Below are 113657 nucleotides of genomic sequence, written 5' to 3'. Positions count from 1 at the left end.
GCGCACCCTCGAAGGCGCTCCCCGCACCGACGTGGCCGTGGTCTTCGGCGCGGGTCTGTGGCAGGGCGAGCCCTCGCCGTACCTCGCGCACCGGCTGGACGCGGCGGCCGAGCTGTACCGCGCCGGGCGGGTGGAGGTCGTCCTGGTCACCGGGGACAACAGCCGCGAGGACTACGACGAGCCGGACGCGATGCGCACCTATCTGACCCGGCACGGGGTGCCCGACGCGCGGATCGTCAGTGACTACGCGGGCTTCGACACCTGGGACTCCTGCGTGCGCGCGAAGAAGATCTTCGGCGTCGACGAGGCGGTCCTGATCAGCCAGGGCTTCCACATCCGGCGCGCGGTCGCCCTGTGCGAGGCGGCGGGGGTCGACTCGTACGGCGTCGGCGTGGACGACCGGCACGACGCGACCTGGTACTACGGGGGCACCCGGGAGATCCTCGCCGCCGGCAAGGCGGCGCTGGACGTCGTGTTCCGCCCGGACCCGCACTTCCTCGGGCCGCGGGAGACGGGCGTGGCGGAGGCGCTGGCGAGCGCCCGGTGAACGGTCCCTCACCGGCGCCGGGCGGTGAACAGTCCCTCACCGGCGCCCGACGGCGGCGGGGAGGTCGCCGTGCGCTCGGCGTAACAATCAGCCGCATCGGCGTGTAACACGGACGAAGCACGCTGGTGAGCATGGAGAACACCGCCACGCCCACGCACTGCCCGTACTGCGCCCTGCAGTGCGGGATGAATCTGACGCCCTCCCCCGACGGGACGGTCGAGGTCGGCGAGCGGGCGGACTTCCCGGTGAACCGGGGCGCGCTGTGCGGCAAGGGGCGTACGGCTCCGGCGGTCCTTTCGTCGAGCGTCCGCCTGACCTCGCCTTTGATCCGCTCCGAGGACGGTGAGCTGGCGCCCGCCACCTGGGCGGAGGCGCTGGACCGGATCGCCGGGGAGCTGAGCCGCGTGCGGGCGGAGCACGGCCCGGACGCGGTCGGGGTCTTCGGCGGCGGCGGTCTGACCAACGAGAAGGCGTACACGCTCGGCAAGTTCGCGCGGGTGGTGCTCGGCACCTCCCAGATCGACTACAACGGCCGCTTCTGCATGTCGTCGGCCGCGGCGGCCGGGATGAAGGCGTTCGGGCTCGACCGGGGGCTGCCCTTCCCGCTGGAGGACATCCCGAAGTCGGGCTGTGTGATCCTCGTCGGCTCCAACCTCGCGGAGACCATGCCGCCCTCGCTGCGCTTCTTCAACGAGCTGCGCGAGAACGGCGGCACCCTGATCGTCATCGACCCGCGCCGCACCAGGACCGCCGAGCAGGCCGACCTGCACCTCGCGCCCCGCCCCGGCACCGACCTCGCGCTCGCGCTCGGCATGCTGCACCTGGTCGTCGCCGAGGGGCGCACGGACGAGGAGTACATCCGCGAGCGCACCACCGGCTGGGAGGAGGCCCGCGCGGAGGCGCTGGCCCACTGGCCGGAGTACGTCGAGCGGATCACCGGCGTCTCGGTGCCGGAACTGCGCGAGGCGGTACGGATGTTCTGCGAGCCGGAGTCGGCGATGGTGCTCACCGCGCGCGGCCCCGAGCAGCAGTCCAAGGGCACCGACACCGTGGGCGCCTGGATCAACCTGTGCCTGGCCACCGGCCGTCCGGGCCGCCCCCACTCCGGCTACGGCTGCCTGACCGGGCAGGGCAACGGCCAGGGCGGGCGCGAGCACGGGCAGAAGGCCGACCAGCTCCCCGGCTACCGCAAGCTGGACGACCCCGAGGCGCGGCGGCACGTGGCCGAGGTGTGGGGCGTGGACCCCGGCTCGCTGCCGGGCCCCGGGCGCAGCGCCTACGAGCTGCTGGACGCCCTCGGCACCGACATCAGGTCGCTGCTGCTGATGGGCTCCAACCCGGTGGTGTCGGCGCCGCGCGCCGCGCACATCGAACAGCGGCTGCGGTCCCTGGACTTCCTGGCCGTGTGCGACGTGGTCCTCTCGGAGACGGCGGCACTGGCGGACGTGGTGCTGCCGGTGACGCAGTGGGCGGAGGAGACGGGCACGACGACGAACCTGGAGGGCAGGGTGCTGCTGCGCCGCCGGGCGATCACCCCGCCCTCGGGAGTGCGCAGCGACCTGGAGGTCATGCACGAACTCGCCGACCGGCTGGGCGTGGAGAAGGGCTTCCCGACCGACCCGGAGGAGGTCTTCGAGGAGCTGCGCCGGGCCAGCGCGGGCGGCGCCGCCGACTACTCCGGGATCACCTACCGCCGTCTCGCGGAGGAGAACGGGGTGTTCTGGCCGTGCCCGGCGGAGGGCGCCGACCCGGAGCACCCCGGAACGCCGCGCCTGTTCCACGACCGGTTCGCGACGCCGGACGGGCGGGCCCGGTTCGTACCGGTCGCGCACCGGGCGACGGCCGAGGAGCCGGACGAGGAGTACCCGGTGCTGCTGACCACGGGACGGGTGGTCTCCCAGTACCAGTCGGGCGCCCAGACCCGCCGGGTGGACGAGCTGAACGCCGCCGCGCCGGGCCCGTTCGTGGAACTGCACCCGCGGCTCGCGGCACGGCTCGGGGCGGCCGAGGGCGATCCGGTCGCGGTGGTCTCCCGGCGGGGCCGGGCGGTGGCCCCGGCGCGGATCACCACGGCGATCCGCCCCGACACGGTCTTCATGCCCTTCCACTGGCCGGGCGAGGGCCGCGCCAACACCCTGACCAACCCGGCGCTCGACCCGACCTCGCGGATGCCGGAGTTCAAGTCCTGCGCGGTGCGCGTGGAGGCGGTGCGCGGCTGATCAGCGGCGGGCCCGCCAGTCGCCGCCCTCGATGAGCCTGCCCTCCTTGCGCAGGCGGGCGGCGATACGCGGGGCGGCGACGTAGACCCAGGCGCGCACCCGGCGTGCGCCGCAGAGGACGACATCCCGCTCGACGCGTTCGTAGAGATTGCGCGGGTCGCCCGGCCGGTACTCCTCCAGCCGGTCCAGTACGGCGAGCAGGGCGCCGTACTCGTCCGGGCGGGCGGTGACCAGCTCGCCGTGCACGCTCGGACCCGGTTCCTCCACGACGTAGGGGTAGCCGGGGCCGTCGTAGAGCAGGGCGTCGGGGAGGACCGCCGGTTCCTCGGTGAGGACGCGGCCGTGCAGGAAGGCGGCGTGGTTGGACTGGCCGGGGCGCAGGGTGCCGTAGACGAAGAACGGCAGGGGATCGCTGGTCACGGAACTCACAGAAACGATTCTGTCCTCTCACACATCTCCACGGGACCGCTATGGCCACCGAGCTGTCATGGCCCCTTAAATCGCAGGACAAGATCGCAGGACAGGACCGCGGGCCGAGATCACACCGCCCCCGTCCCCCGTCCCCAGGCGCGCCCCTCCCGAGGAGATCCATGAGCCGGATACGGCCGTACGTCCGAGGTACCCGTCTCGCCACCGCAGGAGTGGCCGCCACCGCCGCCGGGCTGCTGGCCGCGACGCTCACACCGAGCGCGGGAGCGGCCGGTGCGCACCGGCCGACGCGGGCGGAGGCGATCGAGAACGCGGCCGGGGCGCTGGCCGACCGCGCCGCCGAGCTGGACCTGACCTCCGCGCAGGAGACGAAGGTCCGGGACGTGATCGTGGACGCGGACGGCACCCAGCATGTGCGCTACGACCGTACGTACCGCCAACTCCCGGTGCTGGGCGGTGACTTCGTGGTCCACCTGGCGAAGGACGGCACCTACCGCAGCGCGACCCGGGCCGCTGGGGGCTCCGTGGCCCCCGCCGGGGGCATCACCCCCGCCCTCCCCGCCACCCGCGCCACCGACCTCGCCCTGAACGCCCTGCGCGCCGCCAACCTCGGCGAGGCGCTGCGCCAACTCACCGCGAAACCCCGGCTGGTGGTGGACGCCCTGCACGGCGGGCCGAGGCTGGCCTGGCGCACGGAGGCGGTGGCCCGCGACGGGCGGGGCAACCCGGTCGGCCGGACCGTACTGACGGACGCGCGCACCGGGGCGCAGATCGACGCCTGGGACACGCTGGAGACGGTGGGCGGGGACGGGAAGTCGCTGTACAGCGGGACGGTGCCGCTGAACACGACGAAGTCGGGCTCGGTGTACGAGCTGAAGGACCCCGCCCGCGGCGGCACGTACACGGGCGACGCGGCGCACCGGACGGACCTGTGCCTCCTGGTGACGATCTGCATCACCCGCGCCCCGGCGACGGTCTTCACGGACGCCGACAACCACTGGGACACGGGCGCCGCCGTGGACGCGCAGTACGGCACCGACATGACCTGGGACTACTTCAAGGAGGTCCACGGCCGCACCGGCATCGCGGGCGACGGGAAGGGCTCCTTCAACCGGGTGCACTACGGGACGCGGTACAACAACGCCTTCTGGGACGACAGTTGCTTCTGCATGACGTACGGCGACGGTGACGGGACGACCTTCGGCCCGCTGGTCTCACTGGACGTGGCGGGCCACGAGATGACCCACGGCGTGACCTCGAAGACGGCGGCCCTGACGTACTCGGGCGAGTCCGGGGGCCTGAACGAGGCGACCTCGGACATCTTCGGCACGCTGGTGGAGTTCCACGCGGGTAACCCTTCGGACCCCGGGGACTACATGATCGGCGAGAAGATCGTCCGCGACGCCTTCGGCCGCGACGCGCTCCGCTACCTGGACAAGCCCTCCAAGGACGGCAGTTCGGCGGACTGCTGGACCTCCAGGACCGCTTCCCTGGACGTCCACTACTCCTCCGGAGTCGGCAACCACTTCGCCTACCTCCTCGCCGAGGGCAGCGACCCCAACTCCCCCACCTGCGACGGCTCTTCGGTAACCGGCATCGGCCGCACCAAGCTGGGCGCGATCTGGTACCGCGCCCTCACGGTCTACATGACGTCCTCCACGAACTACGCAGGCGCCCGCACGGCAACCCTGAACGCCGCGAAGGACCTCTACGGCGCGGGAAGTCCGGAGTACGCGGCGGTGGGGGCGGCTTGGGAGGCGGTCAACGTGGGCTGAGCGCGCGGGAAATGCGGTGGCACCGGGCGGCAGGGACGTGATTAGGCTCCGGTGCCGCCCTACCCCTTTGGAGGAACATGCCGACCCCGCCGCCGTCCCGGATGCGCCCCGACGAGCTCGACATCGACACCGAACTGGTGGAGCGACTGGTCGCCGAGCAGTTCCCCGAGTGGGCCTCGCTGCCGGTGCGGCCGGTGCGGTCCGCCGGGACGGACAACGCCATGTACCGGCTGGGGGACGCTCTCGTCGTACGGCTGCCCCGGCTCGCCGACGGGGCGGGGCAGATCCAGCGGGAGCACCGGTGGCTGCCCGTGCTGGCGCCCCGGTTGCCGTTGTCCGTGCCGGTGCCGGTGGCGGTGGGCGCGCCGGGGACGGGGTACGGGCTGAGCTGGGGCGTGTACGAGTGGCGGGAGGGTGACAACGCCGTCGATGCTCCCCTCCGGCACAACACCCTGGCCGCAGAGCAGTTGGGGCGGTTTGTCGCCGCGCTGCGTCGCCTCGACGCCCAGGGCGCGCCGCCCTCCTACCGGGGCGGCCCTCCCGGACGCGAGGACGGCTCCATACGGGCCGCGATCCGGGATCTCGGGTCCGACGGGACCATCGACCCGGCACTCGCGACCGACGTATGGGAGCGGACTCTGCGGCTGCCCGACTGGGGCCGCGAGCCGGTCTGGCTGCACGGTGATCTGCTGCCGGGCAATCTGCTCACCGCCGACGGGCAACTGACCGCCGTCATCGACTTCGGGTGTCTCGGTGTCGGGGATCCGGCGGCGGATCTGATGGCCGCGTGGACCGTGTTCACCGCCGACACGCGGGAGGTGTTCCGCGCCGCCGCCGAGGTCGACGACGCGACCTGGGAGCGAGGCCGCGGCTGGGCCCTGCGCTTCGGCCTGTCGGCCGAGCACTACTACGGCGAGGTCTTCGGCAACGGGATGAACCCGGTGCTGGCCGGTGTCGGGCGGCGTGCCGTCGCCGAAGTGCTGGCGGAGTGCGGCTAGGGCCTTTCGTTTGGATCAGCCTGGCTCTGATCGACGGTCCGTCGTGACTGAGCCGAGCGGGGGCGATGGGGGTGCCCCCGCGCGAGGTTGTTCGAGCGTGGGGGAGCGTGCAGCTGCAAGGCGGAGGAGGGAGTCGACGCGGAGCGTCGGCGACCGACGACAACGCGGCAGATGCGCGTGCCAGACCCCGCGACGCCAGGATGATCCAAACGACAGGCCCTAGTCGGCTGCTCCGGGGACCACCAGGTCGTGCACCGGGCGCGGGGCTGTGTCCAGGAGTCCGGGGAGGTCGGTGTGGGTGGACTCCAGGAAGCCCGCTGCTGTGTTGGAGAGCAGGGACAGGGTGTGGGTGATCTGGTAGGGCTCCAGGGGGTGGGTCAGCAGGGTGGCTCGGGTGCTGCTCAGGGGTGCGGGGTGGTACGTGATCGGGGTGCCGTGGTGCTTGGTCAGGAGGTCGGCTATGTCCGCGCCGCCCAGGGCTGTGACTCCCTCCAGTTCGTAGGTGCGGCCCGCGTGGGGGCCGGGGGTGCCGGCCGTCAGGGCGCGGTCCGATTCCGCGGCCACGCGCACCGTGACGTCCGCCAGGTCCTGTCTCGCCACGACCGACATGCGGCCCGTTCCGTAGGCCGCCGAGAAGACGCCGGTTTCGGCGGCCTCGGCGGCGGCCTGGGAGGAGAGGGCGCCCAGGAGTTCGGCGTAGAGGCCGTTGCGGAGGACGGTGGTGGTGAAGGGGGACCGGGTCAGGCGGGACTCCGTCCAGCGGTGCGGGACGGCGAGGGTCGTGCGCTCGCCCGACGCCGCCAGGCTTGTGTAGATCACGTGGCGGATTCCCGCCTCCGCCGCCGCTTCGGCCACCGCTCCGTGGCGGGTCAGGACCACGTCGTCCTCGGCGTATCCGGCGGAGATCATCACCAGGACGTCCACCCCGGCGAACCCCGCCCGCAGACTCTCCGGGTCGTCGAAGTCGATGCGGCGGGCCGTGCCGCCGTCGGCGGTGCGGGTGCCCGGGACCACCTCCAAGTCCTCCAGTTCCGACAGGCCCCGGTACACCAGGCCGCCGAGGGCTCCGGACACTCCGGTCACGAGAATCATTCGGGTGCTCCATGCGTTGGACGGTCATGAACAGCACCGAGCATCCGTCGAGTTCGGCGGTCCCGTAAGGAGGCACTTTCGTGTCAGGCCCTAACACCGCGGTAGGTTCCCAGGTCAACGGCGGTACCCCGCTCGGGCCCTGTGGTGACGACGACTGCGGAATCCGGGATGTGCTGGACCGGCTCGGCGACCGGTGGACCGTGCTGGTCGTCGTCGAGCTCGCCAAGGGCAGCCGCCGTTACGGGGAGTTGGAGCGCGCGATCCCCGGTATCTCGCAGCGCATGCTGTCCCTCACCACCAAACGGCTGTGCCGCGACGGGCTCACCGAGCGCATCGTGCACCCCACGCTCCCGCCCCAGGTCGAGTACCGGCTCACCCCGATGGGCCGGAGCCTGTCAGTCATGATCTCGGCGCTGGCCGACTGGTCCCGGGAGAACAAATCCGCCATCGCCGAGGCGCGGGCGCGCTGGGACGGGAGCGTGGGTACCGCCTGACCTCTCAAGCGGCGTACGGCCTGCGCTCCTTGGCCTCCCGGAGCGCCCTCCCCCACCACTCCAGCTGGTCCAGCATCGTCTTCGCCGCCGCGTCCGGCGCCGTCGGGTCCTTCAGGCGGCCGGAGTCGTCGAAGGCGGCGCCCGCGTTGTGGAAGGAGACCGTGTCGCGGACGGTGACGGCGTGGAGTTCGGCGAAGACCTGCCGCAGGTGTTCCGCGGCGCGCAGACCGCCCGCCATTCCGCCGTAGGAGACCAGGGCGACGGGCTTGGCCCGCCACTCCTCGTAGTGCCAGTCGATCAGGTTCTTCAGCCCGGCCGGGTAGGAGTGGTTGTACTCCGGTGTCAGCACGACGAAGGCGTCGGCGCGGGCCAGTTTCGGGGTGACGTCGGCGAGGGCGGCGGCCGCCTGCGCCGTACGGGCGAAGGAGGTCGGCAGGTCGAGCGCGGCGACGTCCACGACCTCGGGCGTGAGGCCCTCGCGGCGCTCGACGTGCTCCAGCAGCCAGTCGGCGACGACCGGGCCGAACCGGCCGTGGCGGTTGCTGCCGATGACGACGGTGACAGTCAGGGGTTCCGTTGCGGAAGTCATGCCGTCAGGCTCGTACCTCAAGCTTTGTTGAGGTCAAGCGGCGGTCCGGGTCGGGTCCGGGTCACCCGTTCACACCCGCCGTCCGCGCACTTGCCCGGCACCCGTACGAACCCGGCGTGACCTGGAGAAACGTCAAGCGGCGCCGGTACGCCTGACACCCATTCACCCCAATTCTGACGCCCCCTCAGGAAGCGGCGCGGGCCCGCTGCCCCTACCTCTAAAGGACAGTGACCCACCGCTGCACCAGGGAGCAACGATGCGCCTGACCGCCCGTCTGCTGACCGGGACCGCGCTCGCCGTCTCCGCCGCCGGACTGGTCTGCGCCCCGGCGTACAGCGCGGGGTCGGGCGGTCTGGAGGTCTCCCCCTCCTCGGTCGTACCGGGTGACCCGGTCACCGTCACCACGTCGGCCTGCGCGGACGGCGGTACGGCGGCGGGCGATGCCAGCGCGGTGGGCGCCGGTGCGTTCACGCTGGCTCCGGGCGCCCGCAGCGGGAGCGCCGTCGGGCAGTTCCGGGTGCCGCCGAGCGCGCACCCGGGGACGTACGAGATCACCGCGGCCTGCGCCGGGGGCGGCCGGAAGGTGACCGGTGATCTGGTGGTGACGCTCACCGCGCACCCCACGCATCCGCGGGGCGGTGTGAAGACGGGGGTCGGTGGCGCGCTCGGCCCCGACCCCGTGCAGACCGCGGCCGGCGTGGCGGCTCTCGCCGTCGCCGCCGCGGGCGGTACCTGGCTCCTGCATCGCCGGGCGAGAGGCGACGGGATCTGACGGGCACCCTCCGCTGTCCGTCCCGCCGGTACCGCATGTCCCCTCCCCCTCCGGGTCCGACGCCCCTCGCGGCCCGGAGGGGGAACAGGGCCCGTCCGTCCAGGAGGCCGAAGCGTGTTCGCGAAGCGCGGCAACACCGCGATAGCCGCCGTCACCGCGGTCGCCCTCTGCTCCGGCGTCTGGCTGCTGCACAACGGCACCGCACCGCACCCCCCGCCGCAGCCCGGCGCCGCACAGGCGCACCCCGATCCCGCCGCCCGCAGGTCCGCCGCGCCCGCGCTGCCCCCCTCCCCGCCGGACCGCATCCGCATCCCCTCGATCCGGGTCGGCGCCCCCTTGATGGGCCTCGGCCTGACCCCCTCCGGCAGCCTGGACGTGCCGCCCGCCGAGCGGGCCGACCTGGCGGGCTGGTACGAGTCCGGCACCACGCCCGGCGAGCGGGGCACCGCGATCGTCGCGGGCCACGTCGACAACGCCGACGGCCCCGCCGTCTTCTACCGCCTCGGCGCGCTGAGGAAGGGCGCCACGGTGGAGGTGGACCGGCGCGACGGCTCCACGGCCGTCTTCACGGTCGACGCCGTCGAGGTGTACGACACCCACGACTTCCCCGACGAGAAGGTCTACGGCGCCGCCCCCCGCCCCGAACTGCGGGTGATCACCTGCGGCGGCGGCTGGTCACGGAGCACCGGGTACCAGGGCAACGTCGTCGTCTTCGCCCACCTGACGGGCGCCCGCTGACGGTGCGCCACAGGCCCTAGGCCAGCCACTGCTCGTACGCCATGTTCGCCACCAGGGCGAACACCACCGTCAGCAGGACGATGCGGACGAAGCCGCTGCCCTTCTTCAGGGCCGTGTGCGCGCCGAGGGTGCCGCCCGCGAGGTTGAAGACGGCCATCAGGGCGGCGAGCTGCCACAGGACCGTGCCCTGCCAGGCGAAGGTGGCCAGGGCGCCCGCGTTGGTGCAGCAGTTGACGATCTTGGCGGTGGCCGAGGCGGTCACCAGGTCGAGGTGGAGGACCGCGGTGAGGGTGAGGACGAGGAAGGTGCCGGTGCCGGGGCCGATCAGTCCGTCGTAGAAGCCGATACCGAGGCCGGCCAGGCCGATCGCGGCGAGGACGCGCCGGGGACCGGCCGGGCCGGTCGCGGGGGCCGTGCCGAAGGCGGGGCGGAGGATGACGAAGGCCGCGACCGCCAGCAGCACCACCATGATCACCGGCTTGAGGACCTCGGTGCTCATCCCGGCCGCGAGGAACGCGCCGCCCGAGGAGCCCGCCAGCGCGGCCACGCCGATGCGGACGGCGAGGCGGACGTCGACCGGGGTCTTGCGGGCGTACGTCACCGCCGCGCCCGTGGTGCCCACGATCGCCACCGCCTTGTTGGTGCCCAGCGCGTAGGCGGCCGGGGTGTTCGCGGGCAGGCCCAGCAGCAGGGCCGGGAGGAGCAGCAGCCCGCCGCCGCCGACCACGGCGTCGATCCAGCCCGCCGCGAGGGCGGCGACGCAGAGGACGACGATCATGGCCAGGGATATGTCGGGCATGATCGCGACCCTACGGGACGGGATACATGCTCTGTCCATCTACCTGAGGGCTTTCTGAGGTTCCGGGCGGGCCGCGCGCAGTCCTCACAGCCCACCCCGGGCGGCTGCCCGGAACCCTCACACCCGGCCCCCGGCACCGCTGAGGGCAGAGTTCCCCGCGTGAAACAGACGTGATGCTGCCGGGTAACACCCGCACCGCACGCTCAATGGCATGACCTCGAATACGCGTGTGGTGGTGATCGGCGCCGGCCTCGCGGGCGTACGGCTCGCCCGGCGGCTCGGCGAGCTCGGCACGCCCGCGCTGCTGATCGGCGAGGAGGAGCACCGGCCCTACAACCGGGTGCTGCTCGCCGAAGTGCTGGCCGGGCGGTACGCCCCCGAGGTGATCGCGCTGCCGACCCCCGACGGGCTGCTGCGCACCCAGGTCACCGGCATCGACCGCGAGGCGCGCACCGTGGCCTGCGCCGACGGCTCGGAGATCGCATACGACACGCTGGTCCTGGCCACCGGCTCCAACCCGGTGCTGCCGCCGCTGCGCGGGCTGTTCATGGAGACGTACCGTGCTGCGCAGCCAGGCGCCACCGGTCCGGCCCGCTCCGGCCGGGGGTCCGGGGGTCGTCCCCCGGGCGGGCACAGCACCCCGGACCACGAGCTGCCCGAGGGCGTGCACGCCTTCCGCACCATGGACGACTGCCTGGGCCTGTCCAAGGCGGTACGGCCCGGAGTGCGCGCGGTCGTCATCGGCGGCGGGCTGCTCGGGGTCTCCGCCGCCCGCGCCCTCGCCGTACGCGGCGCCCAGGTGGTGCTCGCCCAGCAGTCCGAGCGGCTCATGGAGCGCCAGCTCGACCCGGGCGCCTCCAAGCTGGTGCTGCGGCACCTGAAGGACCTCGGCGTCGAGGTGCACACCGAGTGCCGGGTGCGCGACGTGCGCTGCGTCGGCGGCGCGGTCCGCTCGGTGGAGATGGCCGACGGCTACGCCCTCGACGCCGACCTGGTGGTGCTGGCCTGCGGGGTGCACCCGAGGGTCGGTCTCGCCAAGAACGCCGGGCTCGCCGTGCACAAGGGCGTCCTCGTCGACGACGAGCTGCGCACCTCCGACCCGCACATCCGGGCCGTCGGCGACTGCGCCCAGCACGACGGCACCCTCTACGGCCTCGCGACGCCGGCCCTGGAACAGGCCGACGCGCTCGCCGAACTCCTCGCCGGGGACGGCACCGCCCGCTACACCGGCACCCGGGCGCTGACCCGGCTCACCCTGAACGGCAACTCCGTCTTCGACCTCGCCGCCTTCGGCGAGACGGAGGCGCTCCCGGGCGACGACGTCGTCCAGCTCACCGACGCCACCCGCGGCACCTACCGCAAGGTCGTCGTCCGCGACGACCGCGTGATCGGCGGGGTGCTCGTGGGCGAACTCGGCACCGTCGGCGCGCTCGCCCGCGCCTGGGAGGGAGCAGAGCCGCTCCCGGCGGACGGCACCCCCCTGCTCCACCTGCTCACCAACGATGGAGGCTCCTGATGACCGCCACCCCTGGGGCCACCCCCACGATCGTGCTCGTCGGCCACGGCATGGTCGGCCAGCGCTTCCTGGAGGCACTCGCCGAGCGCGGCCTGACCGCCACGCACCGCGTGGTCGTGCTCTGCGAGGAGCCGCGCCCCGCCTACGACCGCGTCGCGCTCACCTCCTACTTCTCGGGCAAGTCCCCCGAGGACCTGTCGATGACCGACATGGAGTTCATCGAGAAGCACGGCATCGAGCTGTTCGTCGGCGACCCGGCGCTGAGCGTGGACCGCGAGGCGAAGAAGGTCACCGCGCAGTCCGGCCAGGTCTTCGACTACGACATCCTCGTCCTGGCCACCGGCTCCTTCCCGTTCGTGCCGCCCGTGCCGAACAAGGACGCCACCGGCTGCTTCGTCTACCGCACGATCGAGGACCTGCTCGCGATCGAGGAGTACGCGAAGAACTCCACGACCGGCGCCGTGGTCGGCGGCGGGCTGCTCGGCCTGGAGGCGGCCGGCGCGCTCAAGGGCCTCGGACTGACCTCCCACATCGTGGAGTTCGCGCCCCGGCTGATGCCGGTGCAGGTCGACGAGGGCGGCGGCGCGGCGCTGCTGCGCACCATCGAGGACATGGGCCTGAGCGTGCACACCGGTGTGGGCACGCAGGAGATCGTCGTCGACGCCTCGGGCCACGTCACCGGCATGAAGCTGTCCGACGGCTCCGAACTCGCCACCGACCTGGTCGTCTTCAGCGCCGGTGTCCGCCCCCGCGACCAGATCGCCCGCGACTGCGGTCTGACGGTCGGCGAGCGCGGCGGCATCGCCGTGGACGAGCAGTGCCGTACGGTCTCCGACCCGAGCGTGTTCGCGATCGGCGAGTGCGCCCTGGCCGCCGACGGCCGGGTGTACGGCCTGGTGGCGCCGGGTTACGAGCAGGCCGAGACGGCCGCCGCGACCATCGCCGCCGACGAGGCCGCCTTCACCGGCGCCGACATGTCCACCAAGCTGAAGCTGCTCGGCGTGGACGTGGCCTCCTTCGGCGACGCGCACGGCACCACCGAGGACTGCCTGGACGTCGTCTACTCCGACTCCCGCGCGGGCCTGTACAAGAAGCTGGTCATCGGCCGCGACGGCACGCTGCTCGGCGGCATCCTGGTCGGCGACGCGGAGGCCTACGGCACCCTGCGCGCCTTCACCGGCTCGGTCCCGCCGGTCTCCCCGGAGTCCCTGGTGCTACCCGCCGGCGCGGGCGCCCCGGCGCAGCTCGGCCCGTCGGCGCTGCCGGACGACGCGGTGATCTGCTCCTGCCACAACGTCACCAAGGGCACGATCCGCGGCGCGGTCACCGAGCACAAGTGCACCACCGTGCCCGAGGTGAAGAAGTGCACCAAGGCCGGTACCGGCTGCGGCAGTTGCGTCAAGGTGCTCGGCCAGCTCGTCAACGCCGAGCTGGAGGCGTCCGGCGTCGAGGTCGACAAGGGCCTGTGCGGCTGCTTCTCGCAGACCCGCGAGGAGCTGTACGAGATCGTCCTCGCCCTGCGCATCAACACCTACCAGGACCTGCTGGACCGTTACGGCCGCGACGGCGCCAAGGGCGGCGACGGCTGCGAGATCTGCAAGCCCGCGGTGGCCTCCATCATCGCCTCGCTCGCCCCGGCCATCGGCGCCGAGCCGTATGTCCTGGACGACATCCAGGCACCCTTGCAGGACACCAACGACCACTTCCTGGCGAACCTGCAGAAGAACGGCTCGTACTCGGTCGTGCCGCGCATCCCCGGTGGTGAGATCACCCCGGAGAAGCTGATCGTGATCGGTGAGATCGCCCGCGACTTCGGCCTCTACACCAAGATCACCGGTGGTCAGCGGATCGACATGTTCGGCGCGCGGGTCGAGCAACTGCCGCTGATCTGGACCCGGTTGGTGGACGCGGGCTTCGAGTCCGGCCACGCCTACGGCAAGTCGCTGCGCACGGTGAAGTCCTGCGTCGGCCAGACCTGGTGCCGCTACGGCGTGCAGGACTCCGTCCGCATGGCGATCGACCTGGAGCTGCGCTACCGGGGCCTGCGCTCCCCGCACAAGCTGAAGTCGGCGGTCTCCGGCTGCCAGCGCGAGTGCGCGGAGGCCCAGTCCAAGGACTTCGGCGTGATCGCCACCGCCAACGGCTGGAACCTCTACGTCGGCGGCAACGGCGGCGCCACCCCGCGCCACGCGGACCTGCTCGCGCAGGACCTCTCCGACGCCGAACTGATCCGGCTGATCGACCGGTTCCTGATGTTCTACATCCGCACCGCCGACCGCCTGGAGCGCACCTCGACCTGGCTGGAGCGGATCCCCGGCGGCCTCGACCACGTCCGCGACGTGGTGGTGGAGGACTCCCTCGGCATCTGCGAGGAGTTGGAGAGCCTGATGGCGGCGCATGTCGCCCACTACCGCGACGAGTGGGCCGAGACCATCAACGACCCCGAGAAGCTGGCCCGGTTCGTGTCCTTCGTCAACGCGCCCGACACCCCCGACCCGGTCGTCGGCTTCGTCCCCGAGCGCGACCAGATCAAGCCCGACCTGCCGCTGCTGTCCATCGGCGTCCGTCCCCTGGAAGGGAGCAACCAGCGATGACCCTGGCCCCCGAGACAACCGACCTCAAGGTCCAACTCCAAGTCGGCGACGACGAGTGGTTCACCGTGTGCGACCTGAGCCGGCTGCTCCCCGGGCGCGGCGTGGCGGCCCTGCTGCCCGACGGCCGCCAGGTGGCGCTGTTCCGGGACCGCGCCGGAGAGCTGTACGCCATCGACAACCGGGACCCGTTCACCGGGGCCGGGGTGCTCTCCCGCGGCCTGACCGGCAGCCTCCAGGGCCGCCCGTTCGTGGCCTCGCCGCTGCTGAAGCAGCGGTTCGACCTCGCCACGGGACAGTGCCTGGACGACGAAACGGTACGGGTGCGGGCGTACACCGTGCGCGCGGCCTGAGTACGGCACCGGGCCCGGCCGACCTCGTTCGGCCGGGCCCTCGGCATGCCCGCCGACGTCACGGTCCCGGCTACGCCACGGCGCGCGCGGCGCCCCGCACCACCGGCCCCGGCCTGCGGCTCGGCCCTTCCCACCGACGATGCCGCACCACCTCGCGCGCCTTGTCGCCCCCGCGCTACCGCAACCCGGCGCCGACGGCCCGCTGTCCCTGGGACTGCCGGCCGCCCACCTGGGTCGCGGCCGTCCGGACATCGGGGGATGACCATGCGCATCGCACGCACACACCGCCGGGCCACCGCGCTCGGCCTCGCCGCTCTCTGCGCGGCCGTACTGGCCACGACCACGGCCTGCGGCTCCTCGGGGGACGGCTCCACGAAGAGCCGCTCGCCGAAGGCCGCCCGGACCTCCGGCGGCTCCGGACAGGCCCTGGAGAACAAGGCGTACGGCTACAACCCGTCCATCTGGGCCACCCGCCGGGACAGCAGCATCGGCGTCTACGGCATCAGCCTGCACGGCCGGAGTTTCACCATCGGCGGCCAGGTCAAGCTGGTGCTGTTCCGGGACGGTGGAGTGCCCGGCGTGCCCTCCTGGTACCGGACCACGACCGCCCGCTCGAAGCCGAACCGGCACGGCGGCGCCTTCGACGTCACGACCGGGCTGCTGGACTGCACGGCGTACGGCTACGGCGTGGACTCCACGCTGATGGCCCTGGACGTCACCACGAACACCTGGTCGAGCAAGGCCCGCGTCTCCACGGGGTGCAGCCGCTGAAAAACTCGCTGGCCTACCGGGGCGGGCGCTGCTTCCATGGCGGACATGGTGTCCTCCGACCGTCTCCTCGCCTTCGCGGCCATGTCGTTCCTGCTGATCGTGGTCCCCGGCCCCAGCGTGCTCTTCGTCGTGGGCCGGGCCCTCGCGCAGGGCCGCAGGGCGGCGCTGATGACGGTGGCCGGGAACACCGTGGGGGCCTACGCGCTGGTCCTCGGCGTGGCCCTGGGCATCGGCACGATCGTGGAGCGGTCCGTGCTCGTCTTCACCCTGCTGAAGCTCGCGGGTGCCGCCTACCTGGTCTATCTGGGCGTGAAGGCGTGGCGGGAGCGGGGCGCGCTGCGGGCGGCCTTCGCCGACGAGACCGAAGCGGCGCCGCGCGGGGGGCTGCGCACCTTCTGGGAGGGGTTCGTGGTCGGGGTGACCAACCCCAAGACGATCGTGTTCTTCGCCGCGGTGCTGCCCCAGTTCGTCGACCCCGGCGCGGGCCACGCCACCGCGCAGATGCTGCTGCTCGGCCTGGTCTTCAATGTCATCGCGCTCGCCTCGGACAGCGTCTGGGGCCTGGCCGCGGCGACCGCCCGGAACTGGTTCGCCCGCTCCCCGCGCCGTCTGTCGGCGGTGGGCGGAGTCGGCGGGATGACGATGATCGGCCTGGGCGTCACGGTCGCGGCGACCGGCCACGCGGACTGACGCTCACGCCTTCGGTACGTCGTAAACGACCCCCGTCAGCCGCTCCGACGCCTCCCACAGGAGCCGCCCCATACGGTCGTCGACGGTCCACGGGGCCCGGCGCGCGGGTGCCGGGGAGACACCGACGAGGGGCGGGCCGGTGAAGGAGTCGGGCCGGACGCCGGGCGCGGTGGCCGCGTACAGCGTCGGCAGGGCGCCGGATGGCGCCGAGCGGGCGAAGAAGCGGTTGCCGGTGCGCATGAGGGTCTCGGTGAGGCGGCGGCCCGTCATACGGGGACCGGCGGTCTGCAGGTTGGTGTCCGCGTAGCCGGGGTGGGCCGCGGCGGCGACCACGTCGGAACCCTGGGCGGCGAGTCTGCGCGACAGCTCGTGCGTGAAGAGCAGGTTGGCGGTCTTGGAGCGGCCATAGGCGAGCCAGCGGTGGTAGCGGCGCTCGCTGTTGAGGTCGGTCAGGTCGACGTTGGACACGGCGTGCATCCAGCTGGAGACCGTGATCACCCGGGCGCCCGGGGTCCGCAGCAGGGCGGGGAGCAGCAGTCCGGCGAGGGCGAAGTGCCCCAGATGATTGATCCCGAACTGCTGCTCGAACCCGTCCGCGGTCGTCCCGTACGGCAGCGCCATCACCCCGGCGTTGTTGACGAGCAGGTCGAGCCGGTCGTACGGCAGCCCCGCCGCGAACTCCCGCACGGAGGCCAGGTCCGCCAGGTCCAGCCGGGCGAACGTCACGTCCGCGCCCGGCACCTCGGCGGCCATCCGGTCCCCGGCCTCCGTGCCGCGCCGCTCACTGCGGCAGGCGAGGACCACGGTAGCGCCCCTGCGGGCCAGTTCGCGTGCCGTGGCGTATCCGATGCCGCTGTTGGCACCGGTGACCACGGCGACGCGTCCGCTCAGGTCCGGGATGTCCTCGGTGTTCCAGGCGGCCATGGACGGGGGTCCCTTTCGCCGGAGGGGCTTGGAGCCTGCCGTGGGTCAGCGTACGAGCGAGGAGCTGTCCGCGTACCCGTCCGGCATGGGCCGGGTGTCCAGGTAGAACCACTCGGCCCCGGGGCCCGGGAAGGCGGCGGGCTGCGGCTCCACCGGCGGTGCGGCGGGCGCCTTGGGCGGGCTCGCCGGGCCCGGCATGAGCAGCTCCACGCGCAGGCCCAGCTTGCGCTGCTGGGCGGTGAACTCCTCCACCTGGTTGCGGCAGGCGTGGTCCAGGTGAGTCACCCCGGTCAGGTCGAGCCGGATGCGCGGCTTGCCGGCCGCGGCGGCGTTCTCCAGCGCCTCGATCACCTGGGGCAGCCGGAGGAAGGTGGCGTTGCCCGCCATGACGACCTTCGCGGTGTCCTCCTCCAGGTGCTGGCGGATCACGGTCCGCGACATGCGCAGCGCGGCCAGCACGATCCCGGCGACGAGACCGACGATCACCCCTTCCAGCAGGGCGGTCGCCACGATCACCAGGGTGGTCACGGTCATCACCACGAACTCGCCGCGGTCCTGCTTCCACATCTTCGGGAACTCGTCGGGCGCGAACAGCTTCCAGCCGCTGTGCACCAGCACCCCGGCCAGCACCGAGATCGGGATGAGCGCCAGCACCACCGGCAGCAGCAGCGCGAAGGCGAGCAGCCACAGACCGTGCAGGGTGCGTGAGAGCCGGGTCTTGGCGCCCGCCTGGACGTTGGCCGAGCTGCGGGCGACGACCGCGGTGATGGGCAGCGCGCCGAGGAGTCCGGCGACGGCGTTGCCGGTGCCCTGGGCGATCAGCTCGGTGTTGTACTGCGTGCGCGGTCCGCTGTGCATCCGGTCCACGGCGGCGGCGGTGAACAGGCTCTCCGCCGAAGCGATGACCGTGAAGGTGAGGATGGAGGTGAGGATCGCCGCGTCCGCGAGCCCCGCGAACTGCTCGGCTCCGGGGAACTGGATCGCGGCGGCCAGATTGCCGACCTGGAGGGTCTTCACCTCCACGCCGGGCAGCGCCGCGACCGCACAGCCGAGGCCCACGGCGACCAGCGGGGCCGGCGCCTTGCCGAGCGGCGCGGGCACCTTCTTCCACAGGAAGCTGAGCACGATGGTGACCACGCCGAGCCCGACCGCGATCATCATCTGCGGGTCGGCCAGCACGGTGGAGAACAGTCCGGGCAGCCCGGCCATGTTCTCGATGGGGGTGCCGGGCGCCTTCGCGTCGGACATCGGGTAGAGCTGGCTGACCATCAGCGGCAGTCCGATACCGGCCAGCATGCCCTGGACCACGGCGAGGGAGATCGCCTGGAACATCCGGCCGAGCCGGATCAGTCCGAGCACGATCTGGAGGATGCCGGAGAACAGCACGATCACCCCGAGGACGGCCACGCCGTTCTCCGCGACCGTCTCCGCGACCAGCGCGGCGAGTCCTGCGGCGGGGCCGCTGACCTGGAGCGTGCTGCCCCGGATCGCGCCCACCACCAGACCGCCGATGACCCCGGAGACGATGCCCAGCTCGGCCGGGACCCCGGAGGCGACGGCCACGCCGATGCACAGCGGCAGGGCGACCAGGAAGACGACGAGGGAGGCGTTGATCTCGGTGCCGAGGTCGAACCCGGCCGCCTTGCCGCCCTTGCCTCCCTTGTTGCCCATGCCGCCCATGCCGCCCATGCCGCCTTTAGGGCCGCCGAGCTTGAGCCCCACCGCTGCCTTGGGGCGGGCGTGGCCGCGTCCCCGTGCGTGCGCCCCGCTCATGCGGCGTGCACCCGGAAGTGGTCGTCCGCGTCCAGCTCGTGCACCCGGCCGGTGTCGACCTCGTAGTACCAGCCGTGCAGCCGCAGTTCGCCGTCGGCCAGGCGGCGCCGCACCACCGGGTGGCTGCGCAGTGCGGCGAGCTGGTTGACGACATTGCGCTGGGCCACGTCGGACAGCGACGGATCGTCGTCGGCGGCGGAGGAGGTGAGCACCTCGGCCAGTGCCGGGCGGGCCGGGCGCAGCCAGGCGTCCACGCCGGGCAGCGCGGACAGGTCGTCGCCGTCGATGAGCGCCCGCATCGCACCGCAGTGTGAGTGACCGCACACGACCACGTCCTGAACGCCGAGCACCTCCAGCGCGTACTCGACTGTGGCGACCTCCCCGGAGGCCCCGCTGCATCCGTACGGGGGCACGATATTGCCCGCGTTGCGCAGCTCGAATATCTCTCCGGGGCGTGCGCCGGTGATCAGTGCGGGGATTACCCGCGAATCCGAGCAGGTAATGAAGAGCACTTCGGGGCATTGCCCTTCGGCCAGTTTCCGGTATTCGTCGCTCTCGAAATCGACGCGTCGCCCGAACGCACGGGCACGGTCCAGCAATGCCTTCAACTCTGCCTCCTGCAAGGGGAGTTCGGCCAGATGACCTCAGCGTAGAGAGGGCCGCACCAGACGAAGGTTAAGAGAAGGACAGGGCCGGGAAAGAAGCCGGACATTGTTTGTCGGGTACCCGGTCCAAATAAACCGGCAACCGCTTTCTGAGCGTCGCGTCACCCCCGGTCGCTCTATCGTGTCGTAGCGTTGAACCGCTGTAGGTTGGCAACTCCACGACACGTCATTCGTGTTGTCCCGATTCCACGGAGAGACAGGACGTATGGGCATACGAGTGCTGCTCATCGAGGACGACGAGACGATCGCCGAGCCGCTCACCGAGGGGCTGGGACACTTCGGCCTGACGGTCGATCACGTCGCCACCGGCACCGAGGGACTGAGAGGTCCGTACAACGACGTCGTCCTGCTGGACCTCGGGTTGCCGGACATGGACGGCATCGACGTCTGCCGGGGCATCCGGCAGGTCTCCGACGTGCCGATCGTCATCCTCAGCGCGCGCGGCGAGGAGGCGGACCGGGTGCTCGGCCTGGAGCTGGGCGCCGACGACTACCTCGCGAAGCCGTTCAGCGTACGGGAGTTGGTGGCCCGGGTACGGGCGGTGACCCGGCGCTCGCAGCGCACCCCGGCGGCCGTCCCCACCGCTCCTACTGCCGTCCCCGCCGCCGGATACTCCTCCGCCGCGTACGAGCCGGCCCCCGAGCCACCCCCCGTACCGCCGCTGGACGCGCCGCTCGAACCGCCGCACGATCCGGGCCCGTTGGTCGTCGACCGCCGCACCCGCCAGGTGTGGGTGGGCGAGACCCCCGTCGCGCTGACGCCGAAGGAGTTCGAGCTGCTGGCGCTGCTCACCGAGGACCCGGGCGCGGTGTACTCCCGGCAGCAGATCCTCGACCGGGTGTGGGACCCGCACTACACCGGGCCGACCAAGACCCTGGACGTCCATGTCGCCGCGCTGCGCAAGAAGTTGGGCCACCCGGCGTGGATCCAGACCCTGCGCGGGGTGGGGTTCCGGCTGGCGGTGCAGAGTGGTCCGGGATCGCAGCAGGCGGACACCCCATGACGGCTCGGCTGCTTCTCACGTACGTCGGCCTGACCCTGCTGGTGCTGCTCGGGCTGGAGATCCCGCTGGGGCTGCGCTACGCGGCCGACGCCCGGGACCGGATCACCGACGCGGCGCGGGCCGAGGCCGAGTCGGCGGCGGCGTACACCGCGCTCAGCATGGCCGGCGGGCAGGGCGACTCGGCGCTGTCGAAGCGCGCGGCGCACTGCGCGGAGCGCGTCGGCGGGCGGATGGTGATCGTCGACGGCGCGGGCCGGGTGCTGGCCTCCTCCCACCCGCTGTCCGCCGAGGCGGCGGGCGAGCTGCCCCGGCGGCCCGGGATCGCGGCGATACTCAAGGGCGCGGACACCATGGACGTGCGCACGGCGACGGTCGGCGGCACGGAGCAGCTGTCGGTCACCGCGCCGGTCGCCGACGGTATGCGGGGGGCCGTCTGGCTCACGGTGCCGACGCAGACGGTGCGGGACCGGGTGAACCAGGTGTGGCTGCTGCTGTGGGTGGGCGGGCTCGTGGTGCTCGGCGCGGTGGCGGTGATCGGACTCGGGCTCGCCCGCTGGGCGGGGCATCCGATCCGCGAACTGGAGCGCGCGACGCACGCGTTGGCGGAGGGCGGCATGCCCGCACCGGTCCCGGTCACGAAGGGCCCGCGCGAAGTACGCCGACTGGCGGCGGCGTTCAACCGTACGGCCGCCCGGCTGGCCCATCTCCTCGCCGCGCAGCGGGCGTTCGCCGGTGAGGCCTCGCACCAGCTGCGCACCCCGCTGGCCGCGCTGCGGCTGCGTCTGGAGAACCTGGAGCCGAATGTGCGCGCGGCGGGCCGGGGCAGCCTCGCCGCCGCGGTGACCGAGACCGACCGGCTGGCCCGGATGGTCGAGGGCCTGCTGGCGATGGCCCGGCTGGAGGAGGACGCGGCCACTCCGCTCCCGGTCGACGTGGGCGAGGTGTGCGCGGAACGGCACGCGACCTGGCTGCCGTTGTTCCAGCGCGAGGGCGTCGACCTCGTCCTCTTCGCGGGCAGCGTGGGCCCGGTGATGGCGGTACCAGGGGCGGTCGAGCAGATCCTGGACAACCTGCTCTCCAACGCCCTGCGGGCCTCCCCCGTCGACAGCGCGGTGACGATCGAACTCCGGCTCTCCCGCAGCGCCCGCGCCCTGCGCGACAGCCGCCCCCACTGGGTCGACCTGCACGTCACCGACGAGGGCCCCGGCATGAACCCGGAGCAGCGCAAACGCGCCTTCGACCGCTTCTGGCGCGCGCCGGGCGCCCCCAAGGGCGGCACCGGACTCGGCCTCTCCCTGGTCCAACGCCTGGCCATGGCGAGCGGCGGCTCGGCCACCCTGCACGCGGCGACGACGGGCGGCCTGGACGCGGTGGTCCGCCTCCCCTCCGCCCTGCCCCCACACATCCCCCGCCAGCCACGCGGCCGAACGGGGGCCCGCCGCCGGGAGGTTCCGGCACTCCCGGGGTGACCCGCGCTCCCGAGCGGAGAGTTACCACGCGGTCACGTCACGCTTGCATCACAGGTCCGTCCAACCGCCCCATCCCCACGAGCACCCCTCAATACGGTTCAACACCTCACAACCATTGGGGGGTTGCCATATGAGGCATGTCCGCACATCCACGGCGCTGGCCGTGGCCGCTCTCGCCCTGACCCTGTCCTCCGGCGCGGCCGTGGCGCACGACGGCGACCATCCGTTCGCCAACTGCGCGGAGGCGTACGAGAACGGCTATGCCAACATCGCCGAAGGAGACGAGCACTACGGCGGTCACCTGGACCGGGACAAGGACGGCATCGGCTGCGACCAGCCACCCGCGGACTTCGAACCGGCCACCGACGCCGACGCCGCCGAGGACACGGCCGAGGACGACCGCACCGACCTGGCCGCCACCGGCGGCAACAGCGCCACGCCCTATTTCGCGGGCGGCGGCGCCGCGGTCCTGCTCGCGGGCGCCGGCGTCCTCCTGACCGTCCGCCGCCGTCGCGGCGCCACGCAGTAGACAACGCGAAGGGGCGCCGCCCCCGGAAATCGGCGGAGTCGGCGCCCTGCTCACCACCGCCGTACTCGCACTGGGCCCCATGGCGCCGTCGGCTTCCGCCGATGGCCGTGACGGCCTGCTGGGTCTCGACGGCTCAGGCGAAGGGTTGAATATCAACTTCGACATTGCCCAAACCGTTTGGACAGTCCTGGTCAGCACTGCGCTGAAGCCGCTTTGCCTGAATGGCGCAGATTCGCCGAAGGATGCCTTCATCATTTGCCCCGTGACCGATGAAGCCGTGGACGCCTCTTGGGGAATTGGCGGGGTGCCGAACACGCCGTGACGCCGGCACCGCGCTGATGGCGCGCCGAGGGGCGGCACCCCCGCACGGGTGCCGCCCCTTTCTGGCGATCCGGAGCCGCCGTGGATCGGTACTGAGGGTCGGGGACCCACAGCGGCTCCGGAGTCGGTGAGGTCAGCGGTGGTCGCTGCCCTCCGACTGGGTGGCCGCACGGCCCGCCTCCAGGCGGGCGACCGGGATGCGGAACGGGGAGCAGGAGACGTAGTCCAGACCCACCTCGTGGAAGAAGTGGACCGACTCCGGGTCACCGCCGTGCTCGCCGCAGACGCCGAGCTTGAGGTCGGGACGGGTCTCGCGGCCCGCCTTCGCGGCGGACTTCACCAGCGAGCCCACGCCGTCCTTGTCGATGGTCTCGAACGGGCTGACGCCGAAGATGCCCTTCTCCAGGTACGCGGTGAAGAACGAGGCCTCCACGTCGTCCCGGCTGAAGCCCCACACCGTCTGGGTGAGGTCGTTCGTGCCGAAGGAGAAGAACTCCGCCGCCTCCGCGATCTGGCCGGCGGTCAGCGCGGCGCGCGGCAGCTCGATCATGGTGCCGATCGCCAGCTTCAGCTTGGTGCCGGTCGCCGCCTCGACCTCCGCGATGACCGCGTCGGCCTCCTCGCGGACGATCTCCAGCTCCTGGACCGTGCCGACCAGCGGGATCATGATCTCGGCGCGCGGGTCGCCCTTGGCGTTCTTGCGCTCGGCGGCCGCCTCGGCGATCGCGCGGACCTGCATCGTGAACAGACCGGGGATGACCAGGCCCAGACGGACACCGCGCAGACCCAGCATCGGGTTCTGCTCGTGCAGCCGGTGCACGGCCTGGAGCAGCCGCAGCTCGTTCTCGTGCGGGTCCTTGCGGGCCTCGGCGAGCGCCACGCGCACCGACAGCTCGGTGATGTCGGGCAGGAACTCGTGCAGCGGCGGGTCGAGCAGACGGATCGTCACCGGCAGGCCGTCCATCGCGGAGAACAGCTCCACGAAGTCCTGCTTCTGCAGCGGCAGCAGCGCCTTCAGGGACTCCTCGCGCTCGTCCTCGGTGTCGGCCAGGATCAGGCGCTCGACCAGCTCGCGGCGGTCGCCGAGGAACATGTGCTCGGTGCGGCACAGGCCGATGCCCTGGGCGCCGAAGCGGCGGGCGCGCATCGCGTCCTCGGCGTTGTCGGCGTTGGCGCGTACTCGGAGCCGGCGCTTGCGGTCGGCGAAGGCCATGATCCGGTGCACGGCCTCGACCAGCTCGTCGGCGTCGTTGGCGCCGGCGTGCATCCGTCCCTCGAAGTACTCCACGACCGGGGAGGGGACCACCGGGACCTCGCCCAGGTAGACCTTGCCGGAGGAGCCGTCGATGGAGATGACGTCGCCCTCCTCCACCACGTGCCCGCCGGGCACGGTCATCCGGCGCCGCTTGGTGTCGACCTCCAGCTCCTCGGCGCCGCAGACACAGGTCTTGCCCATGCCGCGCGCCACCACGGCCGCGTGGGAGGTCTTGCCGCCGCGGGAGGTCAGGATGCCCTCGGCGGCGATCATGCCGTCCAGGTCGTCGGGGTTGGTCTCCCGGCGCACCAGGATGACCTTCTCGCCCGAACGCGACCACTTGACCGCGGTGTAGGAGTCGAAGACGGCCTTGCCGACCGCCGCGCCCGGCGAGGCGGCGATGCCGCGGCCGATCTGCTCGACCTTCGCCTCCTCGTCGAACTTGGGGAACATCAGCTGCGCGAGCTGCGCGCCGGTGACCCGCTGGAGCGCCTCGGCCTCGTCGATGAGGCCCTGGTCGACGAGCTGGGTGGCGATCCGGAAGGCGGCACCGGCGGTGCGCTTGCCGACCCGGGTCTGGAGCATCCACAGCTGACCGCGCTCGATGGTGAACTCGATGTCGCAGAGGTCCTTGTAGTGGTTCTCCAGCGTCTCCATGATCGTCATGAGCTGGTCGTACGACTTCTTGTCGATCGTCTCCAGCTCCGCGAGCGGGACGGTGTTGCGGATGCCCGCGACCACGTCCTCGCCCTGGGCGTTCTGGAGGTAGTCGCCGTAGACGCCCTGGTGGCCGGAGGCGGGGTCGCGGGTGAAGGCGACGCCGGTGCCGGAGTCGGGGCCGAGGTTGCCGAAGACCATCGAGCAGACGTTGACGGCGGTGCCGAGGTCGTGCGGGATGCGCTCCTGGCGGCGGTAGAGCTTGGCGCGGTCGCCGTTCCAGGAGTCGAAGACCGCCTTGATGGCGAGGTCCATCTGCTCGCGCGGGTCCTGCGGGAAGTCCCGGCCGGCCTCGGTCTTGACGATCTTCTTGAACTTGGTGACCAGCTTCTTGAGGTCGGCGGCCTCCAGCTGGGTGTCGTCCGTGACCTTCTTGGCCGCCTTCGCCGCGTCCAGCGCGTCCTCGAACAGCTCGCCGTCCACGCCGAGGACGGTCTTGCCGAACATCTGGATGAGGCGGCGGTAGGAGTCCCAGGCGAAGCGGTCGTCGCCGGCCTGCTTGGCCAGGCCCTGCACCGACTTGTCGGAGAGACCGATGTTCAGGACCGTGTCCATCATGCCGGGCATGGAGAACTTGGCACCGGAGCGGACCGACACGAGGAGGGGGTTGTCGGCCTGGCCCAGCTTCTTGCCCATGCGCTGCTCCAGCGCGTCGAGGTGCGCACTCACCTCGTCACGCAGTGCCGCGGGCTCCTCGCCGCTCTCCAGGTAGACCTTGCAGGCCTCGGTGGTGATGGTGAAGCCGGGGGGTACCGGAAGGCCCAGGTTCGTCATCTCGGCGAGGTTCGCACCCTTACCGCCAAGAAGATCCTTGAGGTCCTTGTTGCCCTCGGTGAAGTCGTAAACGAACTTTTTGTTTTCCGACACGGGTCCCAGCTCCTAGAGGACTCGGTGGCTGCCCTGACGGCGAGGAACATACCCAGATCGAAGGCGTCTGGGTACGTCCACTTGTGCGTCATGCGCCTGTAACCAGCGCTCTCCCAGGAGATCGAAAGTCAAGGCTTGGCAAGGAACCAGAGCCGAATGTGTTCACTTCTTGAACGCTCCCACCGCCCCCGAGCACCCACGGCGCTCATGTGAGCGCCCTTTGCCACGTCTGATTTCGATCGATGAACGATCAAGGGGTGGCACTCGGTGCCACCCCTTGAGGAAGTGCAGTTGCCCGTTCAGCGCTCATCTGAGCGCAACCCCTATCAAGGGTGGCGAGAATCACGCTTCCGGAGGCGGCGGAATTTCACCATGCGGACGCGTCGTGGGACCGCAACACGGACGTCATACGCGGAACCGGAACGCATGCCGCCGGTCGCCCCCGCGCCGACCGGAACGCATGCCGCCGATCACCCCCGGCGCCGACCGGAACGCCCGCCGCCGGGTCACACCCCCAGCGCCGCGAGCCGCTCCTCGACCCGCTCCGGCGCGTAGAGGTACTCGACGACCAGCGCACCCGCCCCCACCAGCCCCGCCCGCTCCCCGAGCCGGGAGGTGACGACCTCCAGGTGGGCCGTGGAGCGCGGCAGCGCCCGCTGGTAGAGCAGCTCGCGCACCCCGGTCACGAACGCCGTCCCGGCGAGATCGCCCGCGATCATCAGCACCCCGGGGTTGAGCAGCGTCACCACGGTCGCCAGTACGTCGCCGACCTGCCGCCCCGCCTCCCGGGCGAGCCCGAGTGCCTCCGGGTGCCCGGCCGCCAGCAGGTCCCGTACGTCCGAACCGGAGGCCGCCCGCACCCCCGCCTCGGCCAGTCGCCGGGCCACGGCGCCACCGCTGGCGACGGCCGCGAGACAGCCGTAGGAGCCGCACCGGCACAGCGCGTCGGCGCCCACCCGGATGTGCCCGATGTCCCCGGCGCCGCCGTCGATGCCCCGGAAGAGCGAGCCGTCCACCACGACGCCCGCGCCGATACCGGTGGAGACCTTGACCAGGACGAACGCGGAGCAGTCCGGGTAACCGGTGCGCTGTTCGCCGTACGCCATCAGGTTGGCGTCGTTGTCCACCAGGACCGGTACCCGGGGTGCGCCGGTGTGCTCGGTGAAGGCCCGGGCGAGGCGGCCGGTGATGTCGTAACCGTCCCAGCCGGGCATGATCGGCGGCTGGACCACCCGCCCGGTCTCGCTGTCCACCGGCCCCGGCACGGCGAGGCCGATGCCGCAGACCTCGTCCGCCGCGTGTCCCGCCTTCTCCAGCAGCTCGGCGAACCAGCGGCCCAGCTCCCCGAGGACCGTCTCGGGGCCGTCCTCGATGACCAGGATGCCGCTGTGCTCGGCGAGGATCTCGCCGGTCAGCGACAGGACGGCGGCGCGGGCGTGCCGGGTGTCCAGGTCGGCGGCGAGGACGACGGCGTGCTCGTCGTCGAACTCCAGGGTGATCGACGGACGCCCGCCGAGCGGGGAGTCGACCGGTCCGCCCGCGCCCTCGCGCAGCCAGCCCGCCCGGAACAGCCGGTCCAGGCGCTGCCCCACGGTGGCCCGGGAGAGCCCGGTGACCTGTTGCAGGGCGCCGCGCGTGGTGGCCCGGCCGCTGCGGACCAGTTCGAGCAGATCGCCGGCGCTGACCTGACCTCGACCCGTCATGCGCACCCCCTTGTGTTTCTCAAGCTTGCATTACATATTGAGTTTTGCGTGTTAAATAGACGTAACCCTACGGTAGCTACCGCTGAACCGGCAGCACAGTCGTCTCCCGGGGAGTCCCGAGTGGATCGCACCGCCGAGCTGGTCCTCCGCCCTGCGCGGAGGCCGATTGCATACGATCCGGCCGTCGAGGCCGATTCCCTGCACTCCGGGGCCGCCCGGGTGCTGGAGTCGAACTGGACCGGCCGCTCGACGGTCCCCTCGCGCGGCCTGTACCCGCACCAGTGGTCCTGGGACTCGGCGTTCATCGCGATCGGCCTGCGGCACCTGTCGCCGTTACGGGCCCAGACCGAGCTGGAGACCCTGCTGTCCGCCCAGTGGGGCGACGGACGGATCCCGCACATCGTCTTCAACCCCTCCGTACCGCTCGACGCCTACTTCCCCAGCCCCGACTTCTGGCGCTCCTCGACCGCGGGGCGCGCCGCGGGCGCCCCGCGCACCGTACAGACGTCCGGCATCGTGCAGCCACCGGTGCACGCGCTGGCCGCCTGGCTGGTGCACTGCGCGGACCCCGGGCTGTCGCACGGGCGGGGCTTCCTGGCCCCGGGTCTACCCCAGGCTGGCGGCCTGGCACCGCTATCTGCTGCACCGCCGCGACCTGGGCGGCGGCGGGCTCGCCTCGGTGGTGCACCCGTGGGAGCAGGGCATGGACAACAGCCCCTGCTGGGACGCCCCGCTGGCCCGGGTGCTGCCCGCCCCGGCCCGCTCCTTCCGCCGCGCCGACCTCGACCACGGCGCCCCCGAGGACCGGCCCACGGACCTGGACTACGGGCGGTACGTACGGCTGGCCACCGACTACCGGGACGCGGGGTACGCCGACGACCGGGACCGGGCCGGTCGCGGGGGCCCCGGGCGCGGGGCGGGCTCCTTCGCGGTGGAGGACCCGGCGTTCAACGCCCTGCTCATCGCCTCCGAGCACGCCCTGGCCCGTATCGCCCGCGAACTGGGCGCCACCGGCACCGCCCGGCACGCCCGCGCCGAGCGCCTGACGACCGCGCTGCTGGAGCGGCTGTGGGACCCGGAGCGCGGCATGTTCCTGTGCCGGGACGTGCGCGGCGGCGCCCTCGTCCCCGAGCGGTCGGTCTCCGGGCTGATCCCCCTCCTCCTCCCCACACTCCCGAGGGAGATCACCCGGGCCCTGGTGCGCACGGTGCGCGGGCCGCACTTCTCGCTCGGCACGACCACCCGCCTGGTGCCGAGCTACGACCTGCTCGGCGAGGCCTTCGACCCGCACCGCTACTGGCGGGGCCCGGCCTGGTTCAACACCGCCTGGCTGCTGGAGCGCGGGCTGCGCACCCACGGCGAACGGGCGACGGCGGACCAACTTCGGCAATCGGCACTTGAGTCGGCGCACTCCTCGGGCTTCGCCGAGTACGTCGACCCGTACACCGGCGAGGCCTGCGGCACCGCCGACTTCAGCTGGACGGCCGCACTCGCGCTCGACCTGCTGCACGACGAGCCCGCACGGGACTCGCACGGCGTCAACGACTTCAAGGGAGGGGACCGGGGATGACGGACCGGCATCATCTGCTCGTGCACGGGGAGACGTTCGCCGCCGTGGGCGACGGCGGGGACATCAGCGGCGTCCGGGGCGGCGCCGGCTTCCCCGGCGGGTTATTCGTACGGGACGCCCGGCACCTCAGCCGCTGGCAGCTCACGGTGGACGGGGCGGTGCCGGAGACGCTGTCACCGGTGGCCGAGGGGGACACCGCCCGCTGTGTCCTGGTCCCCCGGGGCGGACGCCAGGAGCCGCCCGCGTACACGCTCTTCCGTGAACAGGCGGTCGGGGACGGCTCGTTCGTGGAGTCGCTGCGGGTCACCAGCAACCTCCCGGTCCCGGCCACGGTCCGGCTCGCCATCACGGCGGACGCCGACTTCGCGGACCAGTTCGAACTCCGCTCCGACCACCGCACCTACACCAAGTCCGGCGCCACCCGATCCCGCCAAGTCCTGGAGCACGGCGTGGAGTTCACCTACCAGCGCGGCGAGTGGCGGTCCTGTACGACCGTCTCGGCGGAGCCCGCGCCGGACGCCGTCGAGGAGACCGGCACCGGGGCCCGGCGCCTGGTGTGGACCCTGGAGCTGGAGCCGCACGGCACCGCCGAGCTGGCGCTGCGCGTGATGGCCCGCGCGCACGGCGACAAACGGGCGCTGCGCGTCCCCCGCTCCCCGGCCGCGCTCAACGAGCAACTCCTCGCCCTGGAGGGCGACTTCGTGGAGGGCGTGCCCTTCCCGACGGGCTGGCCGGAGCTGGCGGCGGCCTGCGCCCGGGGCCTGGCCGACCTGGCGTCGCTGCAGATCCCGGCGGAGGGGCTGGACGGCGAGGAGGTCAGGGTCCCGGCGGCCGGGGCGCCGTGGTTCCTCACCCTGCTCGGCCGGGACGCCCTGCTCACCTCCCTGTTCGCCCTCCCCTACCGCCCCGGCCTGGCGGCGGCCACGCTCCCCGCGCTGGCCGCGACCCAGGCCCAGGAGTCCGGCGCGGCCTCGGTGGCGCAGCCCGGGAAGATCGTGCACGAGGTCCGGCACGGCGAACTGGCCCACTTCGGCCAGGTCCCCTTCGGCCGCTACTACGGCTCGGTGGACGCGACGCCCCTGTTCCTGGTCCTGCTGGGCGCGTACGCGGAACACACCGGTGACACCGCGCTCGCCCGCCGCCTGCAACCGCACGCCCGGGCCGCCGTCGGCTGGATGCTGGACCACGGCGGTCTGACCTCGCGCGGCTACCTGGTCTACCGGGCCGACCGCGGCGGCCTGGCCAACCAGAACTGGAAGGACTCCCCCGGCGCCATCTGCTGGGCCGACGGCACCCGCGCAAGCGGCCCGGTGATGGCGGCGGGGGCCCAGGGGTACGCGTACGACGCCCTGCGCCGCACGGCGTGGCTGTCCCGCACGGTGTGGGGCGACGAGACCTACGCGGCCCTGCTGGAGCAGGCGGCGGGCGACCTCAGGGACCGTTTCCAGCGGGACTTCTGGATGCCGGAGCACTCCTTCCCGGCGCTGGCGCTGGACGGCGAGGGGCGCCAGGTGGACGCGCTGGCCTCGGACGCCGGCCATCTGCTCTGGTCCGGCCTGCTGGACAAGGAGTACGGCGAGCTGGTGGGGCGCCGCCTGCTCGAACGGGACTTCTTCTCGGGGTGGGGTGTACGCACCCTGGCCGCGGGCCAACCCGCCTACCACCCTCTCTCGTACCACCGCGGTTCGGTCTGGCCGCACGACAACGCCCTGATCGCCCTGGGCCTGGCCCGCTACGGTTTGCACGACGAGGCCCGCACGGTGGCCCACGCCCTGGTCGACGCGGCGACCACCACCGGCCACCGCCTCCCCGAGGTCCTGGCGGGCTACGGCCGCGACACCCACCCCGAGCCGGTGCCGTATCCGCACGCCTGCGTCCGCGAGTCCCGCTCGGCGACGGCGCCGCTGGCACTGCTGACGGCTGTGGGAGGCGCCTGAGCCCCTCGGACTTCCTGAACGTCCTGGTTGGCCTGCCGTTTGCCGGGTGTTTGCCGAGCGCTGCCCGACCCGGCTGAACAGCGAGGGCGACGGGCCCGTACGAACCTTCGGCGGGCCCAACGCCCTCCACCCACAGGCCCGCACGGAAGGACGACAGGGGTGCCCGTCTCGACGCGCGTCACCGAGGAAGAGTCGACGCCTCCGGAAAAGCCGACGAACACGCCATCGCCCGCTGCCGCCGACGAAGGCGGTACGGATGGTGCGGGTGGGAACCCGAAGGAGGTCGACGCTCCGCGCCTCGACCTCGGCGCCTGGGCCCTCACCGCCCTCTCCGCGACCCTGGTCCTCGCCGCCCTCCTCCTCCCCAACTCCCTCGCCGCCCTGCGCCCCAACCGCTTCACCCGCATCCCCGCGGAGGCGATTGTCGGCGCCGCCCTGGTCCTCGTGCTCCCCCGCCGTCCGAGAGTCGTCGTCGCGGCCACCGCCGGCACCGCCCTGGGCGTGCTCACCCTCCTCAACGTCCTGGACATGGGCTTCCGCGAGTACCTGGGCCGGGGCTTCAACCTCGTCCTCGACTGGTCCCTCCTCGACGACGCCCAGTCGTACCTGAAGGACTCCTTGGGCGAGACCACCACCGTCGCCGCCACCATCGGCGTCGTCCTCCTGGCCGTACTCCTCGTCGTCGTCACCGCCCTGGCCACCGTCCGCCTGGCGAACGTCCTCGCCGCGAACAGGCACCAGGCGACCACCGCGACCCTGATCACCGGCACCGTCTGGGTCACCTGCTCCGCCCTCGGCCTCCAGCTGGCCGGCGTCCCCGTGGCCTCGGACCGGGCCGCGAGCGCCGTGGCCGTGCAGGCGGACCGCGTCCGGGACACCCTCCGCGACGAGGCGGCCTTCGCGAAGGAGGCGAGGGCGGACACCTTCGGCGCCACCCCGCCCGGTCAACTCCTCACCGACCTGCGCGGAAAGGACGTGGTCTTCGCCTTCATCGAGAGCTACGGCCGCAGCGCGATCGAGGACCCGGTCATGTCCCCGGGCGTCACCCGCACCCTGGACACCCGTACCAAGGCCCTCCGTAAGGCGGGCTACTCCGCCCGCAGCGGCTGGCTGACCTCGGCCACCTACGGCGGCAGCAGCTGGCTGGGCCACTCCACGTTCCTGTCCGGCCTGTGGATCGACAACCAGCAGCGCTACCGCACGGTGACCTCCGGCGACCATCTCACCCTGACGAAGGCGTTCAAGAAGACCGGCGCCTGGGACACCGTAGGGATCATGCCGGGCGTCCAGAAGCGCTGGCCGGAAGCGGAGTTCTACGGCCTGGACAAGGTCTACAACGCCTTCCAGCTCGGCTACGAGGGCCCGAAGTTCAGCTGGTCCACCATGCCGGACCAGTACGCGCTGGAGGCCTTCGAGCGTCTGGAGCACGGCAAGAAGCGCGACCGGCCGCTGATGTCGGAGGTCATCCTGACCTCAAGCCACCAGCCCTGGGCCCCGATCCCGAAGCTGGTCGACTGGGAGGACCTGGGCGACGGCTCGCTCTTCGACGCCGTGGAGAAGGCGGGCAGGAACCCGCGCGACGTCATCACGAGCAAGACCGCGTCCCGCGAGGAGTACGGCAAGTCGATCGAGTACTCGGTCACGTCCCTGACCCAGTGGCTGGAGCGCTACGGCACCGACGACACGGTCCTGGTCTTCCTCGGCGACCACCAGCCCATAGCGAGGGTCAGCGGCGAGAAGGCCAGCCGGGACGTCCCGGTCTCCATCGTGGCGAAGGACCCGAAGGTCCTGGACCGTATCGCCGCCTGGAACTGGACCGAGGGCCTGCGCCCCGCCGCCGCCGCCCCCGTCTGGAAGATGAACGCCTTCCGCGACCGCTTCCTGAAGGCCTACGGCTCCACTCCGCACCCCACGAAGGACTAACCCCCGGAGGTGTCCAGCTCCGCGTCCTCGCTCACGCCCGCGCAGTCGAACGGGTCCTTGAGCCACCCGTCGGGGAGCACCACCCGGTTGTTCCCCGACGTACGGCCGCGGGGCCCGTCCGCCCCGGTGGGCCAGGGCTGGTCGAGGTCGAGTTCGTCGAGGCCCGCGCGGAGTTCGGCGAGGGAGGAGGTGATGGCGAGGCGCTTGCGCATCTCGGAGCCGACCGAGAAGCCCTTGAGGTACCAGGCGACGTGCTTGCGGAAGTCGATGACGCCGCGCGACTCGTCCCCGATCCACTCCCCGAGGAGGGTGGCGTGCCGCACCATGACGTCGGCGACCTCGCGCAGCGTGGGACGGCGGTAGTCGTCCCGGCCCTCGAAGGCGGCGACCAGGTCCGCGAAGAGCCACGGCCGGCCCAGGCAGCCGCGGCCGACGACCACGCCGTCGCAGCCGGTCTCGCGGACCATGCGCACCGCGTCCTCGGCGGACCAGATGTCGCCGTTGCCGAGGACCGGTATCTCCGGCACGTGTTCCTTCAGGCGCGCGATGGCGTCCCAGTCGGCGGTGCCGCCGTAGTGCTGGGCGGCGGTGCGGCCGTGCAGGGCGATGGCGGTGACGCCCTCCTCGACGGCGATGCGGCCGGCGTCGAGGTAGGTGAGGTGGTCGTCGTCGATGCCCTTGCGCATCTTCATGGTGACCGGCAGCTCACCGGCCCCGCTGACGGCCTCGCGCAGGATGGCGCGCAGCAGGTTGCGCTTGTACGGGAGCGCCGAGCCGCCGCCCTTGCGGGTGACCTTGGGGACGGGGCAGCCGAAGTTCAGGTCGATGTGGTCGGCGAGGTCCTCCTCGGCGATCATGCGCACGGCCTTGCCGACGGTGGCCGGGTCGACGCCGTAGAGCTGGATGGACCGCGGCTTCTCGCTCTCGTCGAAGTGGACCAGCTGCATGGTCTTCTCGTTGCGCTCGACCAGCGCCCGGGTGGTGATCATCTCGCTGACGAACAGCCCCTTGCCCCCGCTGAACTCCCGGCACAGGGTGCGGAAGGGCGCGTTGGTGATTCCGGCCATGGGGGCCAGGATCACGGGCGGCTGGACGGTGTGCGGGCCGATCCGCAGGGGCGAGGGGGTCGTGGGCATTCCTCCATTGTGCCGTGCAATGAGTTCGTAAAATTCATTAGTTAGCCACACTATCGAATTTGGCGTACGCTGGGCCCATGCCCGAGCTCAGCCACCGCCGGCGTCTGCTGGTGCTCGCGATCTGCTGTATGAGCCTGCTGATCGTGAGCCTGGACAACACCGTCCTGAACGTGGCGCTGCCGTCGATGCGCCAGGACCTGCGCGCCGACACCGCCGGCCTGCAGTGGACGATCGACGCCTACACCCTGGTCCTGGCCTCGCTGCTGATGCTCGCGGGCTCCACGGCCGACCGGCTCGGCCGCAAGCGGGTCTTCATGGCCGGGCTGGTCGTCTTCTCGCTCGGCTCCCTGCTCTGTTCCCTCGCCCCGAACCTGGAACTGCTGATCGCGGCCCGGACGGTGCAGGCGGTGGGCGGGTCCATGCTCAACCCGGTCGCGATGTCGATCATCACCAACACCTTCACCGACCCCCGCGAGCGCGCCCGTGCGATCGGGGTGTGGGGCGCGGTGGTCGGTATCTCCCTGGCCGCGGGTCCGCTGGTCGGCGGGCTGCTGGTGGACTCGGTCGGCTGGCGCTCGATCTTCTGGCTCAACCTCCCGGTGGGCGCGGCAGCCCTCCTGCTGACCTGGCGGTACGTGCCGGAGTCCCGCGCCCCGCGCCCACGCCGCCCCGACCCCGTGGGCCAACTCCTCGTCATCGCCCTCTTCGCCTCCCTGACGTACGCGATCATCGAGGCCCCGCACGCCGCCCCGGCGGCGGTCCTCCCCTTCGCCCTGCTCGCCGCGGCCGCCCTGATCACCCTTCTGCGCTACGAACCCCGCCGCCCCGAGCCCCTGATCGACCTGCGGTTCTTCCGCTCGGCGCCGTTCAGCGGGGCAACGGTGATCGCGGTCAGCGCCTTCGCCTCGCTGGCCGGGTTCCTGTTCCTGTCCACGCTGTATCTCCAGGAGGTCCGGGGCCTCAGCGCTTTGCAGGCGGGCCTGTGGATGCTCCCGCTGGCGGTCCCCGCCTTCCTCTGCGCCCCGGTCTCCGGCCGCCTGATCGGCACCCGAGGCCCCCGCCTGCCCCTGCTGATCGCGGGCACGGCCATGACGGCGAGCGCCCTGCTCTTCGCCCTCCTCGACGCCGAGACCTCGAACACCACCCTGTTCCTCGGCTACGTCCTCTTCGGCATCGGCTTCGGCTTCGTCAACGCCCCGATCACCAACACCGCCGTCTCCGGTATGCCCCGCACCCAGGCCGGAGTGGCGGCGGCGGTGGCCTCCACCAGCCGCCAGCTCGGCCAGACACTGGGCGTGGCGGTGATCGGCGCGGTCCTGGCCGCGGGCATGGGCACGTCCTCCTACACCACCGCCTTCACGGCCGCCGCCACCCCGGCCTGGTGGATCCTCACAGCCTGCGGCACCACAGTCCTCCTCCTCGCCCTCCTGACCACAGGCCCCTGGGCCCGCGCCACCGCGGAACGCACAGCGCAACGCCTGCGCTCCGGGGAGCCCCGAGACGGGGAGCGGCCTGTGTCACCCCGCCCTCACTCGTTCGAGCGGTGAGAAGCCCGGAGGGCCCGATACGCTGACGCCCGGGATCGGAATCACGCCCCTGGGAGCAGCTACGACCACCTCCACCGCTGGGCAACCGCTCATCCCCCAGCCGCCGGCCACGGTGGCGGCACCGCGGCAAGCCGTCAGACAGATCGCTCCTGCCGCGCTCCCCGCCTTCACCCAGGAACTGGACCAGGCGGCCGACCAGTCCCGGCAGGGCTCCGACCTGGCGCCCCCGCAACGGTTCGTGGCCCAGTGGTCCGTCTGCGTCCACATCCAGCGCCACCCCGAGATCGCGGCAGACCTCCGCCGCTGGGAGAACGCGGCCGGGTCGGGCGACGCCACCCAGGCACGCGAGGCCGCGTCCCACATCGGCCGAATCCTGGACGCCGCCCGCGCGGCTGTCGGTCTGCCGATCCACTGACCAACTCCTGGAATTCGCCAGGCCAGAGCGGCGGCGAGCCACCGCCCCAGGCCACGGCTCGGACACCTTCACCGCCAAACCCCCCTGTTGATGTTGGAGTTGCTGCACACTCCTGCTCGGGCTTTTCCCGGACTGTGGAGGGCGGCGTGGTGCAGCTCAACGCGAGCAAGGTGACTCGGTGGGACCAGCACGGGCGGGAGCATGTGGTGCGGGTGCGGCGGGCGGGGGTGCAGCGGATCGTCAGATGTGACACCTGCGGGTGGCGGATCTCGGCGCAGTTCCTGCCGTGGCTGAAGGCGGAGGAGCATCTGGCGGTGGAGCACCAGGCGACCGTCGATCCGGCGGGGGCGTAGCGCCCGGGAGTCTTGTGGGAGCGCTCCCAGGCACGGCACGATGGGCGGCGTGACCGAGCCACACGCTTCCGTACGCCCGTACCGGCCCCAGGATCTCCCCGCCATCGAGGACATCTGCGTCCGCACCGCGCACAACGGCGGTGACAGCCGCCCCCATTACGCGGACCCGGGCGTCTTCCCGGCTACCTTCGCCACCCCGTACGTCGAGTTGGAACCGGAGTCGGCCTTCGTGCTCGACGACGGGCGGGGCCGGGCGGTGGGGTACATCGTCGGCATCGCCGACACCCCCCGCTTCGCCGCCGAGTTCCGTACGAAGTGGCTCCCGAGGGTCGCCGGCCGCTACCCGGCGCCGGAAGCCGCGCCCGCCACCCCCGACGAGGCCATCGCCGACCTCCTGCACCGCCCCGAGCGGATGGTCGTGCCCGAGATGGCCGGCTACCCCGCCCATCTGCACATCGACCTGCTGCCCGAGTGGCAGGGCAAGGGTTACGGGCGGGCCCTGATGGAGACCTTCCTCCGGGCCCTGCACGGGCGCGGCGTCCCGGCCGTGCACCTCGTCATGTCACGGGCCAACACCAACGCCCGCGCCTTCTACGACCGCATGGGCTTCCAGGAGGTCGCGGTACCGGGCGAGGACGAGGTCGCCTTCCTCGTACGGCCGACAGGGACCGGGGCGTCAGGGGCGTAGGCCTCGTACCAGCAGGTCCACCACGGCCTCGAACTCGTCCAGCACCCCCGGCTGTTGCCACTCCCGGTGGTAGCCGGGGTCGTGGAAGCGGGCCGTGGCCTGGAAGACCGCGCGGGCCGTGACGAGGGGGTCGGCGGAGGTGAAGGCGCCCGCCTCCACTCCGGCGCGGACGATCTCCGCGAGCTGCCCGGTGAGATCCTCCAGGTGCTCGTCGACCGCGTCGCTGTTCTCCCCGGCGAGCGTGGTGTACGTGGCGAACAGCTCCGGGTCGTCCCCCGCCTTGTGCCGCTTGGCCTCGAACAGCGCCAGCAGCCAGGCCCGCAGCCGCGCCTCCGGGTCCCGGGAGGTCTCGGCGACGATCCCGGCCAGCGCCTCGGACGTACGGTCCAGCCAGCGCTTGGTCACCGCCTCGCGCAGCGCCGCCTTGGTACGGAAGTGGCGGTAGACGCTGCCATGGCTGACGCCGAGCGCGCGGGCCACGTCGACCACGGTGGCCTTGGCCGGGCCGTGGCGGCGCAGCACCTCCTCGGTCGCTTCGAGGATGCGCTCGGCGGTCAGGACTTCGGTGGGCGGTGCCATGGAGGAGACCGTACCCCCGGCCGTTACTTGCTGCCGAGGTGGGCCATCTGCGCGGCCGGGTAACGGTCGCCCGCGGCGGCGTCGGCCGGTACCGCCTGCTCGATGGCGGCGAGGTCGGACGCGTCCAGGCTGACGTCGAGGGCGCCCAGGGACTCGGTCAGCCGCTCCCGCGTGCGGGCGCCGACCAGCGGCACGATGTCCTCACCGCGCGAGAGCACCCAGGCGATGGCGATCTGCGCGACGCTCACGCCCTTCTGCTCGGCGATCTTCCGCAGGGCGTCGACCAGGTTCAGGTTGTGCTGGAGGTTGTCGCCCTGGAACCGGGGCGAGAAGGCCCGGAAGTCACCCGCCGCGAGCTTCCGGTCCGGGGTGAAGTGGCCGGAGATCAGTCCGCGGGAGAGGACGCCGTAGGCGGTGACGCCGATGCCCAGTTCGCGGGTGACCGGCAGGACCTCCTCCTCGATGCCGCGGGAGATCAGCGAGTACTCGAACTGGAGGTCGCTGATCGGGGCGGTGGCGGCGGCCCGGCGGATGGTGTCGGCGCCGACCTCGCTGAGGCCGATGTGGCGGACGTACCCCTGCTCGACGAGCTCGGCGATGGCGCCGACGGTCTCCTCGATCGGCACGTCCGGGTCGAGCCGGGCGATCCGGTAGACGTCGATGTGGTCGACACCGAGGCGCTGCAGGGAGTACGCGGCGAAGTTCCTGACAGCCTCGGGGCGGCCGTCGTAGCCGGACCAGTTGCCGTCCGGGTCGCGCAGGGCGCCGAACTTCACGCTGGTCAGCGCCTGTTCGCGGCGGGCGGCAGGGGCGCTGCGCAGGGCCTCGCCGATCAGCATCTCGTTGTGGCCCATGGCGTAGAAGTCGCCGGTGTCGAGCAGGGTGACGCCGGCTTCCAGGGCGGCGTGGATCGTCGTGATGGACTCGGCCCGGTCGGCGTCGCCGTACAGCGCGGACATGCCCATGCAGCCGAGGCCGAGCGGGAAGACGCGGGGGCCGGTGGTTCCGAGGGGGCGGGGGGTGTTCGTTCGGGTGGTGTTCGTCGTCATGCCTCCACCATGCCGTAACAGATGACAGATTTCAATATCTGTCATTCCAAGTTTGTCAGCCACACCTTCTCCGCCGATGAGTCCTGGTCCAGACCTATTGACGAGAGGTCTGGACCACGGCACCGTCATGCCTAGGACACCTGTCATGTCTGGGACACCTCACCGCACCCCCCACCGGGAGGCCCGTAATGCTCCGACGTGCCTTGAGCACCCTCACCGCGGCGGTCGCGACCGCCTGTCTCGTCCAACTCCCCGCCGCGTCCCCCGCCACCGCCGCCGAGACCTGCGCGGTGAAGTCCAAGCCCGCCGGGAAGGTCCTCCAGGGCTACTGGGAGAACTGGGACGGCGCCGCCAACGGCGTCCACCCGCCCTTCGGCTGGACCCCGATCACCGACTCCCGGATCGGCGCGCACGGGTACAACGTGATCAACGCGGCCTTCCCCGTCATCCGCTCCGACGGCACCGCGCTGTGGGAGGACGGCATGGACACCGGGGTGAAGGTGGCGACGCCGGCGGAGATGTGCGCGGCGAAGGCGTCCGGCAGGACGATCCTCATGTCCATCGGCGGCGCGACGGCCGGGATCGACCTCAACTCGACGGCCGTCGCGGACCGTTTCGTCGACACCATCGTGCCGATCCTGAAGACCTACAACTTCGACGGCATCGACATAGACATCGAGACCGGCCTGATCGGCAGCGGCAACATCAACCAACTCTCCACGTCCCAGGCCAACCTGATCCGCATCATCGACGGCGTCCTGGCCCGGATGCCGGCCAACTTCGGCCTGACGATGGCCCCGGAGACGGCCTACGTCACCGGCGGCAGCGTGGTCTACGGCTCCATCTGGGGCGCGTACCTGCCGATCATCAAGAAGTACGCCGACAACGGCCGCCTGTGGTGGCTGAACATGCAGTACTACAACGGCAGCATGTACGGCTGCTCCGGCGACTCCTACGCGGCGGGCACCGTCGCGGGCTTCGTCGCCCAGACCGACTGTCTCAACCGGGGCCTGGTCATCCAGGGCACGACGATCCGGGTCCCCTACGACAAGCAGGTCCCCGGCCTCCCCGCCCAACCCGGCGCGGGCGGCGGCCACATGTCCCCGTCCCTGGTCGCCCAGTCCTGGAACCACTACAACGGCGCCCTCAAGGGCCTGATGACCTGGTCGATCAACTGGGACGGCTCCCGCAACTGGACCTTCGGCGACAACGTGAAGGCGCTGCAGGGCCGTTGAGCGGCGCTTACCGCGCCGTGAACGCCAGCTTCGCGCCCAGCGCCACGAACGACCCCGCGAAGGTCCGCCGCAGCCACGCCATCACCCGGGGCCGGGACGTCACCCGGTCCCGGACCGACGCGGCGAGGATGCCGTAGAGGGCGAAGACCAGGAACGTGGCCAGCATGAACACCGCGCTGAGCAGGAGCATGCGGGGCACGGCGCCGGAGTTGGCGGGGTCGACGAACTGGGGCAGGAAGGCGAAGAAGAACATCGTCAGCTTGGGGTTGAGGAGGTTGATCAGCACACCCCGCACGATCGTCCGGCCCGCCGACACCGGCTCCGTGGCGCGGTCCACCGTGATCGCCTCCTTGTCCCGCAGCGTGGCCCAGGCCATGTACAACAGGTAGGCGACACCGGCGTACTTGAGGATCTGGAAGGCCGTCGCGCTGGCGTGCAGCAGCGCGGCGACGCCGGTGATCGTGGCCAGTATGTGCGGCAGGATGCCCAGGGTGCAGGCGAAGGCCGCGACCACACTGGCCCGGCGGCCGTGGGAGAGCCCGGCGGCGAGGGTGTAGACGACACCGGTACCGGGCGTGGCGACGATGATCAGGGTGGTCAGCAGGAAGGCGATGCTCATGCCCGCCAGCCTGCTGCCCCGGCGGTCCCCGATACAGGACCACTTGGAGTGCCGTATCGGGGACCACTGGCCGCATCGGGGCCACTGGATGCATCGGAACCACTGGCCGCATCGGAACCACTGGCCGCATCGGAACCACTGGCTGCATCGGGGGCCACTGAGGGGCCGTCCAGCCGCGGCGGGACTCAGGTGACGCGCTCGTACACCGTCAGCCTCCGGCCCCGGATCTCCTCGTCCGCAACGAGCCTGAAGTGCGTTTTCAGGACCGCGCTCTTCATCCGGTCCCGGTCCGTCGTGACCGGACTCGCCACCGCCGCCGCGTCCGTCACCAGCACGATCCGCCGCTGGCGCAGCATGGCGGCCCGTATGCGTCCCGGGCTCGCCTCGACGCCCCTGAGCGTGCCGGACGCCACCGGGTCCTCGCGCAGCGCGATGTCCCGCAGTCCGGCGAAGGCGCCCGGCGATACGGACTTCGCGTCCCGGCGGTCCGCCGGGAGGAAGAGCACCGCGTCCCCCGGCTCCTTCGTCCGCCGTACCTCCGAGGCGACGGCCACGACATCGTCGACCCGGCTACTGACGGAACGTTTCTCCAGTGACTGCGGCAGCAGTCCCGCCATCGCCACGGCGACCGCCACGGGCAGGACCCAGCGCCCGGCACCGGCATGGCGGCGTCCGACCGCCCGCGCCGCCGCCCCGACGCAGACCCCGATCAGGAGCGCGAGCCCGAGCATGCTGTAGAGGACGTACCGCTCCAGGAACAGCGGCCGGAACAAGGAGGCGGTGGCGAGGCCGAGTTGGGGCACGGCCAGCAGCGGCAGCGCGACGGCCGCCACGGACAGTCGACGGGACCGCGGCCGGTCCAGCAGGGCGCCGAGTCCGCCGATCGCCAGCAGCACCGCGGGGCCGATCATCGATGCCAGGTCAACGGGGGTATCCAGGCGACCTGTCCCGCCTGGCGCTGGCTGAACAGGATCAGCGGCAGCACACAGAGGAACGCGGACCCGGCGGCCGCCGTCCAGCGCCGCCACACCTCACGCCGGGCCCCGCACCAGAGCAGGGTGAGCAGATGGGCCGCGAGGATCATCAGCGAGAGCCAGTTCAGCAGGCCCATCAGCGCGAGAGTGCCGCCGTACCCGAACCAGCGCGGTCCCGCACCGTCCCCTTGCAGCACGGTGACGAGGAGCAGGGTGGAGATCCCGGCCCCGGCGGCCACCAGGGCGTACGGACGGCCCTCCTGGAGGTGGAACTGGACCGCCGGCAGCATCCCGAGCGTCAGCCCGGCCGCCAGGCCCGTCCAGGCACCCGCCAGCCGCTGCCCGATGACCGTCACACAGCCCGCCGCGACGGCCAGGGCGAGGACGGAGGGCAGCCGGAGGGTGGTGGTACCGGCGCCGAAGCACTCGAACAGCACGTGCATCAGCAGGTAGTAACAGCCGTGCACGACATCGACGTTCTCCAGCAGGTGGCAGATCTCGGCCGCGGAACGCCGGGCAACCAGCCAGGTCGCGGCCTCGTCCCGCCACACACTCCCCTGGCGCGACAGCCCCCACGCCCCGAGAGCGATCGTCCACAGCACCGGGAGCACCCATACCGGCTGGGAACGCAAGGAACGTAACGCGGGGTCGGTGCGCGGCAAAGAGGGCTCCCCGGGGCGGCATTCGGGCATGCTGAAGAGGACCGACGGCCCGTGGACGGGCCATGATCCACACGCACTCTAATGCGCCGCCATCACCTCATTACCGGCGGGTAGGGATAGTTCGGAAATCAACCGAAAAACCGCCCATCGACGGGCAGTGCCGGCGGCCCCCCGGAACGAGCGAACGCCGGGGCACGCCGATCATCCGGCGCGCCCGGCGTTCGCCGGGGAATGCGTGTCCTAGCAGCCGATCAGGCGGCTCGCCAGGTAGCCCTCGATCTGGTCCAGGGAGACGCGCTCCTGCTTCATGGAGTCGCGCTCGCGGACGGTCACCGCGTTGTCGTCCAGGGTGTCGAAGTCGACCGTCACGCAGTACGGCGTGCCGATCTCGTCCTGGCGGCGGTAGCGGCGGCCGATGGCGCCCGCGTCGTCGAACTCGATGTTCCAGTTCTGGCGCAGCGCCTGGGCGAGGCCCTTGGCCTTCGGGGACAGCTCCGGGTTGCGGGACAGCGGCAGCACCGCGACCTTCACCGGCGCCAGGCGGTGGTCCAGGCGCAGCACGGTGCGCTTCTCCATCTTGCCCTTGGCGTTGGGCGCCTCGTCCTCGACGTAGGCGTCGAGCAGGAACGCCAGCATCGCGCGGCCGACACCGGCCGCCGGCTCGATGACGTACGGCGTCCAGCGCTCCTGGTTCTCCTGGTCGTAGTAGGAGAGGTCCTGGCCGGAGGCCTTGGAGTGGGCGCCGAGGTCGTAGTCGGTGCGGTTGGCGACACCCTCCAGCTCGCCCCACTCGTTGCCGCCGAACTGGAAGCGGTACTCGATGTCGGCGGTGCGCTTGGAGTAGTGGGAGAGCTTCTCCTTGGGGTGCTCGTACCAGCGCATGTTCTCCTCACGGAGACCAAGGCCCGTGTACCAGTTCCAGCGCTGCTCCATCCAGTACTCGTGCCACTTCTCGTCCTCGCCCGGCTTGACGAAGAACTCCATCTCCATCTGCTCGAACTCACGGGTGCGGAAGATGAAGTTGCCGGGCGTGATCTCGTTGCGGAACGACTTGCCCATCTGGGCGATGCCGAACGGCGGCTTGCGGCGCGAAGTGGTCTGCACCTGGGCGAAGTTGGTGAAGATGCCCTGGGCGGTCTCGGGGCGCAGGTAGGCGACCGAGCCGGAGTCCTGGGTCGGGCCGAGGTGCGTGGACAGCAGACCCGAGAACTGCTTGGGCTCGGTGAACTGACCCTTGTTGCCGCAGTTGGGGCAGTTGACGTCCGCGAGGCCGTTCTCCGGGAGGCGCTTGTGCTTGGCCTCGTACGCCTCTTCAAGGTGGTCGGCGCGGAACCGCTTGTGACAGGAGGTGCACTCCGTCAGCGGGTCCGTGAAGGTCGCGACGTGACCGGAGGCGACCCAGACCTCGGAGGCCAGGATCACGGACGAGTCGATACCGACGACGTCCTCGCGCGACGTGACCATGTAGCGCCACCACTGGCGCTTGAGGTTCTCCTTGAGCTCGACACCCAGCGGTCCGTAGTCCCAGGCGGCGCGCTGGCCGCCGTAGATCTCACTGCAAGGGAATACGAAGCCACGGCGCTTGCTCAGGCTGACGATGGTGTCGATCTTGTCGGCGGCCACGGTGCTCTCTTCATGACGGATGGACATTTTGAAAGGTGCGGCGCGAAGCGCCTCGATGAGGGGTGGTGGTCGGGAGACGGGCGGGCGAATGCCTCAGGTTACCGGCGGGGGCCGCCCCCGTATCAAATCGGTTCGCCACCGGGGGCTTGTCGGCATCACCATCGAGGGCTTGTTGACAACGGTTTCCAGAATCATTGAAAATGACTGTCATGAACGTACGACGACAGCACATATCCGGGCTCGCCGTGGCGGCCGTCACGGCCCTCGGGCTCGGCACTCTCTCCGCTTGCTCCGACAGCGTTGCCGTCGGCAACACGGAGAAGTTCGACGTCGTCGCGTCGTTCTACCCGATGGCCTACCTCGCCGAGGAGATCGGCGGGGAGCATGTGAACGTCACCACCCTCACCCAGCCCGGCCAGGAGCCGCACGACCTGGAGATCAGCGTCAAGCAGACCGCGCAGCTGGAGGAGTCCGACGCGGCCCTCTACCTCAAGGGGCTCCAGCCCTCCGTCGACGAGGCGATCGCCCAGTCCGAGGTCGGCACGAAGATCGACGCGGCCGAGCTGACCTCCCTGGAGAAGCACGGCACCGAGGTCGGCGGCCACGCGGAGGAACACGAGGAGGAGCACGAGGAAGAGCACGGCCACGACCACGACCACGAGGACGGGCAGGACCCGCACATCTGGCTCGACCCCGTGAAGTACGCCGAGGTCGCCGAGGGTGTGGGCAAGGCCTTCGAGAAGGCCGACCCGGACCACGCGGCCGACTACCGCAAGAACACCGAGGCCCTGGTCGGCCGGCTCAACGACCTGGACGCGCGGTTCGAGGACGGACTGCGCGACACCGACACCAAGGTCTTCATCACCACCCACGCCGCCTTCGGCTACCTCGCCGAGCGCTACGGCCTGACCGAGGAGGCCATCAGCGGCCTCGACCCGGAGTCGGAGCCCAGCGCCGCCCGCGTGAAGGAGCTCTCCGAGATGGCGAAGGAGGACGGTGTCACCACCGTCTTCTACGAAACCCTGGTCAGCGACCGGACCGCCAAGACCCTCGCCTCCGACGCCGGTCTCGCGACGGCCGTCCTGGACCCGCTCGAAGGCATCACCGACAAGTCCGCGGGCGACGACTACATCCAGGTCATGGAGTCCAACCTCAAGGCGCTGCGGACCGCCCTGGGAGCGAAATGACCAGCTCGAAGGAGCAGCACATGAGCGAGCCCGTCATCTCCCTGCGCGGAGTCCGCGCCGACCTCGGCTCGCGGCCCGTGCTGCGCGGCATCGACCTCACCGTGTCCCGCGGTGAGGTCGTCGCCCTGCTCGGCGCCAACGGCTCGGGCAAGTCGACCGCCGTGCGCAGCGTCATCGGCCAGGTGCAGACCGGCGCCGGGGAGATCGAACTGTTCGGCACCCCGCGCCGCCGCTTCCGCGACTGGCACCGGGTGGGCTACGTCCCCCAGCGCACCACCGCCGCCGGCGGCGTCCCCGCCACGGTGACCGAGGTGGTCTCCTCCGGCCGCCTCTCCCGCGCCCGCTTCGGCGTGCTGCGCAAGGCCGACCGTGAGGCGGTGCGCCGGGCCCTGGAGCTGGTCGGCATGGCGGACCGCGCCAAGGACAACGTCGACGCGCTCTCCGGCGGCCAGCACCAGCGGGTGCTGATCGCCCGCGCGCTCGCCGCCGAACCGGAACTGCTGATCATGGACGAGCCGATGGCGGGCGTCGACCTGGCCAGCCAGGAGGTGCTGGCCCGGACCCTGCGCGGCCAGGTCGAGGCCGGTACGACGGTCCTGCTCGTCCTGCACGAACTGGGCCCGCTGGAGCCGCTGATCGACCGCGCGGTGGTCCTGCGCGACGGCTGCGTCGTCCACGACGGACCGCCCCCGCGGGCCGTCGGCCAGCACGCGCTGCCCGGCCACGACCACGTCCACCCGCACGCCCCCGCGGGCGCCGAACCGATCCGTACCGGACTGCTGAGCTGATGGAAATCCTCGACTACGCCTTCATGCAGCGGGCCCTGCTCGCCGCCGTCCTGGTCGGCGTCACGGCCCCCGCGGTCGGTATCTACCTGGTCCAGCGCCGTCAGGCCCTGATGGGCGACGGCATCGGCCATGTCGCCATGACCGGCGTCGGCCTCGGCTTCCTGCTCTCCTGGTCCCCGGTGTGGATGGCGACCCTGGTCTCCGTCCTCGGCGCGATCCTCATGGAGCTGATCCGCTGGTACGGCCGCACCCGCGGCGACATCGCCCTCGCCATGCTCTTCTACGGCGGTATGGCGGGCGGCGTCATGCTCATCAACCTCGCGCCGACGGGCTCCAACGCGAACCTGACGACGTACCTCTTCGGCTCCCTGTCCACGGTGAGCAAGTCGGACGTCACCGCGATCTGCCTGTTGGCGGCCTTCGTGGTGCTGGTCACCGTCGGTCTGCGCCGTCAGCTCTTCGCGGTGAGCCAGGACGAGGAGTTCGCGCGGGTGACGGGCCTGCCGGTGCGGGCGCTGAACCTGCTGACCGCCGTGACCGCGGCCGTGACCGTGACGGTCGCGATGCGCGTGGTCGGCCTGCTGCTGGTCTCCGCGCTGATGGTGGTCCCGGTGGCCGCCGCCCAGCAGCTCAGCCGCAGCTTCGCGGCGACGTTCGCCATCGCGGTCGCCATCGGCGTCACCGTGACCATCAGCGGCACGGTGACCTCGTACTACCAGGACGTGCCGCCCGGCGCGACGATCGTGCTGCTGACCATCGGGGCGTTCATTCTGCTCACCGCCCTCGCCACCCCGCTCGCCCGGCGGCGGGCGCGGGCCGTCGCGGCGGCGCAGGGGGACGGGGACCCCGCGGAGTGCGTGATCCCGCCGAGCCGGGGCAGCGGTGGAAAGGTCGGCGTCTGACCTCCGCCCCAGCCCGGGCTGGCACAATGGCCGGGGCAGGCAGACCCTGAGGAGGCACCCCGTGACGACCGCTGGACCGCCCGTGAAGGGCCGCTCCACCCGGCAGCGGGCCGCCGTGGCGGCGGCCCTGGACGAGGTCGACGAGTTCCGCAGCGCGCAGGAACTGCACGACATGCTCAAGCACAAGGGCGACTCGGTCGGGCTGACCACGGTCTACCGCACGCTCCAGTCCCTGGCGGAGGCGGGCGAGGTCGACGTCCTGCGCACGTCCGACGGCGAGTCGGTGTACCGGCGCTGCTCGACGGGCGAACACCACCACCATCTGGTCTGCCGGGTCTGCGGCAAGGCGGTCGAGGTGGAGGGGCCGGCGGTCGAGAAATGGGCCGACGCGATCGCCGCGGAACACGGCTACGTGAACGTGGCCCACACGGTAGAGATCTTCGGCACCTGCGCGGACTGCGCGGCGGCCGCGGACTGAGGACGGTTTTTTCTCCCCCGCCGCCCCTACCCGTCCCGTACCTGGGGGCTCCGCCCCCAGACCCCCGTATCGGGCCCTGAACGGGCCTCGTCCTCAAACGCCGGACGGGCTGAGATCAGCCCCTCCGGCGTTTGAGGAGCGGGGGTCCAGGGGGCAGAGCCCCCTGGGGGACGGGAATGGGCAGGGGCGGCGGGGGCGAACAAGCCCCCCGGCTACTCCTGCCGGCCCTCCATGGCCAGAAGCTCCTCGTTCGGGATCGCGCCCCCGAAGCGGCGGTCCCGGGACGCGAATTCGACGCACGCCCGCCACAGGTCACGCCGGTCGAAGTCCGGCCAGAGAACGTCCTGGAAGACCATCTCCGCGTAAGCGCTCTGCCAGAGAAGATAGTTGGACGTGCGCTGCTCACCACTGGGCCGGAGGAAAAGGTCGACGTCCGGCATGTCCGGGTAGTACATGTACTTCGCGAACGTCTTCTCGTTCACCTTGGCCGGATCCAGCCGCCCCGCCCGCACATCCTCCGCCAACGCCTGCGCCGCGTCCGCGATCTCGGCCCGCCCGCCGTAGTTCATGCAGAAGTACAGCGTCAGCCGGTCATTGTCCTTGGTCTGCTCCTGCGCAACCTGGAGCTCCTTCGCCACGGACTTCCACAGCTTCGGCATCCGCCCGACCCACCGCACCCGGATCCCCAGCTCGTCCAGCTGGTCCCGGGTCTTGCGGATGAAGTCGCGGTTGAAGTTCATCAGGAAGCGCACCTCGTCCGGCGACCGCTTCCAGTTCTCGGTGGAGAAGGCGTACAGCGAGATCGCGCCCACGCCCATCTCGATGCCGCCCTGCAGCACGTCCAGCACCCGCTCGGCGCCGACCTTGTGCCCCTCGGTGCGCGGCAGCCCGCGCTCCTTGGCCCACCGCCCGTTCCCGTCCATGACGATCGCCACATGGCGGGGGATCAGCTCCCCGGGAAGCTTCGGGGGGCGGGCCCCGGACGGGTGCGGCTCCGGCGCCCTGTACTCCCGACGCTGCCGCCCCAGGATCCCGCGTACGACCATGTGCCCCTCGACTCCCTTGCTTCCCTTACTTTTCCACGTACCGAAGCGAACGCAGCCCGCGTTCCAGATGCCAGTGCAGGTAGGCGGAGACCAGTCCGCTGCCCTCCCGGACGTACCGCGGCTCGCAGGCGTCCGCGGTCTCCCAGTCTCCCGTAAGCAGCGCACCGAGCAGTTCCAGGGTCCGCGGCGAGGGTACGACGCTACCGGGCACCCGGCAGTCGGCGCATACCGAGCCCCCGGAGGCGACCGAGAAGAAGCGGTTCGGTCCGGGCATCCCGCACTTCGCGCAGTCGCCGAAGCTGGGCGCGTAGCCGTTGACGGCGAGGGAGCGCAGCAGGAAGGCGTCGAGGACCAGGTGCGGGGCGTGCTCCCCGCGGGCGAGGGTGCGCAGGGCGCCCACCAGCAGCAGGTACTGCTGGACAGCCGGCTCACCCTCGTGGTCGGTGAACCGCTCGGCGGTCTCCAGCATGGCGGTGCCGGCGGTGTAGCGGGCGTAGTCGGTGACGATGCCGCCGCCGTAGGGCGCGATGGTCTCGCTCTGGGTGCACAGCGGCAGCCCGCGCCCGATCAGCTCGCTGCCGCGGGCGAAGAACTGCACGTCCACGTGGGAGAACGGCTCCAGCCGGGCCCCGAACTTCGACTTGGTGCGGCGCACCCCGCGAGCCACCGCCCGCACCCGCCCGTGCCCTCGGGTGAGCAGGGTGATGATCCGGTCGGCCTCGCCCAGCTTCTGGGTGCGCAGCACGATGCCGTCGTCCCGGAACAGGCTCATCGCGCGCCCCCGGGGGGCCGCGGCTGGAGGTGGCTCATGGAGTCATTCTCGCCTACCGAGGGGGCGGTCGGGGGCGCTGATGGCGGTCCAGGGGGCCCGGTTCCAGGGGCTGTCCCGGTTCGCCGGGTCCAGCAGCGACCGCAGGTGGGCGTCGGCGGTGGCCCGCGGTGCCGGGAAGTCGGCGTCGGGGGTGCCGCGCAGGGCGTCCTGCCAGACCTCGCGGCCGAGGAGGTAGTGGTCGGCGTACTCGTGCCAGGAGGCGTACGTCCGCACCACCGACGGCACGATGTTCTTCAGCGCGGTCCAGGCGTCGGCCTCGTCCAGCAGCCCGCAGGCGAAGCCGCGGCGTGAGATGTCGACGTACAGGGCCGCGTCCCAGGCGAGCGGCGAGACCCCGGTGAGCCGGTACGCGCGGGTGCGGTACCCGGCGCGGGACAGCTCGTCGAGCCGCTCGACCAGGGCGGCGCGCGAGGTGATCCCCCACTGCTCGGCGAGCCACTGCCGGGCGGAGTCGTCGTCGATCCTGGTGAACGGGTACAGGGTGGTCCGCGAGGCGCGCTTGTCCCGGCTCACGGGCGCGCTCAGGGACACCATCCACAGCTGGTGCGCGGTCAGCGGCACGGGATAGCGGCGGGCCGCCCTGGCCCCCCGCTTCCTCCAACTCCACAACCCCATGCCGCCGCACCCTAACGCCCGGCGTCAAGGCACCTCACCGCAGGTGCGCGCACCCACCGCCCGCCGCCGCTCGGCGGGCGTGGCATACCGCACCACTTCCGGCGCCGCGTCCCATTCCAGCCCGCCCCCGTACGGTCTGAGCTGCACGTACGGCCCCTCGTGCCCCATGACGATGCCGATCCTCCCGGACCGGGTGTCCACGACGTACGAACCGACGGCTGGCTTCACGGCAGTGCTTCCTTCCCCGCTGCCCACGCATCTTCCGTCCCGTTCGTTCCCCCGACCTCCCCTGTTTCACTCTTCGCATCCTTTTGACGACGCTGCGCGCCTACACTGGGCAAGATCCAGCAGCGTGAGCTGATCGCGTATGCGCTGGACCAGGTTCTGCCATTGGCGAGTGAATCCCGGCGCCGCTTCCAGGGTGTCCCACAGATGCGCGAGGGCTCCGTCCACGTGCGCTCGCGGCATCCACAGATGCAGCAGATGCGTCACGGCCGGACGCAGCGCCGCCAGGGAGCGCGAGTCGTCCGCCCTGTCGAAGGGGTGGTCGTCCAGCATCCGCTGAACATGCGTCAGCAGCCAGTCGTGCAGGGCGAGATCCTCGCAGAGTCCGGCGGCGGCGGAGGCCGGGACGTCCGGCGGCAGCCGCAGCTTCACCGTGCGCAGCCCGTCCTCGGCCAGGGTGAAGTTCGTCAGCGCGGCCGGCCTGTCGCCTCCGGTCCGCAGCGCCACCCACCGCAGTCGCGTCGGTGCCGATGCGAAGGGCGCGCGGCGGTCGAGCAGCTCATGGCGGCACAGCTGGGCCGCCAGCCCCTCGGCGATCGTCCCGGTGTCGAGTTCACCGCGCCGGGCGCCTTGCAGCACACCTGCCGCGGTGGCCTTTCGGGGCAGCATGCCGAACGGTTCGACGATGCCCGGGCGTACGAGGTACTGCCCCCAGGGGCGCCGGGTGTCCGGGCCGACGGCCGGGAGGCCGAAGTAGGAGGTCGTCTGGAGCAGCCGCCCCTCGGTCAGGGCCGCTCGGCCGATCACCGTTCCGACGGCCCGGGTCCGGCTGCCGTCGGAGGCGGGCAGTCGGCAGTCGACTCCGGTCAGCGTCTCGGGTGACAGCACATGCATGATGGGGCGTTCGGAGACCCGGACGTACATGTCCGCGCGCAGCCGCAGCAGTTGGGCGGCCCCGCGGCGGTCCAGCGCCTGCGTGGTGGGCAGTAGGCAGGTGCGCACCTCACCGCAGACGAGAACGGTGGAAGCCGATTCGCCGGTTTGCGCGGCCATATCAGTGCTTCCCGTCCTCGATGGGGTCGCCGGGCTCTTCGTAGAAGACATAGGTGGCGCGTTGTGCCACCTCCGGCGGGACGGGCATCCCCTCGTCGGCGGACCGCTTGGCTACCTGTGCGAGCGCCGCCGTGTCCACGTCCACCTGATCGAGGACGAGCCGTACCGCGTTCTCGACGGGCAGGAAGTGATGCGGCACGAGCGTGCAGGTGCGGTAGGCGCTGAAAGCCGCCTTCGTGGCACTGACCTTGATCAGCGGCGGCAGCCGGTCCCAGTCGGGCGGGAGGGCCGCAACGTCCTGTTCCCGCGGCACCAGCACGGGCTCGCCGAGATGGCGTAACAGCCCCAGCCTGGCCAGTTGCCATACGGCGGCCAGGAACGAACAGGACCACACCCTCTGCCCGTTCTTGTCGTCGGACCACAGTTCGACGTCCATGAAGATCGAATGGTTGCGGGCCGCGGTCTCCACGGGTGGCTCCCAGTCCGTCCTCCCCCGGTCGGTGCGGGGCGGCGAGGCCGGTGAGCGCGAGCCGTTGGTGAGCCAGCCGGTGCGGCTCGCGGGCGGGCGGAAGCCGTAGGAGCCGGGCGGCGGTGACTCGACGAGGCGGTGCGCGACGGACTCGGCGAGCGCCACCCCGTCCGCGACCGCGCAGCCCGACTCACGGGCGAGGTAGTCAATGGTGAGTCCGGCTCTCCCGGCCTCCTCCAGCACGGTCGGAATCACTTCGTCGGGCGTGGAGAACCGGGTGAAGTAGTCGTCGATCAGGAAACACGTGCTGATGCGCGGCCGTTTGACGCGGCGTGCCGCCCGCGCGCGTACGGCGTCCGCCCAGATCCGCACCTCGGCGAAGTGCTCACCGAGCCGCTTCGGGCCCAACTGGAAGTCCTCCATGTAGAGATGGCCCAGTTCCAGGGAGAGGTGGGCCAACGGCACCGCCCGGGTGCGTGGCTCCGCGGTAGACTCCCGGAACACGCGCTCCGGCACGGCTTCCTCCCGTTCCCGCCAAGTCCTGGCGTCGCCCCCAAAGCCCTCTGTACGAGGTCATGTTGCTCTGTAGGATGCACACCCGAGACGGGGGGCAAACGACGATGGCTGCGTGGCGCGTTCGAGAGGCTCGCCATGCCGATCTCACCCTGGTCCGCGCACTCCTCGCCGACACGTGCGAACCGGGGGCCGTTCCGTCCACCGAACTCCTCACCGTGGCTGTGGCACGCGGTTTCGTCCGGTTGGCCGAGGCGGACGACGAGTTGATCGGTTGCATCGCCGCGGAGATGCCCTCGCCGGGGCACGCACGCCTCTCCGTGATCGCGGTACGGACTCAGCACCGGAGACAGGGAGTTGGCGCGGACCTCCTGACGGGCCTGGTGGAGAAGTTCTCCCTGTCGTCCGTCGAGCCGCCCCTGATCTCCGCCGTGGCGAGTACGGAACAGCCGGCGGTGACACAGCTCCTCCTCGGTTGCGGCTTCATAGGGACCCGGGTCATGCAGTCCGGCACCACGGACGGACCGCTCCACATCCACTTCCAGCACAAGGCGCGAGTGGAGTACATAGATCCGGACGCCCGGCATCTCGTGCCCACGCGGGCCACGGAGCAGCTCAAGGACTCGCTGGCCCCCTCGGACCACGCGGTGACAGCGCTGGTCACGCTGGGCGGTGAACCGGCCTTCGAGATCGCCCGGTTCGAGCAGGACGACCCCGCGGCGCTCCAGTCCGGCGAGGCGGCGGCCGGCATAGCGTTCTCCGGTTCCATCCTCGCCGCGATCACGTTCCTGCTGGGCTTCGCGTTCTCCTCGACCCGGTTTCCCGATGATGTGCGTCTGCTCCTCATCGGGGCGACATTCAGCACCGTCCTCTCCTTGATCGTCTACGCGAGCGCCTCCGGCGAGCTCGCTCGTATCCGGTCGAACTCCTTCGGCAAGATCATGAAATGGGGGAACGTGCTCTCCGAATACGGGGGCGTGCTTCCCTTCCTGATCTCACTGCCCGTCACTTACGCCCAGGCCAGCGGCGATCCGTGGACAACCATGGTTCTCGCCGTGGTCCTCAGTGCCGCGCTCGGCTGGTACGAGCGGTCCGAGTTCTCGATCGCCCACCGCTTCAGGCGCACGCCGACCGAGGTCGCCCTGACGGTGCTGACGGCGGCCTCGCCGACCGCGGGTGCGGCCCTCGTGGCGACGGACGTCACCAGCTGGCCGTGGACCATCGCGCTGACCGTCACGCTGGCCGCCCGGACCTGGCTGTATCTCTTCCGTCGGGGCGCGGAGGCCGATATCGCGGAGCGTCGGCAGTGGCAGATCAGGCAGTAGGGGCCCGGTGTCCCGTCGCCCCGCGGACGCGTTCCACGATCTCACGGGCGCACCCCCAGGACAGTGTCACTCCGGCGCCGCCGTGACCGTAGTTGTGCACCAGCAGGGTGTTCCCGCGCCGTTCTTCCGTGAGCCGGACCGGTTTGCGCACCGGACGCAGTCCCACGCGCTGTTCGACGACACGGGCTCCGGCGATCGACGGCTCGATGGCGGCGCAGCGTCGGATGATCTCCCGCGCCGCGGTTTCGTCGGGGACCAGTTCCCAGTTGTCCGGGTCCGAGGTTCCGCCCAGAACCAGCACATCGGGGTGTGGGTAGATGTAGGTGAGTTCCTCGGCACCGGGGGTGTCGTCGCAGAAGAACGACCGGATGCCGGGGTTCTCCACCACGACGAGTTGGCCCCGCACCGCCTTCACGGACGGGTCGTCCGCCAGGAACCTGGCCTCCGCACCTGAGCAGTTGACGACCACCGGCGCTTCGTGCAGCGCCTCGTCCAGCGTGCCGTACCGGTGCCGGCGGATGGAGCCGCCGGCACGCACGAGCCGCCGTTCGAGGTACTGGAGGTATCGGGGCATGTCGACGAGCGGGGCACGGTACCGCCATCCGGTCACGTACCCCGGCCGCAGGTCGTCCGGCGGGCACAGGCGCGCGCCGACGAGGCTGCCCCACGTCGGCATGTCGCACGGGACCCTGGACTCCTGGGTCCCCTCCACCAGCCTGACCCCCGTGTCGGCACGGCCGCTCAACTCGGTCAGCACCGAGAGGGTCTCCCGGCCCCATCGCTCCACCAGATCGCTGGGCTCCGCCAGATACGGGTCCCACATGGCACCCGCGGCCGCCGACGTCGTCCCACCGGAAGGCCGGTCGGTGTCCACACGTACGTCCATCCCGGCCTCCGCCAGGCACACCGCCGTGCTGAGTCCCGAGACTCCCGCACCGATCACCACCACACTGGCCGACACTGCTCGCCTCCGTCGTCCGAGTCCCTCGGTGCCCGGCTCGGGCAACGTTGTCGTCCGCGCCTTCGAGACTAACGGAACTCACGTGCGTACGCCCGTACGGTCCTGTCAGCGTGTGCCGTAGGCGAAGATCATTCCTCCCTGTCCTTCACGCAGGTCGGCAGAGAACTGCAGATCCACTGTCCGGAAGGCGTCGGTGAATCGCTTCAGGCTCGCCCGCACCTCCGGCTCCCCCACGTTGCAGGCCGGGAAGAAATACTCACCCGCGCAATACCCCACGGAATGCGCCATAAATGCGGCAGCGAAGGGCGCGCCCGGGGCCAGCGCCCACAGGAAGCACTCCACGCCTCGGTCGAAATCCGCACGCGAGGAGGTGATCGACTCGGCGACGAAGAACATGGTGCCCATCGACCACCGGCCCTCGTGCCGGGCGAGGTCGAAGATGTCGCCCTCCTGGACCGACACGGCATCCCGGAACCGGGCCCTCGGGTCCACGTCCAGGGCGCTGTACGCCTCGTTCTTGCACAGCACGTGCCAGAACTGGTCCCAGTGGCCGTCGTAGGAGTCGGCCTGGTCCCGCAGATACCGCACGTTGGCGGAGGAGCGGTCCAATAGTGTGATCTCGTCACACCAGGGCAGCATGGCGAGCGCGGGGTAGAGGTTGCCGCCGGCTCCGACGTCGATGCCGGTGACCGGCCGGTCGCCACGCCTCGGGAAATGCTCGCCGAAATGATCCCGGACGATGGAAAGGATCTCCGCGTCCAGCGTGTGTATATAGCGGTAATTGTGATCCACATAGGCGTGCGGGTCGAATGCTGCCCAACTGGCTTCCGAATTCAACGGGGCATCCCCCCAAAGGCCTATGGATTCATGCATCAAGGTACCAACGCCGGGGCATGGTGGGGCCGGACTATCCCTGATTGCCGGGCCGCGACCGAGCTCCCGCGCACCGATACCGCTCCCCCAACACCCCATACGCCTCCTTGGGCTCCCAGTGCCAGTCCGAACGTGGGTCCTCCGGGCGGTCCTTGACGGTCCTCGTGATGCTGTAGCTCGCCAGGTCGAGGTCGTAGCGCGGGTTGTCGGGGCGGTGCGGGGCGTCCGGGGTGACGAACTCGAAGGCCATGGCCGCGTACAGGCCCAGTGCCTCGAAGATGTCGACCAGGCCGGTGAGGTAGTCGGCCTGGGTGCGCTCGCTGCGCACCGGGTTGCCCTTGATCTCCGGCGGGGTGCTGTCGTGGTCGACGATGTCCCAGGCCATGCCGCCCGCCTCGGGTGCGCCGACGTACGCGCAGGTGCCGAACTCGGTGACGGCGAGGGGCTTTCCGAAGCGCAGGTAGCTCCTCAGCTCGCGGATGTGGTCGGCCGGGTCGGGGTGGGCCGAGTAGTAGTCGATGCCGACTATGTCGAAGAGGTTCCAGTCGACCGTGTCGTGCTGCGCTGCCGCGTAGCTCAGGCGGCCGTGGAAGACCGAGCGGCCGACCGCCGCCGCCCGGGCGGTGAAGCGGTCCAGGCGGCGCTGCATCCGCTCCCAGTCGACGGTGCCGTTCAGGAGGTTCTCGATGCGCTCCAGCACGTTCGCGCCGGGCACGATTCCCGGCACGTACAGCCAGAACTCGCAGCCCACGCTGAAGTCGACGCCCGCTCCCTGGCGGCGCAGGCGTTCGGCGTGGCGGCCGGTCTCGGCGAGGTGGTCGAGGATGTCCCGCTCGGGGACGTCCCCGAGGGTGGGCTGGAGCCAGACGCGCAGTCCGCGCTCGGCGGCCTCGGTGGCGGTGGAGGTGAGGCGTTCCACGCCGTCCCCGGTGACCTCGACCGTGTCCGCGTGCAGTTCGTTCCGGATCGCGTTCAGGTCGGCGCGCATCCGGGCCTTGCTGAAGGCGGTGCCCGGGGTCTCCCCCGCGCCGACGGTGTAGACGACACCCCGGTGTCGTAGACCTCGGTGTCGTAGACCCCGGTGCCGGCCCGCCGCCGCGGCCGTCCCGGCCGGGAGCAGCGCCCCCGCCGCGCCCACGGCCGCCGCCCCGGCCAGGAAACGCGCCCTGCTGATCCCCTTGCTGGTGCTGTTGTCCCTCGTCATACGACCACTGTGGCGAGCGGTGCCGCGGGGGTCTGTCGGCCGATGGTCTACGGCACGGCGACCAAGGGATGAGGCGGCGCGCCGGTCAGTACGCAGACCGTTTCCAGCGGGGCGACTCCCGTACGGCACCCGTACGAACGGAGACGGCACGAACCGACGCGCTCAGCTGAACCGCCGCACATACCGCCGCTGCCACGGTGTCTCCACCGCCCGTGGGTCGTAGTGGCGGCGGACGTAGCCGACGGCCTCCCCGGGCGGTACGCCGTCCAGGACCGCGACGCAGGCCAGCGCCGTGCCCGTACGGCCGCGCCCGCCGCCGCAGGCGAGTTCCACCCGCTCGTCGGCGGACCGCCGCCAGGCCTCCCTCAGTACCTCGCGGGCCCGGTCGCGGTCGGCGGGGAGGCGGAAGTCGGGCCAGCGGAGCCAGACCGACTCCCAGTCGCAGTCCGGGGGTTGGCCGCCCAGGAGGTAGACGCCGTACGACGGTCGCGGGCCCTCCGCCGGGAGCGGGCGGCGCAGGGCGCGGCCCCGGATCAGGCGCCCGGAGGGGAGCCGGAGTACGCCGGGGGCTTTCTCGTCCCAGTGTGAGTCGTCCGTCATGGACGTATTGGAACCCGGGCGCGAGTGGCGGGCAACCGAATCCGTGCGGACGGTGGTCTGGAGAGCGAGGGAGGGTGCTTGATGCAGGTCGAACTAGAAGACCGGTTCCAGGAGTTCGTCAGAGCCCGGTGGTCCCATCTCGTGCGGACCGCGTTTCTGCTCACGGGCGACGCGCACCACGCCGAGGACCTGACGCAGACCGCGCTGGCCAAGGCGTACCGGTCCTGGCGGCGGGTGGCGCGCAGCGACAACCCGGAGGCGTACGTCCGGCGGATGCTGGTCAGCTGCAACAGCGACCGGTTCCGCAAGCGGCGGGTGCCCGAGTCGCTGACCGCGGCCCCGCCGGAGCGGGCGGGCCGGGACGAGACGGCCTGGGCCGACGAGCGCAGCGCCCTGCTGCCCGCGCTCGCCCAGCTGCCGCCCCGGCAGCGGGCGGTGGTGGTGCTGCGGTACTGGGAGGACCTGTCCGAGGCGGAGGTGGCCGACGCGCTCGGCTGCTCGCCGGGCACCGTCAAGAGCCAGGCGTCCAAGGGCCTGGCGAAGTTGCGTACGTATCCGGGGCTCGCGCGGGCGATGGGCGCCGGGGAACAGCCATGTGTCGACGGGGGTACCCACAGATGAGCGAGGAAGAGCGGGACTTCGAGGAGCGGGTGCGCGAGCTGCTCGCCGAGGACGCCTACACCATCCGGCCGTCGACCGTGCCGTACCCGGAGATCCGGCGGCGCGGCGCGGTGGAGCGGCGGCGCCGGGTGGTGGCGGCCGGGGCGGTACTGGTGACACTGGCCGCGCTGCCCGTGGGGGCGTACGCGGTGAGCGGCGGCGGTTCGGGAGGGAGCAGTGTCGCCGACGCGCCGTCGGTGAGCGCCACTCCCTCCGCGAGCGCCACGCGCTCCCCGAGGCCGACCCCTCCCGCCGGTCCGGCACGGCCCGCCACCGACGGGCAGCTCCTGGACGGCATCACCTTCGAGCGGGCGGCCGAGGCGGTGGACCAGTGCCTCGCGTACAACGCACAGTTCACGCACGGGCCCGAGGGCATGGACCAGGACCTCGGCCCGGCGGACAGCTACCGGATCATCCTCGCGATGAAGAGCACCGGCGACTCCAACGCGCCCGGTGACGGCATGTTCGTCGTCGCGGTGAAGAAGGACGACCCGGCGGGCATCCGGATGATCTGCAACATCCGCGACGGTGAGGCGCAGGGGCTGAACATCGGCGGCGCGGACACCTACCCGGGCGCGCCCCCGGTCCTGGCGGACCTGAACGGCGGCAAGCTCTACCAGCAGTCCGTGCTGGACCGGGGCAACTGGAAACTGCCGTTCCGCTGGGGTGTGATCGGCACCTTCAAGCCGTCGATCGCCAAGGTCACCGTCGAGTACGGCGGTGTGACCAGCCAGGCGGTGCTGGACCACGGCTGGTTCGTGGCCTCCGGAGTGCTGGAGCGCCAGGTGATCATGGCTCCCCGGATCAGGGGCTACGACGCCGGCGGGGAGCTCGTCTACGACTCCGACGAGGACTCCTCGTACCAGCAGACCCTGCCGTAACAGGGGCCGTGAGGGGGTGCAGTACGGGGGGCGGCACCCCCTCCGGCGTTTCCCCATCCCCTAATGTCGTCCGTTTTGTGGTGAAATGGCGCCGTGACTCTCCGCGTCCCCGCGCCCTGCCGCCGGGCCTTCCTGCGACGCACCGGCGCGCTGGCCACCGCCGCCGCGGTCACCGCACCGCTCACGGCCTGCGGGCCGGAGTCCACCATCGCCGTCGACGGCCAGGCGAGCGGCCCGGACCGCACGCTCACCGCGGTCATCGGCTACGGCAACGACGGCAGCTGGGACCCCACGCAGACCGCGTCGGCGTTCGCGATGGCCGCCAACAACCACGTCTACGAAGGCCTGCTGGACACCGACCCGGTCTCCCGCGCCCCGTACGCGGCCCTCGCCACCGCACCGCCCGCCGACCCCACCGCCACCACCTGGCGCTTCACCCTCCGCGAGGGTGCCACCTTCCACGACGGCGAGCCGGTCACCGCCGACGACGTGCTGTTCGTCTTCGACCGGGTCCTCGACCCCGGGACCGACACACTCGCCAGGGGGTTCTTCGCGCCCTGGCTGGAGCGGGTCCGCAGGACCGGGCCCCGTGAGGTCGAGCTGGTGCTCAAGTACCCCTTCCCGGACGGGCTTTCCCGGCTCACCCTGGCCAAGGTCATGCCGCGGCACGTGTACGCGCGGCCCGGCGGCTGGGAGGAGGCGGTCCGGGGCAGGGCGATCGGCTCCGGCCCGTACCGGCAGACCGCGCACCATCCGAAGTCCCACACGGTCTTCGAGGCGTATCCCGGCTACAACGGCCCGCGCAGGCCTGCCTTCCGAAGGATGAACTGGCTGACCGTCGTGGACGCGGCCCCGAGGGTCGCCCGGATCTCCGGGGCGAGCGCCGGGGCGCAGGTCGCCGACAACATCCCGTACGCCAATATCGGGCAGTTGGAGAGCGACGGGCTGACGGTCGCGGGCGGCGCCGGGATGAACAACCTGTTCCTGATGTTCAACACCGCGCACCCGCCCTTCGACGACGTACGGGTCCGTCAGGCCCTGCACTACGCCATCGACACCGAGCAGATGATCGAGGTCGCCCTCAAGGGCCACGGCACACCCGCGAGTTCCTTCCTCGACCGGGCCAACCCCGCTTACCGCCGCGCGCGCACCGTCTACGACCACGACCCAGACCGGGCCCGGGCCCTGCTCAGGGCGGCCGGGGTCAGGGGGCTGATGGTCGACCTGATGGCGGTGAACGTCAGCTGGATCGTGGACTGCCTGCCCACGATCAAGGCCTCCTGGGACGCGATCGGCGTCCGCACGACGCTCTCCCCGCAGGAGACGACGGCCGTCTTCACCAAGCTGGACCAGAACCAGGACTACCAGGTCGTCGCCGCCGCCTCGAACCCCAACCAGTTCGGCCTCGACGCGGACCTGATCATGCGTTACAACTACGGCCCCGACAACCTCTGGATGCGGTACACCCGTTGGGCCCGGAACCCGGTCGCGCGGCGGCTGTTCCGGGACATGGACCGGGCGGCCCGGGAGCCGGACCCGGACCGCAGGAGGGCGCTGATCCAGGACTACGTGGATGTCGTCGCCGAACAGGCCGTGCTCTACCCGGTCCTCCACAACGAGCTGATGACGGCCTGGGACGCCCGGCTGCTCACCGGGATGCGGGCCCAGCCCTACCCCGGCATCAACCTCCTGCAGGCGAAGTGGGCCTGACGGTATGACGGCTGTCGTACGGATCCTGCTGCGCCGCCTCGCCCTGCTGGTGCCGCTCACCCTCGGCATCGTGCTCTTCGTGTTCCTGGTGATGCGGTTCTCCGCCGTCGACCCGGCGTCCGCGTTCTTCCAGGGCGCCAACCCCACTCCCGCGCAACTGCGGGCGTTCCGCGAGGAGAACGGTCTGCTGGACCCGCTGCCGGTGCGCTACGTGGCCTTCGTCGGCGATCTCCTCCACGGCGACCTCGGCACCAGCGCCCTCACCCGCGGCGAGGTGGCCGACCAGGTGCTGACCGCGCTGCCGCTGACCCTTCAGCTCACCTTCCTCGGGCTCGGGATCGCGGTGGTGCTGGCGCTGCTCGGCGGGGTCGTCGCGGCCGTGTACCGGGACCGGCTGCCGGACCAGGTCGTCCGCGTGGTCTCGCTGGTCGGGGTGGCGGCGCCGGGGTTCTGGCTGGCGCTGCTGCTGATCCAGTACCTGGCGGTGGAGCTGGGCTGGTTCCCGTCCGGGGGTTACATCAATCCGGCGGACTCCGTCACCGGCTGGCTGTGGACGATGACGCTGCCCGCGCTGGCGCTCTCGCTGCCGGTGGCCGCTCAGCTCACCCGGATCGTGCGCACCTCGGTGGTGGAGGAGCTGGACAAGGACTACGTGCGCACCGCGATCGCCGGAGGTCTGCCGCCGCGGGTGGTGGTGGGCCGGAACGTGCTGAGGAACGCACTGGTCAATCCGCTGACCGTGCTCGGTCTTCGGGTCGGCTATCTGCTGGGCGGCGCGGTCGTCATCGAGACGGTCTTCTCGCTGCCCGGCATGGGCAAGCTGATGATCGACGCGGTGAAGAACGGCGACCCGGCGGTCGTCCAGGGCGTGGTGCTGACCACCGCGTTCGGCTTCGTCGTCGTCAACCTCGTGATCGACATCCTGTATCTGCTGGTCAACCCACGACTGAGGGACCCGGCCGCATGATCGTGAACCGTGCCGAACTCACCGCGGCACTCGCCCGCCCCGGCATCCGGCTGCGTGGCCTGCGCCGGCTGCCGCCGCTGTCGAAGGCGGCCCTCGTCCTCCTCGCCCTGGTGGTCCTCGTCGCCGTGTGCGCGCCGCTGCTCGCCCCGCACGATCCGCTGGAGCAGCAACCAGCCGTCGGCGGCACCGGGGCGCCGTCCGCCGAGCACTGGATGGGCCAGGACAGCCTGGGCCGGGACATCCTCGGCCGGCTGATGTACGGGGCGCGCTGGTCGCTGGCGATCGGGCTGGGCGCGACCGCGCTGGCCCTGGTGGCGGGCGCGCTGGTCGGGACGGTGGCGGCGACCTCCCGGCGGGCGGTGGACGAGGCGCTGATGCGCTGTCTGGACGTGGTGATGGCGTTCCCCGGGATCGCCCTGGCCGCCGTCCTGGTCGCCGTGTTCGGCGGCGGGATCACGGTGCTGATCTGCGCGATCGCCTTCCTGTTCACGCCGCCCACGGCACGGGTGGTGCGGGCCAACGTCCTCGACCAGTACGGCGAGGACTACGTCACCGCGGAACGGGTGATCGGCGCCCGCACCCCGCACATCGTGTGGCGGCACGTCGCCGTCAACTGTGCCGCCCCGGTCCTGGTGTTCTGCACGGTGCAGGTCGCCGAGGCGATCGTGTTCGAGGCGTCGCTGTCCTTCATCGGTGCGGGGGTGCGGCCGCCGGACCCGTCGTGGGGCAGTGTCATCGCCGACGGCAAGAACATGGTGCTGACCGGGGGCTGGTGGGCGACGGTGCTGCCGGGGCTGGTGATCCTCGGCACCGTCCTCTCGCTGAACCTCCTGGCCGAGGGCGTGTCCGACGCCTGGGCGGCACCGGCGGCGCGGGAGGTGGAGGCGGCCGAGGGGCCGCAGGCGCCGGAGAGCTGCGAAGGGGGCGGGCCGGTCACCGAGCTGCCCGGGCTGGCGGACGCCGCCCGGCGTCTGCGGTCGAGGGCCCGGCCTCGGCCCGCGCACGGTGAACCGGTCCTGACCGTCGAGAACCTCGCCATCGGCTTCCCGGACCGCCACCGGGGCGTGGACATCGTCGACGGGATCGGCTTCGAGGTGCGGCCGGGCGAGGTGCTGGGGCTGGTCGGCGAGTCGGGCTGCGGCAAGTCGCTGACGGCGCAGACGGTGATGGGGCTGCCGCCGAAGGGGGCCCGGGTGCGCGGCCGGGTCCGTTTCCAGGGCCGGGACCTGCTGACCGAGCCGATGCGGGCGCGGCGCGGGCTGCTCGGGCACGAGATCGCGCTGGTCCCCCAGGACGCCCTGTCCGCACTGAACCCGGCGATGACGGTACGGGCCCAGCTGAAGCAGCTCGTACGGCGCGGCGGGCACCGCACCCCGGCCGAACTGCTCGCCCTGGTCGGCCTCGACCCCGACCGCACCCTGCGCAGCTATCCGCACGAACTCTCCGGCGGCCAGCGCCAGCGCGTACTGATCGCCATGGCCCTGTCCCGGGACCCGCGGCTGATCGTCGCCGACGAACCGACGACGGCCCTGGACGTCACCGTGCAGGCGCAGATCATGACCCTGCTTCTGCGTCTCCGCGAGGAACTGGGCTTCGCTCTGATCCTCGTCTCGCACGACCTCGCCCTGGTCGCGGAGGTCACCGACCGGGTGGTGGTGATGTACGGCGGCCAGGTCGTGGAAACGGGCACCACGGCCGACCTGCTCGAACAACCGGCCCACCACTACACCCGGGGCCTGCTCGGCAGCGTCCTCTCCCTGGAGGCGGCCTCCGCCCGGCTGACCCAGATCAAGGGCGTGGTCCCGTCCCCCGCGGACTTCCCGGCGGGCTGCCGCTTCGCCACCCGCTGCCCCAGCACCACGCCCCACTGCCGCACCGACCGACCGCCCCTGCTCGGCACCCCCGCGCACACGGCGGCCTGCCACGAACCGGCGGTGGCACTGACCGGCACGGAGGCGGCGCGGTGAACACGATCGTCGAGCTGTGCGACACCCACGTCACCCACAAGGCCCGTACCGGCGGCCTCCTGACCCGCGACCGCGTCCACGCCCTCACCGGCGTCGACCTCCGCGTCGCCCCCGGTGAGACGGTCGGCGTCGTCGGTGAGTCCGGGTGCGGCAAGTCGACCCTGGCCAAGGTGCTGGTGGGAGTGGAGCGGCCGGCCTCCGGCACCGTGCTGTTCCGGGGCCGTGACCTGTGGAGCATGACCCCGGGCGAGCGGCGTACCACCGTGGGCCGCAGCACCGGCATGATCTTCCAGGACCCTTCCACCGCTCTGAACCGGCGCCTGTCCGTGCGGCGCGTCCTGCGCGACCCCCTCGACGTCCACGAGCACGGCACGGCACGCGAACGGGAGGACCGGGTACGGGAGTTGATGGGGCTGGTCGGGCTGCCCCCGGCGCTCGCCGACGCCCTGCCCGGACAGCTGTCCGGAGGCCAGCGGCAACGCGTCGCCATTGCCCGCGCACTCGCCCTCGAACCCGCGCTGGTGGTGGCCGACGAGCCGACCAGCGCCCTGGACGTGTCCGTCCGCGCGCAGATCCTGAACCTTCTGCTCGACCTCAAGGAACGCCTGGGCCTCGCCCTCGTCTTCGTCTCGCACGACATCCAGACCGTGCGCCGGATGAGCGACCGGGTCATCACCATGTACCTGGGCCGGATCGTGGAGGAGACACCGGCCGACCGGGTGACGGACCGCTCCTGTCATCCGTACACCCGCGCCCTGTTCTCCGCCGCGCCCGGCCTGTCGCGGACCGTGGAGCCGATTCCGCTGGTCGGGCCGGTCCCGTCGGCGACCCGGCCGCCGAGCGGATGCCCCTTCCGGACCCGATGCTGGAAGGCGACAGAGCTGTGTGCGCGGCAGGTGCCGGAACTCGCCGACGCGTCCACGCCGGGGCACCGGTACCGCTGCCACCATCCTGTCGACGAGGACCGGTCGACCCCCGACCTGGCACAGTCCGCAAGGGAGCCCTCATGAATCCGCTCACCGGTGTCGTCCCTCCCGTGTGCACCCCTCTGACACCGGACCGCGAGATCGACGTCCACTCGCTGCTCAGGCTGGTCGACCATCTGATCGACGGCGGGGTGGCGGGCCTGTTCGTGCTCGGGTCGACCTCCGAGGCCGCCTTCCTGACGGACCGGCAGCGGCGCCTGGTCGTGGAGACGGTGGCCCTGCACGTGGGCGGCCGGCTGCCGGTGCTGGCCGGGGTCATCGACATGACCACGCCCCGGGTGCTGGACCAGGTGTCACGGGCCGCGGCGGCAGGCGCGGACGCCGTGGTGGCCACCGCCCCCTTCTACGCGGCCACCCATCCGGCCGAACTCGCCCGCCACTTCCGGCTGATCGCCGCGGGCAGCCCGGTCCCCGTGATCGCCTACGACATCCCGGCCGCCGTGCACACCAAGCTCCCCTCCGACCTGGTCCTGAAGCTGGCCGCGGAGGGCGTGCTGGCCGGGCTGAAGGACTCCAGCGGCGATCTGGCGGGCTTCCGCGAGGTGGTCACCGGCGTCCGCGACCGCTCCGACATCTCCGGCTTCAGCGTGCTCACCGGCTCGGAGCTGTTCGTGGACGCGGCCCTGGAGCTGGGCGCGGACGGGGCGGTGCCGGGACTGGCCAACGTCGACCCGCACGGCTACGTACGCCTGGACCGCCTCTGCCGCGCCGGTGACCGGCACCGGGCCCGTGCCGAACAGGAGCGGCTGTGCGCCCTGTACGGCATGGTCCGGGCCGGTGACCCGGCCCGGATGGGCGGCAGTTCGTCGGCGCTCGGCGCCTTCAAGGCGGCCCTGCATCTGCGCGGCGTCATCGACTGCCCGGCGACGGCCCACCCGCAGGTGCCGCTCACGCCGGACGAGGTGGCGCGGGTGGGCAAGTTCCTGGCGACGGCGGGGCTGCTCTGAGCAAGCGGCCCCGCCACTCTAAGGAAGCAGCTCCGCCACCGGCAGCCTGCGGAACTCGATCGACTCGTACGGCCCCTTCAGCCCCGTCTCGAACAGCACACCGACCGTGTCCGCGTCGATCTGCACCAGGTCGGAGTAGGCGGCCCGGCGCTCGGAGAGCGTGAGCACCTTGGTGAAGCCCGCCCCGCCGTCGGTGCTGCGCCACACCGCCATGGACTGCCGGGCCGTGGGCACGGACGGGCCGGAGAACAGCAGCGGCGCCCCGTCCCCGGCGAGTTGCAGGACGCTGCCCTGCACCACCGGCACCTCGTCGAGCGCGGGCTGGACGGCGTAGGGCCGGGCCAGCGACGCGGCGCCGTCGTCGGACCGGGCGTCGAGGCGGTTGCCGAGGCTGCTGCCGTGCTGGTCGCGGGAGTTGAAGTAGAGGCGGCCGTCGGGCAGTTCGGCGGCCGTGGTCTCGTTGGCGTTGAGCCGTCCGTCGTAGTCGCCGGCCACGAAACCGATGTGCCAGGTGGTGCCGCCGTCGTCGCTGTAGATCGCGTGGCCGCCGTAGTACTTGGGCTCCTGGCCGGAGTCGGCGGAGCCGGGCGGCGGGGCCACCGAGTGGTTCGCGGGGATCACCAGGCGCCCGGCGTGCGGGCCGTGGCGGAGGGCCACGGCGTGCCCGGGGCCGGTGGCGTACCAGCGCCAGTCGGGCCGCTTGACCTGCTCGGTGATCTCCTCGGGCGGGCCGAAGCTCTCCCCGTCGTCCCGGCTCCGCTGGACGAACACCCGACGGCTCTGCCCGGCCGTCACCTCGCCCCGCATGATCCGCCCCTCGGTCACCGTGCCGCCGTTGTACGAGGTGACCAGCACGACCGTGCCGGTCAGCGGGTCCACCACCGGCGCCGGATTGCCCCGCGTGTCGCCGTCCCCCGAAGCCACCACGGTCTGCATGCCCCAGGTGCAGCCGCCGTCGGTCGAGCGGCGCAGCACGACGTCGATGTTCCCGCTGTCGGCCGCGCCGTCCCGGCGGCCCTCGGCGAAGGCCAGCAGCGTGCCGACGGGCGTGACGACGGTCGCCGGGATGCGGTAGGAGGCGTAGCCGCCCTGGCCGGAGACGTAGGGGACGGAGGTGGTGCACTCGGTGTCCGCGACGGCGGGACCGGCCGGGACCAGCGGGGTGAGCAGGACCGCGCCGACCAGGAGAGTGCGGCTGAGCAGGGTCATCGAGCTCCCTTGACGGAGTGTCAGTGGCTGACTGTCCGTCACAGGGTTCCCGGAGTCACCAGCCCCGACTCGTAGGCGACGATCACCAGCTGCGCCCGGTCCCGTGCCCCCAGCTTGCCCATGATCCGGCTGACGTGGGTCTTCGCGGTGAGCGGGCTGAGCCCCAACGCCTCGGCGATCTCGGTGTTGTTGAGCCCGCGGGCGACCAGGGCGAGCACTTCGCGCTCCCGTTCGGAGAGGCCCTCAGGACCGCCCACCGAGGGCGCCGAGGGGCTGCGCAGAAATCGCGCGATCAGCCGTGCGGTGGGCCCCGGCGACAGCAGCGCCTCCCCGGCGGCGACCGTGCGGATCGCGTCGAGGAGGTCGGCCGGGCGGGTGTCCTTCACCAGGAACCCCGGAGGCCCCGGCGCGCAGTGCCTCCACGATGTGCTCGTCGGTGTCATAGGTGGTGAGCACCAGGACCCGTACCCCTGCCAGGTCCTCGTCGGCGGCGATGAGCCGGGTGGCCTCGATGCCGTCGAGGTCGGGCATGCGGATGTCCATCACCACCAGGTCGGCGCGTTCGGCGCGGGCCAGCTCCACGGCCTCGCGGCCGGTTCCGGCCTGTCCGACGACCTCCATGTCCGGTGCGGACTCGACGAGCATGGCGAAGGCGGCCCGGACCAGGGTCTGGTCGTCGGCGAGCAGGACGCGGACGGTCACGTGGCTCCTCCCAGCGGCAGTACGGCGGTGACGTGGAAGCCGCCCGGTTCACGCGGCCCGGCGTCGAGTGTGCCGCCCACGCTGCGCGCCCGCTCGCGCATTCCGACCAGGCCGAACCCGGGTGCTTTGCCTGGGGTGGGCCCGGCGCCGTCGTCGGTGACCGCGAGATGCAGGGCGCCGTCGCGTTCGTGCAGGTCGATGCGGACTGCCGGTTCGGGTCCCGCGTGCCGTACGGCGTTGGTGAGCGCCTCCTGCACGATGCGGTAGGCGGCGGCGCCGACGGCCGGGGGCGCCTGCCCGACCCGTACCGTCTGCTCCACCTTGGCGCCCGCGAGCCGGGCCGCCTCCACCAGGTCGGGCAGGCCGTCCAGGCCGGGCAGCGGGCCGCGCGCGTCCGGTCCGGGCTCGCGCAGCACCTCCAGCGTGGTGCGCAGTTCACCGCGCGCGGTGCGGCAGGTCTCGGCGATGTCGTCGAGGGCCTTGGCGACCGTCGCCCGGTCCAGCCGCTCGGGGTCGGCGTTCAGGACGTGGGCGGCGACGGAGGTCTGCACGCCGATCAGGGTGATGCTGTGGGCGAGGAGGTCGTGCAGGTCGCGGGCGATGCGCAGGCGTTCCTCGGCGACCCGGCGGCGGGCCTCCTCCTCGCGGGTGCGTTCGGCGCGCTCGGCGCGTTCGAAGACGGCGGCGATGTACTGGCGGTAGAAGCGGACGTCGATGCCGACGAAGATGACGGCGAAGACCCAGCCGTAGATGCGCAGCAGTTCGGCGGCCTCCTTGCCGCCGTTGATGGTGAGCATGGCGGTCAACGACAGGAGGAGTCCGCTGCCGGCCACCAGGATCGTGCGCAGGGCGCGCTGGGTGACGGTGACCGTGTAGAGCGCGATGAACGAGGCGGGGACGGGCGCGGTGTGGTTGTTGTCGAGGCCGTGGTACGGCAGGACGAGCGCCACCACCGCCACGAACACCAGAAGCGGTCGGCGCCGCCGCCACAGCAGCGGCACATGGGCGCCGACGAGGAGGGCCCAGCCGACCGCGTCAGGCCGGCGGCCGGCGTCGGTGGTCGTGGCGAGGAACACGGCGAGGACGAGGGCCGCCACCGCGAGCAGGGCGTCGTTGCGGGTGCCGTGCGGGGCGGTGGTCGGATCGCGGTTGATGGCGGCCATGATCCGCTCCCCTGTCCGGGGGCGGGCCGCGGGGCTGGTGGGCTGCACGGGGTCATCCTCCGCTGGAAGGCGCCCCTCCGGGAGGGAGGGGCGCCGATCGGTCAGTGGGTGGCCGCGGGGACCCGTTCCGGTTCCGCCGGCGGTACGGCGTCGTCCGGATCCTTGGACAGGGCGCCCGGCCACCACACCTTGCGGCCCAGGGCGACACTCGCGCTGGTCACCAGGTAGGTGCGGACCAGGAAGGTGTCCAGGAGCACCCCGACCGCGATGACGAAGCCGAGTTCGACGAGCTGGACCATCGGCATGTTGGTCAGCACCGCGAAGGTGGCGGCCAGCACCAGGCCCGCGGAGGCGATCACCCCACCGGTGGTGCGCAGCGCGGTGAGGGCGGCGATGTCCGGTTCGGCGCCGCGCAGGGACTCCTCGCGCATCCGGTGCATCAGGAAGATGCCGTAGTCGACGCCGAGGGCGACCAGGAAGACGAAGGAGAGCAGTCCCAGCCCGGGGTCGGTGCCCTCGAAGCCGAACAGCGGCCCGAAGACGAGCCCGCCGATGCCGAGGGCGGCGCCCCACACGGCGACCACGGCGGAGACCAGGATCAGCGGGGCGACCACCGAGCGGAGCAGGGCGATCAGGATGAGCAGCACCGACACCAGCACGATCGGCACGACGATCGTCCGGTCGCGGGCGTTGGTGTCCTTCAGATCCAGCTGCTCGGCGCTCGGCCCGCCGACGTAGGACCCGTCGAGCCGGTCCCGCAGGTCCTTGATGGTGTCCGTCTCCCCCGCGCTCTGCGGCGGTGCGACGGCCAGCACGGAGATCTCGGTCCAGCCGTCGCCGGTGCGCCCGGTCTCGGCGCTGTCCACGCCGCGGGTGTCGCGGATCTCGGCGAGGGTGGCCGCGGCGCGGCCGGCCGGGGTGATGACCGTGATGGGCTGGGTGCTGCGCTCGGGGTAGGCGGCGGCGAGGGTCTCCATCGCGGCGATGGCGTCGGGCTTGCTGGTGAAGGAGTCCTCCTGCTTGAGGCTGCCGGGCAGGTTGAAGGAGCCGAGCGCCAGCGCGCCGAGCAGTACACCACCGCCGACCAGCACGGCCACGGGACGGCGTCCGGCGGAGCTGCCCATCGCGGAGAACAGCGACCGGCGGGCCTTCGGGACCGAGCCGTGGCGCGGGATCAGCGGCCAGAACACGCGCCGCCCGAGCAGGACGAGCACGGCCGGCAGCAGCGTCAGCATCGCGGCCAGCGCGCACAGCACACCGACGGTGCCCAGCGGGCCCATGCCCCGGCTGGAGTTGAGGTCGGCGGCGAGCAGGCACAGCAGCCCGGCGGCCACGGTCCCGGAGGAGGCGAGCACAGCCGGACCGCAGCCCTTGAGCGCGGCGACCATGGCCTCGTACGGGCGCTCGGTGCGGCGCAGTTCCTCGCGGTAACGGGAGACCAGCAGCAGCGCGTAGTCGGTTCCGGCGCCGAAGACCAGGATCGTCATGATCCCGGAGCCCTGGCCGGAGATCGACGTGCCGAACCACTCGTGGAGCCCGTAGGCGACGCCCATGGAGAGGTAGTTGGCGACCCCGGCCACGACGAGCGGCACCAGCCACAGGAACGGACTGCGGTAGATGACGATGAGCAGCAGCGCCACCACGGCCACGGTCGTGTACAGCAACGGCCCGTCGAGCGACTCGTACACCTCGGAGGCGTCCGTGGCCAGCGCCCCCTCGCCCCCGACCTCGACGCTCAGCCCGTCCCCGCCCTCGGCGACGTCCCGCACGGCGTTGACGAGCGCGTCGCGGGCGTCCTCGTCGGTACCCGGCTCGTTGCTGGCCACCGGGTACATCAAAGTAGTGCCGTCCTCCGAGGGCACCCCTTCGGGCTCCGCGGCCAGCCGGTGCGCCCCGGCGATCTCGTCGATCTGCCCGGCGGCGGTGGCCCGGTCGGCCTCGGTCAGCCCGCCGTCCCGGTGGTAGACCACGATCATCTGCGTGGTCTCACCCCCGGGCAACCGGTCCTGGATCTTGGCGACCTGGGTGGAGTCGGCACTTGCGGGCAGGTAGTCCACCGCCCGGTCGCGCTGCACATCGGCGAGTTTGGAGGCGAACGGCGAGGCGATCGCCAGCACGACCACCCACAGCCCGAGCACCACCCAGGGCACGGCCCGCCGCCGCCCCCGATCAGAAGTCCCAGCGGCCCCCATGAGCGGGCCTCCCTCCGTTACGTGTCGTCCGGTTCGGGTTCCAGACTTCCGGGGGGAGGGGGCGTAATCGTCGGGCGGCAGGGCGAGTTGGGGGTTACTACCGGGGGTGGCACGGCGGGGGTATTACTCCCCGGGGAGTACGCGCCCGCGTGACTGCGGACGGGACTACGACGGCGTGCGCGCCGCCGCCAGCAGTCGGGTCACGTCGTCGCCGCAGATGGTCAGGGCCGCGCCCACCGTGGCGAGGACCTCGCGTTCGGCCGGGGTGTAGGGGCCGTCGGCGAGGGCGATGCGGGCGCCCTGGAGGAGGATCGACTCGCGGCCGGCGGGGGCCAGGTGCGGGGCGAGGGGGTCCAGGGCCTCGTGGAGCTCTATGGCCAGACCCGCGCCGCAGGGTTCGCCCAGGACCCGGCCGGTGTCGGCGGCGAGGGCCTCCACGAGGGCGTCGAGCTGTTCCTCGGTGCAGTCGTCGAACCCGGCCGCGCGGACCGTCGCGGCGGCGGTCTCCAGGGACGTACGGGCACAGCAGCCGCCCGCGGCGAGGACCGCGAGGGCGACGGTGTGCACGGCGTCGCGCAGCATCGCGGAGAAGCGGGTGGTGGTGGGGTGGTCCAGCACATCGGTGCCGAAGTGGCGGCGGCAGGCCGCGCACTCGACCACGGGTCCGGTCTCGCCGCGCGGCAGCACCGGGACGCCGAGCAGGGTGAAGCGGCGGCGTCCGGTCAGCCGCTGGTAGTTGCGGTCCCCGCCGCAGCCGGGGCAGAAGAACTCACCGTCCCCGACCGGCGTCCAGGCCGTACGGGTGCCCAGGATGCGGGCAGGCCACGTGGCACGGCCGTTTCGTCCCCGTCCTGGCAGCACGTCGCACCTCCGCGAAACCTCGCGGCAACGTCGCCGCGCCCCGTGATGTTAGCCACATCCCACGGCCCGAGTCAGCACCTTGGACGAGACCTTTCCGTGACCTGGGGTGAGATTGGCCGGTATATGTCGGGTACGGGAACCGGCGTGAACGGCGCGGGGGCCGTGCGCCGGGCCGCGACACGGGCGCGACCGGCGCACGGCCCCCGGAGGAACCCCAGGCGTCTCCCGGTTACCGCGCGGCCCGGTTCACCGCGGAGACGACCGCCTTCAGCGAGGCACGCGTGGTGTTGGCGTCGATGCCGATGCCCCACAGGACCTTGCCGTCGATCGCGCACTCGATGTAGGAGGCGGCCTGCGCGGAGGCGCCCTCGCTCATCGTGTGCTCCTGGTAGTCCAGCAGGCGTACGTCGATGCCGATGGACTGCAGGGCGTCGAAGAAGGCCGAGATCGGACCGTTGCCGGTACCGGTCAGCACGGTGTCGGTGCCGTCGACGGTGGCCTCCACCTTCAGCGTGTCCACGCCGTCGGTGTCGGTGGTCGACTGGCCGTTGCGGACCTGGATGCGGCCCCACGGGTTGTCCGGATTGGGCAGGTACTCGTCCTGGAAGACCGACCAGATGTCGGAGCCGGTGACCTCGCCGCCCTCGGCGTCCGTCTTGGCCTGGATGATCTTCGAGAACTCGATCTGCATCCGGCGCGGCAGGTCCAGCTTGTGGTCGTTCTTCAGGACGTAGGCGATACCGCCCTTGCCGGACTGCGAGTTGACCCGGATGACCGCCTCGTAGGAGCGGCCGACGTCCTTCGGGTCGATCGGCAGGTACGGCACCGCCCACTCGATGTCGTCGACGGTGACGCCCTTGGCCTTGGCGTCGGCCTCCATGGCGTCGAAGCCCTTCTTGATGGCGTCCTGGTGGGAGCCGGAGAAGGACGTGTAGACCAGGTCGCCCACGTACGGGTGGCGCGGGTGGACCTCCATCTGGTTGCAGTACTCCCACACGCGACGGATCTCGTCGATGTCGGAGAAGTCGATCTGCGGGTCGACGCCCTGCGAGAACAGGTTCATGCCCAGGGTGACCAGGTCGACGTTGCCGGTGCGCTCGCCCTGGCCGAACAGACAGCCCTCGACGCGGTCGGCGCCGGCCATCAGCGCCAGCTCGGCGGCGGCGACGGCGGTGCCGCGGTCGTTGTGCGGGTGGACCGACAGGCAGACGTACTCGCGGCGGGACAGGTTGCGGCCCATCCACTCGAAGCGGTCGGCGTGCGTGGAGGGCGTGGAGCGCTCGACGGTGGCGGGCAGGTTCAGGATGATCTCGCGGCCCGGTCCGGGCTGGTAGACGTCCATCACCGCCTCGCAGACCTCCAGCGCGAAGTCCAGCTCGGTGTCGGTGAAGATCTCGGGGCTGTACTGGTAGCCGAACTCGGTCTCGTCGCCCAGCAGCTTCTCGGCGTACTCCATCACCAGGCGGGTGCCGTCGACGGCGATCTGCTTGATGTCGTCCTTGGAGCCGCGGAAGACCACCCGGCGGAAGACCGGGGCGGTGGCGTTGTACAGGTGGACGGTGGCCCGCTTGGCGCCCTTCAGGGACTCCACCGTGCGCTCGATCAGGTCCTCGCGGGCCTGGGTCAGTACGGAGATGGTGACGTCGTCGGGGATGGCGCCGGGCTCTTCGATGATCGACCGTACGAAGTCGAAGTCCGTCTGGCCCGAGGCGGGGAAGCCGACCTCGATCTCCTTGTAGCCCATCTTGACCAGTTGGTCGAACATCCGGCGCTTGCGCTCGGGCGACATGGGGTCGATCAGGGCCTGGTTGCCGTCGCGCAGGTCGGTGGAGAGCCAGCGGGGGGCGACGGTGATCCGGTTGTTCGGCCAGGTGCGGTCGGGGATGTCGACCTGCTCGTAGCGGCCGTACTTGTGGATCGGCATGGAACTGGGCTGCTGGCGGTTCGCCATGATTGCGGGGCTCCTCAGGGTGTCCGGACGGACGGCCGACGACGCAACACCAAGCACCGCGGGGAGGGAGTCGACCTGGACTACAGGCCCTCGCCGCGGCAGCTAAGAAGAAGCAGCCCGAAAAGCATGATGCGCAGCATGCTAGCCGAGCCGCCCGCGATGCGACGGTGCGTATCAGTATGCGGGACCGCACGGACGAACGGGACAAAAAGTGCGCTATACCACCCCGCACCCGCGAAGACGGTCCGCTGTCGGCACATTTCACCAATCATGGTTGCGGGTAGTGACAGCGGCATAACGCAGTGCAATGGTGCCGGGCATGACGAACCACGGGGGCCATGAGCCCGTCTTCTGCACTGTCGTACCGCCGCATGTCCTCGACAAGCTGGCCCAGGCCGAGGACCCCGCGCTCGCCCGTCCCGCCCGCCGCACCCTCCAGCGCGACGCCTTCGAGCGCACCCAGCGCCGGCTGACCACCGTGATCGGAGCACCCGCCGTCGCCCTGGCTCCGGACGCCGAGCCGGACAAGCCGCAGCGCACCGTCTACGACGCCCGGCACGGCACCGAGCTGCCCGGCACCAAGGTCCGCGGGGAGGGCGACGAGCCCGGCAAGGACGCCACCGTCAACCGCGCCTACGCGGGCCTCGGCGCCACCTTCGAGCTGTTCCTGAAGGCGTTCGAGCGCAACTCCATCGACGGCAACGGACTGCCGCTGGACGCCACCGTCCACTACGAGGAGGAGTACAACAACGCCTTCTGGAACGGCGAGCAGATGGTGTTCGGCGACGGGGACGGCGAGATCTTCCTCGACTTCACCATCCCCATCGACGTCATCGGCCACGAACTCGCCCACGGCGTCACGCAGTACACCGCCAACCTCACCTACTTCGGCCAGCCCGGCGCGCTCAACGAGTCCATGTCGGACGTCTTCGGCTCGCTCATCAAGCAGTACACGCTCGGCCAGACCGCCGCCGAGGCCGACTGGCTGATCGGCGCCGGGCTGCTCGCGCCGCGGGTCACCGGCAAGGCGCTGCGCTCGATGAAGGAGCCGGGCACGGCGTACGACGACGACGTCCTCGGCAAGGACCCGCAGCCCGCGACGATGGACGACTACGTGCGCACCGGCCGCGACAACGGCGGCGTGCACATCAACTCCGGCATCCCCAACCACGCCTTCTACCTCGCGGCCACCGCCCTCGGCGGCCACGCCTGGGAGCGCGCCGGACGGATCTGGTACGACGTGCTCATCGGCGGGGAGTTGAAGTCGCAGGCCCTGTTCACCGACTTCGCCACGCTCACCGTCTCCGCCGCGAAGTCCCGCTACGGCGACGGCAGTGACGAGTTCCAGGCGGTGCAGAAGGCCTGGGAACAGGTCGGGGTGCGCACCCTGTGAATCCGTACTAGACAGAAGCCATGCGTATTCAGGTGAGGCGCACGGGCGGATTCGCGGGCATCGAGCGGCAGGCCGAGGTGGACACCTCGGGGCGGCCCGACGCGTCCGAGTGGCATGCCCTGGCCCAGAAGGCGCTCGCCGCGGGACGGGGCACGCCGCCGGTCGGGGTGCCCGACGGATTCAGCTACCGGATCACGGTGGACGGGAAGACGGTGTACTGCTCCGACCCGCGACTGACCCCGGAGCAGCGCAAGCTGATCAGCAGGGTGCTCAAGGAGGGCGCGTAACCGGATCGCGTAACCCGGTCGCGTGACCGGGTCGCGCAACCGCGTGTTCACGCCGGGCCGTTGACTTCCCTTACCGCCGGTAAGGATGATCCGGCGCATGGCGACTCAAGAGCATCCGATGCCCCGGTTCCCGGACGGTTTCCTGTGGGGCGTGTCCACCTCCGCCCATCAGATCGAGGGCGCGGCCGAGCTGCGCGAGCGGTCGGTGTGGGACGAGTTCACGGACCGGCCGGGGCGGGTGAAGGACGGCTCGACGGCGGCGGTGGCCTGCGACCACTACCACCGTTACCGCGAGGACGTGGCCCTGCTGGCGGACCTCGGGGTGGGCGCGTACCGGTTCTCGGTCTCGTGGCCGCGGGTCAACTCCCCCGGCGGTCTGGACTTCTACGACCGCCTGGTGGACGAGCTGTGCGCGGCGGGCGTCCGCCCGGTGGTGACCCTCTTCCACTGGGACCTGCCGGCCGGCCTGGACTGGCTTCAGCGGGACACCGCGTCCCGGTTCGCCGACCACGTCTCCGGCGTCGCCGAACGCCTCGGGGACCGGGTGCACAAGTGGATCACCCTCAACGAGCCCGCCGAGCACACCCTGCTGGGCCACGCCCTCGGCGTCCACGCCCCCGGCAAGCGGCTCCTCTTCGACGCGCTGCCGGTCGCCCACCACCAACTGCTCGCGCACGGCCTCGCGGTACGGGCGCTGCGCGCGGCCGGGGTCACGGACATCGGCATCGCCAACTCCCACGGCCCGACCTGGCCGGCCTCGCGCGAGCAGGCGGACGTGGAGGCGGCGGACTTCTACGACGTTCTGCTCAACCGCCTGTTCGCCGACCCGGTCCTGCTCGGCGCGTACCCGGCGGGGCTCGGCGAGTTGATGCCGGGCGACGACGTGGAGGCGGACCTGAAGGTGATCGCCGAGCCACTCGACTGGTACGGCGTCAACTACTACGCCCCGACCAAGGTCGGCGCACCGCAGGGCGCCGAGATCGAATTCGGCGGCGTCTCCATGCCGGCGGACCTCCCCTTCTCCGTACGGGAGATCACGGACGTCCCGCTGACCGACTTCGGCTGGCCGGTGGTGCCGGAGGCGCTGACGGAACTGCTCACCGGCTTCCGTGACCGCTACGGCGACCGGCTCCCCCCGGTGATGATCACGGAGAACGGCTGCTCGTACGAGGGAGTGGACGACCGGCAGCGCATCGCCTTCCTGGACGGCCACATCCGGGCCCTGCACCGCGCGGTGGCGGCCGGGGTGGACGTCCGCGGCTACTTCGTCTGGTCGCTGCTGGACAACTTCGAGTGGGCCGAGGGCTACGCCCGCCGCTTCGGCCTGATCCACGTCGACTACCCCACCCAGAAGCGCACCCCGAAGGCGTCCTACCACTGGTACCGGGAGCTGCTGCGGGCCCAGGAGTGACGGCCCGGGCACGGTCGGTGCCCCCGGGAAAAGTCCTACGAGGTTGTCAGCCCCCCGGCGTACTCTGGAAGCGCCAGGTCGCCCAGGGGGCGGACGGACCGTTTCGAGGAGGACGAGCAAGGCCACAGAGCCGGCCCATGACTCAGACACCCACAGATCGCACACCCGCGCAGGGGCAGGCGAGAGCACAGTTCACCGTCCCCGCCCAGCACCCCATGGTGACCGTGCTGGGGTCCGGCGACTCCCTTCTGCGTGTGATCGAGAAGGCCTTCCCGGCGGTCGACATCCATGTCCGGGGCAATGAGATCAGCGCGGTCGGCAAGGCCGTGGAAGTGGCGCTCGTCCAGCGCCTGTTCGACGAGATGATGCTGGTGCTCCGCACCGGGCAGCCGATGACGGAGGACGCAGTGGAACGCTCGATCGCCATGCTCCGGGCGAGCGAGAACGGCGAGGGGACGCCCGAGACCCCGGCCGAGGTGCTCACCCAGAACATCCTCTCCTCGCGCGGACGCACGATCCGCCCGAAGACCCTCAACCAGAAGCGGTACGTCGACGCGATCGACAAGCACACGATCGTCTTCGGCATCGGCCCCGCGGGTACCGGCAAGACCTACCTGGCCATGGCCAAGGCGGTGCAGGCCCTGCAGTCCAAGCAGGTCAACCGCATCATCCTGACCCGCCCCGCGGTGGAGGCCGGCGAGCGGCTCGGCTTCCTGCCCGGCACGCTCTACGAGAAGATCGACCCGTATCTGCGCCCCCTGTACGACGCGTTGCACGACATGCTGGACCCGGACTCGATTCCGCGGTTGATGGCGGCCGGGACGATCGAGGTCGCACCGCTGGCTTATATGCGCGGTCGCACCCTTAATGATGCTTTTATCATCCTGGACGAGGCGCAGAACACCAGCCCCGAGCAGATGAAGATGTTCCTCACCCGGCTCGGGTTCGACTCGAAGATCGTCATTACCGGTGACGTGACCCAGGTCGACCTGCCGAGCGGCACCAAGTCCGGTCTGCGGCAGGTGCAGGACATCCTGGAGGGGGTCGACGACGTCCACTTCGCCCGGCTGTCGTCGCACGATGTCGTCCGGCACAAGCTGGTCGGCCGTATCGTCGACGCGTACGAGAAGTACGACAGCAAGCACGGCACCGAGAACGGCACGCACAAGGGCCGCTCCTCGGGAGCCCGGGGCTCCAAGGGGAAGTAGACCAGCACGACCATGTCGATCGACGTCAACAACGAATCCGGCACCGAGGTCGACGAACAGGCGATCCTCGACATCGCCCGCTACGCGCTCGCGCGGATGCGCATCCACCCGCTCTCCGAGCTCTCGGTGATCGTCGTGGACGCCGACGCCATGGAGCAGCTGCACATCCAGTGGATGGACCTGCCCGGCCCCACGGATGTCATGTCCTTTCCGATGGACGAGCTGCGCCCGCCGTCCAAGGACGACGACGAGCCGCCGCAGGGCCTGCTCGGTGACATCGTGCTCTGCCCCGAGGTCGCCAAGAAGCAGGGCGAGGAGGCGCCGACGAAGCACTCCATGGACGAGGAGCTCCAGCTGCTCACCGTCCACGGCGTGCTGCACCTGCTCGGCTACGACCACGAGGAGCCCGACGAGAAGGCCGAGATGTTCGGCCTCCAGGCGGCCATCGTGGACGGCTGGCGCGCGGAGAAGGGCCTGACCGGCCCCTCCCCGGCTCCGACCGTCTCATGAGTCCGCAACTCGTCCTCGGCGCGATCGCGCTGGTCGTCGTGGCCTGGCTCGCCGCCTGCGCGGAGGCGGGCCTGGCCCGCGTCTCCACCTTCCGTGCCGAGGAGGCCGTACGGTCGGGCCGGCGCGGCAGCGCCCGTCTGCTGCAGGTCGCCGCCGACCCCACCCGCTATCTGAACGTGGCGCTGCTGGTGCGCGTGGCCTGCGAGATGGCGGCCGCCGCGCTGGTCACCTACGCCTGCCTCAACGAGATCGACGGCACCACGCAGGCCCTGCTCGCCGCGATCGGCGTGATGGTGCTGGTCTCCTACGTCGCCGTCGGGGTCTCCCCGCGCACCATCGGCCGCCAGCACCCGCTGAACACGGCCACCGCGGCGGCGTACGTGCTGCTGCCGCTGGCCAGGATCATGGGCCCGATCCCCTCGCTGCTGATCCTCATCGGCAACGCCCTCACCCCGGGCAAGGGCTTCCGCCGCGGCCCCTTCGCCTCCGAGGCGGAGCTGCGCGCGCTGGTGGACCTCGCCGAGCAGGAGTCGCTGATCGAGGACGAGGAGCGCCGCATGGTGCACTCCGTCTTCGAGCTGGGCGACACCCTGGTGCGCGAGGTGATGGTGCCGCGCACCGACCTGATCGTCATCGAGCGGTACAAGACCATCCGCCAGGCCCTCACCCTGGCGCTGAGGTCCGGTTTCTCGCGCATCCCGGTCACCGGGGAGAGCGAGGACGACATCGTCGGGATCGTGTATCTGAAGGACCTGGCCCGCAAGACGCACATCAGCCGGGACGCCGAGAACGAGCTGGTCTCCAGTGCCATGCGCCCGGCCGCGTTCGTGCCGGACACGAAGAACGCCGGTGATCTGCTGCGCGAGATGCAGCAGGACCGCAACCACGTCGCCGTCGTGATCGACGAGTACGGCGGCACCGCCGGGATCGTCACCATCGAGGACATCCTGGAGGAGATCGTCGGCGAGATCACCGACGAGTACGACCGTGAGCTGCCGCCGGTGGAGGAGCTGGGCGAGGACCGCTTCCGGGTCACCGCCCGCCTGGACATCACCGACCTCGGTGAGCTGTACGGACTCGACGAGTACGACGACGAGGACGTGGAGACCGTCGGCGGACTCCTCGCCAAGGCGCTCGGCCGGGTCCCCATCGCCGGTGCCTCGGCGGTCGTACCGCTGCCCGACGAGCGGGAGCTGCGGCTGACCGCGGAGGCCTCCGCGGGCCGCCGGAACAAGATCGTGACGGTGCTGGTGGAGCCGGTGGGCGCCGCCAAGGAGGAGGAACCGGAGAGCGCGTGACCCCGAAGGAGCTGCGCGACTTCTGTCTGTCGTTCAACGCGGCCGAGGAGGACTTCCCGTTCTCCCCGGAGATCTCGGTGTTCAAGGTGCGCGGCAAGATGTTCGCACTGAGCTGGATCGAGGCCCGCCCGCTGAAGGTCAACCTCAAGTGCGACCCGGAGGACGCCGTCCGGCTGCGCTCCGAGCACCCGGATCTGATCATCCCCGGGTACCACATGAACAAGCGGCACTGGAACACGGTCACCCTCGACGGGGGCCTGCCCGACCGTCTGGTCCGGGAGCTGATCGAGGACTCCTACGACCTCGTCGTGGCCGGACTGCCGCGCGCCGAGCGGCTCCGCCTGGACCGGCCCTGACCGGCACTTCGTATGCTCGGGGCATGACCGAGACCAGTGCGCTTGACCCCGAGGACCGCAAGATCGTCACCCTGGCCCGCTCCGCGCGGGCCCGCAACGGCGTGCCCGAGGGCGCGGCGGTACGGGACGAGACGGGCCGTACGTATGTCGCCGGGACCGTGGACCTGGACTCGCTGAAGCTGAGCGCGCTGCGCACGGCGGTGGCGATGGCGGTGGCGTCCGGGGCGAAGTCGCTGGAGGCGGCGGCTGTGGTGAGCGAGGCGGAGAGCGCGTCGGCGGAGGACCTGGCGGCGGTACGGGACCTGGGCGGGGCGGGGACGCCGGTGCTGCTCGCGGGTCCGGACGGTGCCGTACGAGCCACGGTGCCCGCGGAGTAGTCCGGATGCGCGGGGCGGTCCGGATTCATGGAGTAGTCCGGATCCGCGGAGTAGTCCGGATTTCATCCTTGCCGGGGTTCGTCTCTCGCGCATCAATGGGACCGTAAGTTCCGACGGACCGTCAGATCCGGCCCTCCCGCAGTGTGCCCGCACCCACCTGCCGCGGACGGGCCGTCGGTCCCCCCACACCATCCGAAGGGACCCGGAACCCCCATGAGAGGTACACGCTTATTCACCGGTGCGGCATTCGCGGCCGGCGCGCTCGCCCTGACCGGACTCGCCCTCGCCCCCACGGCCGCGGCGGTCACCCCCACCTCGGCCACGATCAACGCGAACTGCGGCTTCTTCGGCGGCGGCGCGGCCACCCTGACCGCCACCCAGGACGGCACGTCCGCCACCATCACCCTCACCACGTCCGCCATCACCGCCCCGCTCGCCCTCGGCGAGGACTCCATCGCCTCCACGCTGACCCTGGTGAAGGCGGGCGGCGGCACGACCGTGTTCACCGCCACCGAGAACCCGGCGATGGCGGCCGGCGACCCGGTCCAGGTGGGCCCGCTGCCCGGCACGGTGGCCGCCGGGGACACCCTGGAGGCCTACGGCGGCTCGCTGACGATGACGGTCTTCGGCATCACCATCACCTGCACGGCGACGGCGCCGCAGTCACCGGGCCCGTTCGTGTTCTGACGCCGGTGCGCGGGCGAGCGGGGTTCCTCAGAGCGCGTCGGGGCCGCGCTCGCCCGTCCGCACCCGTACGACCGTCTCGACGGGCAGCGCCCACACCTTGCCGTCGCCGATCTTGCCGGTCTGCGCGGCCTTGACGATCGTGTCGATCACGGTGTCGGCGTCCGCGTCCTCGACCACGACCTCGATCCGGATCTTCGGCACCAGGTCGATCTGGTACTCGGCGCCCCGGTACACCTCGGTGTGGCCGCGCTGACGGCCGTAGCCGCTGGCCTCGGAGACGGTCAGACCGTGGATGCCGATCTCCTGGAGCGCCGACTTCACCTCGTCGAGGCGGAACGGCTTGACGATCGCGGTGATGAGCTTCATGCCTCGGCCTTCTGGGCAGCGGGAGGGAGGGCGCCGACAGGGGCGCCGGGGCCCGGGACGCCGAGATCGTATGCGCTCGCGGCCTCCGGGGCCACGGTGCCTTCGGGGATCAGGGAGAATGGGCGGCATGAGCGTTCGCACCCAGTCATCCGACAAGTCGGCCGAGGCCGTCCATCGCGCCGGTTTCGCCTGCTTCGTGGGCCGCCCCAACGCGGGCAAGTCCACCCTTACGAACGCTTTGGTCGGGCAGAAGGTGGCGATCACCGCCAACCAGCCGCAGACCACCCGGCACACGGTGCGCGGCATCGTGCACCGGCCGGACGCGCAGCTGATCCTGGTGGACACCCCGGGACTGCACAAGCCGCGCACGCTGCTCGGCGAGCGGCTGAACGACGTGGTCCGGACGACCTGGGCCGAGGTCGACGTGATCGGTTTCTGTCTGCCGGCGAACGAGAAGATCGGTCCCGGTGACCGGTTCATCGCCAAGGAGCTGGCGGGGATCAAGAAGTCCCCGAAGGTCGCGATCGTGACCAAGACCGACCTGGTCGACTCCAAGGCCCTGGCCGCCCAGCTCATCGCGATCGACCAGCTCGGCAAGGAGCTGGGCATCGAGTGGGCGCAGATCGTCCCGGTGTCGGCGACCGCGAACAAGCAGGTCGACCTGCTGGCGGACCTGCTGGTCCCGATGCTCCCGGAGGGCCCGGCGCTCTACCCCGAGGGCGACCTCACCGACGAGCCCGAGCAGATCATGATCGCCGAGCTGATCCGCGAGGCGGCGCTGGAGGGCGTGCGCGACGAGCTGCCGCACTCCATCGCGGTGGTGGTGGAGGAGATGCTGCCCCGGGAGGACCGTCCCGCGGACAAGCCGCTGCTCGACATCCACGCCAACCTTTTCATCGAGCGCCCCAGCCAGAAGGGCATCATCATCGGCCCCAAGGGCAAGCGCCTGAAGGAGGTCGGCATCAAGTCCCGCCGCCAGATCGAGGCCCTGCTGGGCACGCCGGTCTTCCTGGACCTGCATGTGAAGGTGGCCAAGGACTGGCAGCGCGACCCGAAGCAGCTGCGGCGCCTGGGCTTCTGACCCAGGGGTCTACGCGCTCCGCCCGAAGCCGATCGTCGGTACCGCCCTGCGCAGCGGCCAGGGCCGGGCCAGTTCCGTGGGGACCAGGTCGCTGAGGAAGGCGTACCGGCGCAGGGCCGCCGGGTCCTGGTCGGTGTGGGACTGGATCTCCCGCCACCAGGCGCCGATCTCCGCCCAGCCCGGGGCGGAGAGGGAGCCGCCGAACTCCTGGACGGAGAGGGCGGCGGTCAGGCCCGCGAAGGCGAGGCGGTCGGCGAGCGGCCAGTCGGCGAGGGTGCCGGTGACGAATCCGGCCACGAAGACGTCCCCGGCGCCGGTGGGGTCGAGGGCCTCCACGGCGATGGCGGGCACCGAGGCCGTCTCACCGGTACGTCCGTCCACGGCGTAGGCGCCCTCCGCGCCGAGGGTCACCACGGCGAGCGGGACGTGCTCGGTGAGGGCGTGGGCGGCGGCGCGGGGGCAGTGGGCGCCGGTGTAGCGCATGGCCTCCTCGGCGTTCGGCAGGAACGCCTCGCAGTGTGCGAGGTCGGCGAGCCCGGCCAGGTCCCAGGCGCCGGTCTCGTCCCAGCCGACGTCGGCGAAGATCCGGGTGCCCTTCGCGGCGGCCTGGGCGATCCAGGGGGCCCGTTTGCCGGGTTCCAAAGAGGCGACGGCGGCGCGGGCGCGGGGCGGGCACTCGGGGGCGGGCTCCTCCGGGGGCGGCTCGTGGCCGTGGGAGACCATCGTCCGCTCGCCCTCGTACGCCATGGAGACCGTCACCGGAGAGTGCCAGCCGGGCACGCTGCGCGAGGCGGACAGGTCGATGCCCTCGCCCTGCTCCAGGGCGTCCCAGCAGTACTCCCCGTAGTGGTCGTCGCCGAAGGCCGCGGCGAGCGCGGTGCGCAGGCCGAGGCGGGCCAGCGCGGTGGCCATGTTGGCGACGCCGCCGGGGCTGGACCCCATGCCCCGGGCCCAGGACTCGGTGCCGCGCACCGGGGCGGAGTCGAGCCCGGTGAAGATGATGTCGAGGAAGACGGTGCCGGTGAGGTACACGTCCCAGGGCGGGTCCGTGGGGCGGCGCAGTCCGGCCAGGGGGTCGACCTGTGCCTGGCTCTGCGGCCTCCCGGCGGCGGAGGAAGAGGGTCCCTTTCCGGCGGACGCGGCGGACGCGATCACGGTGCGCTCCCTGACATGGTGCGGATCAGGCCAGTGTGCACCACCGCACCGGCCGGATGCCGCCGCTCACGGGGGAACCACCCACCGCGTCAGACCGCTTCCGTCACCACCGCGGCACCCTCGGCAAGCGCCACCCCGACCCCCGGCATCCCGACATCCCGGCACGCGGTACCCCCGGCATACCCCACCCCGGACTCGCCACCCGCATCACCACCTCGCCACCCTCAGCACGCTCCACCCCAGCCCCCAGCATCTGGCATCCCGGCACGCGGCATACCCCACCCCGGACTCGCCACCCGCATCACCACCGCGGAGCTGGCGGCACGCTCCACCCCGGCTCCGCCGCCCGCATCGCCGCCGCGTCGTCCCGGTCGCGCAGGGTCCCCTCGTCCGCCAGCCACCGCCGGTGCAGGAACCGGAGCCGGTCCCGGTCGAGTTCCACCCCCAGCCCGGGCCGGTCCCCGACCGCGACCCGCCCGCCCTCGAACCGCAGGCGCTCGGTGAGGACGTCCTCCGACTGCCACGGGTAGTGGGAGTCGCAGGCGTGGTGGAGGTTCGGCACGGTGGACGCCACGTGGGTCATCGCGGCGAGGGAGATCCCCAGGTGGGTGTTGGAGTGCATGGAGACGCCCACGCCGAACGTGCGGCAGACCGCCGCGAGGTGCTGGGTGTTGCGCAGTCCGCCCCAGTAGTGGTGGTCGGAGAGGACGACCTGCACGGCGTCGCGTGCGAACGCCTCCTTGATCTCGGCGAACGTCGTCACGCACATGTTGGTCGCCAGCGGCACGTCCGTCCCCGCGGCGACCCGGGCCATGGCCGGGGTGCCGAGCGCGGGGTCCTCCAAGTACTCCAGGACGTCCCCGAGTTCCTTCGCCACCGCCAGTGAGGTCTCCACGGACCAGGCGCCGTTCGGGTCCAGCCGCAGCGGATGCCCGGGGAAGGCCGCCGCGAGCGCCCGTACCGCCGCGATCTCCTCCTGGGGCGGGAACACCCCGCCCTTGAGCTTGAACGAGGTGAACCCGTACCGCTCGGTGAACTTCCGCGCCTGCGCGACGATCCCGTCCGGGTCCAGGGCCGCGCCCCAGTCGTCCTCCTCCGCCGCCACGCCCTCGGGATGGGCGGCCCACTTGTAGAACAGGTACGCGCTGTACTCCACCGAGTCGCGCACCTTGCCGCCCAGCAGCGCGTGCACCGGCAGCCCCAGCGCCTTGCCGAGCGCGTCCAGGCAGGCCACCTCAAACCCGGAGACCACGGACAGCCGCAGCTTGTCGGCGGTCTGGACCCCGCGCAGTCCGCCGACGTCGACCGCCCCGGACACCTGTGAGCCGTCCACGGCCACGTCGTCGGCGATCGTGAACAGACCGTTCAGATCACTCACTTGACGGCCGGTCAGGCGCTCCGCGAAGGGACGGGCCAGCTCCAGGTACCTGGTGTCCCCGTACGTCTCCCCCACTCCCGTCACCCCGTCCGCCGTCTCCACCTCCACGATCAGCCGGGGGGTGTAGGGCTGGTGCACGCCCTGGGTGTTGAGCAGGGGCGGGTCGGCGACCAGGATCGGGGTCAGACGGACGTCCGTGATCGTGAGGTTCACAGCACGGCTCCCACGAGGTCGAGGCCGGTGGCCAGCAGGATCTCCAGGTCGGCCAGGTCACCCGGCGCGGGATCGGTGAGCGGGGCGCGCACCGGGCCCACCCGGCGGCCCCGCAGCCGTGCCGCCGCCTTCACCAGGGACACGGCGTATCCGGGCGCCCGGTCGCGGAGTTCGACGAACGGGACGTAGAACTCCCGCAGCAGCCGCTCGCGGGTCTTGTCGTCCCCGGCGCCCAGGGCCGTGAAGTACGTGGTCGCGATCTCCGGCGCGAAGGCGTGCACGGCGGAGGAGTAGGCGGGGACGCCGACGGCGGCGTAGGCACCGGCCTGGATCTCCGCGGTCGCGGCGCCGTTGAAGAACAGGAAGCCCTCCGGGGCGGCGAGGGTGAGGCGCTGGAGCCGGTCGAGGTCGCTGTGGCCGTCCTTGAGCCCGATGACGTTCGGCAGCGCGGCGATCCGACGCAACGAGTCGGCGGTGAAGGCGACCTGTCCGCGCTGGTAGGCGATGAGCGGCAGCCGGGTCCCGGCGGCGATCCGCTCCAGTTGCCGTACGAGCCCGTCCTGCGGTGCAGCGACCAGGTAGTGCGGCAGGACGAGCAGGGCGTCGGCGCCCGCCTCCTCGGCGATCCGCGCGAACCGCAGGGCCTGCGCCCAGCCGTAGCCGACGCCCGCGACGACGGGCAGCCGTCCGCCGGCCTCCCGGACGGCGAGGGAGACGACCGTCCGGTACTCGTCCTCGTCGAGGGAGAAGAACTCGCCGGTGCCGCAGGCCGGGAAGAGCGCCCCGGGCCCGGCCGCCACGCACGCGGCGACATGCGCGCGCACGCCCTCGGGGTCGAGGGAGCCGTCGTCGTGGAAGCTCGTCAGCGGGAACGACAGCACCCCGCCCGCCATCCCGTCCCGCAGCCGCCGCGCCACGGCCGTACCGGTATCGAGGGCCACCGTCATCCATCTCCCTATGCAGACGAGGTACATGTATGTAGATGGAGGTTAGGTATGCGAACGACGGACCGTCAATGGGGCGGCACGCGCGCAATACGATCGGCGCATGCCAGAGTCAGGAGGCGTCCGCGAAGTGAAGTCGGCCGCGCGCACGGTCGAGCTGCTGGAACTGCTCGCCGCGCGCGGCGACCGCCCGGCCCGGCTCCAGGAGCTGGCGGACGAGCTGGGGGTGCCGCGCAGCTCGATGTACGCCCTGCTGCAGACCCTGATCTCCCGCGGCTGGGTGCGCACCGACGTCACCGGCTCGCTGTACGGCATCGGCATCCACGCCCTGCTTACCGGCACCGGCTACCTGGACTCCGACCCCCGGGTGCGCCTGGTGCGCCCCTACCTCGACGAGGCGTCCGAGGCGCTCGGCGAGACCCTCCACCTCGGGCGTCTGGACGGCCGGGACGTGGCCTACCTCGCGACCCGCGAGTCCCACGAATACCTGCGCACGATCAGCAGGGTGGGCCGCAGACTCCCCGCCCACGTCGGCGCCCTCGGCAAGGCCCTGCTGGCCGAACGTCCGGACGAGGAGCTGCCCGAGGGCCCGTACGAGGCGCTCACCCCGCGCACCCGCACCACCCGGGACGCCCTCGCCGCCGACCTCGCCGGGACCCGCGCTCGCGGCTACTCGATCGACCGTGAGGAGGGCGTCACCGGGATCGTCGGCTTCGGCTTCGCCCTGCGCTACGACACCCCTGCGCAGGACGCCATCAGCTGCTCGGTGCCGGTGGCCCGGCTGACCCCCGGGCACGAGGAGCGGATCGTGGCCGTGATGCGGGAGATCCGCGCGAAGATCGAGTCGGCGGTACCGACCGGCGGGGGCTCCGTGAGCTGGCGGTAGGCGCCGCTTCTGCCCGCCTGCGACCGACCCAAACCGTATGTGCCCCGGATCACACCGCACTCCCTTCTTCGCGCCTGTCCCCGCTTGATACAAATTGCCCGCGCGTTCCTGTCCGTCGACGGTCGTCGCCCATCCCCCTTTTCGAGCCGCTCCTTTCGCACGCCCTGGGAACGCCCGTGTCCGCCCGCACCACCCCGCCCTGGCCCCTCGTCGCCCTTTTCACGGCCGGGTACCTCGCCCCCTACCTCCTCCCGACCACCGTCGGCCGACTCGGCTCGGGCCTCGGTCTGACCGCCACACAGGCGGGCGCCATCGGCAGCGCGCTGCTGCTGAGTTCCGCTACGGCCGGATTCACGCTCGCCTCCCGGGTCGACCGCGTCGGCGCCCGCCCCCTCGCCCGTCTCGGCCTGGCGCTGGCCGTCGTCGGCTACGGCGGGGCAGCGCTGGCCCACTGGATCCCGGCCGTCGTCGCGGGCGCCCTGGTCGGCGGCTTCGGCTCCGGTACGGCCACGGCGGTCGCCGCCACCGGTATCGCGGGCCGCCCCGACCCGCACCGCGTCACCACCTACGGCCTGCTCGGCGTCTCCGCGCTCGCGGGCGCCGTGTATCTGACGGTGCCGCGCCTCGGCCCCGGCCACGGCCTGCCGCTCGCCGCGATCGCGCTCACCGCGCTGGCGGTGTGGCCGCTGACCGGCCGCCTCGGCACCGCGGGCACCGGCACCCGCACCCACCGGGAGGCGGGCCCCCTGCCCCATCGGCGCTCCGGGCTCGCCCTCGCCGCGGCCCTGATGTGCTGGTCGCTCGTACAGAACTCCCTGTGGGGCGTCAGCGGGCGGATCGGGATCGGCCAGGCCCACCTCAGCGAGGTCACGGTCGGCGCGGTGTTCGCGGTCGCGCTCGGCGCGGGTCTGCTCGGTGTGGTCGCCGCGAGCGCGCTCGGGCCGCGGATCGGCCTGGCGGTGCCGATCGGGGCCGGTACGGCGGTGATCGCCCTGTGCGTCGCGGTGAGCGCGTCGGCCCGGGACCTGGTGACCTTCGCGGCCGGGGAGATCGCCTGGAACGCCCTCTACCCGATTGTCCTGTCCTACGTCATCGGCCTCGCCGCCTCCCTGGACGGGCGGGGACGGTGGGCGGTGCTGGTGGGCTCGGCGTCCTCGCTCGGTACGGCGGCGGGACCGCTGACCGGCAGCGCGCTGTCGGCCGCCGCCGGGTTCCCGGTGATGGGAACGGTGCTGGCGGCGGGGCTGCTGGTGGTGGCCGTTCCGATGACCGCGGTGGCCGTGGGAGCGAAACGGCGGTCGCTGCCGGTGGTGGAGATCGCGGTGGACACGCCGGCCTACGAACCCGCCAGGGCCGCCTGAACCCCGCTCCTCACCGGCGCTTGGGCACCGGCACCCGCAGCAGGTCGTGCGCCACGGTCAGTTCGCCCTCGTAGCCGGCCGCCCGCGCCTGTCGCTCGAACTCGTCGGGCTCGGAGTAGCGCTGGCTGAAGTGGGTCAGCACCAGGTGCCGTACGCCCGCCTCCCGGGCCACCCGGGCCGCCTGACCGGCGGTGAGGTGGCCGTGCTCGACGGCGAGGTCGGTGTCCTCGTCGAGGAAGGTCGACTCGATGACCAGCAGGTCGCAGCCGTCGGCCAGGGCGTGCACCCCGTCGCACAGCCGGGTGTCCATGACGAACGCGAACCGCTGCCCCCGGCGCACCTCGCTGACGTCGTCCAGCGTCACACCCCCGAGGGAACCCTCGCGCTGGATACGGCCGACGTCCGGGCCCTTGATGCCGTGCGCGGCGAGCCGGTCCGGCAGCATCCGGCGGCCGTCGGGCTCCACGAGCCGGTAGCCGTAGGACTCCACGGGGTGGGAGAGCCTGCGCGCCTCCAAGGTGTACGACCCGGTCGTCGCGAGGACGCCGTCCCGGTCGACCGGCGCCTGCTGGAGGTCGACGGTCTCCCGGTACGCGGTCGCGTACCGCAGCCGGTCGAAGAACCGCTGGCCGGACTTCGGGTAGTGCGCGGTGACCGGGTGCGGCACCTTGTCGAGGTTGATCCGCTGGACGACCCCCGCCAGGCCCAGCGAGTGGTCGCCGTGGAAGTGCGTGACGCAGATCCGGTTCAGGTCGTGGGCGGCGACCCCGGCGCGCAGCATCTGCCGCTGGGTGCCCTCGCCGGGGTCGAAGAGGAGGCCCTCCCCGTCCCAGCGCAGCAGATAGCCGTTGTGGTTGCGGTGTCTGGTCGGCACCTGGCTGGCGGTGCCGAGGACCACGAGTTCGCGTACGGACATGTGTGTTTATCCGGGGGGCCATTCCAGGCCGCGGCCGCCGAGGACGTGGGCGTGCGCGTGGAAGACGGTCTGACCGGCGCCGGCGCCGGTGTTGAAGACGGTGCGGTGGGCGTCGAGCTTCTGCTCCTTGGCCACGGCCTCCGTCTCGCGCAGGACGTCGGCGGCCAGCTCCGGGGCGCCGGCGGCCAGTTCGCCCGCGTTGGCGTAGTGCGCCTTGGGGATCACCAGGATGTGCACCGGGGCCTGGGGGTTGATGTCCTGGAAGGCGAGGGTGGTCTCGGTCTCCCGGACGATCGTCGCCGGGACCTGGCCCGCCGCGATCTTGCAGAACAGGCAGTCTTCCTGGGGTTCTCCTGGCATACGGATCCTCCGGTGCGGGTGCGGCTGATGATTCGGGGGCATCGTATCGTCGGCGGGTGCGGGTCGGCCTCGGGCTGCCGCGCCGTTCCCGCGCCCCTTACCCGGGTACTCCGGGCGGGGTTTTCGCCGGAGTGTCCTCCAGCGCCTGAAGGGCCCTGTCGATCGCCTCGTCCAACTGGGCGTCCCTGCCCGCCGCGTAGTCCTGGGGGCGCTGGACGACCTCCACGTCCGGGTCAACGCCGTGGTTCTCCACGCCCCAGCCCGTACCCTCCAGCCAGATCGCGTACTTGGGCTGGGTGATGAGCGTGCCGTCGACCAGCCGGTAGCGGCTGTCGATTCCGATCACACCGCCCCAGGTGCGGGTGCCGACGACGGGGCCGATACCGAGGGCGCGGATGGCGGCGTTGACGATGTCGCCGTCGGAGCCGGAGAACTCGTCGGCCACGGCGACGACCGGGCCGCGCGGGGCGTCCAGGGGGTAGGCGTACGGCGGCAGGTCGCGCGGGACGACCCAGCCGACGATCTTCCGGGCCAGCTTCTCCACGACGAGCTGCGAGGTGTGGCCGCCGCGGTTCTCGCGGACGTCGACGATCAGGCCCTCGCGGGCCACCTCGACACGCAGGTCGCGGTGGATCTGGGCCCAGCCCGGCGCCTGCATGTCGGGGATGTGGAGGTAGCCGAGGCGGCCCCCGGAGCGCTCGTGGACGTAGGCCCGCCGGCCGGCCACCCAGTCGTGGTAGCGCAGGGGTTCCTCGTCGGAGACCGGGACGACGACCGGGTAGCGCAGCTCCCCGCCCCCGGCCGGGGACACCGTCAGTTCGACCGGCTTGCCCGCGGTGCCCACCAGGAGCGGTCCTGGCCCGGCCACCGGGTCCACCGGCACCCCGCCGACGGCAACGATCGCGTCGCCCGCCCGTACCGCGACACCGGGGGCCGCGAGCGGGGCGCGGGCCTGGGGGTCGGAGGTCTCCGAGGGCAGGATCCGGTCGATGCGCCAGGTGCCGTCCGCGTGGCGGGAGATGTCGGCGCCGAGCAGTCCCTGGCGGCCGCCGCCGGAGCCGCCGCGCGGGACGACGTAGGCGTGCGAGGTGCCCAGTTCGCCCTGGACCTCGTAGAGGAGGTCGATCAGGTCGTCGTAGGTGGCCACGCGGTCCAGCACGGGCCGGTACCGGTCCAGGACGCCCGTCCAGTCGACGCCGCTCATGTCGGAGCGCCAGAAGTGGTCCCGCATGATGCGGCCGGTCTCCTCGAACATCTGCCGCCACTCCGCGGCCGGGTCGAGGGTCTGGCGGATCCGGCCGAGGTCGACGGTGATGTTGGCGTCGCTGTCGTCGTCGTTCGGGGCGCGCCGGTCGCTGGGCACGACCTTCAGCCGGCCGTCGGTCCACAGCAGCACCCGCTTGCCGTCGCCGCTGACCTCGAAGTGGTCGGCGTCGGCGGCCAGATGCTCCACGCGCCGCTGGACGAGGTCGTAGCGCTCCAGCTCGCTGCTGGGGTCGGGGTCGTCCGGGGTGGCCCGGGAGGCGCCGAGTTCGCCGGTGACCGGGTGGCGCAGCCAGAGCACGCCGTCCTTGGCGGCGCGCAGTCCGCTGTAGCGGGCGGCCTCGACCGGGAACGGCACGATGCGGTCGGCGAGCCCCTCGATGTCGATGCGGGTGGTGGGGGTGCCCTCGCTGTCGGGCGTCTCGTCCTTGTCGGGCGCGTCGAAGGAACGGCCGTGGCGCTGCGGGCCGAACGGTGAGGGCGTGGTCGCGGCGAGCGGGATCAGGTACGGGCGGGAGCCGACGACGAAGGCCAGGTCGAAGACGTGCTCGTCGTAGACGGGGTCGAAGGAGCGGGCGGAGAGGAAGGCGAGGTGCTTGCCGTCCAGGGTGAACGCGGGCGCGTAGTCCTGGAAGCGCATCGGGGTGGCCTCGGTGACCGACAGGTCGGTGGTGTTGGCGATGCGCAGCTGGCTCAGCGGGCGGGGCCCGGGGTGCGACCAGGCCAGCCAGGCGGAGTCGGGTGAGAAGACCAGGCCGGAGACATCGCCGTCCTCGCTGCGGTCGACCTCGCGGACCTCGCCGGTCTCCCGTTCGACGAGCAGGACGCGGCCGTCGTGGGAGGCGACGGCGGCGCGGCTGCCGTCGGGGGCGACCGCGAGGCCAAGGACGCGGCCGAGCTGTCCGGCGGCCAGGCGGCGCGGGGTGGCGCCCGGGGCGAGGCCGGTGGCGGGGGCGAACTCCAGCGCGTCGTCGCCCTCGGCGTCGGTCACCCACACCACCCATTCCTCGCCGTCGACGCGGAAGGTGCGGGGCCTGCGGGCGCGGACGCCGGGTTCTGCGGACAGGGCGCGGGCGGGTCCGGAGCGGTGGGTGACCCAGTGGACGGCGCCGCGCACCAGGACGGCGCTGCCGCGCGCGGTGTGGTCGGGGGCGGCGGAGCCGAACCAGTGGGCGGCGCTGACCGGGCGGGGCCTGCGGTCGGTGCGCTGGCCGCCGAGCCGGATGTCCAGGCGGCGCGGTTCGGCGCCGTCCAGGTCGTCCAGCAGCCAGAGTTCACCGACCGAGGCGTACACGATCCGGGTGCCGTCACCGGCGGCGTGGCGGGCGTAGAAGCCGTCGACGGGGGTGTGGCGGCGCAGGTCGGAGCCGTCGGCGAGGGAGGAGTAGAGGGCGCCGGTGCCCTCGTGGTCGCTGAGGAAGGCGATGCGCTCCCCGGCCCAGACGGGGTACTCGATGTTGCCGTCCAGCTCCTCGTGCAGCCGGACGAACTCCCCCTGCCCCTCCCGGTCGATCCACAGCTTGCCCACCCGGCCGCCGCGGTACCGCTTCCAGTACGCCGCCTCCAGGCTCATCACCGCCGACAGCAGCACGGTGTGCGGGCCGTGGGCGACATCGCCGACGATCCCGTACGGCAGGGTGGTGGCCGGTCCGCCGTCCAGCGGGACGGCGTGCGCCCAGGTGCGGTCGCGGCTGGCCTGGCCCCGGCTGCTGGTGACCAGGACGTGTCCGTCGGGGGTCCAGCCGCGCACGCGGGTGCGGGTGCCCCAGTAGGTGAGCCGGGTGGCGGGGCCGCCGGACACCGGGGCGATGTGCACCTCGGGGGCGCCGTCGCGGGTGGAGGTCCAGGCGACGGTGGTGCCGTCGGGGGAGATCCGCGGCGCGGTGACCGGCATGTTGTCGGCGCTCACCCGCCAGGCCCGGCCGCCCTCCAGGGGGGCGAGCCAGACGTCGTCCTCGGCGGTGAAGGCGACCAACTCGCCGTGCAGATGCGGGAACCGGAGATACGCGGCAGGCTGAGTCACCTGATCACCCTACGCAGACAGGTGACCCAGAGTAAGGGGTTTGCGATCACTTGCCCTCGGGCCAGCACTGCGGGTCCTCCTTGCACCACAGCGTCTTGGTGACGGTCACCGTGACCGTGGGCCGGGGTCCCTGTCCACCGCCGTTGCTGGGCGGCGGCGCGACCGGCGACGGCGTGCCCTCGCAGTTGCCGAGCCCGTCGACCTGGAACAGCGTTTTCCCGCCGACCTTCGCGGTGATGTGCCCGCGCACGCACTTGTTGTCGACGGCCCGGGTGACGACGCCCTCGACGGAGATGTCCCTGCCGTCCTTGGTCTTGCCGGTGCAGTCGACCTCGGCGACGGTCTCCTCGCCCGCGCTCGGCTTCGACCCGTCGCCTCGGTCCCCGTAGGAGGCCGTGCAGGTGAGCCACTGGACGTCGGCCTTGCGGCGGTCCAGTTCCCTGGTCGCCGTCTGGTCGGTGGTCCAGGCGACGGCCGCGGTGCTCATGCCCACGGCATCGCACGCGGCGACCCCGCCGACGGCCAGCACGACCAGTCCCACCGCACCCGCCACACGCGTCCCACGCGGCCGAACCCAAACCCGCCTCAATACCCCCACGGAGGGCAGCCTGCCACTGTCCGGCCCGCGGCGGTAGAGCGCATACGTTGACGTGCTCCCCGCCCTAAAGGACGGGGATTCCAACCTGGGCCGTTTGGCCCTTCTGGGGGCTTCCTGCTTCACGGCGCGGTGCGGGCACGGGTGCCCGTCTTACCTTCGCTCCACAGGCGTTTAGCCTGTCCGCCCGTCCGGCGGCCAGGATGTTGCGTGCTGCGTTGATGTCGCGGTCGTGGACGGTCCCGCACTCCTGGCATGTCCACTCGCGGACCGACAGGGGCTTGGGGCCGTCCTTGATCCCGCAGGCCGAACAGACCTGAGAGGTCGGCTCGAAGCGGCCGATGCGGCTGAAGTACCGACCGTGCCTGGCGGCCTTGTACTCCAGCATGCCGACGAACGCCGACCATCCGGCGTCGTGCACGGACCTTGCGAGGCGGGTACGGGCCAGGCCGGACACCGCGAGGTCTTCCACGTACACCGCTTGGTTCTCGCGGACGATCTTCGTGGATTCCTTGTGGTGCCAGTCCCGGCGCCGGTCCGCCACGCGGGCGTGCTGGCGTGCGACTTTGATGCGGGCCTTGGCCCGGTTCTTCGATCCCTTGGCCTTGCGGCTGAGGTCCTTCTGCAGCCGCTTGAGCTTGCGCTCGGCGCGGCGCAGCAAGCGCGGGGATGCGATCTTCTGGCCGTCGGAGAGGACCGCGAACGCCGAGAGACCGAGGTCGATGCCGGTCTCGGCGGCCGTCTCGGGGAAAAAGTCGGGGTCGGTGTCGACGACGAACGATGCCCAGTACCGGCCGGCCGCGTCCATCGTGACCGTGACCGAGGTCGGTACGGCCGGAAGCCGGCGGGACCAGCGCACCCGGAGGTCGCCGACCTTCGCCACGTACAGGCGTCCGTTGTCGCGCAGGGAGAAGCCGTTGGCGGTGAGCCGGATCGACTGCCGGCTGTCGCGCTTGGACTTGAACCGGGGCGGCGCGATCTTCGGGCCCTTGCGCTTGCCGGTGACCGAGTTGAAGAAGTTCCGGTAGGCGGTGTGCAGGTCCCTCAGAGACTGCACGAGCACGACGGAGGACACCTCGCCCAGCCACGCCCGTTCGTCGGTGCGCTTCGCGGCGGTGACGACTTGTTTTTGAAGGTCGGTGTCCTTGACGTACGACAGCCCCGCCGCATGGGCTTCCTGACGGGCCCGCAGGCCGTCATTGAAGACCACGCGGGCGCACCCGAACGCCCTGGCCAGCGCGTGGCGCTGGGCGGGCTCGGGGTACACGCGGAAGTTGTACCGGAGCTGCACGACCGTGATCCTATCTTTTGGTCTATGGCTGCCAATGGCGAGTACAGGCGCGGCAGACACGTGGTTTCGGCGATGCACGTTCACTTGGTCTTCGTGACCAGATACCGGCGCGGCGTGTTCAACGACGACATGCTGGCCGTGTGCGAGGCGGCCATGCGGAAGGTGTGCGAGGATTTCGAGGCCGAGCTGGTCGAGTTCAACGGCGAGGACGACCACGTGCACCTGCTCGTGCACTACCCGCCGAAGGTCGCCGTGTCGAGCCTCGTGAACAGCCTCAAGGGCGTCTCCGCCCGCATCCTGCGCCGAGACTTCACCGGCCGCGTGAACCGAGCGATCATGCACGGCCGCTTCTGGTCGCCGTCCTACTTCGCCGCGAGCTGCGGAGGCGCACCGCTCACCGTGGTGCGGCAGTACATCGAGCAGCAGCGCCGTCCGCTTTAGCTTCGCTCTGCGGACCGTTCCGGCTTACGCCGCCCTGAAGGACGGGGCTTGCGCCGGCACCATTCGGTCATCAGCGCCCCCTCACGTCACAATCGAGTGCTGCCCAACTCGCCCGCTACCGGAGCCCCATTGACGCCCCCTCGGATCCGTACCCGCCGTCTGCTGCCGTCCCCCCGCACCCCGGACGACACCCCGCCCACGCCCGAGCCGGCCTCCCCCGACCCGGCGGCGGGCCCTCCCGCGCCGCCGTACCGGCGCCGGGTACGGATGCTCGTCGACGTCGTCGACCAGCAGGACGAAGTGGCCTACGTGACCGCGCTGTTCGAGGAGCGGGGATGGACGGTGCGCCCGGCGGAGGCCGCGGAGGCCGCGCCCGCGGTCGCGCACCGGACCTCGCTGATCGTCGAGGTCCGTCTGCACGGCGCCCGGCTGGGCGCCCTGCGCACGGCGACCGTGGAAGTGGAACGGCTCGTCAAGCAGGCCGAGTTGGGCGCCTGGGTGCGGGACGCGGCCCTTGTCGAATACCGGCGCCCGCCCCGGACGACGTACTACGTCCACCGCGCCCACCCGACGCTGGGCCGCTGGTGGATCCGCCTGGGCGCGGCGGACGAGCAGCGCGCGGTGACCGTACCGGCGGGCCCGGACTCCCGGCAGACAGCGGAGGCCGAACTGACGGCGCGCGACCTGGGCGGACGCGCCTACGACCCGGCCGAGCACGCCCTGCGGGTGCCGAGCCACTCGGACGCCGACCCGCCGCGCGACGAGACACCGCACGAGCGACGGACACGGTGGATGTGGCTGGCGGCGGGGGCGGTGGGCTTGATCAACGCGCTCGTCTGCGGGATGTGCGTGGTGTGGGCGGAGGGAGCCTGGAAACTGCTGCCCGTGCTGCTCAGCCCGGCGGGGGCGCTGCCGCTGTCCCGCACGGCGAAGGAGACCCGGGACCGGAGTACGGCGGTCCAGTGGGCGGTCGGGGTCCTGGGCACCACGGCACTGGCGGCGCTCGGAGCGATGGCGGGCCGCCGCTACGAGGCCCTGCCACTGCTGGCGGCAACGGCGTTGGCCGCGCTCGGCCTGTTCATCGGCGCCGGGGTCTCGCTCGCCCTGCGGCGGACCTTCTTCACCCGGCACGCGGCCTGGCTGGTGCCGCTGTCGGTGCCGGTGCTGTGGTCCGTGGTGGGCTGGCTGGGCGGACAGATGCACGCCGCGTACCTGGACCGCTTCGACATCCGCGCGGACGCGGTGCCCACCTCCACCCTCGGCCGGTACTCGGCGGCGGCCCAGCCCATGGGGGTAGCCCTGATCAGCGCCCTGTTCTTCGTCGCCGTCATCGGCTGGCTGCGCCATTTCCACCTGGGCCGGGACCGCGGCAACCGGCTGCTCGCCGTGCTCGCGGCCACGCTCCTGTCCGTCGCCTACGCGCTGACCGCGATCGGCCTCGGCACCAAGGACGCGGGCGGCGCGGCGGGCCGGGCAGCGGAGAACGCCGCCCGCCAGGGCACCCGCCCACCGGACTACTACGGCGTCTACGCCCACTTCGTCTGCGTACGCCCCGTGGACCCCGCCCAACCCCTCGCCGTCGACAACGGCCCCGCCCCCACCGACCACCCGGTGCTCTCCTTCGGCACCTCCGGCGACTGGGTCTGGCTCTGGGACCCCCGCCGCAACGATGGCCCCGTACAGGAGTCCTTCGCGATCCGCCGGGAGGACGTACAGCTCCTCCCGGCCAAGGACCCCAAGAGCAGGCGCTGTTAGCTCCAGCGTCCGGTGCGGCCCAGCAGGAGCGCGGCGGCCGCCGTGCCGGCGGTGGAGGTGCGCAGGACGGTCGGGCCGAGGACGTACGGGCGGGCGCCCGCCTCCGCGAAGAGGGCCAACTCCTCCGGGGAGACGCCGCCTTCGGGGCCGACGACCAGCACGATCTCCCCGTCGGCGGGGAGTTCGGCGGTGGCCAGCGGCTCGGTGCCGCTCTCGTGCAGGACGGCGGCGAAGTCGGCCTTGGCCAGGAGGGCGGCGACCTGCTTGGACGACGCCGCGTCCGTGACCTCGGGGAAGCGGACCCGCCGGGACTGCTTGCCCGCCTCGCGCGCGGTGGCCCGCCACTTGCCGAGCGCCTTCAGGCCGCGCTCGCCCTTCCACTGGGTGATGCAGCGGGACGCCGTCCAGGGCACGATCGCGTCGACGCCGACCTCGGTCATCGTCTCGACGGCCACCTCACCGCGGTCGCCCTTGGGCAGGGCCTGTACGACGGTGATCCGGGGCGTGGGCTCCGGCTCCTCGGAGACCGTGTCCAGCCGGACGACCAGCCGGTCCTTGCCCTCGGCGGCCAGCACCACGCACTCCGCCCAGCGCCCGGCGCCGTCGGTGAGGACGACGTCCTCGCCGGGCCGCAGCCGCTTCACGGAGACCGCGTGCCGCCCCTCGGGCCCCTCCAGGGCGTACTGTCCCCCGCTTCCCGCGTCGATGTGCTCGACCACGAACACCGGAGCCGTCATCGCGGCGCACCGCCTTCCCGTCCCTCGGACAACGCTGTCCTGGCGGCGGCGAGTTCGGCCGCCAGCACCTCCACCAGCTGGCCCGCCGTCAGCTCCCGCGCCATCCGGTGACCCTGTCCCGCCCACAGCGCCATGCCCTGCGCGTCGCCCGCCTTCGCCGCCGCCTTGCGCAGCGGCGCCGTGAGGTGGTGGACCTCGGGGTAGGCGGCGGGGGCGTACGGGCCGTGCTCGCGCATGAACCGGTTGACCAGACCGCGCGCCGGGCGCCCGGAGAAGGCCCGGGTCAGTTCCGTACGGGTGAAGAGGGGGTTGGTCAGGGCCTGCTTGTGCACGGCGCTCGCACCGGACTCGGCGGTGGCCAGGAAGGCGGTGCCGAGCTGGGCGGCGCTGGCGCCCGCGGCGAGCACGGCGGCGATCTGGCTGCCGCGCATGATGCCCCCGGCGGCGACGATCGGAATACCGACGGTCTCCCGGACCTGCGCGACGAGCGAGAGCAGCCCGATCCCGCTCCCGTCGGTCTCCGGATTGTCCCGGTGGGTTCCCTGGTGCCCGCCAGCCTCGACGCCCTGCGCGATCACGGCGTCGGCCCCGGCCCGCTCGACGGCCAGTGCCTCCTCGGCCGTCGTGGCGGTGACCAGCGTGAAGGTCCCGGCCCGGCGAAGGGACTCGAACACCTCGGGTTTCGGCACGCCGAAGTGGAAGGAGACCACCGGCACCGGGTTGTCCAGGAGCACGGCGAGCTTGGCGTCGTAGCCGTCGTCCCGGCCGCTGTCCCGGTCCCCCAGCTCGGTCTCGTACCAGCCCGCCTCACCGGCCAGCTGATGCGCGTACATGTCCACGGCGGCCGAGACAGGGGGCGCGGCGGCAGCCGCTCCAGTGGAGCCGGTGCTTGCACCGGGGTACTCCGGCTGCGGCATGAACAGGTTCACGCCGAAGGGGCATCCGGTGAGTCCCCGCAGCTGCTTGATCTCCTGGTACATGCCGTCGGCGGTCTTGTACCCGGCGGCCAGGAACCCCAGCCCGCCGGCCTCGGACACAGCAGCGGCGAGCGCCGGCACGGACACGCCGCCCGCCATGGGGGCCTGCACGATCGGAAGGGGAAAAAGATCGGTCAGCGCGGAGGACATGACGGCATGTTGTCACGTCCCCCGAACAGTTCCGAATCGGCCCTTCCCAGAGGCATAGGCCACTGGAGAAGGGACCGCTCCGCACCCCTCAGCGGCCGTTGAAGGCGTCCTTCAGCCGCGAGAACAAGCCCTGCTGACCCGGCTGGAACTGCCCCTGCGGCCGCTCCTCGCCCCGCAGCTTCGCCAGCTCCCGCAGCAGCCGCTCCTGCTCGGGATCGAGCTTGGTGGGCGTCTGCACCTCCACGTGGACGATCAGGTCGCCCCGCCCGCCGCCACGCAGGTGCGTGACACCGCGCCCGTGCAGCGGGATCGACTGACCGGACTGCGTACCGGGCCGGATGTCGACCTCCTCCATCCCGTCCAGCGTCTCCAGCGGCACCTTGGTGCCGAGCGAGGCCGCGGTCATCGGAATGGTCACCGTGCAGTGCAGATCGTCCCCGCGCCGCTGGAAGGTCGCGTGCGGCAGCTCGTGGATCTCGACGTACAGGTCACCGGCGGGACCGCCACCGGGCCCGACCTCGCCCTCGCCCGCGAGCTGGATCCGCGTGCCGTTGTCGACACCGGCCGGGATCTTCACGGTGAGGGTCCGGCGGGAGCGCACCCGGCCGTCGCCCGCGCACTCGGGGCACGGGGTGGGCACCACGGTGCCGAAGCCCTGGCACTGCGGACACGGCCGCGAGGTCATGACCTGGCCCAGGAAGGACCGCGTCACCTGCGACACCTCACCGCGGCCGCGGCACATGTCACAGGTCTGCGCGGATGTCCCCGGCGCGGCGCCCTCGCCGTTGCAGGTGTTGCAGACGACGGCCGTGTCGACCTGGATGTCCTTCGTGGTGCCGAAGGCCGCCTCGTCGAGGTCGACCTCCAGCCGGATCATCGCGTCCTGGCCGCGCCGGGTGCGCGAGCGCGGCCCGCGCTGCGACGCCGTACCGAAGAACGCGTCCATGATGTCCGAGAAGTTCCCGAAGCCACCCGCGCCGAAGCCGCCGGCGCCACCGCCGCCGGCCTGCGAGAGGGGGTCGCCGCCGAGGTCGTAGACCTGCTTCTTCTGCGGGTCCGACAGCACCTCGTAAGCGGCGTTGATCTCCTTGAACCGCTCCTGGGTCTTCGGGTCCGGATTGACGTCCGGGTGCAGCTCGCGCGCGAGCCTACGGAACGCCTTCTTGATCTCATCCTGCGACGCGTCGCGGCGCACGCCGAGAACGGCGTAATAGTCCGTGGCCACCTACGACTCCGCCAGGATCTGTCCGACGTACCGTGCCACTGCGCGTACCGCTCCCATCGTTCCCGGGTAATCCATGCGGGTCGGTCCGACCACGCCGAGCTTGGCGACTGCCTCGCCGCCCGAACCGTAGCCGACCGACACCACCGACGTGGAGTTGAGCCCCTCATGGGCGTTCTCATGACCGATACGGACGGTCATACCCGGATCCTTCGCCTCACCAAGGAGTTTGAGGAGCACGACCTGCTCCTCAAGGGCCTCCAGGACGGGCCGGATCGTGAGGGGAAAGTCATGTCCGAAGCGGGTGAGATTGGCGGTGCCGCCGATCATCAGCCGCTCCTCGTTCTCCTCGACCAGTGTCTCCAGCAGGGTGGAGAGTACGGCCGAGACCGTGCCGCGGTCCTCCTTGTCGAAGCCCTCGGGGAGGTCCTCGACGAGCGTCGGCACATCGGTGAAGCGCCGGCCGGCGACCCGGCTGTTCAGCCGTGCCCGCAAGTCGGCAAGGGACGTCTCGCCGAACGGCGCCGGGCAGTCGACCATCCGCTGCTCGACCCGTCCGGTGTCCGTGATCAGTACGAGCATCACACGCGCGGGGGCGAGCGAGAGCAGCTCGACGTGGCGCACGGTGGAACGGGTCAGCGACGGGTACTGCACGACCGCGACCTGCCGGGTGAGCTGGGCGAGCAGCCGCACCGTACGGGCCACGACGTCGTCCAGGTCGACGGCGCCCTCCAGGAAGTTCTGGATGGCCCGCCGCTCGGGGGCGGTCATCGGCTTGACGCCCGCCAGCTTGTCGACGAAGAGCCGGTAGCCCTTGTCCGTGGGGATCCGGCCCGCGCTGGTGTGCGGCTGGGCGATGTACCCCTCCTCCTCCAGCGCCGCCATGTCGTTGCGGACGGTCGCCGGGGAGACGCCGAGGTTGTGCCGCTCGGTCAGGGCCTTCGACCCGACCGGCTCCTCGGTGCCCACGTAGTCCTGGACGATGGCGCGCAGCACTTGGAGTCTGCGTTCACTCAGCATCCGCGCACACCTCCAGAAGTTCGCCCCCGGTCCCCCGGGGCGCCTCGCTTGGCACTCTGTGCTTCCGAGTGCCAACTCCGACCAAGCCAGTGTACGGCGGCGGGGTACGCCCCGGGCAAGGCCGGTCCTGTGACGCTAGCGTCGCCGTATGACGGTGACTTGGGAAGACCTCGGGTGGGAGCAGGTCGCGACGGGGGTGGGCCGCTGCCGGCTGCCGGGCTGGGACTGCACGGTGGGGCTGGTCCTCGGCGAGGGTACGGCGCTGATGGTCGACGCGGGGTCGAGCCCGGCCGAGGGGGCGCGGCTCAGGCTGGCGGCGGAGGAACTGGCCGGTCACCGTGTGACCCATCTCGCGCTGACCCATCCGCACTTCGACCATGTCTTCGGGGCGGCGGCCTTCGCGGGGGCGGAGGTGTACGGCGCGGTGGGCGTCGACGCGGTGTACGGGCCGCACGGCCGGGCGGAGCTGCGGGCGGACGCGGTACGGAACGGGCTGGACGCGCGCGTGGCCGACGAGGCGGTGGAGGTGCTGGTGCCGCCCAGGCACCACGTCTCCGGCGAGTGGACCCTGGACCTCGGCCCCGGCCGCCAGGTGCTGCTGGCGAACGTCGGCCCCGGGCACACCGCCCACGACCTGGTGGTCCTGGTGCCGGGCAGCCCGGAGGTGGTGTTCTGCGGCGACCTCGTGGAGGAGTCGGGCGAGCCGCAGGCCGGGCCGGACGCGGTGCCGTCGCGCTGGCCGGACGCCCTGGACCGGCTGCTGTCCCTCGGCGGCCCGGACGCGCGGTACGTGCCCGGTCACGGAGCGGTGGTGGACGCGGCGTTCGTACGGGGGCAGCGGGACGCGCTGGCGGCGCGTTTCGGCGTGTCGTAGGACCCGGGCGGCCGGTTCTCCTATCGTCATCCGAATGCGCCAGTACTCCGCCGATCTGACCCCGCCGTGGAAGAAGCCGAAGCCCGTTCCCGAGGTCGCGGCGGAGCCGGGCCTGGTGGTGGAGGAGCCCGGCACCGGGTTCTGCGGCGCGGTGATCCGCTGCGAGGCGGGCACGGTGACGCTGGAGGACCGCTTCGGCAAGCACCGGGTGTTCCCGCTGGAGCCGCGCGGGTTCCTGCTGGAGGGCAGGGTGGTGACCCTCGTACGCCCGTCGTCCGCCGCCCCCGTACGCCCCAGCCGCACCGCCTCCGGTTCGGTCGCCGTCCCCGGCGCCCGCGCCCGTGTGGCCCGCGCCGGGCGCATCTATGTCGAGGGCCGCCACGACGCCGAGCTGGTGGAGAAGGTCTGGGGCGACGACCTGCGCATCGAGGGCGTGGTCGTGGAGTACCTGGAGGGCGTCGACGACCTGCCGTCGATCGTCGAGGACTTCGCGCCGGGCCCGGACGCGCGGCTCGGGATCCTGGTGGACCACCTCGTCCCCGGCACGAAGGAGTGGCGGATCGCCCAGTCGGTGACCAGCGAGCACGCCCTGGTCGTCGGCCACCCGTACATCGACATCTGGGAGGCGGTGAAGCCGTCGGCCCTGGGCATCGCGGGTTGGCCGAAAATCCCCCACGGGCAGGACTGGAAGACGGGGGTGTGCCGGGCGCTGGGCTGGCCGTCGGAGAACACCGGCGCGGTGTGGCAGGCGATCCTGAAGCGGGTGACCTCCTACAAGGACCTGGAGCCGGAGCTGCTGGGGCGGGTGGAGGAACTGATCGACTTCGTCACGGTGCAGCCCTGAGGGGCGGCAGAGTCCCGAACCCGCTGGTGTCGAGCTCGATGCCGATAATGGGCAGCGGCACCGGGTCGCCGAACTTGCGGGTCCGCTTCGACTGGTAGTCCGCTGACAAGCCTGTACCGGTCGGCTCTGTCAGCACCAGGCACTGGGCCTCGAAGGGGTCGATGATCAGGTAGACCGCGACACGTCCAGCAGCGTAGATCGAGCGCTTCTCGACATAGTCCCGGTGGACACTGGTCTTGGAGACGACCTCTACCAACATCGTCACAGCCGGTCCGGGGACGAGGCGTCCCGGGCTGTCATCGGCGCCGATCTCCATCACCACGAGATCCGGCTGAGGCTCGCTGTCTTCAGCGGGGAAGGCCACGTCCTGAGTCTGCAGCCGCTCCCATCGATCGGCCGGGATCTGGTCCTGGACGGACTGAACGATGCGGTTGTGGACCTTGTCGGGCCCGGCCATCATCACGATTTCCCCCCGGATGAGCTCAGCCTTGAAGCCCTCCGGAACCTCAAGGTTCTCGAAGGCTGTGTGCACCCGGCGATCATCCACAGCGGTCATCTCCGTGGCCCTCCGCTTCCTGTCGCCGCACTCACGGCGACAGCTTACGAACCAGGTTAGGGACCGAACCGAGGTCCCGCACCGATTCGCTCGCCCGAGTGATCAGTCCACCAGATCCCTCACCACCGCGTCCGCCAGCAGCCGCCCCCGCAACGTCAGCACGGCCCGCCCCTCCGCGTACGGCCCGTCCTCCAGCAGCCCCTCCCCCAGCGCCCTGCGGGAGGCCGCAAGCCCCGTCTCCCGCAGCAGCTCCAGCGGCACCCCCTCCCGCAGCCGCAGCTCCAGCAGGATCCGCTCCACGCGCCGGTCCTCCTCCGACAGCAGCTCGCGCCCCGCCCCCGGCGACCGTCCCGCCGCCAGCGCCGCCGCGTACGCGCCCGGATGCTTCACGTTCCACCAGCGCACCCCGCCCACGTGGCTGTGCGCCCCCGGCCCCGCGCCCCACCAGTCGGCGCCCCGCCAGTACAGCTCGTTGTGCAGGCAGCGGGCGGACTCGGAGGTGGCCCAGTTGGAGACCTCGTACCAGTCGAATCCGGCCTCGGACAGGACCGACTCGGCGATGAGGTAGCGGTCGGCGTGGACGTCGTCGTCGGTCATCGGGACCTCGCCGCGGCGGATGCGGCGGGCGAGCTGGGTGCCCTCCTCGACGATCAGGGCGTAGGCGCTGATGTGGTCGGGCCCGGCGCCGAGCGCGGCCTCCAGGGAGGCCCGCCAGTCGTCGTCGGACTCGCCGGGGGTGCCGTAGATCAGGTCCAGGTTGACGTGTTCGAAGCCCGCCGCGCGGGCCTCCGCCACGCAGGCCTCGGGGCGGCCGGGCGTGTGGGTGCGGTCCAGCACCTTCAGGACGTGCTGCCGGGCGCTCTGCATCCCGAAGGAGACCCGGTTGAAGCCGCCCTCGCGCAGCCGGGCGAGGTAGGCCGGGTCCACCGACTCGGGGTTGGCCTCGGTGGTGATCTCGGCGTCGGCGGCGAGCCCGAACTCGTCCCGGATCGCGGCGAGCATCCGTACCAGGTCGTCGGCGGCGAGCAGGGTCGGTGTGCCGCCGCCGACGAACACCGTGCGCACCTCGCGCGGGTCCTCCCCGAGCACCTTGCGCGCCAGCCGGATCTCCTCGACCAGGGTGTCGGCGTAGTTGTCGCGGGACGCCAGCACTCCGCCCGTGCCGCGCAGCTCGGTCGCGGTGTAGGTGTTGAAGTCGCAGTACCCGCAGCGGGTCGCGCAGTACGGGACGTGCAGGTAGAAGCCGAGGGGCCGGTCGGCGGCGCCGACGAGGGCGGAACCGGGCAGCGAGCCGTCGTCGGGCACGGGCTCACCGTCGGGGAGTGCGGAAGGCATGTCCCCCATTGTCCAGTACGCCGGGTGCTAGTCCGCCTGGAGCACCAGCAGCGCCAGATCGTCCTCGGGGGTCGGGCCTCCGAACTCGTGCACGAGCCGGCGGATGCGTTCCGCTATGGACTGGGCGCTCAGGCCCGCGCAGCCCGCCAGGGCGGTCGCGAGGCCGTCTCCGTCGTCGAACTGGCGGGAGCCGCTGCGGCGCTCGGTGACGCCGTCGGTGACGCAGAGCAGGCTGTCGCCGGGAAGCAGCTCGAAGGTCTCGCTGGTGTACGTGGCGTCCTCGACGACGCCGAGCAGGGTCTGCGGCTGCGCGGCGGTGCGGACGGCGCCGTCGGGGCCGAGTAACAGCGGCAGCGGGTGCCCGGCGGAGGCGAGGGTGCAGCGCACTCCGCCGTCGAAGGGGACCAGCTCGCCGTAGAGCAGGGACAGGAACCGCGTCTGCGGGCCGTCGCCGGGCGCGGCGGGGCCGACGAGCGCGCGGGCGCCGGCGTCGGCGGCCTCGGTGGCGTCGTCGAGGAGGAGCTGGTTGAGCCGGTCGAGGACGTCCGCGACCCGGTACCCCTCGCGGGCCAGCAGCCGCAGCCAGGGCCGGGCCAGGCCGATCACCACCGCGGCCTCCGGCCCCTTGCCCTGTACGTCGCCGACCGCGAAGCACCAGCGGCCGTCCCCGGCCGGGAACAGGTCGTAGAAGTCGCCGCTGGGGCCGCCCTTGTCGCAGGGCTCGTAGACCAGGGCGCTGCTCACCCCCGGTATCTCGGCGACCGCGCCGGGCAGCAGTCCGCGCTGGAGGACGGCGCTGATGGTGGCCTGCCGGGCGTACTGCCGGGCCGCGCCGATGGCGAGCGCGACCCGGCGGCCGAGGTCCTCCACGAGCCCGGTGACCTCGTCCGGGAACCCCGCCGGACCGGCCCGCCCGATGACGAGCGTGCCGAGCGGACGGCCGCCCGCGATCAGCCGGTACGACAGCGCCGTGCCGACGGCCTCCCCGGGGCCCAGCGCCTCACCGGGCCAGGGGTGCCCTTCGGGCCCGGAGCGCAGGTCGCCGGGCGGTCGCGGCGGGTCCTTCTCCAGGGCCCGGCGCAGTTCCTCGATGCGGTTCTCGCTGCCGTGCCAGACCCGGGCGAGCCGGGGTCCGGTGCCCGCGGCGCCGGGCAGCGGCCAGCCGCGGCCGGTGACCTCGTCCTCCAGCCACACCGCGCACCAGTCGGCGAGCCGCGGCACCAGCAGCTGGCCGGTGAGCGCGGCGACCAGGTTCTCGTCGAGCTGTCCGGCGAGCAGGTCGGAGGCCTCGGCGAGGAAGGAGAGGGCGCCGCGGTTGAGCCAGTCCTGGTCGCGTTCGAAGCGGTGCGGTCCGGGGCCGGGCAGCGCGGAGGGGCGGGGGCCGCCGAGCGGTCCGAACTCCTCGGGGTCCTCCTCGGCGGGCAGCCGGGCCCAGACCGTCTTCACCCCGGTGCGGTAGGTGACACCCCAGGACTCGGCGAGGCGGGCGACCAGGTTCAGGCCGCGGCCGTACTCCGGGGTGTCGTGCGCCGGTTCCGCCGCGCCGTCGCGCGGGGCGCGCCCGGGGTGGCGGTCGGAGACCTCGACGACGATCGCGCCGGTCGCCTCCTCCGCCCGGCACACCAGCTCGATGTCGGTCCCGGCGTGCACGACGGCATTGGTGACGAGTTCGCTGACGACCAGGATGGCGTCCTCGACGAGCCGCGGGGTGTGGTGCTCGGTGCCGGGCACGCCGAGTTCGGCCCACTCGGCGAGGGCGCCGCGCACCAGGGCGCGGGCGGAGCCCGGCGCGAGGGAGCTTCCGGGCAGGCTCGCGTGACTCCATGCGCGGGGGAGCACGGAGGCGTCGGAGGGGGCGTGCGCATCAGAGGCAAGGGAAGCGGTCTCCCGTTGCGTCGGAATGGCACTCATGGACAGCTCCCCGAACGGTTCGTGCGAATACGCCTCAGTGGACGCGGACAGAGTGACAGACTGACCACGCCCATAAGCACCGAGTTACCGAATCGGGCCGCCATGAGTGAGAACAGTGGTACACGCGTGCTCGAAAACGGACAGATTCGAGCATCGGATCTGCGTCGGGCGACGGGTGCTGATCGTGGACGACGACATCCGCACCGTCTTCGCGTTGACCGCGAAAGCGATCCCCGGCGGCCGGGGCAGGTCCATCGTGTGCGGCGCCAACGACTACGTACCCAAACCGGTGGACGTGGACCGGCTGCTCACCGCCGTCTGCGCGCTGCTGGACCCGGAGGAAGCCGACGAGGCCACATCATGAACGCCACAGACGCCCACGACAGCCGCGCCGGGATCCTGCTCGTCGACGACATGGAGGACAACCTCATCGCCCTGGAGGCGGTGCTCGCCTCGCTCAACCGGCCGCTGGTGCGCGCCCGTTCCGGCGAGGAGGCGATGAAGGCACTGCTGCGCCGCCGCTTCGCCCTGGTCCTGATGGACATCCGGATGCCCGGCATGGACGGCTTCGAGACAGCGGCGAACATCAAACGCCTGGACCAGACGAAGGACGTCCCGATCATCTTCCTCACCGGAGCGGACGACGACGCGGGCGTCGCGTTCCGCGGCTACGCGACCGGCGCGGCCGACTACGTCACCAAGCCCTTCGACCCGTGGGTGCTCAGGGCGAAGGTGCGGGTGTTCCTGGAACTGCACAGCAAGCAGCTTCAGTTGGAGGCGCTGCGGGCCGAGGTCCGGGAACTCCGGGCGCTGGTGGAGGCGTCGGGGGAACCCGCGCGACCGGCCACGACGACCGGCTAGCCGCGCGGGTCCCTCCCGTACGGCTCCTTACGCCTCGCGGGTCCCCTCGTACATCTCCTCGATGAGATGCGCGTACTCCCGCTCCACGACCGGCCGCTTCAGCTTCAGGCTGGGCGTGATCTCGCCGTGCTCCACGTCGAGGTCGCGCGGCAGCAGCCGGAACTTCTTGATGGTCTGCCAGCGCTGCAGGCCCTCGTTGAGCCGCTTCACATAGCCGTCGATCATCGCGACGGTCTCCGGCGCGGCCACGACCTCCGCGTAGGTCTTCCCGCCGAGCCCGTTCTCCTCGGCCCAGCCCATGATCGCGGGCTCGTCCAGGGCGATGAGCGCGGTGCAGAAGTTCCGGTCGGCGCCGTGCACCAGGATGTTGGAGACGAAGGGGCACACCGCCTTGAAGGAGCCCTCGATCTCCGTCGGCGCGATGTACTTGCCGCCGGAGGTCTTGAACAGGTCCTTCTTGCGGTCGGTGATCCGCAGGTAGCCGTCGGGCGACAGCTCGCCGATGTCACCGGTGTGGAACCAGCCGTCCGGCTCCAGCACCTCGGCCGTCTTCTCGGGCAGCCCGTGGTAGCCCTCCATGATGCCGGGGCCGCGCAGCAGGATCTCGCCGTCGTCGGCGATACGGACCTCACAGCCCGGGACCGGCTTGCCGACGGTGCCGGTGCGGTAGGCCTCGCCCGGGTTCACGAAGGACGCGGCGGAGGACTCGGTCAGGCCGTAGCCCTCCAGGATGTGGATGCCGGCGCCGGCGAAGAAGTAACCGATCTCCGGGGCGAGCGCGACCGAGCCGGAGACACAGGCGCGCAGCTTGCCGCCGAACGCCTCGCGCAGCTTGGAGTAGACGAGGGCGTCGGCGACCTTGTGCTTGGCGCCGAGCCCGAAGGGCACCGAGGCGGTGCCGGTGCGCCGGAAGTTGTCCTGGCTGACCTTGGCGTACTCACGGGCCACACCGGCCGCCCACTGGAAGATCTTGTACTTGGCCGCGCCGCCCGCGCGGGCCTTGGCTGCGACGCCGTTGTAGACCTTCTCGAAGATGCGCGGCACGGCCGCCATGTAGGTCGGCTGGACGACCGGCAGATTCTCGATGATCTTGTCGACGCGGCCGTCGACGGCGGTGACATGGCCGACCTCGATCTGGCCGGAGGTGAGCACCTTGCCGAAGACGTGGGCGAGCGGCAGCCACAGGTACTGCACGTCCTCCGGGCCGACCAGACCGGTCGCGGGGATGGCCTTGGCCATGTAGGCCCAGTTGTCGTGCGGCAGGCGCACGCCCTTGGGACGGCCGGTGGTGCCGGAGGTGTAGATGAGCGTGGCGAGCTGGTCCTTGGTGATGGCCTCGACCCGCTTGCGGACCAGCTCGCCCTCCTTCTCCAGCCGGGCGGCGCCGCGCTTCTGGAGCTCGTCCAGGGTGAGGATCCAGTCGGAGGTCTCCACCCCGGCCGGGTCGATCACCACGACATGGGTGAGGGCGGGCAGCTCCTCGCGCTTCTCGACGGCCTTGGCCACCTGGGCGGCGTCCTCGGCGATCAGCACCCGGCTCTCGGAGTCGGAGAGGATGAACGCCGACTCGTCCGCGTTGGTCTGCGGGTAGATGGTGGTGGTGGCCGCGCCCGCGCACATGATGCCGAGGTCGACGAGGATCCACTCGATCCGGGTCGAGGAGGCCAGCGCCACCCGCTGCTCGGGCTGCACGCCCAGCTCGATCAGGCCGGCGGCGATCGCGTAGACGCGCTCGGCGGCCTGGCCCCAGGTCAGCGACTTCCACTCGTCCGGTCCCTCACCGGCCGGGTTCGGCACCGGATACCGGTACGCCTCCGCGTCCGGCGTGGCGGCCACGCGCTCCAGGAAGAGGGCCGCCACGCTCGGCGGACGGTTCTCGATCAAGGTCTGTGCGTCGCTCACGACATCCTCCGGGGCCCGCGACATTGCGGCTGGCTCAGGCTGCGGCTGGTTCACACACGCGTGTTCGTTCCACTCACACTCGCATGCTTGTTTAACTCACGAGTAACTATCGAGCAGGGATCAGAGTAAGGCTCGACCGCCCGAAGGGTAAGAGCCCGCGCCCTGTCACTTCCTACAGAGACGCGCCCCCGACATGGGCAGAGGCCCGCCGCACTTTCGTACGACGGACCCCTGAGTGCCCTTTTTGCCGAGCTGAGCGGCTGTAACCGGCGGTTACTTCTTGCTCTTGCCCGACCCCGCGCTGTCATCACTGCTCAGCACGGCGATGAAGGCCTCCTGCGGAACTTCCACGGAACCCACCATCTTCATCCGCTTCTTGCCTTCCTTCTGCTTCTCCAGCAGCTTGCGCTTACGGGAGATGTCACCGCCGTAGCACTTGGCGAGGACGTCCTTGCGGATGGCGCGGATGGTCTCGCGGGCGATCACCCGGGAGCCGATGGCCGCCTGCACCGGCACCTCGAACGCCTGCCGCGGGATCAGCTCCTTGAGCTTGGCCACCAGCCGCACGCCGTACGCGTACGCCTGGTCCCGGTGGGTGATCGCGGAGAAGGCGTCGACCTTGTCGCCGTGCAGCAGGATGTCGACCTTGACCAGGCTGGACGTCTGCTCGCCGGTGGGCTCGTAGTCCAGGGAGGCGTAGCCGCGCGTCTTGGACTTCAGCTGGTCGAAGAAGTCGAAGACGATCTCGGCGAGCGGGAGCGTGTAGCGGATCTCCACGCGGTCCTCGGACAGGTAGTCCATACCGAGAAGGGTGCCGCGCCGGGTCTGGCACAGCTCCATGATCGAGCCGATGAACTCGGTGGGCGCGAGGATCGTGGCGCGTACGACCGGCTCGTACACCTCGTTGATCTTGCCCTCGGGGAACTCGCTCGGGTTGGTGACGGTGTGCTCGCTGCCGTCCTCCATCACGACCCGGTAGACCACGTTCGGCGCGGTGGCGATCAGGTCGAGGCCGAACTCGCGCTCCAGCCGCTCCCGGATCACGTCCAGGTGCAGCAGACCGAGGAAGCCGACACGGAAGCCGAAGCCGAGGGCCGCGGAGGTCTCCGGCTCGTAGACCAGGGCGGCGTCGTTGAGCTGGAGCTTGTCCAGCGCCTCGCGCAGCTCCGGGTAGTCCGAGCCGTCCAGCGGATACAGGCCCGAGAAGACCATCGGCTTGGGGTCCTTGTAGCCGCCCAGCGGCTCCGTGGCGCCCTTGGCCTGGCTGGTGACGGTGTCACCGACCTTGGACTGGCGGACGTCCTTCACACCGGTGATCAGATAGCCCACCTCGCCGACGCCGAGACCGTCGGCCGGGAGCATCTCCGGCGAGTTGGTGCCGATCTCCAGCAGCTCGTGGGTGGCGCCGGTCGACATCATCCTGATGCGCTCGCGCTTGTTGAGCTGGCCGTCGATGACACGGACGTAGGTGACGACACCGCGGTAGGAGTCGTAGACCGAGTCGAAGATCATCGCGCGGGCGGGGGCGTCCTTGACGCCGACCGGGGCCGGGATCTCGGCGACGACCTTGTCCAGCAGCGCCTCCACGCCCAGGCCCGTCTTGGCCGAGACCTTCAGCACGTCGCTCGGGTCGCAGCCGACCAGGTTGGCCAGCTCCTCGGCGAACTTCTCGGGCTGCGCGGCCGGCAGGTCGATCTTGTTCAGCACGGGGATGATCGTGAGGTCGTTCTCCATCGCCAGGTAGAGGTTGGCGAGGGTCTGGGCCTCGATGCCCTGGGCGGCGTCCACCAGGAGGATGGTCCCCTCGCACGCGGCGAGCGACCGGGAGACCTCGTAGGTGAAGTCGACGTGCCCGGGGGTGTCGATCATGTTGAGGATGTGCGTGTTGCCCGGGTCCGTGGTGGGCGCCCAGGGCAGACGCACGGCCTGGGACTTGATGGTGATGCCGCGCTCGCGCTCGATGTCCATGCGGTCGAGGTACTGAGCGCGCATCTGCCGCTGCTCGACCACTCCGGTCAGCTGGAGCATCCGGTCGGCGAGCGTGGACTTGCCGTGGTCGATGTGCGCGATGATGCAGAAATTGCGGATCAGAGCCGGGTCGGTACGGCTCGGCTCGGGCACATGGCTAGGGATCGCGGGCACGCAGGGTCCTGATTCTTGAGGCGTCCGCAGCCGTCTGCGGTCTCGGGTCGGAACAACGATCGGGTCTATACGTAGGCTCCATGGTCCCACGGGCGGCGACCGGAGACCGGTTTGGGCCGCATGCTGGGCCGCTGGTAGTCTGGGTGGCTGTGTCTCATGCCCTCTCAGCGCGAGGCACACCCCAAGAAAATCACCGGTACGGGTCCCGTGCGGTCCCGTGCCTGAACCTGTGAAGGCTCATTCGTGGCGAACATCAAGTCCCAGATCAAGCGGATCAAGACCAACGAGAAGGCTCGGCTGCGCAACAAGGCCGTCAAGTCCTCCCTGAAGACCGCGATCCGCAAGGCCCGCGAGGCCGCTGCCGCGGGTGACGTCGAGAAGGCCACCGAGTACCAGCGCGCTGCCGCGCGTCAGCTCGACAAGGCCGTCTCCAAGGGCGTCATCCACAAGAACCAGGCCGCCAACAAGAAGTCGGCGCTTGCTTCGAAGGTCGCCGCGCTCAAGGGCTGAACCCTTCTGGTCTGACGGACCCGGCATGCCGGGTCCAGCCGCCGGTGGGACCCCGGGCGGGCCCTCTCTCATCCGCCCCCGACCGGCACCCTGAGCCCGTACGCGGCCTGCGTTCGCCACGCGGGTACGGGCTCGACATCGTGAACCGGAGGCCCCGGTACCTGTCCTTCCCCAGGACGGGTACCGGGGCCTTCGGCGTGTCGCTGCCCGCCTCAGCTCCAGAACTCCTGGGACGCGTCGAGATCCTCGATGCATTCGTCGAGGTCGGTGACTTTGTCCCCGACGATCCGGAAGACGATGCAGCCGTCCTCCTCGATCCGCTTGCCCTTGCGGGTGGCGGAGACGTGGTGGAAGGCCACGACATGGCCGCGGCCGTCGACCATGTAGGAGCGCGGTTCGACCCGCACCGTGCCGTCCGTCTCCTCGGCGAGCCGGCCGTACATCTCGATGATCGCGTCCCGGCCCTTGTAGTCACCGGAGAGCATGTGGTTGCCGGGTACGTGGTGCGTACAGTCCGACGTCAGCAGTTCGCGCAGCGCTGCCATGTCACCGCGTCCGAAGGCCTCGTATCCCTTGCGGACGAGCGTTACGTGGGGGTGTTCAGCCATGGTTACCGCCACCTTTCCTGCTTTCCGGCGGATGGGCGGCTGACAAGGACCATTTTCCCCCGCGGCCGGGTCAGCGTCCTCTGGAGCGGGCGGCCCGCGCGATGGTGACGACGGCCTTCTCCAGGGCGTACTCGGGATCGTCCCCGCCGCCCTTGACCCCGGCGTCCGCCTCGGCGACGGCACGCAGCGCCACGGCGACGCCGTCCGGGGTCCAGCCGCGCATCTGCTGGCGCACCCGGTCGATCTTCCAGGGGGGCATGCCAAGCTCACGGGCGAGGTCGGCGGGGCGGCCGCCGCGCGCGGAGGAGAGCTTGCCGATGGCCCTCACGCCCTGGGCGAGGGCGCTGGTGATCAGCACGGGGGCGACGCCGGTGGCCAGGGACCAGCGCAGCGCCTCCAGCGCCTCGGCCGTACGGCCCTCCACGGCCCGGTCGGCGACGGTGAAGCTGGAGGCCTCGGCACGGCCGGTGTAGTACCGCCCGACGACGGCCTCGTCGATGGTCCCCTCGACATCGGCGACCAGCTGACTGACGGCGGACGCCAGCTCCCGCAGATCGCTGCCGATGGCGTCCACGAGCGCCTGGCACGCCTCCGGCGTCGCGGACCGCCCGGTGGCCCGGAACTCCTGCCGCACGAAGGCCAGCCGGTCGGCGGGCTTGGTCATCTTCGGGCACGCCACCTCCCGCGCCCCGGCCTTCCGCGCGGCGTCGAGCAGCCCCTTGCCCTTGGCGCCACCGGCGTGGATCAGCACCAGGGTGATCTCCTCGGCGGGCGCCGCGAGATACGCCTTGACGTCCTTGACGGTGTCGGCGCCGAGATCCTGCGAGTTGCGCACGACGACGACCTTGCGCTCGGCGAACAGCGAGGGACTGGTCAGCTCGGCCAGCGTCCCCGGCTGCAACTGCTCCGGCCCCAGCTCCCGCACATCGGTATCGGCGTCAGCGGCCTTCGCCGCCCGCACCACCTCCTGCACGGCCCGATCGAGCAACAACTCCTCCTGCCCGACAGCAACGGTCACAGGAGCGAGCGGATCATCAGCAGCAGATTTCTTGGCCATCGGAACAAGCATGTCACGGGGGACTGACAGCCCGTCCCGACGACGCCCGCGACAGGACGAGACCACGGGGCGGGACGACGCAGGGCGCCACATCAGGGGCGAGGCGCCACGGCGGGCGGGGCGGCAGGGGCGGGGCCCATGGCAGGCGGCACATCAGGGGCGAGGCGCCACGGCGGGCGGGGCGGCAGGGGCGGAGCCCCATGGCGGGCGGGACGGCAGG

The 113657-nt window shown here is 71.7% G+C and carries 103 protein-coding genes and 3 pseudogenes (1 of these 106 running past the window's edge); 55 read left to right on the top strand and 51 right to left on the bottom strand.

Going from position 1 to position 113657, the window contains the following annotated elements; genetic code table 11:
* Together GA0115233_RS01665 and GA0115233_RS01660 are read left to right on the top strand one after the other, a co-directional pair.
* Nucleotides 1-547 carry the 3' portion of a SanA/YdcF family protein gene (locus GA0115233_RS01665; protein WP_093718210.1) on the top strand. It extends 131 nt beyond the left edge of the window, so 547 of the gene's 678 nt are visible here — the last part of the coding sequence; its start codon lies off the left edge, out of view; the stop codon is at nt 545-547.
* A gap of 131 nt (nt 548-678) precedes the next feature.
* Nucleotides 679-2766 (top strand): molybdopterin oxidoreductase family protein, encoded by a 2088-nt coding sequence (locus GA0115233_RS01660; protein WP_093718209.1) that lies wholly within the window; start codon nt 679-681, stop codon nt 2764-2766.
* Here the strand turns inward: GA0115233_RS01660 and GA0115233_RS01655 are convergent, their stop codons facing one another.
* Nucleotides 2767-3186 (bottom strand): gamma-glutamylcyclotransferase family protein, encoded by a 420-nt coding sequence (locus GA0115233_RS01655; RefSeq protein ID WP_093718208.1) that lies wholly within the window; start codon nt 3184-3186, stop codon nt 2767-2769.
* 170 nt (nt 3187-3356) lie between these two features.
* On the opposite strand from GA0115233_RS01655, the gene GA0115233_RS01650 reads away from it, so the two are divergent.
* Together GA0115233_RS01650 and GA0115233_RS01645 are read left to right on the top strand one after the other, a co-directional pair.
* A complete protein-coding gene (locus GA0115233_RS01650; protein ID WP_093718207.1) occupies nt 3357-4970 on the top strand; it encodes a M4 family metallopeptidase in 1614 nt (537 codons plus the stop codon).
* A gap of 77 nt (nt 4971-5047) precedes the next feature.
* Nucleotides 5048-5968 (top strand): aminoglycoside phosphotransferase family protein, encoded by a 921-nt coding sequence (locus GA0115233_RS01645; RefSeq protein WP_093718206.1) that lies wholly within the window; start codon nt 5048-5050, stop codon nt 5966-5968.
* Between the two features lie 219 nt (nt 5969-6187).
* Here the strand turns inward: GA0115233_RS01645 and GA0115233_RS01640 are convergent, their stop codons facing one another.
* Nucleotides 6188-7060: an NmrA family NAD(P)-binding protein gene (locus GA0115233_RS01640; protein WP_093718205.1), complete on the bottom strand. Its 873-nt coding sequence runs from the start codon at nt 7058-7060 to the stop codon at nt 6188-6190.
* An 80-nt stretch (nt 7061-7140) separates the two neighbouring features.
* Between GA0115233_RS01640 and GA0115233_RS01635 the strand changes: the two genes are divergently transcribed.
* Entirely contained in the window at nt 7141-7554 is a 414-nt protein-coding gene (locus GA0115233_RS01635) for a winged helix-turn-helix transcriptional regulator (protein WP_093718204.1), read from the top strand.
* A 4-nt stretch (nt 7555-7558) separates the two neighbouring features.
* Here the strand turns inward: GA0115233_RS01635 and GA0115233_RS01630 are convergent, their stop codons facing one another.
* Nucleotides 7559-8143 carry an NADPH-dependent FMN reductase gene (locus GA0115233_RS01630; RefSeq protein ID WP_093718203.1) on the bottom strand — a complete coding sequence of 195 codons (585 nt, stop codon included), beginning with the start codon at nt 8141-8143 and terminating at the stop codon, nt 7559-7561.
* Nucleotides 8144-8399: 256 nt separating this feature from the next.
* Between GA0115233_RS01630 and GA0115233_RS01625 the strand changes: the two genes are divergently transcribed.
* On the top strand, nt 8400-8915 hold the full coding sequence (locus GA0115233_RS01625) for a hypothetical protein (RefSeq protein WP_093718202.1): 516 nt from the start codon (nt 8400-8402) through the stop codon (nt 8913-8915).
* A 114-nt stretch (nt 8916-9029) separates the two neighbouring features.
* Nucleotides 9030-9653: a class F sortase gene (locus tag GA0115233_RS01620; RefSeq protein WP_093718201.1), complete on the top strand. Its 624-nt coding sequence runs from the start codon at nt 9030-9032 to the stop codon at nt 9651-9653.
* A gap of 16 nt (nt 9654-9669) precedes the next feature.
* On the opposite strand, the gene GA0115233_RS01615 is transcribed toward GA0115233_RS01620, so the two are convergent.
* Nucleotides 9670-10452, bottom strand: a complete 783-nt coding sequence (locus tag GA0115233_RS01615; protein WP_093718200.1) for a sulfite exporter TauE/SafE family protein — start codon at nt 10450-10452, stop codon at nt 9670-9672.
* A 211-nt stretch (nt 10453-10663) separates the two neighbouring features.
* Here GA0115233_RS01615 and GA0115233_RS01610 point away from each other — a divergent pair, with 211 nt between their 5' ends.
* The 5 genes from GA0115233_RS01610 to GA0115233_RS01590 all read left to right on the top strand — a co-directional run bounded on the left by GA0115233_RS01610 (nt 10664) and on the right by GA0115233_RS01590 (nt 16373).
* A complete protein-coding gene (locus GA0115233_RS01610; protein ID WP_093718199.1) occupies nt 10664-11968 on the top strand; it encodes an NAD(P)/FAD-dependent oxidoreductase in 1305 nt (434 codons plus the stop codon).
* Nucleotides 11968-14562: a nitrite reductase large subunit NirB gene (gene nirB, locus GA0115233_RS01605; protein WP_093718198.1), complete on the top strand. Its 2595-nt coding sequence runs from the start codon at nt 11968-11970 to the stop codon at nt 14560-14562. Before GA0115233_RS01610 ends, nirB begins: the two co-directional genes overlap by 1 nt.
* A complete protein-coding gene (nirD, locus tag GA0115233_RS01600) occupies nt 14559-14912 on the top strand; it encodes a nitrite reductase small subunit NirD (RefSeq protein WP_093718197.1) in 354 nt (117 codons plus the stop codon). The genes nirB and nirD overlap by 4 nt, the downstream gene beginning before the upstream one ends.
* Nucleotides 14913-15176: 264 nt before the next feature.
* On the top strand, nt 15177-15683 hold the full coding sequence (locus tag GA0115233_RS01595) for a hypothetical protein (protein ID WP_176711602.1): 507 nt from the start codon (nt 15177-15179) through the stop codon (nt 15681-15683).
* 45 nt (nt 15684-15728) lie between these two features.
* Entirely contained in the window at nt 15729-16373 is a 645-nt protein-coding gene (locus tag GA0115233_RS01590) for a LysE family translocator (RefSeq protein ID WP_093718292.1), read from the top strand.
* Between the two features lie 3 nt (nt 16374-16376).
* Here GA0115233_RS01590 and GA0115233_RS01585 read toward each other — a convergent pair whose 3' ends face one another.
* The 3 genes from GA0115233_RS01585 to GA0115233_RS01575 all read right to left on the bottom strand — a co-directional run bounded on the left by GA0115233_RS01585 (nt 16377) and on the right by GA0115233_RS01575 (nt 19678).
* Entirely contained in the window at nt 16377-17297 is a 921-nt protein-coding gene (locus GA0115233_RS01585) for an oxidoreductase (protein WP_093718195.1), read from the bottom strand.
* A gap of 45 nt (nt 17298-17342) precedes the next feature.
* Nucleotides 17343-18977, bottom strand: coding sequence for a SulP family inorganic anion transporter (locus GA0115233_RS01580; protein ID WP_255310024.1), 1635 nt, complete (start codon nt 18975-18977; stop codon nt 17343-17345).
* Between the two features lie 89 nt (nt 18978-19066).
* Complete coding sequence (locus tag GA0115233_RS01575) at nt 19067-19678, bottom strand: carbonic anhydrase (RefSeq protein WP_093718193.1); 612 nt, start codon at nt 19676-19678, stop codon at nt 19067-19069.
* 262 nt (nt 19679-19940) lie between these two features.
* Between GA0115233_RS01575 and GA0115233_RS01570 the strand changes: the two genes are divergently transcribed.
* The 4 genes from GA0115233_RS01570 (at nt 19941) to GA0115233_RS40525 (ending at nt 23058) form a co-directional block, all read left to right on the top strand.
* Nucleotides 19941-20738, top strand: coding sequence for a response regulator transcription factor (locus GA0115233_RS01570; RefSeq protein ID WP_176711601.1), 798 nt, complete (start codon nt 19941-19943; stop codon nt 20736-20738).
* Nucleotides 20735-22207: a sensor histidine kinase gene (locus GA0115233_RS01565; protein WP_093718192.1), complete on the top strand. Its 1473-nt coding sequence runs from the start codon at nt 20735-20737 to the stop codon at nt 22205-22207. The genes GA0115233_RS01570 and GA0115233_RS01565 overlap by 4 nt, the downstream gene beginning before the upstream one ends.
* Before the next feature lie 130 nt (nt 22208-22337).
* A complete protein-coding gene (locus GA0115233_RS01560) occupies nt 22338-22736 on the top strand; it encodes an excalibur calcium-binding domain-containing protein (protein WP_093718191.1) in 399 nt (132 codons plus the stop codon).
* Nucleotides 22737-22815: 79 nt separating this feature from the next.
* A complete protein-coding gene (locus GA0115233_RS40525) occupies nt 22816-23058 on the top strand; it encodes a hypothetical protein (protein WP_141689462.1) in 243 nt (80 codons plus the stop codon).
* Between the two features lie 132 nt (nt 23059-23190).
* On the opposite strand, the gene ppdK is transcribed toward GA0115233_RS40525, so the two are convergent.
* Both ppdK and GA0115233_RS01550 read right to left on the bottom strand, forming a co-directional pair.
* Nucleotides 23191-25896, bottom strand: a complete 2706-nt coding sequence (ppdK, locus tag GA0115233_RS01555) for a pyruvate, phosphate dikinase (protein ID WP_093718190.1) — start codon at nt 25894-25896, stop codon at nt 23191-23193.
* Between the two features lie 506 nt (nt 25897-26402).
* On the bottom strand, nt 26403-27599 hold the full coding sequence (locus GA0115233_RS01550; protein ID WP_093718189.1) for an ROK family protein: 1197 nt from the start codon (nt 27597-27599) through the stop codon (nt 26403-26405).
* A 120-nt stretch (nt 27600-27719) separates the two neighbouring features.
* Between GA0115233_RS01550 and GA0115233_RS01545 the strand changes: the two are divergent.
* From GA0115233_RS01545 to GA0115233_RS01535, 3 genes and pseudogenes are all read left to right on the top strand, one after another.
* Nucleotides 27720-29169, top strand: a pseudogene (locus GA0115233_RS01545) (trehalase family glycosidase).
* Nucleotides 29166-31106 (top strand): amylo-alpha-1,6-glucosidase, encoded by a 1941-nt coding sequence (locus GA0115233_RS01540; RefSeq protein WP_093718188.1) that lies wholly within the window; start codon nt 29166-29168, stop codon nt 31104-31106. Before GA0115233_RS01545 ends, GA0115233_RS01540 begins: the two are co-directional and overlap by 4 nt.
* Before the next feature lie 339 nt (nt 31107-31445).
* Nucleotides 31446-33029, top strand: coding sequence for a CDP-alcohol phosphatidyltransferase (locus GA0115233_RS01535; RefSeq protein WP_093718290.1), 1584 nt, complete (start codon nt 31446-31448; stop codon nt 33027-33029).
* Here GA0115233_RS01535 and dusB read toward each other — a convergent pair.
* A complete protein-coding gene (gene dusB / locus GA0115233_RS01530; RefSeq protein ID WP_093718187.1) occupies nt 33026-34165 on the bottom strand; it encodes a tRNA dihydrouridine synthase DusB in 1140 nt (379 codons plus the stop codon). The genes GA0115233_RS01535 and dusB overlap by 4 nt on opposite strands.
* Nucleotides 34166-34242: 77 nt before the next feature.
* Between dusB and GA0115233_RS01525 the strand changes: the two genes are divergently transcribed.
* From GA0115233_RS01525 to GA0115233_RS01510, 4 genes are all read left to right on the top strand, one after another.
* Nucleotides 34243-35712 carry an MFS transporter gene (locus GA0115233_RS01525; RefSeq protein WP_093718186.1) on the top strand — a complete coding sequence of 490 codons (1470 nt, stop codon included), beginning with the start codon at nt 34243-34245 and terminating at the stop codon, nt 35710-35712.
* A gap of 112 nt (nt 35713-35824) precedes the next feature.
* Nucleotides 35825-36127 (top strand): DUF6247 family protein, encoded by a 303-nt coding sequence (locus GA0115233_RS01520; protein WP_255310016.1) that lies wholly within the window; start codon nt 35825-35827, stop codon nt 36125-36127.
* Between the two features lie 146 nt (nt 36128-36273).
* Nucleotides 36274-36480: a hypothetical protein gene (locus tag GA0115233_RS01515; RefSeq protein ID WP_093718289.1), complete on the top strand. Its 207-nt coding sequence runs from the start codon at nt 36274-36276 to the stop codon at nt 36478-36480.
* A 40-nt stretch (nt 36481-36520) separates the two neighbouring features.
* Nucleotides 36521-37168, top strand: coding sequence for a GNAT family N-acetyltransferase (locus GA0115233_RS01510; RefSeq protein ID WP_093718184.1), 648 nt, complete (start codon nt 36521-36523; stop codon nt 37166-37168).
* Here the strand turns inward: GA0115233_RS01510 and GA0115233_RS01505 are convergent.
* Nucleotides 37157-37747 (bottom strand): TetR family transcriptional regulator, encoded by a 591-nt coding sequence (locus tag GA0115233_RS01505; RefSeq protein ID WP_093718183.1) that lies wholly within the window; start codon nt 37745-37747, stop codon nt 37157-37159. The genes GA0115233_RS01510 and GA0115233_RS01505 overlap by 12 nt on opposite strands.
* A 23-nt stretch (nt 37748-37770) precedes the next feature.
* Nucleotides 37771-38796: an aldo/keto reductase gene (locus GA0115233_RS01500; RefSeq protein WP_093718182.1), complete on the bottom strand. Its 1026-nt coding sequence runs from the start codon at nt 38794-38796 to the stop codon at nt 37771-37773.
* Nucleotides 38797-38984: 188 nt separating this feature from the next.
* On the opposite strand from GA0115233_RS01500, the gene GA0115233_RS01495 reads away from it, so the two are divergent.
* Entirely contained in the window at nt 38985-40031 is a 1047-nt protein-coding gene (locus GA0115233_RS01495; RefSeq protein WP_093718181.1) for a chitinase, read from the top strand.
* Between the two features lie 7 nt (nt 40032-40038).
* Here GA0115233_RS01495 and GA0115233_RS01490 read toward each other — a convergent pair whose 3' ends face one another.
* The 3 genes and pseudogenes from GA0115233_RS01490 to GA0115233_RS01480 all read right to left on the bottom strand — a co-directional run bounded on the left by GA0115233_RS01490 (nt 40039) and on the right by GA0115233_RS01480 (nt 43909).
* Nucleotides 40039-40650 (bottom strand): LysE family translocator, encoded by a 612-nt coding sequence (locus tag GA0115233_RS01490; RefSeq protein WP_093718180.1) that lies wholly within the window; start codon nt 40648-40650, stop codon nt 40039-40041.
* A 185-nt stretch (nt 40651-40835) separates the two neighbouring features.
* Nucleotides 40836-42316 (bottom strand): annotated as a pseudogene (locus GA0115233_RS01485) (glycosyltransferase family 39 protein).
* Between the two features lie 210 nt (nt 42317-42526).
* Entirely contained in the window at nt 42527-43909 is a 1383-nt protein-coding gene (locus GA0115233_RS01480; protein ID WP_093718179.1) for a glycine--tRNA ligase, read from the bottom strand.
* Between the two features lie 209 nt (nt 43910-44118).
* Between GA0115233_RS01480 and GA0115233_RS01475 the strand changes: the two genes are divergently transcribed.
* The 4 genes from GA0115233_RS01475 to GA0115233_RS01460 all read left to right on the top strand — a co-directional run bounded on the left by GA0115233_RS01475 (nt 44119) and on the right by GA0115233_RS01460 (nt 47264).
* Entirely contained in the window at nt 44119-45096 is a 978-nt protein-coding gene (locus tag GA0115233_RS01475; protein WP_093718178.1) for a metal ABC transporter substrate-binding protein, read from the top strand.
* A gap of 20 nt (nt 45097-45116) precedes the next feature.
* Nucleotides 45117-45884, top strand: a complete 768-nt coding sequence (locus tag GA0115233_RS01470) for a metal ABC transporter ATP-binding protein (RefSeq protein ID WP_093718288.1) — start codon at nt 45117-45119, stop codon at nt 45882-45884.
* Complete coding sequence (locus GA0115233_RS01465; RefSeq protein WP_093718177.1) at nt 45884-46786, top strand: metal ABC transporter permease; 903 nt, start codon at nt 45884-45886, stop codon at nt 46784-46786. Before GA0115233_RS01470 ends, GA0115233_RS01465 begins: the two co-directional genes overlap by 1 nt.
* A gap of 61 nt (nt 46787-46847) precedes the next feature.
* Nucleotides 46848-47264: a Fur family transcriptional regulator gene (locus GA0115233_RS01460; protein WP_093718176.1), complete on the top strand. Its 417-nt coding sequence runs from the start codon at nt 46848-46850 to the stop codon at nt 47262-47264.
* 212 nt (nt 47265-47476) lie between these two features.
* On the opposite strand, the gene GA0115233_RS01455 is transcribed toward GA0115233_RS01460, so the two are convergent.
* The 6 genes from GA0115233_RS01455 to GA0115233_RS01430 all read right to left on the bottom strand — a co-directional run bounded on the left by GA0115233_RS01455 (nt 47477) and on the right by GA0115233_RS01430 (nt 52020).
* Nucleotides 47477-48310 (bottom strand): isoprenyl transferase, encoded by an 834-nt coding sequence (locus tag GA0115233_RS01455; RefSeq protein WP_093718175.1) that lies wholly within the window; start codon nt 48308-48310, stop codon nt 47477-47479.
* A 25-nt stretch (nt 48311-48335) separates the two neighbouring features.
* Nucleotides 48336-49082 carry a DNA repair protein RecO gene (recO, locus tag GA0115233_RS01450; RefSeq protein ID WP_093718174.1) on the bottom strand — a complete coding sequence of 249 codons (747 nt, stop codon included), beginning with the start codon at nt 49080-49082 and terminating at the stop codon, nt 48336-48338.
* Nucleotides 49083-49124: 42 nt separating this feature from the next.
* Entirely contained in the window at nt 49125-49757 is a 633-nt protein-coding gene (locus GA0115233_RS01445) for a DUF1266 domain-containing protein (RefSeq protein ID WP_093718173.1), read from the bottom strand.
* 24 nt (nt 49758-49781) lie between these two features.
* Complete coding sequence (locus GA0115233_RS01440) at nt 49782-49985, bottom strand: hypothetical protein (protein WP_093718172.1); 204 nt, start codon at nt 49983-49985, stop codon at nt 49782-49784.
* Between the two features lie 66 nt (nt 49986-50051).
* A complete protein-coding gene (locus GA0115233_RS01435) occupies nt 50052-51035 on the bottom strand; it encodes an SCO2521 family protein (protein ID WP_093718171.1) in 984 nt (327 codons plus the stop codon).
* Nucleotide 51036: 1 nt separating this feature from the next.
* Entirely contained in the window at nt 51037-52020 is a 984-nt protein-coding gene (locus tag GA0115233_RS01430) for an SCO2522 family protein (protein WP_093718170.1), read from the bottom strand.
* A gap of 104 nt (nt 52021-52124) precedes the next feature.
* Here GA0115233_RS01430 and GA0115233_RS01425 point away from each other — a divergent pair, with 104 nt between their 5' ends.
* Nucleotides 52125-53342 carry a GNAT family N-acetyltransferase gene (locus GA0115233_RS01425; RefSeq protein WP_093718287.1) on the top strand — a complete coding sequence of 406 codons (1218 nt, stop codon included), beginning with the start codon at nt 52125-52127 and terminating at the stop codon, nt 53340-53342.
* Here the strand turns inward: GA0115233_RS01425 and GA0115233_RS01420 are convergent.
* From GA0115233_RS01420 to GA0115233_RS01405, 4 genes are all read right to left on the bottom strand, one after another.
* Nucleotides 53332-54303: an FAD-dependent oxidoreductase gene (locus GA0115233_RS01420; protein ID WP_093718169.1), complete on the bottom strand. Its 972-nt coding sequence runs from the start codon at nt 54301-54303 to the stop codon at nt 53332-53334. The genes GA0115233_RS01425 and GA0115233_RS01420 overlap by 11 nt on opposite strands.
* A gap of 105 nt (nt 54304-54408) precedes the next feature.
* On the bottom strand, nt 54409-55176 hold the full coding sequence (locus tag GA0115233_RS01415) for an SCO2525 family SAM-dependent methyltransferase (protein ID WP_176711599.1): 768 nt from the start codon (nt 55174-55176) through the stop codon (nt 54409-54411).
* 34 nt (nt 55177-55210) lie between these two features.
* Nucleotides 55211-56380 (bottom strand): abortive phage infection protein, encoded by a 1170-nt coding sequence (locus tag GA0115233_RS01410; RefSeq protein ID WP_093718167.1) that lies wholly within the window; start codon nt 56378-56380, stop codon nt 55211-55213.
* Nucleotides 56381-56542: 162 nt separating this feature from the next.
* Nucleotides 56543-56980 carry a protein-tyrosine phosphatase family protein gene (locus GA0115233_RS01405; RefSeq protein WP_093718166.1) on the bottom strand — a complete coding sequence of 146 codons (438 nt, stop codon included), beginning with the start codon at nt 56978-56980 and terminating at the stop codon, nt 56543-56545.
* Between the two features lie 81 nt (nt 56981-57061).
* Between GA0115233_RS01405 and GA0115233_RS01400 the strand changes: the two genes are divergently transcribed.
* The 7 genes from GA0115233_RS01400 to GA0115233_RS01370 all read left to right on the top strand — a co-directional run bounded on the left by GA0115233_RS01400 (nt 57062) and on the right by GA0115233_RS01370 (nt 65098).
* A complete protein-coding gene (locus GA0115233_RS01400) occupies nt 57062-57601 on the top strand; it encodes a SigE family RNA polymerase sigma factor (protein ID WP_093718165.1) in 540 nt (179 codons plus the stop codon).
* A complete protein-coding gene (locus GA0115233_RS01395) occupies nt 57598-58521 on the top strand; it encodes a hypothetical protein (RefSeq protein WP_093718164.1) in 924 nt (307 codons plus the stop codon). The genes GA0115233_RS01400 and GA0115233_RS01395 overlap by 4 nt, the downstream gene beginning before the upstream one ends.
* Nucleotides 58522-58614: 93 nt before the next feature.
* Complete coding sequence (locus GA0115233_RS01390; protein ID WP_093718163.1) at nt 58615-60231, top strand: ABC transporter substrate-binding protein; 1617 nt, start codon at nt 58615-58617, stop codon at nt 60229-60231.
* Between the two features lie 4 nt (nt 60232-60235).
* Nucleotides 60236-61198, top strand: coding sequence for an ABC transporter permease (locus GA0115233_RS01385; RefSeq protein ID WP_093718162.1), 963 nt, complete (start codon nt 60236-60238; stop codon nt 61196-61198).
* Nucleotides 61195-63165 (top strand): dipeptide/oligopeptide/nickel ABC transporter permease/ATP-binding protein, encoded by a 1971-nt coding sequence (locus GA0115233_RS01380; RefSeq protein ID WP_176711598.1) that lies wholly within the window; start codon nt 61195-61197, stop codon nt 63163-63165. The genes GA0115233_RS01385 and GA0115233_RS01380 overlap by 4 nt, the downstream gene beginning before the upstream one ends.
* Complete coding sequence (locus tag GA0115233_RS01375; protein WP_093718161.1) at nt 63162-64175, top strand: oligopeptide/dipeptide ABC transporter ATP-binding protein; 1014 nt, start codon at nt 63162-63164, stop codon at nt 64173-64175. The genes GA0115233_RS01380 and GA0115233_RS01375 overlap by 4 nt, the downstream gene beginning before the upstream one ends.
* Entirely contained in the window at nt 64172-65098 is a 927-nt protein-coding gene (locus tag GA0115233_RS01370) for a dihydrodipicolinate synthase family protein (RefSeq protein WP_093718160.1), read from the top strand. The genes GA0115233_RS01375 and GA0115233_RS01370 overlap by 4 nt, the downstream gene beginning before the upstream one ends.
* 18 nt (nt 65099-65116) lie before the next feature.
* On the opposite strand, the gene GA0115233_RS01365 is transcribed toward GA0115233_RS01370, so the two are convergent.
* From GA0115233_RS01365 to leuA, 6 genes and pseudogenes are all read right to left on the bottom strand, one after another.
* Nucleotides 65117-66307 (bottom strand): sialidase family protein, encoded by a 1191-nt coding sequence (locus GA0115233_RS01365; protein WP_093718159.1) that lies wholly within the window; start codon nt 66305-66307, stop codon nt 65117-65119.
* A 38-nt stretch (nt 66308-66345) separates the two neighbouring features.
* Nucleotides 66346-67009, bottom strand: a pseudogene (locus tag GA0115233_RS01360) (response regulator).
* Nucleotides 67006-68172 (bottom strand): sensor histidine kinase, encoded by a 1167-nt coding sequence (locus GA0115233_RS01355; protein WP_093718158.1) that lies wholly within the window; start codon nt 68170-68172, stop codon nt 67006-67008. The pseudogene GA0115233_RS01360 and the gene GA0115233_RS01355 overlap by 4 nt, the downstream one beginning before the upstream one ends.
* A 101-nt stretch (nt 68173-68273) precedes the next feature.
* Complete coding sequence (locus GA0115233_RS01350) at nt 68274-70364, bottom strand: MMPL family transporter (protein WP_093718157.1); 2091 nt, start codon at nt 70362-70364, stop codon at nt 68274-68276.
* Nucleotides 70365-70529: 165 nt separating this feature from the next.
* Nucleotides 70530-71225 (bottom strand): tellurite resistance TerB family protein, encoded by a 696-nt coding sequence (locus GA0115233_RS01345; protein WP_093718156.1) that lies wholly within the window; start codon nt 71223-71225, stop codon nt 70530-70532.
* A 229-nt stretch (nt 71226-71454) separates the two neighbouring features.
* On the bottom strand, nt 71455-73176 hold the full coding sequence (leuA, locus tag GA0115233_RS01340; protein WP_093718155.1) for a 2-isopropylmalate synthase: 1722 nt from the start codon (nt 73174-73176) through the stop codon (nt 71455-71457).
* A 319-nt stretch (nt 73177-73495) separates the two neighbouring features.
* Here leuA and GA0115233_RS01330 point away from each other — a divergent pair, with 319 nt between their 5' ends.
* From GA0115233_RS01330 to GA0115233_RS01290, 9 genes are all read left to right on the top strand, one after another.
* A complete protein-coding gene (locus tag GA0115233_RS01330) occupies nt 73496-74569 on the top strand; it encodes a M4 family metallopeptidase (RefSeq protein ID WP_093718285.1) in 1074 nt (357 codons plus the stop codon).
* Between the two features lie 20 nt (nt 74570-74589).
* Entirely contained in the window at nt 74590-74856 is a 267-nt protein-coding gene (locus tag GA0115233_RS01325; RefSeq protein ID WP_093718154.1) for a protealysin inhibitor emfourin, read from the top strand.
* 97 nt (nt 74857-74953) lie between these two features.
* Nucleotides 74954-76267: a GH1 family beta-glucosidase gene (locus GA0115233_RS01320; protein ID WP_093718153.1), complete on the top strand. Its 1314-nt coding sequence runs from the start codon at nt 74954-74956 to the stop codon at nt 76265-76267.
* A gap of 137 nt (nt 76268-76404) precedes the next feature.
* A complete protein-coding gene (locus GA0115233_RS01315) occupies nt 76405-77475 on the top strand; it encodes a PhoH family protein (RefSeq protein ID WP_093718152.1) in 1071 nt (356 codons plus the stop codon).
* Between the two features lie 12 nt (nt 77476-77487).
* Nucleotides 77488-77985, top strand: a complete 498-nt coding sequence (ybeY, locus tag GA0115233_RS01310) for an rRNA maturation RNase YbeY (protein ID WP_093718151.1) — start codon at nt 77488-77490, stop codon at nt 77983-77985.
* Nucleotides 77982-79283 (top strand): hemolysin family protein, encoded by a 1302-nt coding sequence (locus GA0115233_RS01305; RefSeq protein WP_093718150.1) that lies wholly within the window; start codon nt 77982-77984, stop codon nt 79281-79283. The genes ybeY and GA0115233_RS01305 overlap by 4 nt, the downstream gene beginning before the upstream one ends.
* Nucleotides 79280-79639, top strand: coding sequence for an MmcQ/YjbR family DNA-binding protein (locus GA0115233_RS01300; protein ID WP_093718149.1), 360 nt, complete (start codon nt 79280-79282; stop codon nt 79637-79639). The genes GA0115233_RS01305 and GA0115233_RS01300 overlap by 4 nt, the downstream gene beginning before the upstream one ends.
* A gap of 23 nt (nt 79640-79662) precedes the next feature.
* Entirely contained in the window at nt 79663-80016 is a 354-nt protein-coding gene (locus GA0115233_RS01295; RefSeq protein WP_093718148.1) for a cytidine deaminase, read from the top strand.
* 213 nt (nt 80017-80229) lie between these two features.
* Nucleotides 80230-80703: a hypothetical protein gene (locus GA0115233_RS01290; protein ID WP_093718147.1), complete on the top strand. Its 474-nt coding sequence runs from the start codon at nt 80230-80232 to the stop codon at nt 80701-80703.
* 27 nt (nt 80704-80730) lie between these two features.
* Here GA0115233_RS01290 and GA0115233_RS01285 read toward each other — a convergent pair whose 3' ends face one another.
* Complete coding sequence (locus tag GA0115233_RS01285; protein ID WP_093718146.1) at nt 80731-81069, bottom strand: P-II family nitrogen regulator; 339 nt, start codon at nt 81067-81069, stop codon at nt 80731-80733.
* A 127-nt stretch (nt 81070-81196) separates the two neighbouring features.
* On the opposite strand from GA0115233_RS01285, the gene era reads away from it, so the two are divergent.
* Nucleotides 81197-82150, top strand: a complete 954-nt coding sequence (gene era / locus GA0115233_RS01280; protein ID WP_176711596.1) for a GTPase Era — start codon at nt 81197-81199, stop codon at nt 82148-82150.
* Nucleotides 82151-82159: 9 nt separating this feature from the next.
* On the opposite strand, the gene GA0115233_RS01275 is transcribed toward era, so the two are convergent.
* The 3 genes from GA0115233_RS01275 to GA0115233_RS01265 all read right to left on the bottom strand — a co-directional run bounded on the left by GA0115233_RS01275 (nt 82160) and on the right by GA0115233_RS01265 (nt 85843).
* Nucleotides 82160-83305, bottom strand: a complete 1146-nt coding sequence (locus GA0115233_RS01275) for a carbohydrate kinase family protein (protein ID WP_093718144.1) — start codon at nt 83303-83305, stop codon at nt 82160-82162.
* A 301-nt stretch (nt 83306-83606) separates the two neighbouring features.
* Nucleotides 83607-84896 carry a glucarate dehydratase family protein gene (locus tag GA0115233_RS01270; protein WP_093718143.1) on the bottom strand — a complete coding sequence of 430 codons (1290 nt, stop codon included), beginning with the start codon at nt 84894-84896 and terminating at the stop codon, nt 83607-83609.
* Complete coding sequence (locus tag GA0115233_RS01265; protein WP_093718142.1) at nt 84893-85843, bottom strand: 5-dehydro-4-deoxyglucarate dehydratase; 951 nt, start codon at nt 85841-85843, stop codon at nt 84893-84895. Before GA0115233_RS01265 ends, GA0115233_RS01270 begins: the two co-directional genes overlap by 4 nt.
* Nucleotides 85844-85943: 100 nt before the next feature.
* Between GA0115233_RS01265 and GA0115233_RS01260 the strand changes: the two genes are divergently transcribed.
* Together GA0115233_RS01260 and GA0115233_RS01255 are read left to right on the top strand one after the other, a co-directional pair.
* A complete protein-coding gene (locus tag GA0115233_RS01260) occupies nt 85944-86726 on the top strand; it encodes an IclR family transcriptional regulator (RefSeq protein ID WP_093718141.1) in 783 nt (260 codons plus the stop codon).
* A 176-nt stretch (nt 86727-86902) separates the two neighbouring features.
* Complete coding sequence (locus tag GA0115233_RS01255; RefSeq protein ID WP_093718140.1) at nt 86903-88087, top strand: MFS transporter; 1185 nt, start codon at nt 86903-86905, stop codon at nt 88085-88087.
* Nucleotides 88088-88097: 10 nt separating this feature from the next.
* Here GA0115233_RS01255 and GA0115233_RS01250 read toward each other — a convergent pair whose 3' ends face one another.
* From GA0115233_RS01250 to GA0115233_RS01230, 5 genes are all read right to left on the bottom strand, one after another.
* Complete coding sequence (locus GA0115233_RS01250) at nt 88098-89003, bottom strand: ribonuclease Z (RefSeq protein WP_093718139.1); 906 nt, start codon at nt 89001-89003, stop codon at nt 88098-88100.
* A 6-nt stretch (nt 89004-89009) separates the two neighbouring features.
* Nucleotides 89010-89363 carry a histidine triad nucleotide-binding protein gene (locus tag GA0115233_RS01245; protein WP_093718138.1) on the bottom strand — a complete coding sequence of 118 codons (354 nt, stop codon included), beginning with the start codon at nt 89361-89363 and terminating at the stop codon, nt 89010-89012.
* A gap of 97 nt (nt 89364-89460) precedes the next feature.
* Nucleotides 89461-92649 (bottom strand): S41 family peptidase, encoded by a 3189-nt coding sequence (locus GA0115233_RS01240; RefSeq protein WP_093718137.1) that lies wholly within the window; start codon nt 92647-92649, stop codon nt 89461-89463.
* A gap of 46 nt (nt 92650-92695) precedes the next feature.
* Nucleotides 92696-93202: a hypothetical protein gene (locus GA0115233_RS01235; RefSeq protein ID WP_176711595.1), complete on the bottom strand. Its 507-nt coding sequence runs from the start codon at nt 93200-93202 to the stop codon at nt 92696-92698.
* Nucleotides 93203-93311: 109 nt separating this feature from the next.
* Nucleotides 93312-94535 (bottom strand): RNA-guided endonuclease InsQ/TnpB family protein, encoded by a 1224-nt coding sequence (locus tag GA0115233_RS01230; protein ID WP_093718135.1) that lies wholly within the window; start codon nt 94533-94535, stop codon nt 93312-93314.
* A 24-nt stretch (nt 94536-94559) separates the two neighbouring features.
* On the opposite strand from GA0115233_RS01230, the gene tnpA reads away from it, so the two are divergent.
* On the top strand, nt 94560-94976 hold the full coding sequence (tnpA, locus tag GA0115233_RS01225) for an IS200/IS605 family transposase (RefSeq protein WP_093718134.1): 417 nt from the start codon (nt 94560-94562) through the stop codon (nt 94974-94976).
* 129 nt (nt 94977-95105) lie between these two features.
* Nucleotides 95106-96731 (top strand): hypothetical protein, encoded by a 1626-nt coding sequence (locus tag GA0115233_RS01220; protein WP_093718133.1) that lies wholly within the window; start codon nt 95106-95108, stop codon nt 96729-96731.
* Here the strand turns inward: GA0115233_RS01220 and GA0115233_RS01215 are convergent.
* From GA0115233_RS01215 to hrcA, 4 genes are all read right to left on the bottom strand, one after another.
* Nucleotides 96728-97468 (bottom strand): 16S rRNA (uracil(1498)-N(3))-methyltransferase, encoded by a 741-nt coding sequence (locus GA0115233_RS01215; protein ID WP_093718132.1) that lies wholly within the window; start codon nt 97466-97468, stop codon nt 96728-96730. The genes GA0115233_RS01220 and GA0115233_RS01215 overlap by 4 nt on opposite strands.
* Nucleotides 97465-98595, bottom strand: coding sequence for a nitronate monooxygenase (locus GA0115233_RS01210; RefSeq protein ID WP_093718131.1), 1131 nt, complete (start codon nt 98593-98595; stop codon nt 97465-97467). The genes GA0115233_RS01215 and GA0115233_RS01210 overlap by 4 nt, the downstream gene beginning before the upstream one ends.
* Before the next feature lie 88 nt (nt 98596-98683).
* Entirely contained in the window at nt 98684-99820 is a 1137-nt protein-coding gene (gene dnaJ / locus GA0115233_RS01205) for a molecular chaperone DnaJ (protein WP_093718130.1), read from the bottom strand.
* On the bottom strand, nt 99821-100837 hold the full coding sequence (gene hrcA / locus GA0115233_RS01200) for a heat-inducible transcriptional repressor HrcA (RefSeq protein WP_093718129.1): 1017 nt from the start codon (nt 100835-100837) through the stop codon (nt 99821-99823).
* 148 nt (nt 100838-100985) lie between these two features.
* Here hrcA and GA0115233_RS01195 point away from each other — a divergent pair, with 148 nt between their 5' ends.
* Both GA0115233_RS01195 and GA0115233_RS01190 read left to right on the top strand, forming a co-directional pair.
* Complete coding sequence (locus tag GA0115233_RS01195; protein ID WP_093718128.1) at nt 100986-101711, top strand: MBL fold metallo-hydrolase; 726 nt, start codon at nt 100986-100988, stop codon at nt 101709-101711.
* A gap of 34 nt (nt 101712-101745) precedes the next feature.
* Nucleotides 101746-102555: a DUF3097 domain-containing protein gene (locus GA0115233_RS01190; protein WP_093718127.1), complete on the top strand. Its 810-nt coding sequence runs from the start codon at nt 101746-101748 to the stop codon at nt 102553-102555.
* On the opposite strand, the gene GA0115233_RS01185 is transcribed toward GA0115233_RS01190, so the two are convergent.
* From GA0115233_RS01185 to GA0115233_RS01175, 3 genes are all read right to left on the bottom strand, one after another.
* Nucleotides 102539-103111 (bottom strand): Uma2 family endonuclease, encoded by a 573-nt coding sequence (locus GA0115233_RS01185; protein ID WP_093718126.1) that lies wholly within the window; start codon nt 103109-103111, stop codon nt 102539-102541. The two genes, GA0115233_RS01190 and GA0115233_RS01185, sit on opposite strands and share 17 nt — an antisense overlap.
* A gap of 102 nt (nt 103112-103213) precedes the next feature.
* Nucleotides 103214-104446 carry a radical SAM family heme chaperone HemW gene (hemW, locus tag GA0115233_RS01180; RefSeq protein ID WP_093718125.1) on the bottom strand — a complete coding sequence of 411 codons (1233 nt, stop codon included), beginning with the start codon at nt 104444-104446 and terminating at the stop codon, nt 103214-103216.
* Between the two features lie 27 nt (nt 104447-104473).
* Nucleotides 104474-106357 carry an ATP-binding SpoIIE family protein phosphatase gene (locus GA0115233_RS01175; protein ID WP_093718124.1) on the bottom strand — a complete coding sequence of 628 codons (1884 nt, stop codon included), beginning with the start codon at nt 106355-106357 and terminating at the stop codon, nt 104474-104476.
* 184 nt (nt 106358-106541) lie between these two features.
* On the opposite strand from GA0115233_RS01175, the gene GA0115233_RS01170 reads away from it, so the two are divergent.
* The gene (locus GA0115233_RS01170) at nt 106542-106721 is read left to right on the top strand and encodes a hypothetical protein (protein ID WP_141689461.1); all 180 of its coding nucleotides are present in this window, start codon (nt 106542-106544) and stop codon (nt 106719-106721) included.
* On the top strand, nt 106718-107218 hold the full coding sequence (locus GA0115233_RS01165; protein WP_093718122.1) for a response regulator: 501 nt from the start codon (nt 106718-106720) through the stop codon (nt 107216-107218). The genes GA0115233_RS01170 and GA0115233_RS01165 overlap by 4 nt, the downstream gene beginning before the upstream one ends.
* Nucleotides 107219-107245: 27 nt before the next feature.
* On the opposite strand, the gene GA0115233_RS01160 is transcribed toward GA0115233_RS01165, so the two are convergent.
* Both GA0115233_RS01160 and lepA read right to left on the bottom strand, forming a co-directional pair.
* Nucleotides 107246-109120 carry an AMP-dependent synthetase/ligase gene (locus tag GA0115233_RS01160; protein ID WP_093718284.1) on the bottom strand — a complete coding sequence of 625 codons (1875 nt, stop codon included), beginning with the start codon at nt 109118-109120 and terminating at the stop codon, nt 107246-107248.
* A 273-nt stretch (nt 109121-109393) separates the two neighbouring features.
* Nucleotides 109394-111262: a translation elongation factor 4 gene (lepA, locus tag GA0115233_RS01155; RefSeq protein ID WP_093718121.1), complete on the bottom strand. Its 1869-nt coding sequence runs from the start codon at nt 111260-111262 to the stop codon at nt 109394-109396.
* Nucleotides 111263-111505: 243 nt separating this feature from the next.
* Between lepA and rpsT the strand changes: the two genes are divergently transcribed.
* Nucleotides 111506-111772, top strand: a complete 267-nt coding sequence (gene rpsT / locus GA0115233_RS01150; protein WP_009188551.1) for a 30S ribosomal protein S20 — start codon at nt 111506-111508, stop codon at nt 111770-111772.
* 212 nt (nt 111773-111984) lie between these two features.
* On the opposite strand, the gene GA0115233_RS01145 is transcribed toward rpsT, so the two are convergent.
* Both GA0115233_RS01145 and holA read right to left on the bottom strand, forming a co-directional pair.
* Nucleotides 111985-112380 carry a nuclear transport factor 2 family protein gene (locus tag GA0115233_RS01145; protein ID WP_093718120.1) on the bottom strand — a complete coding sequence of 132 codons (396 nt, stop codon included), beginning with the start codon at nt 112378-112380 and terminating at the stop codon, nt 111985-111987.
* A gap of 70 nt (nt 112381-112450) precedes the next feature.
* The gene (gene holA / locus GA0115233_RS01140; protein ID WP_218063393.1) at nt 112451-113437 is read right to left on the bottom strand and encodes a DNA polymerase III subunit delta; all 987 of its coding nucleotides are present in this window, start codon (nt 113435-113437) and stop codon (nt 112451-112453) included.
* Between the last annotated feature and the right edge of the window lie 220 nt (nt 113438-113657).

It is taken from the genome of Streptomyces sp. DI166 (assembly GCF_900091315.1).
In the GTDB taxonomy this organism is placed as follows: Bacteria; Actinomycetota; Actinomycetes; order Streptomycetales; family Streptomycetaceae; genus Streptomyces; species Streptomyces fuscus.
This window is presented reverse-complemented; position numbering and strand designations above follow the sequence as displayed.

Bases quoted from the DNA above. Each gene is read 5' to 3' on its own strand.
- GA0115233_RS01210 (WP_093718131.1), bottom strand. From the start codon at position 98,595: ATGTCCTCCGCGCTGACCGATCTTTTTCCCCTTCCGATCGTGCAGGCC.
- holA (WP_218063393.1), bottom strand. From the start codon at position 113,437: ATGGCCAAGAAATCTGCTGCTGATGATCCGCTCGCTCCTGTGACCGTT.
- GA0115233_RS01185 (WP_093718126.1), bottom strand. From the start codon at position 103,111: ATGACCGCTGTGGATGATCGCCGGGTGCACACAGCCTTCGAGAACCTT.
- leuA (WP_093718155.1), bottom strand. From the start codon at position 73,176: ATGGCGAACCGCCAGCAGCCCAGTTCCATGCCGATCCACAAGTACGGC.
- hemW (WP_093718125.1), bottom strand. From the start codon at position 104,446: ATGCCTTCCGCACTCCCCGACGGTGAGCCCGTGCCCGACGACGGCTCG.
- GA0115233_RS01510 (WP_093718184.1), top strand. From the start codon at position 36,521: ATGGGCGGCGTGACCGAGCCACACGCTTCCGTACGCCCGTACCGGCCC.
- GA0115233_RS01525 (WP_093718186.1), top strand. From the start codon at position 34,243: ATGCCCGAGCTCAGCCACCGCCGGCGTCTGCTGGTGCTCGCGATCTGC.
- GA0115233_RS01165 (WP_093718122.1), top strand. From the start codon at position 106,718: ATGAACGCCACAGACGCCCACGACAGCCGCGCCGGGATCCTGCTCGTC.
- hrcA (WP_093718129.1), bottom strand. From the start codon at position 100,837: ATGCTGAGTGAACGCAGACTCCAAGTGCTGCGCGCCATCGTCCAGGAC.
- GA0115233_RS01380 (WP_176711598.1), top strand. From the start codon at position 61,195: ATGATCGTGAACCGTGCCGAACTCACCGCGGCACTCGCCCGCCCCGGC.
- GA0115233_RS01625 (WP_093718202.1), top strand. From the start codon at position 8,400: ATGCGCCTGACCGCCCGTCTGCTGACCGGGACCGCGCTCGCCGTCTCC.
- GA0115233_RS01500 (WP_093718182.1), bottom strand. From the start codon at position 38,796: ATGACGACGAACACCACCCGAACGAACACCCCCCGCCCCCTCGGAACC.
- GA0115233_RS01570 (WP_176711601.1), top strand. From the start codon at position 19,941: ATGGGCATACGAGTGCTGCTCATCGAGGACGACGAGACGATCGCCGAG.
- GA0115233_RS01470 (WP_093718288.1), top strand. From the start codon at position 45,117: ATGAGCGAGCCCGTCATCTCCCTGCGCGGAGTCCGCGCCGACCTCGGC.
- GA0115233_RS01580 (WP_255310024.1), bottom strand. From the start codon at position 18,977: ATGGGCGGCATGGGCAACAAGGGAGGCAAGGGCGGCAAGGCGGCCGGG.
- GA0115233_RS01365 (WP_093718159.1), bottom strand. From the start codon at position 66,307: ATGACCCTGCTCAGCCGCACTCTCCTGGTCGGCGCGGTCCTGCTCACC.
- GA0115233_RS01410 (WP_093718167.1), bottom strand. From the start codon at position 56,380: ATGACGAGGGACAACAGCACCAGCAAGGGGATCAGCAGGGCGCGTTTC.
- GA0115233_RS01585 (WP_093718195.1), bottom strand. From the start codon at position 17,297: ATGGCCGCCTGGAACACCGAGGACATCCCGGACCTGAGCGGACGCGTC.
- GA0115233_RS01505 (WP_093718183.1), bottom strand. From the start codon at position 37,747: ATGGCACCGCCCACCGAAGTCCTGACCGCCGAGCGCATCCTCGAAGCG.
- GA0115233_RS01465 (WP_093718177.1), top strand. From the start codon at position 45,884: ATGGAAATCCTCGACTACGCCTTCATGCAGCGGGCCCTGCTCGCCGCC.
- nirD (WP_093718197.1), top strand. From the start codon at position 14,559: ATGACCCTGGCCCCCGAGACAACCGACCTCAAGGTCCAACTCCAAGTC.
- GA0115233_RS01290 (WP_093718147.1), top strand. From the start codon at position 80,230: ATGAGAGGTACACGCTTATTCACCGGTGCGGCATTCGCGGCCGGCGCG.
- GA0115233_RS01590 (WP_093718292.1), top strand. From the start codon at position 15,729: ATGGTGTCCTCCGACCGTCTCCTCGCCTTCGCGGCCATGTCGTTCCTG.
- GA0115233_RS01550 (WP_093718189.1), bottom strand. From the start codon at position 27,599: ATGACGGGTCGAGGTCAGGTCAGCGCCGGCGATCTGCTCGAACTGGTC.
- ybeY (WP_093718151.1), top strand. From the start codon at position 77,488: ATGTCGATCGACGTCAACAACGAATCCGGCACCGAGGTCGACGAACAG.
- GA0115233_RS01445 (WP_093718173.1), bottom strand. From the start codon at position 49,757: ATGGGGTTGTGGAGTTGGAGGAAGCGGGGGGCCAGGGCGGCCCGCCGC.
- GA0115233_RS01455 (WP_093718175.1), bottom strand. From the start codon at position 48,310: ATGGTCGTACGCGGGATCCTGGGGCGGCAGCGTCGGGAGTACAGGGCG.
- GA0115233_RS01370 (WP_093718160.1), top strand. From the start codon at position 64,172: ATGAATCCGCTCACCGGTGTCGTCCCTCCCGTGTGCACCCCTCTGACA.
- GA0115233_RS01250 (WP_093718139.1), bottom strand. From the start codon at position 89,003: ATGTCCGTACGCGAACTCGTGGTCCTCGGCACCGCCAGCCAGGTGCCG.
- GA0115233_RS01315 (WP_093718152.1), top strand. From the start codon at position 76,405: ATGACTCAGACACCCACAGATCGCACACCCGCGCAGGGGCAGGCGAGA.
- GA0115233_RS01195 (WP_093718128.1), top strand. From the start codon at position 100,986: ATGACGGTGACTTGGGAAGACCTCGGGTGGGAGCAGGTCGCGACGGGG.
- GA0115233_RS01630 (WP_093718203.1), bottom strand. From the start codon at position 8,143: ATGACTTCCGCAACGGAACCCCTGACTGTCACCGTCGTCATCGGCAGC.
- GA0115233_RS01260 (WP_093718141.1), top strand. From the start codon at position 85,944: ATGCCAGAGTCAGGAGGCGTCCGCGAAGTGAAGTCGGCCGCGCGCACG.
- GA0115233_RS01325 (WP_093718154.1), top strand. From the start codon at position 74,590: ATGCGTATTCAGGTGAGGCGCACGGGCGGATTCGCGGGCATCGAGCGG.
- GA0115233_RS01435 (WP_093718171.1), bottom strand. From the start codon at position 51,035: ATGGCCGCGCAAACCGGCGAATCGGCTTCCACCGTTCTCGTCTGCGGT.
- GA0115233_RS01640 (WP_093718205.1), bottom strand. From the start codon at position 7,060: ATGATTCTCGTGACCGGAGTGTCCGGAGCCCTCGGCGGCCTGGTGTAC.
- recO (WP_093718174.1), bottom strand. From the start codon at position 49,082: ATGAGCCTGTTCCGGGACGACGGCATCGTGCTGCGCACCCAGAAGCTG.
- GA0115233_RS01495 (WP_093718181.1), top strand. From the start codon at position 38,985: ATGCTCCGACGTGCCTTGAGCACCCTCACCGCGGCGGTCGCGACCGCC.
- era (WP_176711596.1), top strand. From the start codon at position 81,197: ATGAGCGTTCGCACCCAGTCATCCGACAAGTCGGCCGAGGCCGTCCAT.
- GA0115233_RS01385 (WP_093718162.1), top strand. From the start codon at position 60,236: ATGACGGCTGTCGTACGGATCCTGCTGCGCCGCCTCGCCCTGCTGGTG.
- GA0115233_RS01400 (WP_093718165.1), top strand. From the start codon at position 57,062: ATGCAGGTCGAACTAGAAGACCGGTTCCAGGAGTTCGTCAGAGCCCGG.
- GA0115233_RS01610 (WP_093718199.1), top strand. From the start codon at position 10,664: ATGACCTCGAATACGCGTGTGGTGGTGATCGGCGCCGGCCTCGCGGGC.
- GA0115233_RS01320 (WP_093718153.1), top strand. From the start codon at position 74,954: ATGGCGACTCAAGAGCATCCGATGCCCCGGTTCCCGGACGGTTTCCTG.
- GA0115233_RS01190 (WP_093718127.1), top strand. From the start codon at position 101,746: ATGCGCCAGTACTCCGCCGATCTGACCCCGCCGTGGAAGAAGCCGAAG.
- GA0115233_RS01595 (WP_176711602.1), top strand. From the start codon at position 15,177: ATGCGCATCGCACGCACACACCGCCGGGCCACCGCGCTCGGCCTCGCC.
- GA0115233_RS01215 (WP_093718132.1), bottom strand. From the start codon at position 97,468: ATGACGGCTCCGGTGTTCGTGGTCGAGCACATCGACGCGGGAAGCGGG.
- GA0115233_RS01425 (WP_093718287.1), top strand. From the start codon at position 52,125: ATGGCTGCGTGGCGCGTTCGAGAGGCTCGCCATGCCGATCTCACCCTG.
- GA0115233_RS01475 (WP_093718178.1), top strand. From the start codon at position 44,119: ATGAACGTACGACGACAGCACATATCCGGGCTCGCCGTGGCGGCCGTC.
- GA0115233_RS01245 (WP_093718138.1), bottom strand. From the start codon at position 89,363: ATGCCAGGAGAACCCCAGGAAGACTGCCTGTTCTGCAAGATCGCGGCG.
- GA0115233_RS01490 (WP_093718180.1), bottom strand. From the start codon at position 40,650: ATGAGCATCGCCTTCCTGCTGACCACCCTGATCATCGTCGCCACGCCC.
- GA0115233_RS01265 (WP_093718142.1), bottom strand. From the start codon at position 85,843: ATGACGGTGGCCCTCGATACCGGTACGGCCGTGGCGCGGCGGCTGCGG.
- GA0115233_RS01295 (WP_093718148.1), top strand. From the start codon at position 79,663: ATGACCGAGACCAGTGCGCTTGACCCCGAGGACCGCAAGATCGTCACC.
- GA0115233_RS01350 (WP_093718157.1), bottom strand. From the start codon at position 70,364: ATGGGGGCCGCTGGGACTTCTGATCGGGGGCGGCGGCGGGCCGTGCCC.
- GA0115233_RS01540 (WP_093718188.1), top strand. From the start codon at position 29,166: ATGACGGACCGGCATCATCTGCTCGTGCACGGGGAGACGTTCGCCGCC.
- dusB (WP_093718187.1), bottom strand. From the start codon at position 34,165: ATGCCCACGACCCCCTCGCCCCTGCGGATCGGCCCGCACACCGTCCAG.
- GA0115233_RS40525 (WP_141689462.1), top strand. From the start codon at position 22,816: ATGGCGCCGTCGGCTTCCGCCGATGGCCGTGACGGCCTGCTGGGTCTC.
- GA0115233_RS01395 (WP_093718164.1), top strand. From the start codon at position 57,598: ATGAGCGAGGAAGAGCGGGACTTCGAGGAGCGGGTGCGCGAGCTGCTC.
- GA0115233_RS01645 (WP_093718206.1), top strand. From the start codon at position 5,048: ATGCCGACCCCGCCGCCGTCCCGGATGCGCCCCGACGAGCTCGACATC.
- GA0115233_RS01145 (WP_093718120.1), bottom strand. From the start codon at position 112,380: ATGGCTGAACACCCCCACGTAACGCTCGTCCGCAAGGGATACGAGGCC.
- GA0115233_RS01560 (WP_093718191.1), top strand. From the start codon at position 22,338: ATGAGGCATGTCCGCACATCCACGGCGCTGGCCGTGGCCGCTCTCGCC.
- GA0115233_RS01415 (WP_176711599.1), bottom strand. From the start codon at position 55,176: ATGCATGAATCCATAGGCCTTTGGGGGGATGCCCCGTTGAATTCGGAA.
- GA0115233_RS01615 (WP_093718200.1), bottom strand. From the start codon at position 10,452: ATGCCCGACATATCCCTGGCCATGATCGTCGTCCTCTGCGTCGCCGCC.
- GA0115233_RS01305 (WP_093718150.1), top strand. From the start codon at position 77,982: ATGAGTCCGCAACTCGTCCTCGGCGCGATCGCGCTGGTCGTCGTGGCC.
- GA0115233_RS01565 (WP_093718192.1), top strand. From the start codon at position 20,735: ATGACGGCTCGGCTGCTTCTCACGTACGTCGGCCTGACCCTGCTGGTG.
- GA0115233_RS01285 (WP_093718146.1), bottom strand. From the start codon at position 81,069: ATGAAGCTCATCACCGCGATCGTCAAGCCGTTCCGCCTCGACGAGGTG.
- GA0115233_RS01650 (WP_093718207.1), top strand. From the start codon at position 3,357: ATGAGCCGGATACGGCCGTACGTCCGAGGTACCCGTCTCGCCACCGCA.
- GA0115233_RS01660 (WP_093718209.1), top strand. From the start codon at position 679: ATGGAGAACACCGCCACGCCCACGCACTGCCCGTACTGCGCCCTGCAG.
- tnpA (WP_093718134.1), top strand. From the start codon at position 94,560: ATGGCTGCCAATGGCGAGTACAGGCGCGGCAGACACGTGGTTTCGGCG.
- nirB (WP_093718198.1), top strand. From the start codon at position 11,968: ATGACCGCCACCCCTGGGGCCACCCCCACGATCGTGCTCGTCGGCCAC.
- GA0115233_RS01405 (WP_093718166.1), bottom strand. From the start codon at position 56,980: ATGACGGACGACTCACACTGGGACGAGAAAGCCCCCGGCGTACTCCGG.
- GA0115233_RS01355 (WP_093718158.1), bottom strand. From the start codon at position 68,172: ATGGCCGCCATCAACCGCGATCCGACCACCGCCCCGCACGGCACCCGC.
- GA0115233_RS01330 (WP_093718285.1), top strand. From the start codon at position 73,496: ATGACGAACCACGGGGGCCATGAGCCCGTCTTCTGCACTGTCGTACCG.
- GA0115233_RS01175 (WP_093718124.1), bottom strand. From the start codon at position 106,357: ATGAGTGCCATTCCGACGCAACGGGAGACCGCTTCCCTTGCCTCTGAT.